This is a genomic window from Rhizobium sp. 01N447_2 (genome assembly GCF_056399245.1).
Map to the genome: position 1 here is coordinate 1 of NZ_JBFTQY010000021.1, position 88,322 is coordinate 88,322.

Annotated in this window: 79 protein-coding genes and 1 pseudogene; 44 read left to right on the forward strand and 36 right to left on the reverse strand. The window is 60.4% G+C overall.

All coding sequences use genetic code 11. The features are described from left to right. From AC1ECN_RS16965 to melA, 3 genes are all read right to left on the reverse strand, one after another. The coding region (locus tag AC1ECN_RS16965) for an N-acetylglucosamine kinase (protein ID WP_477953604.1) at window positions 1-900 on the reverse strand (900 nt) is incomplete at its 3' end. Then, on the reverse strand, window positions 897-1,691 hold the full coding sequence (locus AC1ECN_RS16970) for a DeoR/GlpR family DNA-binding transcription regulator (protein ID WP_024321466.1): 795 nt from the start codon (window positions 1,689-1,691) through the stop codon (window positions 897-899). The genes AC1ECN_RS16970 and AC1ECN_RS16965, both read right to left, overlap by 4 nt. A 191-nt stretch (window positions 1,692-1,882) precedes the next feature. Further along, complete coding sequence (gene melA, locus AC1ECN_RS16975) at window positions 1,883-3,199, reverse strand: alpha-glucosidase/alpha-galactosidase (RefSeq protein ID WP_130687357.1); 1,317 nt, start codon at window positions 3,197-3,199, stop codon at window positions 1,883-1,885. 99 nt (window positions 3,200-3,298) lie between these two features. Here melA and AC1ECN_RS16980 point away from each other — a divergent pair, with 99 nt between their 5' ends. Continuing rightward, window positions 3,299-4,165 carry a helix-turn-helix domain-containing protein gene (locus AC1ECN_RS16980; protein ID WP_130687358.1) on the forward strand — a complete coding sequence of 289 codons (867 nt, stop codon included), beginning with the start codon at window positions 3,299-3,301 and terminating at the stop codon, window positions 4,163-4,165. Window positions 4,166-4,208: 43 nt separating this feature from the next. Here AC1ECN_RS16980 and AC1ECN_RS16985 read toward each other — a convergent pair whose 3' ends face one another. The 3 genes from AC1ECN_RS16985 to AC1ECN_RS16995 all read right to left on the reverse strand — a co-directional run bounded on the left by AC1ECN_RS16985 (window position 4,209) and on the right by AC1ECN_RS16995 (window position 7,305). Beyond that, a complete protein-coding gene (locus tag AC1ECN_RS16985) occupies window positions 4,209-4,382 on the reverse strand; it encodes a hypothetical protein (protein WP_245483719.1) in 174 nt (57 codons plus the stop codon). Window positions 4,383-4,446: 64 nt separating this feature from the next. After that, window positions 4,447-5,406: an HD-GYP domain-containing protein gene (locus tag AC1ECN_RS16990; protein WP_477953608.1), complete on the reverse strand. Its 960-nt coding sequence runs from the start codon at window positions 5,404-5,406 to the stop codon at window positions 4,447-4,449. An 84-nt stretch (window positions 5,407-5,490) separates the two neighbouring features. After that, window positions 5,491-7,305 (reverse strand): putative bifunctional diguanylate cyclase/phosphodiesterase, encoded by a 1,815-nt coding sequence (locus AC1ECN_RS16995; RefSeq protein WP_130726016.1) that lies wholly within the window; start codon window positions 7,303-7,305, stop codon window positions 5,491-5,493. Between the two features lie 362 nt (window positions 7,306-7,667). Between AC1ECN_RS16995 and AC1ECN_RS17000 the strand changes: the two genes are divergently transcribed. The 8 genes from AC1ECN_RS17000 to AC1ECN_RS17035 all read left to right on the forward strand — a co-directional run bounded on the left by AC1ECN_RS17000 (window position 7,668) and on the right by AC1ECN_RS17035 (window position 16,314). Then, window positions 7,668-9,203, forward strand: a complete 1,536-nt coding sequence (locus AC1ECN_RS17000) for a sensor histidine kinase (protein WP_130698700.1) — start codon at window positions 7,668-7,670, stop codon at window positions 9,201-9,203. Between the two features lie 173 nt (window positions 9,204-9,376). Next, window positions 9,377-9,700: an antibiotic biosynthesis monooxygenase family protein gene (locus AC1ECN_RS17005; protein WP_024321472.1), complete on the forward strand. Its 324-nt coding sequence runs from the start codon at window positions 9,377-9,379 to the stop codon at window positions 9,698-9,700. Window positions 9,701-9,846: 146 nt separating this feature from the next. Then, the gene (locus tag AC1ECN_RS17010) at window positions 9,847-10,857 is read left to right on the forward strand and encodes a LacI family DNA-binding transcriptional regulator (RefSeq protein WP_018493574.1); all 1,011 of its coding nucleotides are present in this window, start codon (window positions 9,847-9,849) and stop codon (window positions 10,855-10,857) included. 42 nt (window positions 10,858-10,899) lie between these two features. Next, window positions 10,900-12,174 carry an ABC transporter substrate-binding protein gene (locus tag AC1ECN_RS17015; RefSeq protein WP_130726017.1) on the forward strand — a complete coding sequence of 425 codons (1,275 nt, stop codon included), beginning with the start codon at window positions 10,900-10,902 and terminating at the stop codon, window positions 12,172-12,174. Between the two features lie 72 nt (window positions 12,175-12,246). After that, window positions 12,247-13,098 carry a carbohydrate ABC transporter permease gene (locus tag AC1ECN_RS17020; RefSeq protein WP_130726018.1) on the forward strand — a complete coding sequence of 284 codons (852 nt, stop codon included), beginning with the start codon at window positions 12,247-12,249 and terminating at the stop codon, window positions 13,096-13,098. Continuing rightward, window positions 13,095-13,952, forward strand: a complete 858-nt coding sequence (locus AC1ECN_RS17025) for a carbohydrate ABC transporter permease (RefSeq protein WP_018071360.1) — start codon at window positions 13,095-13,097, stop codon at window positions 13,950-13,952. Before AC1ECN_RS17020 ends, AC1ECN_RS17025 begins: the two co-directional genes overlap by 4 nt. 13 nt (window positions 13,953-13,965) lie before the next feature. Further along, window positions 13,966-15,024 (forward strand): ABC transporter ATP-binding protein, encoded by a 1,059-nt coding sequence (locus AC1ECN_RS17030; RefSeq protein WP_130726019.1) that lies wholly within the window; start codon window positions 13,966-13,968, stop codon window positions 15,022-15,024. A gap of 21 nt (window positions 15,025-15,045) precedes the next feature. Then, window positions 15,046-16,314 carry an MGH1-like glycoside hydrolase domain-containing protein gene (locus AC1ECN_RS17035; protein WP_130687363.1) on the forward strand — a complete coding sequence of 423 codons (1,269 nt, stop codon included), beginning with the start codon at window positions 15,046-15,048 and terminating at the stop codon, window positions 16,312-16,314. Window positions 16,315-16,326: 12 nt separating this feature from the next. Here the strand turns inward: AC1ECN_RS17035 and AC1ECN_RS17040 are convergent, their stop codons facing one another. The 4 genes from AC1ECN_RS17040 to AC1ECN_RS17055 form a co-directional block, all read right to left on the reverse strand. After that, a complete protein-coding gene (locus tag AC1ECN_RS17040) occupies window positions 16,327-18,954 on the reverse strand; it encodes an AAA family ATPase (RefSeq protein WP_130726020.1) in 2,628 nt (875 codons plus the stop codon). Further along, on the reverse strand, window positions 18,951-20,075 hold the full coding sequence (locus AC1ECN_RS17045; RefSeq protein ID WP_477953614.1) for a metallophosphoesterase family protein: 1,125 nt from the start codon (window positions 20,073-20,075) through the stop codon (window positions 18,951-18,953). Before AC1ECN_RS17045 ends, AC1ECN_RS17040 begins: the two co-directional genes overlap by 4 nt. A 307-nt stretch (window positions 20,076-20,382) precedes the next feature. Further along, window positions 20,383-21,774, reverse strand: a complete 1,392-nt coding sequence (locus tag AC1ECN_RS17050) for an aldehyde dehydrogenase family protein (RefSeq protein WP_164582350.1) — start codon at window positions 21,772-21,774, stop codon at window positions 20,383-20,385. Window position 21,775: 1 nt separating this feature from the next. Further along, complete coding sequence (locus tag AC1ECN_RS17055) at window positions 21,776-23,422, reverse strand: acetolactate synthase large subunit (protein ID WP_164070671.1); 1,647 nt, start codon at window positions 23,420-23,422, stop codon at window positions 21,776-21,778. Between the two features lie 59 nt (window positions 23,423-23,481). Between AC1ECN_RS17055 and AC1ECN_RS17060 the strand changes: the two genes are divergently transcribed. Further along, window positions 23,482-23,622 (forward strand): hypothetical protein, encoded by a 141-nt coding sequence (locus AC1ECN_RS17060; protein ID WP_018480331.1) that lies wholly within the window; start codon window positions 23,482-23,484, stop codon window positions 23,620-23,622. 243 nt (window positions 23,623-23,865) lie between these two features. Here the strand turns inward: AC1ECN_RS17060 and AC1ECN_RS17065 are convergent, their stop codons facing one another. Then, window positions 23,866-24,402, reverse strand: coding sequence for an A24 family peptidase (locus tag AC1ECN_RS17065; RefSeq protein WP_130726023.1), 537 nt, complete (start codon window positions 24,400-24,402; stop codon window positions 23,866-23,868). Between the two features lie 256 nt (window positions 24,403-24,658). Here AC1ECN_RS17065 and AC1ECN_RS17070 point away from each other — a divergent pair, with 256 nt between their 5' ends. The 14 genes from AC1ECN_RS17070 to AC1ECN_RS17135 all read left to right on the forward strand — a co-directional run bounded on the left by AC1ECN_RS17070 (window position 24,659) and on the right by AC1ECN_RS17135 (window position 37,565). Then, window positions 24,659-24,856, forward strand: a complete 198-nt coding sequence (locus AC1ECN_RS17070) for a Flp family type IVb pilin (protein WP_130726024.1) — start codon at window positions 24,659-24,661, stop codon at window positions 24,854-24,856. Between the two features lie 98 nt (window positions 24,857-24,954). Further along, window positions 24,955-25,911, forward strand: coding sequence for a Flp pilus assembly protein CpaB (gene cpaB, locus AC1ECN_RS17075; RefSeq protein WP_164582352.1), 957 nt, complete (start codon window positions 24,955-24,957; stop codon window positions 25,909-25,911). Window positions 25,912-25,927: 16 nt separating this feature from the next. Beyond that, the gene (locus tag AC1ECN_RS17080) at window positions 25,928-27,415 is read left to right on the forward strand and encodes a type II and III secretion system protein family protein (RefSeq protein WP_164582354.1); all 1,488 of its coding nucleotides are present in this window, start codon (window positions 25,928-25,930) and stop codon (window positions 27,413-27,415) included. Then, window positions 27,399-27,704 (forward strand): hypothetical protein, encoded by a 306-nt coding sequence (locus AC1ECN_RS17085; protein WP_131614434.1) that lies wholly within the window; start codon window positions 27,399-27,401, stop codon window positions 27,702-27,704. Before AC1ECN_RS17080 ends, AC1ECN_RS17085 begins: the two co-directional genes overlap by 17 nt. Before the next feature lie 93 nt (window positions 27,705-27,797). Further along, the gene (locus AC1ECN_RS17090) at window positions 27,798-29,399 is read left to right on the forward strand and encodes a TadE/TadG family type IV pilus assembly protein (protein ID WP_164582357.1); all 1,602 of its coding nucleotides are present in this window, start codon (window positions 27,798-27,800) and stop codon (window positions 29,397-29,399) included. Further along, window positions 29,396-29,875, forward strand: coding sequence for a TadE/TadG family type IV pilus assembly protein (locus AC1ECN_RS17095; protein WP_164582359.1), 480 nt, complete (start codon window positions 29,396-29,398; stop codon window positions 29,873-29,875). The genes AC1ECN_RS17090 and AC1ECN_RS17095 overlap by 4 nt, the downstream gene beginning before the upstream one ends. After that, window positions 29,869-30,492 (forward strand): TadE/TadG family type IV pilus assembly protein, encoded by a 624-nt coding sequence (locus AC1ECN_RS17100; RefSeq protein WP_130663211.1) that lies wholly within the window; start codon window positions 29,869-29,871, stop codon window positions 30,490-30,492. The genes AC1ECN_RS17095 and AC1ECN_RS17100 overlap by 7 nt, the downstream gene beginning before the upstream one ends. 29 nt (window positions 30,493-30,521) lie before the next feature. Beyond that, window positions 30,522-31,670, forward strand: a complete 1,149-nt coding sequence (locus AC1ECN_RS17105) for a response regulator/pilus assembly protein (protein ID WP_131614436.1) — start codon at window positions 30,522-30,524, stop codon at window positions 31,668-31,670. Then, the gene (locus AC1ECN_RS17110) at window positions 31,667-32,239 is read left to right on the forward strand and encodes a L,D-transpeptidase (protein WP_130673719.1); all 573 of its coding nucleotides are present in this window, start codon (window positions 31,667-31,669) and stop codon (window positions 32,237-32,239) included. The genes AC1ECN_RS17105 and AC1ECN_RS17110 overlap by 4 nt, the downstream gene beginning before the upstream one ends. 18 nt (window positions 32,240-32,257) lie before the next feature. Further along, on the forward strand, window positions 32,258-33,703 hold the full coding sequence (locus AC1ECN_RS17115) for a TadA family conjugal transfer-associated ATPase (protein WP_130690005.1): 1,446 nt from the start codon (window positions 32,258-32,260) through the stop codon (window positions 33,701-33,703). Continuing rightward, window positions 33,700-34,653: a type II secretion system F family protein gene (locus AC1ECN_RS17120; RefSeq protein WP_130673717.1), complete on the forward strand. Its 954-nt coding sequence runs from the start codon at window positions 33,700-33,702 to the stop codon at window positions 34,651-34,653. Before AC1ECN_RS17115 ends, AC1ECN_RS17120 begins: the two co-directional genes overlap by 4 nt. Window positions 34,654-34,660: 7 nt before the next feature. After that, window positions 34,661-35,605, forward strand: a complete 945-nt coding sequence (locus AC1ECN_RS17125; protein ID WP_130665671.1) for a type II secretion system F family protein — start codon at window positions 34,661-34,663, stop codon at window positions 35,603-35,605. 15 nt (window positions 35,606-35,620) lie between these two features. Then, window positions 35,621-36,925 carry an ATP-binding protein gene (locus tag AC1ECN_RS17130; RefSeq protein WP_477953622.1) on the forward strand — a complete coding sequence of 435 codons (1,305 nt, stop codon included), beginning with the start codon at window positions 35,621-35,623 and terminating at the stop codon, window positions 36,923-36,925. A gap of 79 nt (window positions 36,926-37,004) precedes the next feature. Then, complete coding sequence (locus tag AC1ECN_RS17135; protein ID WP_164582363.1) at window positions 37,005-37,565, forward strand: hypothetical protein; 561 nt, start codon at window positions 37,005-37,007, stop codon at window positions 37,563-37,565. A 219-nt stretch (window positions 37,566-37,784) separates the two neighbouring features. Here AC1ECN_RS17135 and AC1ECN_RS17140 read toward each other — a convergent pair whose 3' ends face one another. Further along, window positions 37,785-38,309 (reverse strand): tetratricopeptide repeat protein, encoded by a 525-nt coding sequence (locus tag AC1ECN_RS17140; RefSeq protein ID WP_024321496.1) that lies wholly within the window; start codon window positions 38,307-38,309, stop codon window positions 37,785-37,787. 259 nt (window positions 38,310-38,568) lie between these two features. Here AC1ECN_RS17140 and AC1ECN_RS17145 point away from each other — a divergent pair, with 259 nt between their 5' ends. Beyond that, complete coding sequence (locus AC1ECN_RS17145; RefSeq protein WP_164582364.1) at window positions 38,569-39,072, forward strand: hypothetical protein; 504 nt, start codon at window positions 38,569-38,571, stop codon at window positions 39,070-39,072. Between the two features lie 57 nt (window positions 39,073-39,129). Here AC1ECN_RS17145 and AC1ECN_RS17150 read toward each other — a convergent pair whose 3' ends face one another. From AC1ECN_RS17150 to AC1ECN_RS17185, 8 genes are all read right to left on the reverse strand, one after another. After that, window positions 39,130-39,966, reverse strand: coding sequence for a DUF6030 family protein (locus AC1ECN_RS17150; protein ID WP_164582366.1), 837 nt, complete (start codon window positions 39,964-39,966; stop codon window positions 39,130-39,132). A 445-nt stretch (window positions 39,967-40,411) separates the two neighbouring features. Then, the gene (locus AC1ECN_RS17155) at window positions 40,412-42,526 is read right to left on the reverse strand and encodes a carboxy terminal-processing peptidase (RefSeq protein WP_477953625.1); all 2,115 of its coding nucleotides are present in this window, start codon (window positions 42,524-42,526) and stop codon (window positions 40,412-40,414) included. A 149-nt stretch (window positions 42,527-42,675) separates the two neighbouring features. Beyond that, window positions 42,676-43,155: an MEKHLA domain-containing protein gene (locus tag AC1ECN_RS17160; RefSeq protein WP_024321500.1), complete on the reverse strand. Its 480-nt coding sequence runs from the start codon at window positions 43,153-43,155 to the stop codon at window positions 42,676-42,678. A gap of 116 nt (window positions 43,156-43,271) precedes the next feature. After that, window positions 43,272-44,462: a M20 aminoacylase family protein gene (locus AC1ECN_RS17165; RefSeq protein WP_164582370.1), complete on the reverse strand. Its 1,191-nt coding sequence runs from the start codon at window positions 44,460-44,462 to the stop codon at window positions 43,272-43,274. Window positions 44,463-44,534: 72 nt separating this feature from the next. Beyond that, entirely contained in the window at window positions 44,535-45,314 is a 780-nt protein-coding gene (locus tag AC1ECN_RS17170) for an amino acid ABC transporter ATP-binding protein (protein ID WP_024321502.1), read from the reverse strand. Next, window positions 45,311-46,240: an amino acid ABC transporter permease gene (locus tag AC1ECN_RS17175; protein ID WP_027688055.1), complete on the reverse strand. Its 930-nt coding sequence runs from the start codon at window positions 46,238-46,240 to the stop codon at window positions 45,311-45,313. The genes AC1ECN_RS17170 and AC1ECN_RS17175 overlap by 4 nt, the downstream gene beginning before the upstream one ends. Then, entirely contained in the window at window positions 46,237-47,127 is an 891-nt protein-coding gene (locus AC1ECN_RS17180) for an ABC transporter substrate-binding protein (RefSeq protein WP_024321504.1), read from the reverse strand. Before AC1ECN_RS17180 ends, AC1ECN_RS17175 begins: the two co-directional genes overlap by 4 nt. Before the next feature lie 75 nt (window positions 47,128-47,202). Next, entirely contained in the window at window positions 47,203-48,165 is a 963-nt protein-coding gene (locus AC1ECN_RS17185) for a substrate-binding domain-containing protein (protein WP_164582372.1), read from the reverse strand. A gap of 100 nt (window positions 48,166-48,265) precedes the next feature. Between AC1ECN_RS17185 and AC1ECN_RS17190 the strand changes: the two genes are divergently transcribed. Then, window positions 48,266-49,591 carry an aminotransferase-like domain-containing protein gene (locus AC1ECN_RS17190; RefSeq protein ID WP_477953628.1) on the forward strand — a complete coding sequence of 442 codons (1,326 nt, stop codon included), beginning with the start codon at window positions 48,266-48,268 and terminating at the stop codon, window positions 49,589-49,591. Window positions 49,592-49,648: 57 nt separating this feature from the next. On the opposite strand, the gene AC1ECN_RS17195 is transcribed toward AC1ECN_RS17190, so the two are convergent. Together AC1ECN_RS17195 and AC1ECN_RS17200 are read right to left on the reverse strand one after the other, a co-directional pair. After that, entirely contained in the window at window positions 49,649-50,371 is a 723-nt protein-coding gene (locus tag AC1ECN_RS17195; protein ID WP_130656409.1) for a response regulator transcription factor, read from the reverse strand. A 13-nt stretch (window positions 50,372-50,384) separates the two neighbouring features. After that, window positions 50,385-51,623: a GAF domain-containing sensor histidine kinase gene (locus AC1ECN_RS17200; protein ID WP_024321507.1), complete on the reverse strand. Its 1,239-nt coding sequence runs from the start codon at window positions 51,621-51,623 to the stop codon at window positions 50,385-50,387. A 280-nt stretch (window positions 51,624-51,903) separates the two neighbouring features. Between AC1ECN_RS17200 and AC1ECN_RS17205 the strand changes: the two genes are divergently transcribed. The 6 genes from AC1ECN_RS17205 (at window position 51,904) to AC1ECN_RS17230 (ending at window position 59,745) form a co-directional block, all read left to right on the forward strand. Further along, complete coding sequence (locus tag AC1ECN_RS17205; protein WP_477953631.1) at window positions 51,904-52,920, forward strand: substrate-binding domain-containing protein; 1,017 nt, start codon at window positions 51,904-51,906, stop codon at window positions 52,918-52,920. Between the two features lie 72 nt (window positions 52,921-52,992). After that, window positions 52,993-54,444: a sugar ABC transporter ATP-binding protein gene (locus AC1ECN_RS17210; protein ID WP_477953633.1), complete on the forward strand. Its 1,452-nt coding sequence runs from the start codon at window positions 52,993-52,995 to the stop codon at window positions 54,442-54,444. Further along, window positions 54,441-55,388 carry an ABC transporter permease gene (locus AC1ECN_RS17215; RefSeq protein WP_130656405.1) on the forward strand — a complete coding sequence of 316 codons (948 nt, stop codon included), beginning with the start codon at window positions 54,441-54,443 and terminating at the stop codon, window positions 55,386-55,388. The genes AC1ECN_RS17210 and AC1ECN_RS17215 overlap by 4 nt, the downstream gene beginning before the upstream one ends. Continuing rightward, window positions 55,385-56,335, forward strand: coding sequence for an ABC transporter permease (locus AC1ECN_RS17220; protein WP_024321511.1), 951 nt, complete (start codon window positions 55,385-55,387; stop codon window positions 56,333-56,335). Before AC1ECN_RS17215 ends, AC1ECN_RS17220 begins: the two co-directional genes overlap by 4 nt. 14 nt (window positions 56,336-56,349) lie before the next feature. After that, window positions 56,350-57,264, forward strand: a complete 915-nt coding sequence (locus AC1ECN_RS17225) for an SMP-30/gluconolactonase/LRE family protein (RefSeq protein WP_018480358.1) — start codon at window positions 56,350-56,352, stop codon at window positions 57,262-57,264. Window positions 57,265-57,699: 435 nt separating this feature from the next. Then, complete coding sequence (locus AC1ECN_RS17230; RefSeq protein ID WP_165586430.1) at window positions 57,700-59,745, forward strand: SPFH domain-containing protein; 2,046 nt, start codon at window positions 57,700-57,702, stop codon at window positions 59,743-59,745. A gap of 114 nt (window positions 59,746-59,859) precedes the next feature. Here AC1ECN_RS17230 and AC1ECN_RS17235 read toward each other — a convergent pair whose 3' ends face one another. Beyond that, window positions 59,860-61,086: an MFS transporter gene (locus AC1ECN_RS17235; protein ID WP_477953637.1), complete on the reverse strand. Its 1,227-nt coding sequence runs from the start codon at window positions 61,084-61,086 to the stop codon at window positions 59,860-59,862. 118 nt (window positions 61,087-61,204) lie between these two features. On the opposite strand from AC1ECN_RS17235, the gene AC1ECN_RS17240 reads away from it, so the two are divergent. From AC1ECN_RS17240 to AC1ECN_RS17250, 3 genes are all read left to right on the forward strand, one after another. Continuing rightward, complete coding sequence (locus AC1ECN_RS17240) at window positions 61,205-61,795, forward strand: TetR/AcrR family transcriptional regulator (protein ID WP_024321515.1); 591 nt, start codon at window positions 61,205-61,207, stop codon at window positions 61,793-61,795. 192 nt (window positions 61,796-61,987) lie between these two features. Next, the gene (locus tag AC1ECN_RS17245) at window positions 61,988-63,325 is read left to right on the forward strand and encodes an epoxide hydrolase family protein (RefSeq protein WP_164582383.1); all 1,338 of its coding nucleotides are present in this window, start codon (window positions 61,988-61,990) and stop codon (window positions 63,323-63,325) included. A 260-nt stretch (window positions 63,326-63,585) separates the two neighbouring features. Further along, complete coding sequence (locus AC1ECN_RS17250; RefSeq protein ID WP_024321517.1) at window positions 63,586-64,155, forward strand: nucleoside 2-deoxyribosyltransferase; 570 nt, start codon at window positions 63,586-63,588, stop codon at window positions 64,153-64,155. A 110-nt stretch (window positions 64,156-64,265) separates the two neighbouring features. Here the strand turns inward: AC1ECN_RS17250 and AC1ECN_RS17255 are convergent, their stop codons facing one another. The 4 genes from AC1ECN_RS17255 to AC1ECN_RS17270 all read right to left on the reverse strand — a co-directional run bounded on the left by AC1ECN_RS17255 (window position 64,266) and on the right by AC1ECN_RS17270 (window position 69,588). Beyond that, the gene (locus AC1ECN_RS17255; protein WP_024321518.1) at window positions 64,266-64,751 is read right to left on the reverse strand and encodes a GFA family protein; all 486 of its coding nucleotides are present in this window, start codon (window positions 64,749-64,751) and stop codon (window positions 64,266-64,268) included. A gap of 457 nt (window positions 64,752-65,208) precedes the next feature. Then, entirely contained in the window at window positions 65,209-66,555 is a 1,347-nt protein-coding gene (locus AC1ECN_RS17260; protein ID WP_018071334.1) for an SLC13 family permease, read from the reverse strand. Window positions 66,556-66,652: 97 nt separating this feature from the next. Next, a complete protein-coding gene (locus AC1ECN_RS17265; RefSeq protein ID WP_477953639.1) occupies window positions 66,653-68,167 on the reverse strand; it encodes a malonate--CoA ligase in 1,515 nt (504 codons plus the stop codon). Further along, window positions 68,164-69,588, reverse strand: a complete 1,425-nt coding sequence (locus AC1ECN_RS17270) for a malonyl-CoA decarboxylase (RefSeq protein ID WP_477953640.1) — start codon at window positions 69,586-69,588, stop codon at window positions 68,164-68,166. The genes AC1ECN_RS17265 and AC1ECN_RS17270 overlap by 4 nt, the downstream gene beginning before the upstream one ends. A 162-nt stretch (window positions 69,589-69,750) precedes the next feature. Between AC1ECN_RS17270 and AC1ECN_RS17275 the strand changes: the two genes are divergently transcribed. Continuing rightward, on the forward strand, window positions 69,751-70,401 hold the full coding sequence (locus AC1ECN_RS17275) for a GntR family transcriptional regulator (RefSeq protein ID WP_027688070.1): 651 nt from the start codon (window positions 69,751-69,753) through the stop codon (window positions 70,399-70,401). A 59-nt stretch (window positions 70,402-70,460) separates the two neighbouring features. Here the strand turns inward: AC1ECN_RS17275 and AC1ECN_RS17280 are convergent, their stop codons facing one another. The 5 genes from AC1ECN_RS17280 to paoA are packed head-to-tail and all read right to left on the reverse strand — an operon-like array spanning window position 70,461 to window position 75,846. Beyond that, window positions 70,461-71,075 carry a nucleotidyltransferase family protein gene (locus AC1ECN_RS17280; protein WP_027688071.1) on the reverse strand — a complete coding sequence of 205 codons (615 nt, stop codon included), beginning with the start codon at window positions 71,073-71,075 and terminating at the stop codon, window positions 70,461-70,463. Continuing rightward, complete coding sequence (locus AC1ECN_RS17285) at window positions 71,068-71,994, reverse strand: XdhC family protein (protein WP_024321523.1); 927 nt, start codon at window positions 71,992-71,994, stop codon at window positions 71,068-71,070. Before AC1ECN_RS17285 ends, AC1ECN_RS17280 begins: the two co-directional genes overlap by 8 nt. Window positions 71,995-72,049: 55 nt before the next feature. Beyond that, window positions 72,050-74,248: an aldehyde oxidoreductase molybdenum-binding subunit PaoC gene (gene paoC / locus AC1ECN_RS17290; RefSeq protein ID WP_165586429.1), complete on the reverse strand. Its 2,199-nt coding sequence runs from the start codon at window positions 74,246-74,248 to the stop codon at window positions 72,050-72,052. 3 nt (window positions 74,249-74,251) lie between these two features. Continuing rightward, on the reverse strand, window positions 74,252-75,202 hold the full coding sequence (locus AC1ECN_RS17295) for an FAD binding domain-containing protein (protein WP_024321525.1): 951 nt from the start codon (window positions 75,200-75,202) through the stop codon (window positions 74,252-74,254). Beyond that, window positions 75,199-75,846, reverse strand: a complete 648-nt coding sequence (gene paoA / locus AC1ECN_RS17300) for an aldehyde dehydrogenase iron-sulfur subunit PaoA (protein WP_130689996.1) — start codon at window positions 75,844-75,846, stop codon at window positions 75,199-75,201. The genes AC1ECN_RS17295 and paoA overlap by 4 nt, the downstream gene beginning before the upstream one ends. 233 nt (window positions 75,847-76,079) lie before the next feature. On the opposite strand from paoA, the gene AC1ECN_RS17305 reads away from it, so the two are divergent. Continuing rightward, window positions 76,080-76,946 (forward strand): creatininase family protein, encoded by an 867-nt coding sequence (locus AC1ECN_RS17305; protein ID WP_018493525.1) that lies wholly within the window; start codon window positions 76,080-76,082, stop codon window positions 76,944-76,946. Here the strand turns inward: AC1ECN_RS17305 and AC1ECN_RS17310 are convergent. Further along, window positions 76,909-77,898, reverse strand: a complete 990-nt coding sequence (locus AC1ECN_RS17310) for a LysR family transcriptional regulator (protein ID WP_024321528.1) — start codon at window positions 77,896-77,898, stop codon at window positions 76,909-76,911. The two genes, AC1ECN_RS17305 and AC1ECN_RS17310, sit on opposite strands and share 38 nt — an antisense overlap. A gap of 183 nt (window positions 77,899-78,081) precedes the next feature. On the opposite strand from AC1ECN_RS17310, the gene AC1ECN_RS17315 reads away from it, so the two are divergent. The 6 genes from AC1ECN_RS17315 to AC1ECN_RS17340 all read left to right on the forward strand — a co-directional run bounded on the left by AC1ECN_RS17315 (window position 78,082) and on the right by AC1ECN_RS17340 (window position 84,140). Next, a complete protein-coding gene (locus AC1ECN_RS17315; RefSeq protein ID WP_164582389.1) occupies window positions 78,082-79,098 on the forward strand; it encodes an ABC transporter substrate-binding protein in 1,017 nt (338 codons plus the stop codon). A gap of 73 nt (window positions 79,099-79,171) precedes the next feature. After that, window positions 79,172-79,996: an ABC transporter ATP-binding protein gene (locus AC1ECN_RS17320; protein WP_477953643.1), complete on the forward strand. Its 825-nt coding sequence runs from the start codon at window positions 79,172-79,174 to the stop codon at window positions 79,994-79,996. Beyond that, on the forward strand, window positions 79,996-80,838 hold the full coding sequence (locus tag AC1ECN_RS17325; RefSeq protein ID WP_029768014.1) for an ABC transporter permease: 843 nt from the start codon (window positions 79,996-79,998) through the stop codon (window positions 80,836-80,838). Before AC1ECN_RS17320 ends, AC1ECN_RS17325 begins: the two co-directional genes overlap by 1 nt. Continuing rightward, window positions 80,838-82,151: a cytosine deaminase gene (locus tag AC1ECN_RS17330; RefSeq protein WP_477953645.1), complete on the forward strand. Its 1,314-nt coding sequence runs from the start codon at window positions 80,838-80,840 to the stop codon at window positions 82,149-82,151. The genes AC1ECN_RS17325 and AC1ECN_RS17330 overlap by 1 nt, the downstream gene beginning before the upstream one ends. A gap of 1 nt (window position 82,152) precedes the next feature. Then, window positions 82,153-83,562, forward strand: coding sequence for an FAD-binding oxidoreductase (locus AC1ECN_RS17335; RefSeq protein ID WP_164582395.1), 1,410 nt, complete (start codon window positions 82,153-82,155; stop codon window positions 83,560-83,562). Further along, entirely contained in the window at window positions 83,559-84,140 is a 582-nt protein-coding gene (locus AC1ECN_RS17340; protein ID WP_018480374.1) for an NAD(P)H-dependent oxidoreductase, read from the forward strand. Before AC1ECN_RS17335 ends, AC1ECN_RS17340 begins: the two co-directional genes overlap by 4 nt. Before the next feature lie 120 nt (window positions 84,141-84,260). Here the strand turns inward: AC1ECN_RS17340 and AC1ECN_RS17345 are convergent, their stop codons facing one another. Together AC1ECN_RS17345 and AC1ECN_RS17350 are read right to left on the reverse strand one after the other, a co-directional pair. Then, complete coding sequence (locus AC1ECN_RS17345) at window positions 84,261-84,650, reverse strand: RidA family protein (RefSeq protein ID WP_024321534.1); 390 nt, start codon at window positions 84,648-84,650, stop codon at window positions 84,261-84,263. Window positions 84,651-84,846: 196 nt separating this feature from the next. Continuing rightward, a complete protein-coding gene (locus AC1ECN_RS17350; RefSeq protein ID WP_130726053.1) occupies window positions 84,847-86,724 on the reverse strand; it encodes a HAMP domain-containing methyl-accepting chemotaxis protein in 1,878 nt (625 codons plus the stop codon). A 386-nt stretch (window positions 86,725-87,110) separates the two neighbouring features. Between AC1ECN_RS17350 and AC1ECN_RS17355 the strand changes: the two are divergent. Next, window positions 87,111-87,788 (forward strand): annotated as a pseudogene (locus tag AC1ECN_RS17355) (4'-phosphopantetheinyl transferase family protein); the annotation flags it as partial. A gap of 116 nt (window positions 87,789-87,904) precedes the next feature. Here AC1ECN_RS17355 and fhuF read toward each other — a convergent pair. Next, on the reverse strand, window positions 87,905-88,322 hold a 418-nt coding region (gene fhuF, locus AC1ECN_RS17360), incomplete at its 5' end, for a siderophore-iron reductase FhuF (protein ID WP_477953648.1).

Here is an 88,322-nt window from a genome sequence, read left to right on the forward strand (position 1 = left end):
GTCCAATGGCCAGTCGAGAAGCTGGGCGGCAGCCAGGAGCGCGCCGCCAATCGGGGGAAGTTTCGGCAAAGCCGGAGGCCTGCCAATTCGGCGTTCAAGCGCCTCCAAAAGCAGCCGGCTCGAAAAAGTGCCGCCAGCATAGGTCCAGTCGGCACCCGGATCGCAGTGGCCGGCAATTGCCTCATGATGCTTCGCCAGTTCATCGGCCGCTTGCTCGATCAACCCGATCGCCCCTTTGTCGCCGCCAAGTGCGATCTGATCGACGAGGGCCGAAATTGCTGCAATGTCCGCCCGTGGGTTCGCCAGGGAGCTGGCCCAATCGCCGAGCCCATTCATGGGATTGTTCGAGTCGATGCGAAGGTGGTCAAACAGGGCATTTGCGAGAGCCGTTGCCGGAGCACGCCCGTCCAAGCTTTGGCTGACGAGATTGAGCGCCTTCTGCCCGATCCAATGGCTGCTGCCCTCGTCACCGATGAGATCTCCCCAGCCGCCGGTGCGCGCCGACTGGCCTTTGGAATTACGCGCCCATGCCATTGAACCCGTGCCGGAAAGTATGAGGATACCCGGCTTGCTCGCAAAAGCGCCAAGGTGGGCGGCGTCGACATCGTTGAGGACGCGCCGGTGGACGTTTGGGAACGTGCGCTCGATCGCATCGCGCTGTAGAGCCGACAGGCGCTCAACCTCGCCGTAGGCGGGCAGTGCTGCTGCGACGGCCGCCAGATTTCCTTCATCGCGAAAGGGAAGGAGATGCTGCTCCAGCTCCTGGAGCCAATTCGGATTGTCCATGGGATTGACGCCATGGCCGCGGGAACGCCGCAATATTCGGCCACGCTTGTCCGCGAGGGCAACCAGCACCTTGCTTCCGCCACCGTCGATGCCGAGGATCAGCGCGTCGCTCACTCTTTCGCCCTCAGATCCGCGATCGTTGCGTCGACGCCGAAGTTGACAAGCTCGTCGCGCCAATGGCGCGAAAGCCCGGAATCGGTGATGACTTTCGCGTTGTCCAGCGGCGCGACCTTGTAGGTCGCCGTGGTTCCGAATTTCGAGGAATCGGCCAAGACGAAACGATTGGCCGACCGAGCCAGCATGCGCCGGTTGAGGCTCGCTTCCGCACTGTCCACGCTGTAGATCGCACCGTCGGCACTAATGGCGCTGGCGCCAAGAAAGAGCTGGTCGAACCATAATGTTTCCAGCATTGCCTCTGCCTGAGGTCCGACAAGCGATGCATTCTCGCTACGCAACTGACCACCGAGAAGCACCACCTCCAAATTCGGAATATTCAGGAATTCCTGCGCTACCGTCAGGCCGTTGGTGAATATCCTGAGCGGCATGGGGTTGATGCGAACGAGGCGCGCAAGCTGCAGGACGGTCGTTCCTGCGTCGAGAAAGATTGCCGTGCGCGGATGAAGCAGATCGTAGGCCGCGGTGGCAATCGCCCGCTTGGCCGATAGATGGCGTTTTTCCCGCTCCTGAAATGCAACCTCAACCGACGATCCTTCGGCAATGCGCGCTCCACCATGCACACGATCAATGGCCCCCTCCTGCTCAAGGATCTGCAAGTCTCTACGAACCGTGGCAAGCGATGCCCCGATCGCATCGGCAAGAGCCTGGATGGTCGAAAAGCCGTTCGCGTAGAGGTGGCTGCGAATGGCATCCAGCCGATCGACCTTCACTCCGACTGCTTGGCTCAACGAAAATCTCCCTCACGATCGATCCCAATTTCGATCACATTTTCATTTCAAATGATCAGTGTCAATCAATTTTATGACGTTTTTTGATTTATTGGATGATGGCTGGAATGAAAAAAGACGCGCCGTGAATTCACGGCGCGCCTGAAACGAATGAACTGCCATGCGCTTGTGGCTGGCTTATCCGCGGGATCTCACTGATATTTCGGCAGCAAATCGCCGTGCGCATCGATCAGGTCGTCGACAAGGTTCCAGATTTGGTCTGGAGACAATTCCGCAGACGTATGCGGATCGAGCAGAGCGGCTTGGTAGATGCGCTCGCGGTTTCTTGTAAGAGCCGCCTCGACCGTCAACTGCTGCACGGAAACGCTCAAGTTCATGACGGCGGAAAGCTGAGAGGGGATCCGACCGACCCGGACCGGCTGAATTCCGTTTCTATCGACATGGCAAGGCACTTCCACGATGCATTCATCGGGTAGATTCTCGATCAGGCCGTTGTTTGGGACATTGCCGTATATCAGCGCCGGGTTGCCAGTGACCGCGGCATGAATGATACCGGCGGCATATTCGTTGCTGCGGCACACCCCGATCGGCTTGTCGCCTTCCAGTTCCTTGCGCAGGGCATGCCACTCTTTGATCTGCACTTCGCAGCGCCGGATGTATTCGTCCAGCGGGATATTGAGCTGATCGATCAGATCCCCTCGTCCTTCCTTGATGTACCAGGAGGTATATTCGGAGAAATGCTCGCTGGATTCGGTGACGAAGTGGCCGAGCCGTTTGAGCACATCGAACCGCACCCGATCGTCCGGCGGAACGCGGCCATCGGCGGCGAGAGCGTTCAGTCTCGGATAAAGGTCTTCCCGTCGTCCGTCGCTGTGAACTTTCTCATATTTCAGGAAGAAGGCGATGTGATTGATCCCAGCCGAAACGTAATTCACGTCGGCAATGTCCTCGCCGAGGCATTGCGCGAGATGCGCGGCTGTGTGCTGCACACTATGACACAAGCCGACGGTGCGGATTTCCGGGGCCAGATCCTTGATTGCCCAGCAGTTGATGGCCATCGGGTTGACGTACTGCATCAGAAGAGCCCGCGGGCAAACCTCCTGCATGTCTCGGCAGATCGCCTCAAGGACTGGTATGGTCCGCAAACCGCGGAAAATGCCGCCGATGCCAAGAGTGTCGGCGATCGTCTGACGCAAGCCATATTTTTTTGGAATGTCGAAATCCGTGACGGTCGCCGGCTTGTAGCCGCCGACCTGCATCATGAGGATGACGAAATCAGACCCGCGCAGCGCTTCCCGCCGGTCGAGGGTGGCGTCGATCCTGACGCTTGAAAGCTTAAGCGACTCGCAGATCCGGCGAGCGACGATCTCTGACGTCTTCAGTCGCTCTGGATCGATATCGAAGAGGCTGATGACGTAGTCGCCGCCTCTCTGCGAGGACAGGACATCTCCCAGAATGTTCTGGGCAAAAACGGTGCTACCAGCGCCTACCAGGCAAATCTTCGGCATTGCAATCTCCCCATCGGTTGTGATTGCTTGTTGCTCCTTCTAGATCAGAATTTCTTCCTGGCATCGGGCCATTAATTCCGGGATTCGAGTCTTCTGCAAATGAAACATACCCAAAGGCGCGGCGAATGGATTGGATCCCGAGGGGAGTTCCTGATCGAGCGCCACATCGCTGATGCGATGGCCGCACCGCATTGGCACGACCACGTTGAATTAAACCTGCTCATGGAAGGCCGGATGACCTACCTTTTTAATGGAAGGCAGGAACAGGTGGAGGCCGGTCGCCTGGTTTTATTCTGGGCCGCAATTCCGCATCAGACGATCGCTGTTGCCGAAAACGCGCCACTCGTATGCCTCTATCTCCCCCTTATCGATTTCCTTGGTCTGCCGGTGGACAGAAAGGCCAGGCAGTCGATCATGCAGGGGAGGTTTCTGGCGCAAGCAAATCCGGAAACAATGGATGCGTTGACACTCCCACGTTGGGAAAAGGAATGGCAGAGCGGCAGTGCGGCAAGACGGAAACTGGTCGTGGAGGAAGTACGACTGCGAATACGACGTCTGATCCTGGACAATGCTGAAAGCGACAATTCGCCAACGTATGTCTCTCCGACATCGTTGGCCGGYCACGCGGTGCGACGCGTCGAGCTGCTGATCGATCTCATCAATTCCCGCTACGCAGATCCGACAAGCGTACCCGATCTCGCAAAGCTTGCGGGAATGCACCCAAGCACCGCCAACAGCGCTTTCCGAGAGGTTTTGGGAATATCGGTCAACGAATATCTGACCCGACATCGGATTGCCCGGGCGATGCAGCTTCTGACAGACACGGACGTTCCGGTCCTCCAGATCGGTTTTGACTGCGGGTTCGGTTCCAGCAGTCGCTTCTACGAAATTTTCAAGGAGCGAACGGGTACGACACCCCGTCATTTCCGAGAAGCGGTGAACTCCAAGAACACTCCGGCACCTTGATGGGACTCAAACCGATGAGGTCGTGATGGCTCTGGGTGCTCCCCTATTTCGGCTCACCACCTGAGCAGATGCGTGCGGCTTGCGCTTCGACCTCGCGCGGATCCAGCGTCGCCGTTTGGTCCCGGCGATAGATCTCGGCGGAAATAACCGCCAGGCATCGATCAAAATCGGAGGGACGGATGAGGATCGCGCCACCAACGATGATCGCGGAAAGCAAGATCGCCCCTGCCAGCAGAATATCACTTCTGACCATGGTCACCCAGTGCGACCGCCGTACGGCATTAGTGGAGCGTGCCGCTGATCACCATTTTTGACACGAATGCGGAAAGAAGCTGGCTATCGAAATGGCCCGGCGAATTCATCATCATGTTGATCGCCTCTGCTTGCGAGAAGGCGCGCTTATACGGCCTGATCGTGGTCAGCGCTTCGTAAACGTCGCAAATCGCCGCAAGCCGGGCGACGTAAGGGATCTTCTTTCCGGCGARCCGGCCAGGATAGCCCGAGCCATCGAACTTTTCGTGGTGATAGCGACAAATGTCGAGCACCTGCTTTGGGACATGCGCGACATGAGAAACCAGCTCATACCCCCGCTGAGGATGCCCGCGCACAAGATCCATTTCCTCGGCCGTCAGCTTACCGGGTTTCGCCAAAATTTCGTCCGGAAGCGCCATTTTTCCAAGATCGTGAACCAGTCCACCCAGTCCCAATACCCGCACATCCTCTTCTCCATGACCGAGGCTGCGCCCTAGGGTGATCATCAACGCGCTTACCGCCAGCGAGTGGAGGAACGTCAGCTCATCTTTTTCCTTCAGCTTTGCGACTGCGATCAGCGCACCGGCGTTGTCGAAGGCTGCCGACATGATCCGCTCCACAGCTGCGCTTGCCGCATCACTGGCGAAAGAGGCTTTGATCCTGGCGTGGGCAAGCATTTGACGGATCTGCGGTCTTGTATCCTCGACGCATTCCCTCGCCTGCTTGATATCCTTTGCCGAAAACACGGCACGAAGCTGGGCGTCAAACGCAGTCCGGTCGATGTCCTGCGGCCCGCCCGGATCGACATCCGCGCCTTTTCCGACGTCGATAACGACCGTCATCAGACGGCTTGCCATCAAACTATCGACCTGACCGGCGGCCGAGATCAGGAACGGCTTGAACCGACGTGTCCTGTCTTCTCCCTCAATTTCGACGTCCTCGACATACATTCCGACCCGCAATTGGCTGACATGTATCCGTTTTCGCATCTCTGATCCGTTCAAAATGATCTTGGTACTCAAGCGTAGTCTCAGGTATCCGGGGCTGGCCCGAGCGCGAAAACCTCGCTCAGGCTATAGGGCTCCGGCACGGGTCTTGTCTTGGTTGAGCCGTTGTCCATGCTGCTCTAAAATGGCCGCGGCAACCGTTCGATCGACTGCTTTCGAAAACAGATAGCCCTGTCCGAGCTTGCAGCCGAGCTGGCTCAATTGAACAGCTTGGGGTTCTGTTTCAATCCCTTCTGCGACGACCCGGATTCCCAGCTTGTGAGCTATTCCGATCAGGCCCTCGACGATGAAAGTCCCTGCGTCGCCCGGCACCATGCGGTCGATGAAGGACTTGTCGATCTTGATGATGTCGACCGGCACCGTCAGCAGGTGGGTCAAAGACGCGTAGCCCGTGCCGAAGTCGTCGAGGGCAACCCGCAAGCCCTTGGACCGAAGAGCCTTTATCTCGTCCGCTACGACATAGTCCCGTTGCCCGAGATAAACCGATTCCGTCACCTCGAGGATGATGTGCTCGAGAGGAACCTCTGCTTCCCCGAAAATACGGCACAGCCTGTCTTGCAGATTACCGCCGCGAAAATCTGCGGCGGACAGATTGATGCCGACATGTTGGAGAGGAAGGCCCCGGGCGAGCCAGCTCCGGATGTCCCCTGCAACCCTGACCAACATGCGTTGAGTGAGCTCAGCAGCAATATGGGCGTCTTTCGTCGCCTCATGGAAATGCGCTGCGGCTATGATTTCGCCGGAAGGCGTGGTCATTCGACACAAGGCTTCGAAACCGACGATTTCCCGCGTATCGAGGCGCAAGATCGGCTGGTAATGCGCGTCGATCCGATCGTCTTCCAGGGCGACACCCACATCGCGAACCGCCCTGAAGCGTCGGGTCAGGGCAGTGCCCAGGCCGGGATAGTGTTGCACGTACCGACCACGGTTGTGTTCTTTCGCATGATAGAGCGCCACATCGGCGTTCTGGCGGATCTGGTCAGGGTTTGTTTCCGTCTCTGCCAACGCACCGCCAATCGTCGCGGCGGGAAAGACGACATGACCGTCGCACGTCGAAGGAGAGGACAACGCTTTGAAGATGTCTGTTGCCCTCGCATTCAGATCAAGGTCTTTGTCGTCCGACACAATGACAGCGAACTCATCTCCACCGAGCCTAAACGTGTTTTGGGAGCCTGCTGTCGTGGCGACCCGGTCTGCAACCACTTGAATCAATGCGTCGCCGGCTGCGTGCCCGAACGTGTCGTTCACGAGTTTCAAGTTGTCGATGTCCACCAGCAAGATGCCCCAGGCGCGCCGGGATCGAGGCAGCTCTTCGGCGAGAAGCTGGTTGAAACGAGCGCGATTCGACAGCCCTGTTAAAGCGTCGCTGTATGTCAGCCGCTGACGTTCCATCACCCGTTCTTCGCGATCGATGGCGATTGTGCAGAGATGGACACAAGCGTCGACGAGGTCCCGTTCGAGGGCCTTTGGACCGCGGTGGTCTCGATAGTAGAAGGCGAAGCTACCAATCACCCGCTCGCCACGCTTGATCGGGCTGGACCAGCAAGCCTTCAACCCCAGCGGAAGGACCAGGGACTTGAAATCCTGCCAACGCGGATCAGTCTCGATATCGGTGACAACGACCGCTTCTCCGAAATAGGCAGCAGCGCCACAGGAGCCCGCAAGAGGACCGGCTTCAAGATTGTCGACCGCCGCTGAATAGTGAGACGGAAGGGAGGGGCCAGCGAGTGTGTGAAGACGGCTCCCGTCGAACGTCAGCACCGAAGCGATGATCCCAGGAACGGCGGCCTCAACCTTGAGGCAAAGTTGCTCTATCGTAGTTGCCAGCGGTTCCCCTTTGGCAATCATTTCCAGAATGGCATTCTGCAACTCAAGGATCATGACGTCACTTCCCGGAAGGAGACCCTCCGTACCAAACCGACTTTCAAATCAGGTTACGCCGTTGATTAGATTTTGATCGAATAGACGCCGAATGATCAGTTCAGGACCTGTCGTGTCGAGCTTCGCGTGCGAAAGGTGTTCGCCACCATTCTGACCTCCTTCTCGAACGGAGTAAGATTGACCGATGTCACGGTCATTCTCTAAAGACGATTATGAAATACAATCCTCAGTCGTGCCCTTGAGGGCGCCGAGTCAGTGAGCACTGCATAATTTTCGAGAGTCAGAAATCAGCTTATCGGATATGGTTCGGAATGCGTTGCAATGTTTTGGCTATCGCCGCACAATGGAAATTGGCCTAAAAGATGATCGGTGGCGATAAATACGTTGGCTCCGTGGGAAAAGCATCGCTCGCGATCATCGCGCTGATGTTTCTGTCACTGACCACCCTCTTGTCGCTCTGGCTCATATCCAGTTACGAGACAGCTGTTCGCCGGGGCGATGAGCGTGTCAGCGCCGCTTCCAAAATCGTTGCAGCAAACGCGAATTGGTTGAATTCCCTTGCTCGGGAGACCCTGCATCGAATTGATGATGCTCTGGGGCCGAGTACATCTTTGCCCGGCCCGGACCGCGTGCGCGATCTCGACGCGGCCGTCTATGACCTTCCTCCTCAGGCGACTGCCTATATCATCGGGGCCGATGGAGAAACGCTCTATTCAAATGACCGCAATATCCGGCCGATCAACGTTACAGACCGCGACTACTTCGTTCGGCTGAGAAACGGTGCGGACGAATATACGTCCCCGCTGATCATCAGCCGCCTTTCCCAGCGGCAGATATTCGTCTTCAGCCGCAGGCTCGAACGAAATGGCGTGTTCGCCGGCGTCGCCGTGATTGCCTTCGACGCGAGCATCCTAAGGCCAATATGGGACGCAGTCGCGATCGGCGAGAACTCGATTGTCAGCCTCATAAGACGCGACGGGCAACTTATCGCCCGATACCCGGAACCCGCCGGACCAGTCGATATGCGAAACCACAAGCTGTTTACCGACTACATGAGGAAGGCGACATCAGGCACATATCGCTCCGTGTCGCCAGTCGACAATGAAGACCGCCTGGTCGGATACCGAATCCTCGAACGCACCCCTTTTGTGGCCATTGCTTCGGCAGATATCCATGTGATCATGCAGCCCTTTTGGGAGGATGCCAAAATCGCGGCTTTGCTGGTCGCTTTCGCCCTTGTCGGCGCATTGGCAGCTGCATTGTGGATTCAGAACCTCATCAAGGTGGACACATTGCACACAAGGCAGCTTGCCGATGCGTTGCGATCGAATGAAACGCTCATGCGCGAGATACACCATCGCGTGAAGAACAACCTGCAGACGGTGATGGCCCTGCTGCGCTTGCAGGGTTTTGAACCGGAGGCCGTTCAAAAATTAAATGAGCGGATCTCTGCGATGTCCGCAGTTCACGAGCAGATGTACGGCTTCGACCAGTTTAGCGGAATATCTGCTCGAGAATTCATTCCATCATTCGTCAGGACGCTCGTCGACGTCCATGGTCGCGCCGTTTCCGTTGACTTTGAAATCGACGACATCGTGATCGCAGCAGACAGGGCAACGCCGTTTGCCCTCCTGCTCAACGAGTTGATTGCCAACAGCATGAAATACGCGTTCGACGGCCGGGCATCCGGAAACATTCGCGTCATGCTGCGCATGACGGATGGAGAGGAATCCCAACTTACCGTCGCTGACGACGGGATTGGATTCGATGGCCGATCGGACAGCGCCGGGATGGGGACGCGGCTGATTAAAGCCTTCGTCAATCAACTGCATGGCGAGGCGAGATACAATCGCCTGGAAGGGACCCAGTTTACGGCAACGCTCAAGCTGACCGATTGAGCGAGAGCTCATTCGAAGCCACCTTGCTGCCCAAAGCAAGCCTTCGGTTATCYCCGCTGCATCGGGAACACTTTTCATCGAGCTGGGGCGACACATTTTCCAGGTGCCCTGCCGCTCGCGCGGGATTTCCTCGCGTCGGCTTTGCTGAGTTCAGATGTCACCGGGAGCAGAACATGACGAAAGTTCCAACCATAGCTCGTATCTGGCGTGGCCGCACGAAGCCGGAACTCGCTGATGAGTATGAAGCCTACAACAGCGCAGAGGGAATTCCTCCACTGCTAAAGACAGCACTCGACGTTCAACTGTTGCGCGAAGACCGTGAGGATGAGACCTGGTTCACGACAATTTCGTACTGGGCGGATATGGAATCGATGACCGCGTTTACGAAAGGCGATCCACGGCAGGTTCATCATCTGAAGCGAGACGCAGAACTACTTTGCGAACTTCCCGAGCGTATCCAGATCCACAAGATAGTGGTCCCGCCCAGGCTGCGCTGAAAATAGCCCGCCTCTTCGCATGTCTCTGCGAGCTCTCTGCTGGTGTTGGAAGATCATAGGCACGACGTCGGCACGACATCCGAAACGTTTTGGCTTGACTCCCAAAACGTTTTGGAGAATCTTTTTCTCACTTCGGGAGGAAGATCTTGGCTAATCTCAAACAACTCGCGCAATCGCTCGGACTGTCGATCACCACGGTGTCGCGTGCGCTCGACGGTTATGCCGATGTGTCGGCCGCCACGCGCGAACGGGTTCGTGAGGCCGCCGACAAGGTCGGCTACCGGCCGAATGCTTCGGCCCGTCGCCTCCGCAGGCAGCGCGCCGAGCTCGTTGCCGTCACGCTGCCGAGCGATCCCGGCCATATCGGTCCTCCGCATTTCCTCGATATGCTGTCCGGCTGTGCCGAACATCTTGCCGCTGCCGGCCTCAATCTGGTGATTGCGCCGGTGCCGCGTGGCGAGAGCGAACTCGACATCTGCCGCCGCTTCGTCGATGGCCGTCGCGTCGACGCCATGCTTCTCGTCCGCACCAAACGGAAGGACGAGCGCGTCGAATTTCTGCAGTCGCGCGGCATTCCCTTCGTCACCAACGGCCGCACGGAAAGCCTGCTGCCCCATCCCTATATCGACGGCGACGGTTTTGCCGGCTTCCGGGCCGCGACGCTGCGCTTCCATGCTGCCGGCCACCGCCGTATCGGCCACATCGCCGGCCCGCAGGAATATTACTTCGCACATGACCGCTGCCGTGGCTGGCGGGCGGCGATGGAGGAATGCGGCCTTGCCACCGACCTCTGCGCCGAAGGCGCGCCGTTGGAACAGGGCGGTTATCTCGCCGCACTCGAACTTCTGCGCCAACCCTCGCGTCCGACCGCACTCGTCTGCGCCACCGACGAAATGGCGATCGGAGCGCTCCGGGCGCTGCGCGAGGTCGATGGCGGCAACCAGATCAGCATTGTCGGCCATGACGACCTGGCGATGGGCGCGTTCACAAGCCCGCCGCTGTCCACCATGCGCATGACCGGCGAAAACCTCGGCGCGAGCTTCGCCTCGCTGCTGCTGCGCGCCATTGCAGGCGAACCTGCCGAAGAACTCCAGGAGCTTCACGCGATCGAATTCGTCGATCGCGACAGCCATCGCCGTCCCGCCAAGGCGGCATAGACAGCCGTGCATCTCAAACAAAGAACAATGAAGGAGGAGAAGATGAAACATATCCTACCACTTGGAATTCTGGCTTCGACGGTGCTGGCCTTCGCCTCGCCGGTGCTGGCCCAGACGGTTTTCGTGTCCACCCAGCTTCGTCCGATCGAGGAGGCGACCGTCGTCCGTGAGGAGCTCCTGAAGGACGTCGGCTCGGTTGACTACGTGGTTGAGGAACCACCGCAGTTTGCGGTGCGCATGGAAGCCGAACGTCAGGCCGGCAAGCACACCGTCAGCCTCGTCGGCGCGCTGCATGGCGAGCTCTCGCCGCTTGCCGACAAGGACACACTGGAACCGCTTGACGATCTCGCCAAGAAGCTGGCAGCGAGCGGCATGCCGCAGTCATTGCTCGACCTCGGCAAGCTCGGCAAGTCGACCCAGCAGTACATCCCGTGGATGCAGGCGACCTATGTGATGGCCGCCAGGAAGGAAGCGCTGCAATACCTGCCRGCCGGCGCCGACGTGAACGCGCTGAACTACGATCAGTTGATCGAGTGGGGCAAGAATATGCAGGAGGCCACAGGCCAGCCGCAGATCGGCTTTCCCGCCGGCCCGAAAGGCCTGATGGCGCGTTATTTCCAGGGCTATTTCTATCCCTCCTTCACCGGCGGCGTCGTGCGTACTTTCCAGAGTGCCGATGCGGCCGCCGGCTGGGAGAAGCTGAAGGCGCTATGGGCCTATGTCACGCCGAACTCGACCAGCTATGACTTCATGCAGGAGCCGTTGGCTGCCGGCGAAGTCATGGTCGCCTGGGACCATATCGCCCGCCTGAAGAATGCCATTTCCGCAGCACCTGACGATTATGTCGTCTTCCCGGCGCCTGCGGGTCCGAAGGGCCGCGGCTATATGCCGGTCGTTGCCGGTCTCGCCATTCCGAAGGGTGGACCCGACAAGGCCGGCGCCGAAAAGGTCATCGAGCACCTTTCGATGCCGGAGACGCAGCTCCTGACTGCCTCCAAGGTCGGCTTCTTCCCGACGCTGAACGTCAAGCTGCCGCCGGATCTCGATGCCGGCGTCGCCCTGCTCGCCGGTGCCGTCACCGCCACCCAGGCTTCCAAGGACGCGGTCATCTCGCTGCTCCCGGTCGGCCTCGGCGACAAGGGCGGCGAGTTCAACAAGGTCTACATGGACAGTTTCCAGCGCATCGTGCTGCAGAACGAGCCCGTCGCAGACGTGCTGAAGGCCCAAGGCGCGACGATGGCCAAGCTGATGGCCGATACGAAAGCTGCCTGTTGGGCGCCGGATGCCAAGAGCGATGGCCCCTGCCCGGTCGAATAAATCGGCCCATGAAGCGTCCGGACGAAATGCCCGGGCGCTCTTTCAACCCTCTGCTCGTCGAGGCGGGAGCCGATGACCAATAGCCGACCCTGGATCCCCTATCTGCTGATCCTGCCATCCGTCGCCTTCCTGGCGCTGCTGTTCGTCGTGCCGCTGGTGCAGACGATCTGGCTGGCCGTGTCGGATAATGGCGCGCCATCGCTCGCCAATGCCGAGCGCATGGTCACCGACATCAATTTCAACCGCTCGGTGAAGAACACCTTCCTGCTGACGATCGCGGTCGTGCCGGTGCAGATCGCCTTGGCGCTGGCCATGGGCACGATGGTCGCCAAGGTCGGCCGCGGGCGCGAGACGATCCTGTGGATCTGGACGATCCCGCTCGGCATTTCCGATCTCGCCGCCGGTCTCGTCTGGCTGTCGATCCTGCAGAATACCGGCTATCTGAATTCGCTGCTCTTTGGCCTCGGCATCATCAGCCGGCAGGCAAGCTGGCTCTCCTACCAGACGCCGGTCGCGCTCTTCCTCGCGATTGCGGTTGCCGAAATCTGGCGCGGCACGGCAATCGTCATGGTCATCATCGTCGCCGGCCTCAACCAGGTTCCGAAGGAGTTCAAGGAAGCCGCCGAGATCTTCGGGGCTGGTCCGTGGACGCGCTTCTGGCGCATCACCCTGCCGCTGATCCGCCCCGCCCTGCAATCGGCGCTGATCCTGCGCACCGTGCTCGCCTTCGAAGTCTTCGCGGTGGTCTATGCGCTCGGCGGGCGCAATTTCCCGGTCCTCGTCGGCGAGGCCTACAACTGGCAAAACCAGAACCAGAATTACAGCGTCGCCGCCGCCTACGCGGTGTTGATCATGATCATCTCGCTTGCCGCCACGCTCATCTATCTCAAAGCCTTGAAGGTCGATCCGGAGCGCCTGCCATGACCACGGATACCATCAGCACTACCGCGGACACCCCCAACACCGCCGGCTTCGTCTCCTCACGGCGCTGGCTTTTGTGGAGCGGCATCGCCGCACTCTGCGCCTGGGTGCTGGTGCCGATCTATCTCGTCGCACTCGGCGCCCTCGGCGGACGCCAGGGCGTCTACATCTGGCCGAAGACCGGTCTTCCCACTGGCATATCGCTGGAGCCCTTCATTCTCTTCCTGAAGACCGAAGGCGTCGTCCAGTCCTTCCTCAATTCGCTGGGCGCAGCCGGCATCACGGTGGCGCTTTCGATCCTGCTCGGCGCGCCGGCCGGTTACGCGCTCGCCCGCTACGATTTCCGCGGCAAGGACAGCTACCGCCTTCTGGTGCTGCTGACCCGCGCTTTCCCGCTGGCAATCCTGGCATTGCCTCTGACGGTCTCCTTCATCCGGCTCGGCCTCTACGATACGATCCTCGGCGTCGGCCTGATCCATACGGTGCTGGCGCTGCCTTTCGCCGCACTCGTCACCCAGGGCATTTTCCTCGGCGTACCGAAGGAGTTGGAGGAAGCCGCCTGGGTATTCGGCTGCACCCGCATCCAGGCCTTCTTCAAGGTAGTGGCACCCTTGGCGCTTCCCGGCATCGTCGCAACCGCGGTCTTTGCCTTCGTCATCTCATGGAACGAGGTCTTTGCTGCCTCGGTGCTGACGGTGCGCAACCGCACGCTGACCGCCTACCTGCTGACCGTGCTGTCGGAAAGCCCGATGCATTACCGTTTTGCCGGGGGCCTCATGCTCATCCTTCCCTCGGTTGTCTTCATCTTCGCGGTCAGGCGCTACCTCTTCGCGATCTGGGGCATTTCCTCCAAGTAACGGGACCAGAGACATGGCCAACATTGTCATCGACCGCATCCGCAAGAGCTTCGGAGCCTTCCAGGCGCTGAAAGAGGTCTCGCTGACGATCAACGACGGCGAATTCGTCTCGCTGCTCGGTCCATCCGGCTGCGGCAAGACCACGCTGCTGCGCATCATCGCCGGCCTCGAGACGGCTACATCGGGAGATATCCGCATCGGCGACAAGTCGGTGATCGGCCTTGCACCCCGGGATCGCGGCCTTGCGATGGTCTTCCAGAACTACGCCGTCTTTCCGCATATGACGGTCTATGAGAACGTCGCCTTCGGGCTGCGAATGCAGAAGGTCGACGACGCCAGAGTGAAGGCGCAGGTCGAGAAGGCCGCCGGCCTCCTGCATATCGAGCCATATCTCGACCGCTACCCGAACAAGCTTTCCGGTGGTCAGCGCCAGCGCGTCGCGGTCGCTCGTGCCCTTGCCGTCGAACCAAAGGTTCTGCTGATGGACGAGCCGCTTTCGAACCTCGACGCGCTGCTCCGCTTGGAAATGCGCACCGAACTCAAGACGGTGCTGCAATCGGCAGGCACGACGACGATCTACGTCACCCATGACCAGACGGAAGCCATGGGCCTTTCCGACCGCATCGCCGTCATGCATGGCGGCGTGGTCGAGCAGGTCGGCCATCCGGTCGAAATCTACAATCACCCGGCGACACGTTTCGTCGGCGGCTTCATCGGCAACCCGCCGATGAACTTCATCAAGGTGCCGGTCGCAAACAGCCAGGTGGCGGCAGGCGCCGAACAGCTTGTCGCGCCGCAGGGATCCGGCAATGAGGTGATCCTCGGCCTGCGTGGCGAGGCGGTCGAACTCGCGCCACTGCCGCAAGGTCTCGAAATGCGGGTGCGCGTTGCCGAACCGATGGGCTCGCACCTGCTTCTGACCGGCTCGATCCATGACCAGCCGGTGCGCGTCATCCTGCCGGCTTCGGAGACCGTGAAAAGCGGCGATACGATCGGCCTGAGGCTCGACCAGAAGCGCATCACCTGGCTTTCCCCCGAAAGCGGCAAGTCCTTTCCGTCCGTCCTGGCCTAAAAATATACCGGAGCATCCGAAATGAACACGCATACCGACCAGGCGAAGCGCATCCTCGCCGCCAACGATCGCGGCGGCTATACCGTGCCGACCGACCGGCTCTATCCCTTCCAGTGGAACTGGGATTCCGCCTTCGTCGCCATGGGCTTCGCGCTCTACGATATCGATCGCGCCTATCGCGAGCTGGAACGGCTGGTCGAAGGCCAATGGGCTGATGGAATGATCCCGCATATCGTCTTCCATGCGCCGAGCGAAACCTATTTCCCGGGGCCGAACGTCTGGCGCACAAACCATACGATCCCGACATCCGGCATAACCCAGCCGCCGGTCTTCGCGATCGCACTGCGCAAGCTGCACGAAGCTGCCGGCAAAGGCGCCGAAGAGCGCACCCTGCAACTCTACGAGGCGGCGCTGAAATGGCATCGCTGGTGGTATTCCGCCCGTGATCCCGATGGCACCGGGCTCGTCGCGCTTCTGCATCCGTGGGAAAGCGGCAGCGACAATTCTCCGGCCTGGGACATCGCGCTCGCCCGCGTGCCCACCACCACCGACACCCCCGTCGTGCGCAAGGATACCGGCCATGTCGATGCCGACATGCGTCCGCGCGACGAGGATTACCGCCGCTTCATTCATCTGGTCGATACCTATGCCGCCTGCGGCTGGGATCCGGCGAGACAATGGGAAAAGGCGTCCTTCAAGGTCGCCGAGATCCAGACAACCGCCATCCTGCTCAAGGCCGGCGAAGACCTCGAACACCTCGCCCGCCTCCTCGGCCGGACGCAGGACGCGATCGAGATCGCCGCCCTCAACGACCGCAGCCGCAAGGCGATGATGGCCCAATGGCGGCCGGACCTTGCCCGCTTTGTCTCGCGAGACCTGATCTCCGGCGAAGATGTCGAGGCTGCAACGCAAGCCGGCTTCATCCCCCTCCTCTCGCTGGACCTCGACAGGCAGGTTGCCGAAGCGCTGGTTTCGGAAATGAAGGTCTGGTCCAAGGATCTAAAGGTCGCCTTTCCGACGACGAAGCCTGGCATTGCGAGCTGGGAGCCGAAGCGTTACTGGCGCGGCCCCGCCTGGGCGATCATCAATTGGCTGCTGATCGACGGCCTCAAGCGCAATGGCTACACGGATGTCGCCGAAGAGCTGCGGCAATCCACCATCGCAGCGATCGAGACGGAAGGTTTTGCCGAATATTTCGACCCGGTCACCGGCCAAGGCTGCGGAGGCCTCGGCTTTTCCTGGACGGCTGCCGCCTATCTGTGGCTTGAGCGAGGAGCAGTCCCCGCCTGAGTGTGGAACCTTCTAATCCGGCTGCCATGGCTGCATGGTGAGCACATTGCCGCCCAGCTTGGCGAAGGCGCGCTGGCGACAGGAGAAGACGAGGATCTGCTGGTCGCGCGATTGGCGGTGCAGCGCATCGAACATTCGCTCGATCCGGTCGTCGTCGGAATAAACAAGCGCATCGTCGAGGATGACAGGCGCCGGCCGGCCGTCGCGGGCAAGCAGCCGTGCGAATGCAAGGCGGGTCAGCACCGAGAGCTGCTCCCGCATGCCGCCGCTCAGCCGGTCGACATCCTCGTCCAGGCCGTTGCGGCGCACGATCTGCGGCAGCAACGTGTCGCCGTCGAAGGTGATCGAGATGTCGTCGAACAGCAGGCCGAGCAGCGGGGCGAGTTCGTTCATGACCGGCTTGAGATAAAGATCGCGCGCCGCCGCCCGCGTCGCCGTCAGCGCCTTGCGCAAGCGATCGAGCACGCCGACCTCCGTTTCGAAACGCTTCACCTGCTCGCGCGCGGCTGCCAGAAAATCCCGCGTTTCCGACCAGTTTTCTTCCAGCGCACTGTCCGAGCGGGTGCGGATCTGACCGCCGAGATCGGCAAGCTCCTCGCGAAGCCTGGCAATTTCGCGGCCTGCGGCGTCGGCGACCGAGCGCGCCCTGGCAAGGGCAGCCTCGGCACCTGCGAGGTCTCGTCCCGCCCTGCGCAAAGGCTCGGCCCGCAGTTCGACAGCATCGACCTGCTCTTTGGCGCTGGAAAGCTTGAGAACAAGGTCCTGCTGCCATTCAGTTCGGCCGGACTCGGGGCCGATGACCGCTTCGATGGCCTCGCGTTCCTGGCCAAGCCTGGCGTGCTCGGTCTGCGCGCGCAATGTGGCATCGCCTGCTTCCGTGCGCATCACTGACGCCTCCCGCGCCCGGTTGCGCGCCAGTTCGATGCGCCGTGTCGCATCCGCGAGACCGGCACGCACCTCTTCCGGGTTGGCGACGAGTTCGACCGGACCCTGGCTGAGTTCGGCAAAGCGTGCGGCGTCGAGGTGAAGCTCGTCAATGCCATTCGGCGCGAGATCGGCGAGCCGCTGGCGCGCCCGCACCAGTTCCTCCTGCTTGTCCCGCGCGGCAATTTCGCGCTGTCGTGCCTGCCGCAGACTGTCGACACCGAGCTTGGCAAGCAATGTTTGGCGCGTGGCTTCCGCGGCCTCCAGCGTCCCGTCCTGATCGGCCTGCCGGCTGGAATGGATGGTCAGCGTGCCGACGCCTGTTATTTCGAGCTTCGCCATCCCGGCAAAGCTTCTATCCTCGCCCCCAATCAAAGCCTGGCGGTCCATGCTCACTGATCCGGAGGCATCCTTCAGGTAATCGATCCTGAGCGTGGGAAGACCAACCGCGGCGGCTGCACGCAAGCCGACGATCTTGAGATCAAGCGCTTCAAGCTGTTCGATCGCATCGGCTGGAATGGCGAGCAATGCATGTGCGGCCTCCCCATCCTCGATCTGCTGCCGCGCGGCTTCCGCCTGTTCGAGACGCAGGCGAACCTCGGCCAGGCGCTCTGCGGCGTGGCGTGAACGTAGCGCTGCCTCCAGCCGCGCAAGCAGTTCACGGTTCAACCGCTCCTCCTCTTCGGCCGCCTGCACCTCCGCCGTTGCAGCCTCGCTTTCAACAAGCGATGCCGTGCGTCGCTCGGCTGCACTTGAAAGCTCCTTTTCTGCCAAGGCGAAACGCCGCGCGAGTTCGCCGCTGCGGTTCAATGCCGTGTGGAAGCGGTCGAATGCCTGCTGCGCCTCATCGCGGCGACTGGCGGCCAAGGCGGCCTCGGCATCGAGCGCTTTGAGTTCCCTGTCATGCAGTTTAGCGGCTTCGAGCACCGACTGGGCATTGGCAATCGCGGTCTTCCGGCCCGCCTCCTCATCAGGGTTTTCCAGTTCGCCGAGTCTCGCCTGCACTGAGCGGCGGCGGTCGAGTGCGCCGTGCAGCATCTCCACCTCCTTGGCCAGCCGCGCCTCCTCCTCCTGCAACCGGTCACGCTCCTCGAGCGCGGCGGCAAAGCGTCCTCCTGCCTTCGGTCGGAGCGTTGCTGTAACCAGGCGATTGAGTTCTTCCTCGCAGGCTTCGAGCACCGCCGACATGCGCCGTCCGCCCGTCAGCGCCTCCACCTCTCCCTGCACCGAAGACAGCAGGCTTTCGCGCACTCGCTTGTCGTTCTCTTCCTCGCTCTTGCTGCGATTTTCGATGCCGGTGACGCCCTGGCGCACCCAGAGCAGGCCTGCCGGGCCGGAGGTACCGCCGGAAATGAGATCGCCGATGAAAGCCTCGGCTTCGTCGGCCTGGGCGACGATCCGGCCGCTGCCGAGATCGGTGACGCTGGCGCGCCGTCCGCTATGGAACTGCTTGGTCAGGCGGTAGCGGCCGGCTTCGATCGTGACATCGGCCTCGACGATTGGATTGCCGCCGCTATAGGGGCGCAGCATCTGCACGCTCTTTGGGTTGCCGCTGTGCGGCTGGAAGAACAGGGCATGCAGCGCCTCGAAACAGGTTGATTTGCCATGTTCGTTGGCGGCGCTCAGCACATTGACGCCGTCGGTGATTCCCTCAACTGATATTCCGCGGCCGGCGAAGCGTTTGACATTGTGGAGGCGAAGGGCGGTGAGTTTCATCGATCGATCGCCTCGCAATAGGAAAACAGGCGGATCAACGCTTGGCGCGCCACGTTCCTGTCGTCGCCGGAACGGGCCTCGTCGAGGCTTTCGGCAAGCAGCAAGTCCGCAGCATCGCGCAGTGCACCGGCTCGGTCGATGGTCTCGAGATCATCGCTCTCGCAGTCGGTCCCCAGAAGGTCGGTATCGATCTCCAGATGCGCAAATTCCGGCGCGACCTGCTCCAGCAGGCTGATCATTGCCGTCCGCCTGTTCAACCGGGCACGGCCGGACAGTGCGACGCGCAACAGGGTTTGTCGCCGCGCGAACGGTTCCGGCAGCGCGGCCTTCAGCACTTCAACACCGTCTTCCGATGCCAGCAGAGGAAGGTGCAATGTCTGCCAGGAAAAGCTGGCGGTCGTCACCGCCGTCGTCGTCGGCATCGCCCCCTGCCCGGCAATGGAAACGACCATCGCCTGCCCCGGCCGGTCATGCTTGAAACGGTCCGGCTCGGGCGCGCCGCTATAATATGTTCTGGCGTCCACCGCCACCAATCCGTGCCAATCGCCGAGCGCCATGTAGTCGAGGCCGGCCAGCGCCGCGCGGTTCGGCGCAATCACGTTGGTGGCCGTGGCATCCTCGGAAAATTCCTGGATAGGGCCATGGGCGAGGCCGATGCGGATAGCGCCGTCCGGCGTGGCGGCGCCCGTCATCCATTCGGTCAGGTCGCGACCCGGCCTCCTGGTCGTGCAAGGCGCCGGCAGCAGGATGACATCAGGTCCAAGCGGAAGAGGCACCGCTTCCGTCGCCAGGATGACATTGTCGGGCACCACGCCGCGCGCAGCACTCCAGAGCTGGTCGGCCAGCAGCGAGTCGTGATTGCCCGGAAGCAGGACCCAGCGCAGCGGTGAATTCCGGGCCATCTCGCCAAGCGCCTGACGAAGCACGGCAGGCGTCGGCGTCTCGGTATCGAAGGTGTCGCCCGCGAGCAGGATGACACCAGCGCCATGCTCTCGTGCTGCACCGGCAAGCCTGGCGATGACGCCATGCCGCGCCTCGCGCAGGCGCCCTCTCAAATCCTCCGGAAGATTGCCAAATCGCTTGCCAATATGCAGGTCCGAACTGTGCAGGAAGGAAAACATTAATCAGCCATGTTTGCGACGCGCTGCGAGCTTTCGAACATGGCCAAAGACCTCTCGTCCGCAGTTCTGTGATTCGTTGTTCCGAGGCAGACCATGCCTCCCGGCTATGGGCGAGGCAAGTCCATCCTGGCCGAGCAAGCGGTTATCCAATGTTTGTCTAATTTTGAGCGGTGCACGACACCCATCCTGTCGCCGTACAGGAATTATACCGACGCGGTGACCGACCACGTCGGCGAAGGCATCGTCTATTATCCAAGGGTTTTACCTGCCGACGGAAATCGAACAGTTGATCCCATCATCGCTGCCCCTAAGTCACCTGGTTGAACACCACCATCTTGTCGTCGGCCATTTCTTCCATCGTCCAGGGAATGCCGCCGACCCCGTATCCTGACTGCCTGCGTCCGGCGAAAGGCATCCAATCGGTGCGGAACGCGGTGTGGTCGTTGACGAGAACGGCCGATGCATCCAGATGTTTTGCCGCTCTGAGAGCAACCGCTATGTCGGCGGAAAAGACGCTCGCCTGGAAGGCATAGGGCAGCGAGTTGGCAATGCGGATCGCTTCGTCGAGGTCGCGGTAGCCGTAGACACAGGTCAGCGGTCCAAAGACCTCGAGCATGGATACTTTCGCCTCAGTAGGCGGGTCCAGCAAAACCGAAGGCAGAAGTGTCGTCTCGGACATCCGCCCGCCGCCGATCTGTCTGGCTCCGGCGTCCGTCGCCTCCTTGATCCAGGTCGTGACGCGGTCTGCCTCGCGTGGCAGGATGAGCGGACCTACCTCGGTTTGCGCAAGCTTGGGATCACCGACATGCAGGACTGCCACCCTGGCAGCGAGCGCCTCGGTGAAGGAAGCCAGAATATCTTCGTGCACGAAGAGACGCTGGGCCGACACGCAGACCTGCCCGGCGTGATAATAGCCGCCTTTGACGATGGTGCCGACGATCGCATCGACATTGGCGCTGCGGTCGACGATGACGGGTGCTGCTCCACCATGCTCAAGCGCGCATCGGGTGCCCGGCGGCAGCTTGCTCTTGAGGTACCAGCCGACCTTGGCGGAACCGATGAAGCTCAAAAACGCGACGCGACGATCGGTTGCGAAGGCTTCGGCAAGCGCATTGTCCTCGGTGATGAGGGTCTGGCACCAGCGTTCGTCGAGACCGGCCTCCCAGAACAGCTTGACGATCTCGATGCAGGAAATCGGGGTCGTCGCTGCCGGCTTGATGATCACCGGGCAACCCACGGCGATCGCCGGCGCGATCTGATGGATGATGAGATTGAGCGGATGGTTGAAGGCCGATATCGCCGCCACGACGCCGATCGGCTCCTTGGTGGTGAACGCCCATCGGTTCGCGCTGGCTGCAGTCAGCCCCATGGGGATTTCCTTGCCGCCGAAATTGCGCAGCTCGTCTGCCGCATTGAGGAGGCCGTCGATCCCGCGCGTCACCTCGATGATCGCATCCGTCAGCGGCTTGCCGCCTTCACGGGCGATCATCATCGCAAAACGATCGCGGTTCTCCTGCAAAAGCGCCGACGCCTTTCTGAGGATCGCCATCCGCTGATGCGCTGGCAGCCAGCCGTCACGATCGGCGAAGGCGGTGGCGGCGATCTGAAGCTTGCGTTCGAGTGCGACCGCGTCATCGGCCGGCAGCTCTGCAATCGGTTCGCGGTCGAACGCCTGGTAGACCTTCATGGCAAGCGGCATCTCAGACCTCCAATATCTGGGGGAGCCGTTCACGAAGCTCCTTCACCAGCACGCGTTCGTTCTCCGAATAGTCGACAGGAACGTTCACCAGATGCACGCCGCCGCCGGCGAATGCCTCTTCGAGCACCTGTTTGAATTGGCCGATATCGTCGACCCTGGTTCCCCTGGCGCCATAGGATTCGGCATATTTCACGAAGTCGGGATTGCCGAAGGTCATCCCGAAATCCGGGAACTCGTCCACCGCCTGCTTCCAGCGGATCATGCCGTAGGCATTGTCCTCGATCACGAGGACAATGAGGTTGAGTTTGAGCCGGACGGCGGTCTCGAGTTCCTGGGAATTCATCATGAAGCCGCCGTCACCACAGATCGCCATGACTCGCCGCTCGGGGTATAGCATCGAGGCAACCATCGCCGACGGCAGTCCGGCTCCCATCGTTGCAAGGGCGTTGTCGAGCAGCAGCGTGTTCGCCATCCGCGTCCGGTAGTTGCGGGCAAACCAGATCTTGTACATGCCGTTGTCGAGCGCCAGGATGCCGTCATGCGGCATCACTTCTCTTATATCGTGGACCAGCCGCTGTGGGGTGAAACGATCCTCCGTAGCTCGTGCGGCGATGCGCTCGAGAATGCGCTCCCGCAGGTGGAGAAGCGCCTGCGCGTTTGGTAGCTTGCCCTCGAGGCGATCCGCCAGCGCCTTCAGCGAGGGGCCGATGTCGCCGATGACCTCGGATTGCGGGAAATAGACCTGCTCGACGGTCGCCGGCTGATATCCGATATGGACGACCTTCGGGCCGCCCTTGCCCATGATGAACGGTGGTTTCTCGATGGTGTCATGACCGATCGTGATGATGAGGTCGGCCTGTTCGATGGCCTCATGGACATAATCCCGCTCCGACAGCGCGGCGGTGCCCATGTAAAGTTCGGTTCCACCCGGCACCGTTCCCTTCCCCATCTGGGTCGTGAAGAACGGGATGCGTGTGCGGATCACGAATTGGGCGATGTCGGAGGTCGAGCGGGGACGGGAGGCGGCGGCCCCGAACATCAGAAGCGGACGTTTGGCTGCGGCAATGAGGGCGGCAGCGCGATCGAGGGCCGCATCGCTTGCCGTCGGCAGTTCGAGCTGATGCGGCGCAATCAGCGCCACCTCCTGGCACTCTTCGGCCGCGATATCTTCCGGAAGCTCGAGATGCACCGGCCCCGGTCTTTCCTCCTGGGCGATGCGGAACGCCTCCCTGACCGTCGTCGGGATCATCTGCGGCGACACGATCTGCCTTGCGAGCTTGGTCAGCGGCTTCATCGACGCAACGACGTCGACCACCTGGAACCGCGCCTGGCGGGACGAGAGTATCCCTTTCTGACCGGTAATCATCACCATCGGCATCGCGCCGAGCAGGGCGTATGCGGCACCCGTCGAGAGGTTCAGGGCGCCGGGCCCGAGCGTCGTCAGGCAGACACCGGGCTTTCCTGTCAGGCGGCCATAGGTCGCGGCCATGAAAGCGGCTGCCTGCTCGTGTCGGGTGAGCACGAGCTCAATCGACGACTTGCGGATGGATTCGACAACGTCGAGGTTCTCTTCGCCGGGAATGCCGAAGATGCGATCGACACCTTCGTTCTCAAGCGCTGCCACTAGAAGATCGGAGCCTTTGGTCATGGATTTGTGCCTGTGCTGTTTGGTTTGAGGCTTCAAGAAAGGAAGGACCCCTCGAAGATATGTTCTTTTTCGCGCTCGTCCATGCGTTCGACGGCATCGGCGGTTGCCCCTCAATCCTGGTGACCGAGAATTTGCAGATAGGATTTGCCGTGGGAATAAAAAAGCTCTCCGCAGCTCTGCTGGCAAACAGCTTTGACTGATGATGCCAGATGTTGCAGTTCAGGCCGGCATGCGAGCACGGCCTATAGCTGAAACGCGACCACTCTCGCGACCCGTCGCTTTCTCGATAGTACCGAAACGCTCCAAGTCCGTTCGCGCCGCATTGAATGTGGGCGCGATAGGCCTGTCTTCTGTACGAGTTGATTGGCCGTGAAAAACAGATTTTGCTGAAAACAATCGTGAATGCGAAGGGGCTCTTGCGAGGAAGTTCTGTCGACGCCGGGTCACCGTAGCTGCAGCTGCTGTCGGATAATGGGCAAAGCCAAGGTGAGGAGCGCGGCGAAAACCATGACGACGCCATAAGGTACCTTCCGGCTCGCCCGGATTTCCTCGACGCGCATGAAAAAGGCGAGATGTGCGACGCGCAGCGGCACCGGCAGCCGCAGGACCAGGAGCGTCACGATGCCGAGGACCAGGAGCAAAAACGAAAACGGCAGCATTCCGTGCCATCCGACAAAAAGGCCGATCGGCAGGAAAAGCTTGGCGTCTCCTGCGCCAAACAGCCGGAACGCCCAGAGCATCACCCCGAGTATGAACATCAGCAGACCGGCCCCGACGTCGCCGCCAATTCCACTCGAAGCAAACAGCGCAGCGCCGACATCCTCGGAGCCAAGCATCACGGCCACCGCGCGCAGTGCATAAAGTGTCACGAGCGCAAGCACAATCGTGTTGGGAATCTTCCATGTGCGGAAATCGGTCCAGGCGGCGTAGAGAAAAAGTAATACTGAAAGCGAACTAATAACATTGATCATTTTCAGCATAGCATTCAACCTTTTGGGTTATAATAGCCTGATTTTCAAGTTCAGTTTCAATAAATACCGATGAATGAGTCGGTTTTACGAATGGATCACGGACTTTGGTCTTAACCATAAAGTATAGATGCCGAATGTGTGCGTATAAATCAATTGACTAAATTAGAGTTAAGAGATTACTAATGTTCCCAGTCGAAGAGGCGGTCTCGACGACAGGGCGGCCGGGGGAAAATACGGCGCACCACTTACTGGGAGGAAATTCTCGATGAAAGCCTTTGTAAATAGCGTACGCGCTTTCGCGCGGGAAGAAGATGGCGTCGCACTCACTGAATACCTCATTCTGCTTGCCTTGCTGGTCGGCGGTGTGATCACAGCGGTGACATTGGCCGGCACCAATCTGGCTCTCGTTTGGAACGGCTGGGCAGGCTGGTTTACAGCCAACCTGACCGCCCCAGCAGCCTGATATTGGCGTTCGAAGAAGCGAGGGGTTTTGTTAACCCCTCTCTTCTAATTTAGCAGCAATGAATGGATGCGTTCCGTCCAGTGTAGCGAGTAACTGCAATGCGTTCTTCAACGATTTTAAGTCTCGTTATTGCGTTTGTGCTCGCAGCGGCAGCAGTTTTCGGCATGCGCGAGTATCTCTCCGATCAGAAGGCCCAGCTGTTGGCGATGAACGGCATAAAGGCCGAGGAAAGAACACTCGTTGTCGCCGCCAAGCCAATGCGCTTCGGCGACCGGATCCGATCCGAAAATCTCAGGGCCATTCCGTGGCCCTCCAATGAAACACCCGCAGGCTCGTTCGTCAGCATCGAGACGGTCGTCGGCAACGATGCCCAGCCGCGCTATGCCATGGCGGCGATCGACCCCGGCGAGCCGGTGCTATCCTCGAAAATCACTGGTACCGGCGAACGCGCCACGCTGTCGGCGGCGCTCGACCAGGGCATGAAGGCGGTTTCCATCCGCGTCAACGACGTGCTCGGCGTTGCCGGCTTCGTCAGGCCTTCCGATCGCGTCGACGTGCTTCTGACGCGGGTCGTGCGCGGACCGACAGGCAATGATCAGACCTTCGTTGACGTGCTGCTGCAAGGCGTCAAGGTGCTGGCGGTGGACCAGACGGCAGACGAGCGCAAGGACGAGCCATCCGTCGTGAAAACCGTGACCTTCGAAGTCACGACCGATGAGGCGCAGCGCCTTACCCTCGGCTCCAGTATCGGCACGCTCTCGCTGGCGCTTCGCAATATTGCCTCTTCCTCTGTCGAACAGACCCGGCAGATCACCGTCGCCGACCTTGGCGGCGGGGCGATGGCGACCGAGCTCGGCAAGGATCTGGAAAAGAATGAGTTGCCAGAACCTGAAAAACAAGTGCAGATTGTGGAGCCAAAGGTCGAGCCGGTGTTGCCGGTCGAGCCGAAGTGGGTGACGGTGGGGGTCTGGAACACGACGAAGCGCGAGGAGCACAGAGTCGGCCTGGGCCAGAGATATTTAGCCGGCGTGCCGCTGGTGCGGCTAGCCGAATGAGGGGGCTAAAGCAGGCATGGCGAATGGCAAGAGAAGAATCGCAAGGACGAAAAGCCTTGCGGCACTGGCGGCAGTGTTTTCAGCCTGTGTGATTTTGGGGCCTGGATTTGCCGGCTGCGCCAGTGCACAGGAAAAGTTCGTCACGCTCGGCAAATCGGTCCAGCGTGTGACGTTGCCTCCGAACGCGACGCTGACGCTCAATACCGGCCAGCCCTTCGGTGATCTCGTCATCGGCAGCGCCGATATGATCGACGTGGTGCCGCTTTCCGACCGATCGCTGTTCATTCGCGGCAAGAAGATCGGTGCCACCAATATCTCGGTCTATGGCGACGACAAGTCGCTTCTCGGTGTCATCGACATCCGTGTTGCCAGCGATTTCACCGAAGTCGCCGCCGCCATTCGCTCTGCCGCGCCCTCGGCCCGGGTTACCGTGGTCAACTCCAACGATCGCATTCGCCTGACAGGCTTGGTCCGTGACGGCGTTGAATTGCAGCGGGTGATGGAAGTCGCCCAGTCCTATTCCGACCAACCGGTGCTGAACCAGTTGCGCGTCAGCGACAGCCAGCAGGTGATGCTGGAGGTCCGTATCATTGAAGCCTCACGCACGACGGGTCGTGACCTCGGGATCGGTTGGTCCGGGCACGGCAACAACGGCATCGGCAAGGCAACGACCAGCCAGGGTATCGGCGTGAATGATGACGGCAGCCTGGCCCGCACCCTCCTTGATCCCAAGGGTGCTGCAACCGGTATGCTGCCCTTCGGCCAGCTGATCGCCAAGGTTCTGGAAATTTCGGGCGGCCGCATCGACGTGGTCATCAACGCGCTCGAGCAGAAGGGATTGGTGCGTCGTCTGGCTCAGCCGAACCTCATCGCAATGAGCGGCTCGACCGCCAGCTTCCATGCCGGCGGTGAAGTGCCGATCCTGAAGACGACGAACAACGGCACGACAGTGGCCACCGAGACGGACTATCGCCCCTTTGGTGTGCGGCTGACCTTCAAGCCGGTGGTGCTTGACGACGGCGTCATCAATTTGGAGATCGAGCCAGAGGTTTCCGAGCTTGATCCATCGATCAGCGTCAACGGCAATCCCGGTTTCATCTCACGCGCTGCCAGCACGACGGTAGCGCTTCGTGACGGACAGAGCTTTGCCATGGCGGGCCTGTTGCAGTCGATCAATGCCAAAGACATCCAGCAACTGCCGGGCCTCGGGAAGATACCGATCCTCGGCGCACTGTTCCGTTCGACGAGTTTCCAGAAGAAGGAATCCGACCTGGTTATCGTCGTCACCCCGCACATTGTGCGACCGGCCCGCCCGGGTGAGGACCTCTATAGTCCACTCGATCAGACGCGTTCGTCCAACGACGTCGAGCTTTTCGCGCTCGGTGTCCTGGAAGTCGACAAGGATATGCTCCGGCGCTTTCGCAACGGCGAAGGCGTGACTGGGCCCTATGGCCATCGTCTCGACCTGAACCAGGGAGCCCAAGTTGTTGTTACAAAACGCTAAGCGCGTCCTTTTCCTCCTCGCAGCCGCCGGCCTTGCTTCCGGCTGCGCCGACTACATGAACCATCGCGACTCGATCACCTTCGGGCTCGGGAATGCCGTGGAAGCAAACAAGGCCATCCATATCGAGGACCCGTTCCCGCCGGAAGCCCAGCGAACCTGGATCGCAAGCGACGGCAAGGTGGTCCGCAGGGTGGTCACTCAGTACCAGAACGGCGGGATGGGCGTTGTTCCGCCGTCGCCGGCCATGGGGGCTAATGGGGCGTCCAGTGTGGCTACCGTTAGCCAATAGCTGGCGAAAGGCATGAACGGCGGTAGCGCGCCGGAAGGGAAAATGCACGATAGAGGGTCGTCACGGCGATAGCGCGGTGATGGGGGTATGCCAATGCTGAGCAGGGTTGTCAGACGGTTCTGGAACGATCATCGTGGCTATGTCATCGCCTTGACGCTTATCGCCATGCCTATGCTTCTCGGCTTTTCGCTGCTGGTCATCGATGTCGGCCGCAGCAGCAACCTGCACACCGATCTGCAGAACGCGGTCGATGCAATGGCGCTCGCCGGAGCCCGCGAACTCGATGGCCGCGACGATGCCATTTCGAGGGCGCAGACGGCAATCGAGAAAATCGCCAATAGCGCGGCTTTTTCAGGGGGCGGGATCGGCATGTCGCTTGGCTCGCATATCACCTTGACCTATAACGCCGGAAATGACGCCGGCAGCACGGTCAGCGTGTTTTTTCTGAAGAACATCCCGGCCAGTGACGATACGCCCATCCCGGCTTCGATGAAGACGACTGTGGCCAGCGAGGCGTCCTATGCCTGGGTCATCGCCAAGCCGCAGGCGATGCAGACGATCTTTCCGGTCCCGGTCGGCTTCACCCGCAATACGATCAACATCGCTGCCGATGCTGTGGCCGTATACCATGCCAGCGCCTGTGATATCACGCCGATCTTCATCTGCAATCCCTATGAGCCGGCTGGCAATACGAGCCCGGCCGCCAACGAACAGGCGGCGGCGGATCTCCACACCAACTTCGCGGCCGGCAATCTCTACGGCCGGCAAATCGAAATGAACAGCACGTCTTCGTCCAGCCCCGGGCCTGGCAATTTCGGGTTCCTGAGAACCCCTCTGGGCAATGGCGCAAGCGTGATGGCCGACGCTTTGGCTACCGGGAATCCGGGGGCCTGTTATACGAAGGACAACCTGGATACCGAAACGGGTGCCATGGCCGGGCCAGTTGAAGACGGCGTCAACACGCGATTCGGTATTTATCAGGGGTCGTTCAAGGGCTTGCGCAATGATGGCCGCTACCGCCCGGCCCAGAACGTGCGCTCCGCACAAAAGCAAACGGGACAGAACGGCTGCAAGGCCTACGACCCGGTGCTGGTCGGCAGCACCGTTGGCGATGTCACCAAGGCGGTGCCATTGGGCTACGGTGCAGCCATGTCGCCCCTCGGCGGCGGCAAGATCAGCACCAGCAACAATTGGAACTATGCAAACTACTGGACCGTCGCGCAGGGCGGCACGGCCCCGTCGGTCAGCGCGATTCTCAGCAATTATTCCAGCTATCCGCCGCAGGCCGGCGGAACACCGAGCCGGCCCTCCGCCTATGACGTCTATCGTTACGAGCTGAACACCGCGGCGCTGCTCAACCATGCCTCGGCAAACGGCGAAATCGGCAATCCGACGACAGGCGGCGGACAGTGCTACTCGGGGCCGGCCCTGTCGAACTACACGGTGGGCGAATATGGCGACCGCCGCGAGATTTTCGCCGCCATCGTCAATTGCGGCTACGAGGCCTCGGTCGACCATTTGAACGGCCACAAGCAGACGCAGGCGGTTGCCTTCGCACGCATGTTCATGACCAAACCGGCGATCAAGGCTGGCAACGAGCGCTATCTGTCGCTTGAAGTGATTGACATCAGCGGCAAGGGTGGCCGTGGTACGCTTGACGAATTCCTGCGGGAAGAAGCGGAACTGGTCAGATGATGGCGCTCCGCAATTTTATCTTGCATCGGCTTGGCCTCGGCTTCTGGCGGCGGCAGGAAGGCGCAGTGCTTGCCGAAGCGCTGCTCGCCATCCCCTTTGTGACGCTGTTTGCGGCGGGGATACTCGAGTTTGGCAGCATCTTCTGGCAGCGCATGCAGATCGACGCAGGCTTGCGCGATGCCGGGCGTTACCTTTCGCGGTGCCGACCGGTGTCGGGAACCTATGTGCCGACCTGCAATCAGGCGACTGCGAAGACGATCGCCTTTTACGGAACGCAAACACCAGCGGCAAACGCTAAACCCCGTGTACCCGGCTGGAATAACCCTGCCGACATCACCATCACTGCGCCGGATGCGGACGGGGACATCACCATTTCCACCGCTCATCTCTACCAGACCTCGCCGGTGTTCGGCTTTCTGGGAATTGGTGCCATCACTATCAGTTCCTTCCATGAAGAGAGATACATCGGATGGTGACCTCTAGGGCAATCAAGGCATTCTGGCAGGATAGCAGTGGTGTCAGCCTTGTCGAAGCATTGCTGACCTTTCCGATCGTCATGCTGGTATTCGCCGCCTTCATCGAGTTCGGCTATGCCATGTCGCAGTGGAATCAGACGGTCAAGGCACTGCAATATGGCGCCCGTTTGGCGGCGGTATCCGATCCGCTGACCACGAATTTCAATGCCGTTTTCCCAACAGATGCCGCCAATCCACTCAACAACGGCAAAGCGGCGCCAAACGATGCAACAATATCCTCGACCTGCGGACCGGCTCTTGCAAACTGCACGGCGGCATTGAACCGGATTGTCCGGGGAAGCGACGGCGTTTGCAACGCGGGAACCGATCCTCGCCCCGGCATTTGCGACCTCAATTGGCGCATCACGCCGGATAAGCTGATGGTCACCTACCAGCGATCGGGGCTCGGCTATTGGGGCCGGCCTGACGGGCCCGTGCTGACGATGCGGCTGGAGGTGCGCAACATCACCTTCGATCTGCCGATCCTTGGCGGGCTGTTGGGATTGAACGACGTCACCATCCCGGCCCATCCGGTGACGATCACGACGGAAGATCTGAAGACCTGCTCAACCTGCTGACTCCTTAAATTACGCGTAGGAAAGCGAAAATGACAGCTCACATGAACATTGCCGCATCCACCAAGATATTGGTTCTCTCCGACGACGCGGCTGCAGCGAGCTTCATGCTCGACACGTTCGGGTCGCTTTCGCGTTACGATGTCCGCCACCTCTCACTAAAGGCGCTCGGAGAAAAAGGCCGGTTCGATCCGACTCAGTTCGACCTGATCGTTCTCGACGTCGACAACGGGACATTGCTGCAACAGCCGGAGCTTTTCACGTTTCGCACCAGCTATCGGGACATTCCGCTCGTCGTGGTTTCCGAGGACCTGCCGGACGACATGCTGCGGCTGCTCTTCCGCCTGAACGGCAATGACTGGCTGAAGAAGCCACTCGAGCGCCGGGCACTGATCGACATGATTTCGACCCATGCGCCGGGCACCGGGGCGAGCGACAGCCGCGTGCATGCCGTGGTCTCGGCCGTCGGCGGCGCCGGCGCCAGCGTGATCGCTTCGTCGCTTGCTCATGTACTGGCCCAGCCGACCAAGAATTCCACGCCGCGGATTGACCTGTTCGACACGGATTTTTGCTCCGGGGCGCTTGGCTATTATCTCAACCTTGTCAACGACTACGACCTAAAACCGGTCATCGCCAATCCTTCCCGGGTCGATCTGGAATTCATCGATCTGGTCCGAAAGCGGCATTCGGGAGGCTTTTCACTGCTGTCTTTCAAGCAGCCATCAGTCCTTCTGGCGCCGAAGGGCCGTGAACTCGTGCTGCGTATGCTCGACGTGGCCGCCTTCGAGAGCGACCATACCATCGTCGACGTTCCCTACTATGACACGCCATGGAAATACGAGGTGCTCAGCTCGGTCAACAGCATCTGCATCGTCACCGAAATGACGGTACCGGCGCTTTCCCAAGCCAAGGATTTGTTTGCCACTCTGGTGCGGCTGCGAGGCAGTTCGGAGCAGATATTCATCGTCATCAACAAATACCGCGCCAAGCTTTTCGGCCTCGGCCTCGGCCTGCGCCGACAACAAACGGAGAAGATATTCAAGGAGATCCCGACGCATGTCATTGCGGATGACTGGGATACTCTGAGCGAGGCGGTCAACCGCGGCGTGTTGCCATTTCAAGTGAATTCCCGGGCGCGCTTCTGCAGCGCGGTCGGTAAGCTTGGAGCACTGGTGCGATGACGGCGATCGACAGTGGGCGCATAAGGTCCTGCGCCGCCGATGTTGGCCTTGCAGTTTTGGCAATTCTGGCCGCTGTCGGCGACGCTGAGGCAGGCGGGCTTGTGCCACGTAGCCTTGGGCCGACGACAAGCGCCGTGGTGACGATCGAAAAAAGCTATGCGGCTGGGACAATCGTCATCGTCAGCGGCAACCGTACGCTGGATCTCGTCATCTCCGAAGGACGCGCGATCCGTTACAAAATCGGAGTCGGACGAGACGGATTTCGCTGGAGCGGTACCGTCAAGGTTGGACGCAAGGCAGAGTGGCCCGACTGGCGCCCGCCTGCCGAGATGAAGGCGCGCTCGGCTGGACTTCCGGACCTGGTACCCGCCGGACCGCTCAATCCTTTGGGTGCTCGCGGGATCTATCTCTACAAGGGTGGGACAGACACGCTCTACCGCATTCATGGAACGAACGAGCAGTCGACGGTCGGCGGTTTCGCGTCATCGGGCTGTTTTCGCATGAGCAATGCCGACGTCATCGATCTCTACAAAAGGGTGAAAGTCGGTTCCACGGTCATTGTAAATTAATCGTTCAGGGGTGGGCACATGGCGAGCGGTATCATGGGGCGTTTTTACAAGCAGGGGGAGCCGGAAAGCCGGGAACCGGAGGCGGCCAAACCGTCTTTGGTCGGCGCAGTTCAGAACATGCCTGCCCAACCGGCCTCTGATTACGCCACGGCGAGTGGAGAAGAGGCTTCGCTCGGGCCGGACATGGTTTCCGAGCGGGTCAATCTGCACCGCTACCTGCTCGATCGCATCAACCTCGGGATTCTCGACACGCTCGACAACGAGGAGATCGCCACCGAGATCCGGCCGTTGGTCAAGGACTATATCCGGGCGAACAACTTTCCGCTGAACGCCAAGGAAATCAATGATCTGATCCGCGACATCACCGACGAGATGCTCGGGCTGGGACCGATCGAGCCGCTGCTGGCCGACGACACAATCGCAGATATTCTCATCAACGGCTACAACAGCGTCTATGTCGAGCGGAGTGGCAAGCTCGAGAGCACCGCCGTGCGGTTCAAAGACGAGGACCATCTCCTTCGGGTGATCAACAAGATCGTCTCGGCGGTTGGCCGCCGCGTCGACGAGTCAACCCCGATGGTTGACGCCCGCCTTAAGGATGGCTCGCGTGTCAACGTCGCCATCCGACCGATTTCGGTCGATGGACCGCTCGTTTCCATCCGCAAATTCACGCGTAAGCCGCTGACAATGGAGCGCCTGGTGCAACACGGCGCCATGGCCGATGCGATGCGCATCCTTCTCAGCGCCGCGGTTAAGGGCAAGGTATCGATGGTCATTTCAGGCGGCACCGGTTCTGGCAAGACCACCTTGCTTAACGCCCTCTCGTCGCAGATTTCTCCAAGGGAGCGCCTGATTACGATCGAGGATGCGGCCGAGCTTCAACTGCAACAGCCGCATGTCGGGCGCTTGGAAACCCGACCGCCGACACTCGACGGACGCAACGAGATCCGTCAACGCGAACTTTTGAAAAACGCCCTGCGCATGCGTCCCGACCGTATCATCGTCGGCGAAGTCCGCGGCGACGAGGCGTTCGACATGCTGCAGGCGATGAATACCGGTCACGAGGGGTCGATGACGACCATTCACGCCAATACGCCGCGCGATGCCGTCGGCCGGCTTGAGCAGATGGTTGGTATGGCAGGGATGCCGATGTCGCAGTTGAGCATTCGCTCGCAGATCTCGTCGGCCATCACCATGATCGTGCAGGTCCAGCGCCTGAGCGACGGCACCCGCAAAGTTGTCTCAATTTCAGAGATCACCGGCATGGAGGGCGAAGTCGTGCAGATGCAGGAGATTATGAAATTCAAGAAACTCGGCACCGATGAAGGCGGGCGAATCCATGGAGAATTCCGCGCCACCGGCATTCGGCCGCGGTTCGTCGAGGAATTTGCCGAACTCGGGATCGAGATCCCTGTGACGATTTTTGATCCCGGTAAACCGCTGCAGACGGGACCTGTCCAATGATCCTGCTTCTCCTTTACGCGGCCGTTTTTACCGCCGCCCTTGTTGCTGTCGAAGCGATCATGCGCGGCTATTTCAAGACATCCGAACGCCACCGCGCTGTAAACCATCGGCTGAGCTTGCTCGAGGTCAGCGATGATCATCGCAAGACCTATAGTGATATGCTCAAGGAGCGCGGGGCCGGCGGCAGTTGGCGGCAGACCCCCCTGATGCAGCGGCTGCTGCAGTTCTACGCCCAGTCAGGAATCAAGTTCGATGCCAAGCGATTTGCTCTCTTCGCGATCGCGGGCGCTCTTTTGACGTGGCTGGTCGTTCAGGTCCTCCTGCCGAGCACTCTGTTCAGAGTGCCCGCCTTTCTGCTGATCTGCCTTCTCATCCCCGCACTCGTCGTCTGGCGCGCCCGGGTGCGCCGCATGAGGAAATTCGAACAGAAGCTTCCTGAAGCGCTCGATGTCGCCAATCGCAGCTTGGCCGCCGGCCACCCGCTGCCGGCGGCGATTTCTTTGGTGGCACGCGAGATGCCCGATCCGATCGGCACCGAGTTCGGCCTACTCTCGGATGAACTCACCTACGGCGTGACGCTGGACGACGCCCTTGTGAACTTGGCCGACCGGGTCGGCGTTGAGGATCTGAACCTGCTTGCAATATCGCTGAGCGTACAGGCGGGAACCGGCGGAAACCTCGTGGAGATCTTGCAGAACCTTTCGAAGACGCTGCGAGACCGGACGCTGCTGAGGGCAAAGGTCAGGGCGATTTCCTCGGAAGGACGCATCACGGCGATCTTCATGTCAATGTATCCGTTTCTGCTCTACGTGATGATCAAGATATTGTCGCCGACCTACTTCGATCCCGTCTGGGAGAGCGGCCACGGAGCCATTGTGGTGAGCGTGCTGCTCGCCGTCATGGCGATCGGGAATATCATTCTCTACAAGATGGTAAACTTCGAGTACTGAGGCGGTCATGTCGAGTGAGTATGGAATTTACCTCATCGTCTTCTTTGCAGTGCTGATATTTTCTGCAGCAGCGTCGGAATTGTTTTTTCGACAGCGCGAAGTTTCGGTTCGGGTGTCGAAGAGCTCGGCGGCAACAGGCGAGGAGTTCCACCTTGGCGATACGACGATCGCCGATCTAGGCGAGGCGGAAAACCGCCTGATCCGTCGTTATTTCGAGATTACGCGACGTGACACGAATGCGAACTCCACCCAGAACCGGCTGATCAGGGCGGGCTATTTCGCCGCTGGCGCCGTGACCACCTTCCAGGTGGTTCGCGCGGTGGTCTGTATCAGCGTGCTGGTCGCGGCGGTCTGGGCTCTGAATTGGGCCATACCGGACATGTCACGGTTCGCTACGCTGATCGTTGCGATGTTTGCTGCGGGCATGACCTTTATTCTGGTCAACATCTATATCGACCGGCGCGGCGCCGCCAAGGAGAGGGAATACCGCCGCCTCTTTCCCGATTTCATGGATATGCTGATCGTCTGCCTCGACGCAGGCATGAGCATTGAGGCGGCGGCGAACCGTGTTGCCCGGGAATTCGTCGACAAGCGGCAGGACTTCGGCCTGCACCTCTCGATCATGATGCTGGAAGTACGAGGTGGCCGGCGATTGCGCGAAGCGCTCGCCAACCTTGCCGTCCGCCTGAGGATTGATGAAGCCCGGGCGCTATCCGTTCTGTTCCGCCAATCGGAGGAGCTCGGGACCAGCGTAACGCAGACGTTGCGGGTCTACTGCAAGGAAATGCGCGACCTCCGCATTATTCGCGCGGAGGAAAAGGCAAACGCCCTGCCGGTCAAGATGCTGCTGCCGCTCGGCGCGTTCCTTTTTCCGGTAAGCCTCATCATCGTTCTCGTTCCCGTTGTTATCCGTGTCATCAGTCTTCTTCTCAGCATGAACCCCGGCGGTTGAGCCAAGCGAGGTCGTATGCAGTATTCGCTCGAACAGGATCGTAACGATGCCATCATCTCTGTCGATCCGCGCATGCCGATGGCACCGACAAGCCTGGAACAAGCCGGACTGGATCCGTCGTTCCTCCTTCGGCTGGCGTCAAAATGTGCAGCCGAGCAGGATACGACCACGGCATCTCATCTGGCCGACCGGATGAAATTGCCGAAAGTGGTCGTCAATATCCTGATCAAGGAACTCGTGAAACTCGCATACCTCGAGGCGCGCGGCCTGGCTGGCGAGGATGTGAGATCCGATATTCGATATGCGCTTTCCATGAAGGGGGTCGAATATGCCCACGCGGCGTCCCGTCAAAGCCAATATGTTGGGCCCGCACCGGTGTCGCTGGATGCCTTCTGCCGGCAAGTCGGTTTGCAGTCCATCCACTACGAGCGCGTGACCCCCGAGCGGCTGGCCGACAGCCTCGACGGGCTGGTGCTCTCAGACGCCTTAGTCGAAAAGCTCGGCCCGGCCATCAACTCCGGTCGCTCTATCCTGCTTTACGGACCACCCGGAAACGGAAAGACGAGCATTGCCGAGCGGACATCGCAACTGTTCMGCCAAACAATATGGGTACCCTATGCCATCGAGGTCGGCGGCCATGTCATCAGTTTCTATGACGAAGCAGTGCATCACCCCGTATCGGAGGCTGACACAGGATCCCATCCGAAAGCGGATCAACGATGGATCGAATGCCGCCGTCCGGTGATCAAGACGGGCGGGGAACTGACCCTCGATCAGCTCGATCTCACCTTCAACGCAGGACCGAATGTCTATGAAGCGCCCATACACTTGAAGGCGTCCGGCGGCGTTTTCATCATCGACGACTTCGGGCGACAACAAGTGGCGCCGCAGGCACTCATCAATCGCTGGATTGTGCCGCTCGAGCGCGGATATGACTTCCTGACGCTGCACACCGGCAAGAAGTTCAAGGTTCCCTTTGACGAGCTGGTCGTATTTTCGACGAATATCGCACCGAAGGATCTTTCTGATGAGGCGGGCTTGCGGCGCCTCAAATACAAGATCTTTGTGAACACTCCGTCGCGCGACGAATATATCAGAATCTTCAAATCGTATGCCAGCGGCACCGGATTGGTTGTCTGTGATCCAGACCTGAATCTGTTCTACGATCGCAAGTATAACGGTGATGTGCTAGCGTCTTGCTATCATCCCAAATATCTTCTGGATTTCGTCAGTTCTTACTGCGAGTTCAACGGCATAGCCGGAATCGCGTCGCTCGGCATGCTCGAACGGGCGTGGGAAGGTGTATTTACGTCGGAATGATGCGGGCTTGTCACTGACGCGGCGTGTTCGTGGACAATGTGTCCAACGCAGATTTGATGACTTACGGGGGAGTAAACGAATGACCAGCATTCCGGGTATTGAGGTCGAAGCAGACCGCGCAACACCAAGCAATTTGCGAGCGATTGAGCAGAGGGGCTCAAAAAGCCCGCTGTTCGTCGGTTTGCTGCTGATGCTCTTGCCTGTGAATGCTGGCGTTCTCATCTATACCGCCAAAAACTCAGCGGATGTTCGCGAGAGCCGCGAGACCATCGCCGCGCTTAAGAGGTCGATCGATGGCCTCAGGGGACAAATGGAAAAGCAGTCGCGCAACATCGCGGATAATGCCAAGGCTGACGAAGTCGCCCTTATCCGCCTGGGGATGGATGGGCTGCAAAAGACTATGATGAACGAACGGCGAAACGACACAAGCGGTCTTCGCATGGGTTCAGCTTTGGTCCTTAGCGCACCCGGCAAGGAGCCAGCACAATTTTTCGCACCCCGTGCCGTGCCAGCGGAAGCTCAAGCTTCGGATAGCAGCCTTGCGTCCCTCGAAGCCGGGGGCATTGCTGTCAGTGACCTGCCGCATTACGAGCGCACACTCTCGCCGGAAGGCCAGCTCATCCTTCGGAAAGCCCGGTAAACACCGCGTTCGCCGAAATCTCCAAAGCAATCGGTGGATGCTGCTAGAGCATGTCGCGCAAAAGTGTGCAGCGGTTTTGCGATAACGACATGCGGAAAAACAAGGACCTAAAGCGCGGGGAGCGACCCTGAAAGATCGCGACGCGCTTTAGGTGTGCCGATGCTCGCAATGCGACAAGGGCGCTCTCATCTCGACCCAGATTGCCGATCGCTGCAGGGCCTATCCCCGCTGAGCGTAATTCACGCTATTCTTCATCAATTCGAGGTTACGGGCAGTGACTTCATTTCCGGGATCAAGCTCATAGGCTTTCAGGAAATACCGTCTTGCAGTGCGCAAGTCACCGCGTAATAGGTGAGAATATCCGATATTATTGTAGTAGACTGGGGTATTGCCGATCATTCGCGAGAGTTGCTGGTAGGCGCGGTCGGAGGTGTCGAAGCGGGCAACCATGTCGGCGGAGGCTGCCAAGCCTAGCCAAGCGGCCGGATCTTGCGGAAAAACGTCAACCGCTCGCTTGTAAATGGCGTAGGATTTTCCGTAGTTCTTTTCCTGAAACTGCAGTTTGCCAGTGGTTATCAACTCGTCGTTCTTATAGAAGGCGACGGCTGAGTCATCCTCGAGGGTCTTTGCACTATCGCCATAAGCAGCCAGACCATCAACGCTGGATGACTGGCAACCAGCTAAGATCACGCCAGTCGCTATCAAAAACGCAATGCATTTAGTCCCAGCTCTGATTTGCAACATTGGCAACTTGATCCCCCATCAGACATTCTTACCCAACATTCGGATGCGTTCACCGGAAATCATCGTAAAAAAAAGCTAACAACTCAAGAATTTGAGCAAATAGTCGCAAAAAAGCGACAGATACCGTCCTCGCGCGGAACGCGCCAAGGTGATAAACGCCAACTATCCAAAGTTGGTATCGTGTCCCCAGTGATTCTCAGCGTAGAAAATTAATCAACGTCGCCTACCTTGCTCGTCAGGTCAAAGGATGGAACGCTGTATGCGGATCGCTATTTCCACGCTGATGCGACTTGCGCCATCACTGGCTTACGCGATAGCATCGATCTTCGTTCTCAGCATACCACTGTTGGAAAGCCACCCATCAAGTGCGTCCGCCTGGTGGCTGCATATGACGATACTTCCGGTCATGCGCGAGCCCATCTATCTGCTTTTGGCGGCACCCGGCGTTGGAATATGGAGCGCTACGGTCCTGTTGATGCTCGCATCGATTTTCGGGATTCGAGTGGCCCTGCAGCCGCAAAGACACCACCGGTCTGGATTCATCCATGCGCATATCGCGCTGATTGCGACCGGTCTAACTATGGGGCAGGCAGCAGTTGCGCAAGCCGGCCTTTCCAACTTGGCGATGCCTCAGTTTCAGCAAGGCGACTGGTCGTTCCTGCCGCTATCCCACTCACCGCTTGGGACCTTCCTTTTCATGCCCGTATTTTCGGCCTGCATTTGCTGCCATTTAACAATCATCAATCGTATAAAATCGGCGTAATAACAAAGAGGGCGAACCGCCCCCGCCTGATCCTGGATGTGACTGGCACTTGCGACGTCATTGAGCGCAATTGGCTGATTTCGACGTGCCCAAGCGGTCCGCGAGGATGAGGTTTGCGGGAACATTGCGGGAATTTCTTGCGGCTAGCCAGCGCTCAGTCGAAAAATACGTCTTGGTCTTCACCTGCGAACTTGAAGTCGCCTTAAGACCAAGAACAAAATTGAAGTTATTGTCGCCCCCGGCTTCGCGCGTGAAGCTGAGATAGGAGCCGAACCGTTCGTATTCGACATTTTGAAGGTTTTGGATCGACGCAAGAGTATCCTCGAAATCATGCCAGCACGCCTGCTTCACAATGATCTCGAAAATGCGCAGGATGGCCGGGGCGAGACGCCCCTGAGCGTCGGTCGACGGCCCAATGATCTTGGCGCGGATCTCTAGAATATCGCCCATTTCATCTCCACGAACCTTAACGAAGGTTGAGCTGAGGGGACGTACCTCGTCCCTTTGGTAGATGCGCTGAAAATAACATTCATAGCTGCGATTGCGCATCGATGCGGCTTTCCACTCGCTCATCTCGATGCCGGCCTCTCGAAGAGCGCCGCACATATTCCGTCCCGAGACGCGCCACACCCGCATAAACTGACTTGCCAGCTCCAGCTTCGGGACTTCGATCAGCAGCAGCGATATCGACGTCGACGGGAGAGGAGAAGGAACCGCCGGATCCGGGCGGACGGCTATGCGAGATGATTGTGCAGCCTTATTGAGAGCGCGATTTTCAACGCGCCCGAGATCTTCGCGGTCGTGGATTTCATGGTAAAAAAAAACGATGCCTGCAAGAAGCAAAATTGATATCAAAAGCCCTGGCCAAAAGAGGGACCAGCGGTTCCTCGGCATTGCGAAAATCCGCTGCCAACGCGAACTTTCGCGAGGAGGATCGACTGCTGATGGCACTTTATCCACGGCGCGACCTCACAAGCAAATAGGAGCGGCTGCGAGTTCGAACTCAATCAATCTCGATCCTATGTGCGATCAACCGGTGTCGGTCGGGGCGCGGACCAAGCAACCCTGCTGACGCCTCCCTCTGAGATGAGCAACGGATGCGAAAAACGGTACAGTCTGTCCGACTCACCTTCAACGCTGTAACTGTGAAGTAGCGTGTGTGGAGCGTCAAGCAACAACCAGTGGACAGCGTTCGCCCCTACAATTGAGGTGGAAAAGCGGACTGGCGGCTCTAAAGACAATCACATCCGCTGCACAAGCGTGCGTGAAGATATTGTCGTTGCACATTCGCGTCCCGTTATATTGTCGCAGGACCTGAATCTACACCTGTCGGGAATGACTATTTTCCGTTCGTGTTTCCTGATTCTTTTGTGGCTGCCTTTAGCACGCCTTCCTGCAAATCCGCCTCGTCGGCAAGAATGGCGACGGTCTCGTCGAGCAAGACGTCTTTTGCATTCTTGCGGGCATTCTCGATGGCAATATCAGCGCTCAGGCTGCGCTCGCCTGCCTCCAGGCCATCATCTCCAAGATCCTCGCCATCCCCTTCTTCCGCTCGATCCTTGAACCGTTTCTCGCGAGCAGCCGCTTCTTTGCGACGTTCGGATTCATTGAGAGAAACAACCCCTTTCTCACGCTGCGCCTTCAGGTCGGCAATGTCTTTTAGCAGGCGTTGGAAGTCCGGATTGCTCTCAACCCGCGCATCATGGCGGCTTTGCAACGTCGGCAGCAACGTCGTGATCGTGTCGGCGGGCGTGTAGTTCGCGGGCTTGATCTGCGCCCACGGCAGGGCATTGTCATAACTGGTCTCGCCGAAGTTTGTCGGATCGGAAAGTCCGGGCAAGCTGATATCAGGCGTCACGCCGTGCAACTGCGTCGTACCACCGTCGACCCGGAAAAACTGGGCAATTGTCACCTTTAGCTCCCCGAACTCCGGTTTGCTGTTGCGAACAATCTGGTCAAGATCGACGACGGTTTGAACGGTGCCTTTCCCGAAACTAGGTTCGCCGACGATCACGCCTCGACCATAGTCCTGGATTGCCGCGGCAAAGATCTCCGAAGCCGAGGCCGAGCCGCGATTAATCAGGACACCCATCGGGCCTGTCCAGACAGGCGCTGCAAGCTCAGCACTTTTGACCTCGATCTTGCCGTCGCTGCCACGTTGCTGAACGACCGGTCCATTGCCGATGAAGAGACCGGTCAAATCAATCGCCTCGTCCAATGAGCCGCCGCCATTGTTGCGCAGATCAATGAGAACGCTGTCGACCTTTTCTTCCTTCAGTTCGTCGAGAAGCTTGGCGACATCGCGGCTTGCGCTTTTGTAATCCTGGTCTCCTTTGCGCTTGGCTTCAAAATCCTCATAGAATACCGGCAGCGTGATGATCCCGATTTTACGCGTGGCGTCGCCCGCCTTCACGGACAGCACAGTCTTCCTGGCAGCCTGCTTGTCGAGACTGATTTTATCGCGCACCAGGCTAATGACGCGATGCGTGCCATCTGCTCCGGCATCTGCCGGCAGGATGTCCAGCCGCACGACGGAGTCTTTTTTTCCGCGTATCATCTGCACGACTTCATCAAGGCGCGTGCCCWCCACTTCTTTGATCGCCCCATCCTTGCCTTGACCAACGCCGGTAATGCGGTCTCCGACCGCGAGCTTGCCGGACAGCTGCGCCGGCCCGCCAGGCACGAGCTCACGGATCGTCGTGTAGTCGTCGCGTTCCTGCAGCACAGCACCGATACCAAACAGCGAAAGCTTCATCGAGACATTGAAGTCGGCTGAAGCGGCGGCGCCGAAATAGTCGGTGTGCGGATCGATCGACGTTGAATAGGCGTCCATGAACGACTGGAAAACGTCGTCGCTTTTAAATTTGTAAGCGCGCTCGAGGGTGTTTTCATAACGTTTGTCGAGTGTTTCGCGAATCGCCGCGTCGTTTTTGCCGCCCAGTTTCAACCGCAACCAGTCGCTCTTGACGCGCTTGCGCCAAAGCTCATTGCTCTCGGCTTTCGACTGCGGCCACGGCGCTTTATCGCGCAGCACCGAATAATTTTCCTGCGCACTGAAATCGAAGTCCTGCTTCAGCAGGCTGCGCGCATAGTTCATGCGGTCGACAACGCGCTGTTCATAGGCGTTGAAAATCGCAAACGGGATCTTCAAGTCCTTCCGTTCTATCGCATCGTCGATCTCGCTGCGACCGGACATGAACTTGTCGATATCAGTCTGGAGGAAGAGCATGCGGTCCGGATCAAGTGACTTGATGAACTGATCCATGATCCTGGCCGACAAGGCGTCGTCAAGTGGAACGGGCTTGTAGCTATACCGCGAAAGAAATTGCGCGCTCAACTCAGCGGCTTGCGCTTGTCGCTTTAGCGGCGCCAAAACAGGCGGTGATGCGACTTCAGCATATGCGGACTGTGCAATTGCAAGAAATGCACCAAAGAAAACGTAGGCTATGCGCATTCAGCGTTGATCCAATTCTTAATGCCGAGTGTCGATGTGCGATCTATGTGACGCAATCATGGTTTTTTGGCAACCAAATGGCAAACGACATAGTTTGCAAAGTCGCCAAAACATATCCGGCGCGTGGTCGGCGTCTCCGCAGTCGGCGCTCAATCCGCCTGCACGTCTTGCCAGGAATCGAATGTCGCAGCTTGACCGCGACGGCATCCGCTGCGGTCGACGAGATCCCAGACGATGGCGTTCTCGATATAGAAACGCCGCCCTGACTTGGCAATGCGAAGTCCGCGGTAGTCGGCGATAAAGCCGTTGGCCGCCACGGTATTCAACAGCCTGTCACGTTCCGCGCGATCGGGTGCCTCCGCCGAAAGGCGCGATGGCAAAGTGATGAACTCTTCCCATGAATATTCAAAACAGGCCTGGGCGGCGCGGTTTGCGTAGATAAAGCGCGGATCGGCGGCGGTGTTGTGAGCAAGGACAACGGCCGGCGACTGGTCGTAAAGCCATTCAGCACCCCGGCCTTCCGGCGTCAGGCGGCGTCCCACGCTTCGTTCGAAGCTGTCCTCCATCAATGCGTAAAATTCGAGATCGTAAGACAAGTCGAGTCCGGCGTCGTTGTAGTTGGCAATCATGCTGCGCATCCTGGATTGCGGCGAGATGTTGAAGTGATGTTCTCGCTACAAAATCCTTTTGCGCTACAGAAAGTGCAAGCTCCAAATGCGACGCGGTCAAGCTGGCGACCGGGACTTCAGGCGTCATCCTGGAGGTAGCGTTCCGCGAGCCTTGCCCACATGGCTGCGCCAACCGTCAGGCTGGCATCGGCGAAATCATATTTGGGGCTATGCAGGATGGCGGAATTCATGCCGTTGCCGAGACGCAGGAAGCTGCCCGGCTTGTGCTCGAGAAAGTGTGCGAAATCCTCGCTGCCGGGAATGAGCGGGCAGGTCGCGACCTTGTCTTCGCCGATCAGTTCCGCCGCGACGATCCGGGCAAAATCTGTCTCATCAGGCGAATTGACGACGACAGGATTGCCGCGATCGTAGTCGATCTCGATCGAAGCATTGTGCCCTTCTGCCACCGAGCGGGCGAGCTTGGTGATGCGTTCCTGCAGGAGGTCGCGAATGCCGGGCTCGAAGGAGCGCACGCTCAATGCGAGCTTGGCATATTCCGGAATGACGTTGACTGCATCGCCGGCATGGATCGTGCCGACGGTAATGACCGCGGTCTGGGTCGGGTCGAGGTTGCGCGAGATGATCGTCTGCAGCGAGACGACGAGGTTGCACGCCACGACCACGGGATCGACGGTCAGGTGTGGCCGCGAGGCATGGCCGCCTTTGCCCTTGATGGTAATCTCGACGGTATCCGACGCCGCCATCATCGGACCGGATCGCAGCAGAATGGTGCCTTCCGGAGCACCAGGGTGGTTGTGGAGGCCAAAGATTGTGTCGAACGGAAACCGCTCGAACAGGCCGTCGGCAATCATCGCCTGAGCGCCGCTATTCTTGCCCGCCTCTTCCGCGGGCTGGAAGATCAGCGTCACCGTGCCGTTGAAGCGGCGGGTACGGGCGAGATATTCGGCCGCGCCGAGCAGCACGGTCGTGTGGCCGTCATGGCCGCAAGCATGCATCTTGCCGGGGGTGCCGCTGGCATAGGCAAGTCCGGTTTCTTCAGCGATCGGCAGCGCATCCATATCGGCGCGGATGGCGATGCCCTTGCTGCCCTTGCCGGCGCTGAGGCGAGCGACAACGCCGTGACCGCCGACATTGCGGGTCACGTCATAACCCCAGCCTTCCAGCTTTTCCGCGACAAAACGCGCCGTTTCCGCTTCTTCGAAGGAAAGTTCCGGATGGGCATGTAGGTGCTGGCGGGTCGCCTTCAGCTCCGCCTCCATGGCTTCGAAATCGGAAAGGCGGGCATAGGCATTGTCGAGCGTGGGCATGAAAACATCCAGTTTTGATCGAAAAGAACCATTGCTTCGGCCCGAGGGGTCGAAGCCGCGAGCTGACACCGGTCAGAGAAAACGGGCGAGAAAAGCCTGGGTCCGGGGATGTTGCGGATTGCCGATGACATCCTCGGGCTTGCCCATTTCGACGACATTGCCGCCGTCCATGAACACGACCCGATCGGCCGCCTCACGGGCGAAACCGATCTCGTGGGTCACGACGATCATCGTCAGGCCCTGTTTGGCGAGATCGCGCATGGTGGCCAGCACTTCGCCGACGAGTTCTGGGTCGAGCGCAGATGTCGGCTCGTCGAACAGCATCAGCTTCGGTTTGATCGCCAGGGCGCGGGCGATGGCGACGCGCTGCTGCTGACCGCCGGAGAGCTGGCGGGGATAGCTCCCCGCCTTTTCCGACAGGCCCACCCGCTCCAAAAGCCGCATCGCGTTCTCCGTCGCGGCCTTGCGATTTTCTCCGTGCACGCCGATCGGGGCCTCGACGATATTTTGCAGCACCGTCATATGCGGGTAGAGATTGAACTGCTGGAACACCATGCCGATCTTGCGCCGCTGGCTGGCGATCTTGTTGCTGGACAGCTTTTCCAGCCGGTCCTTGCGGAGGCGATAGCCGATCTGCTCGCCATCGACTTCGATGAACCCCTTATTAATCGCTTCGAGATGGTTGATGCAGCGCAGGAAGGTCGACTTTCCCGACCCGGACGGGCCAAGCACCACGACGACTTCACCCGGCATGACGTCGAGGTCGATCCCTTTCAGCACTTCGAGCTGGTCGAAGGACTTGTGGACGTTGCGGGCTCTGACGAGAGGCTTTGCAATTTCGGCACCGGTCAATGGCTTGCCTCCTCGGCAAGGGTCTCGGATTTGGCGGCAGCGGCATTGTTGCGCCGCTCGCTACGGCCGTAATAGGCTTCGATATAGCTCTGGCCGAGATTGAGGATGGAAGTGATGAAGAGGTACCAGAGGACCGCGACCAGTAGCATCGGCACGATCTCGAAGGTGCGATTATAGATCGACTGGACGGAATAGAGCAGATCGGCCATGGCGATGACGCTGACGAGCGAGGTTGCCTTGATCATGCTGATCAACTGGTTGCCCGTTGGCGGCACGATCGAGCGCATCGCCTGCGGAATGATGATCCGCCACAGCGCCCTCGCCTTGGTCATGCCGAACGCTTCCGCCGTCTCGAACTGGCCGCGATCGACCGAGAGCAGGCCGCCGCGAATGATTTCGGCCATGTAGGCCGCTTCGTTCAAGGCCAGGCCGACGATTGCCGCCGTCATCGGCGTGATCACCGAATTGGTCTCCCAGCTGGCGAGCGTCGGGCCGAACGGAATGGTGATCGAAAGTTCGGGAAAGAGGGTCGAGAGATTGTACCAGAAGATCAACTGTACCAGGAGCGGCGTGCCGCGAAAGAACCAGATGAACAGCGATGCTAGCGACCGAGCGAGCCGGTCATTCGACAGCCGGGCGATCGCCAGTCCGAGGCCGAGCACGATGCCGATGGCCATCGCGACCACTGTCAGGCCCAGGCTGACGTAAAGGCCGTTGATAACAGTCGGATCGAAGAAATAAGCCGCGACGACAGGCCAGCCGAAATTCTCGTTATGGGCGACGATCCACAGGAAGTTCGCAGCAATCAGGAGCACGACCACCCACAAGAGGAGCCGGCCCGTTTGAAAGGGCTTGTGGGCATGAGCAACATCGCGGAAGTCCGCACCGCCAGACGACGATGCGGCAGTCGTGCGGTCATTGCTCATTTCGGCAGAGCTCCACCAAGATTGAGACCGGGCTGCTTGATCATGTTGTTCTCAAGACCCCACTTCTTCATGATGGCGGCATAGGCGCCGTTATCCATCAACGCCTTGATCGAGTCGAGCAGAACGGGGCCGAGCGGCGAGCCCTTCGGCACGACGGCGCCCTGATAGAGGTCGTCGAAGCCATTCTTTTGGCCGACGCCGCTCAGTTCCAACTGGCCGTTTGCCTGGGACACGAAATAGGTCAGCGGCGCCTGCGAGGAAAAGAAGGCATCGGCGCGTTTGGAGCGGACCGACAGGATCGAGCTCGGCTGGTCGGTATAGGACTGCACTTCAAGCGCGGGCTTGCCGTCAGCCTTGCACTTTTCGGCCTGGACTTGGATCACCTTTTCGGCGGAGCCGCCGGCCATGACGGCGATGCGGTTGCCGCAGGCGCTGTCGAGCGAAGCGATTGCCTTCGGATTGCCCTTCTGGACGGAGAAGACCACGAATTCCTGAACCCAGTCGACGAAATCGTTGGCCTCTTCACGGGTCTTGAAGTCACCGATCGGGCCGAAGGCGAACTGGTATCGGCCGGAATTGATGCCGGCGAGCAATGCGGTCAATCCACTGACGGTTTCGTGCTCGATCTCGACGCCGAGCATCTGGCCGATCGCATCAGTCAGGTCGGCGCTGGCGCCGGTCAGTTTCGTGCCGGTGACGATCTCATAGGGAGGAAAGGAACCGTTGTTGACGGAGATCATCTTGCCGTCCGTGCGGATCTTCTCCGGCAGGCGGGCGCGAAGCGCGTCGTTGACGGTCTGTTTTGGTACGGCCGTTTCCTCAGCGAAGACCGAAGTCGTCATCATCAGACCCAGCAGGGCGGCGGAAGCGATCAGTTTCGAGTGCATGTCATTCCCCTTTTTTTGGTTTGCGAAAATGGTGATTCAACGATGAGGCCTGCGAAGAGTTTCCCCAGGCCTTGTTCAGCGCGCCTTGGCGTGCCACGGAAACAACTCAGCGGGCGTCAGAAGGCGCGGCATGATTTTCTGTTCGTAAAGTTCTTCGGCAAAATCGGCGATCATTGCCTCGTTCTCGGGAAGCCCGCTGATGTTCCAGCTTGGCGGCAGGTCGGCCGCGCAGCGGCGCAGTTCGTCGATCATCCAGGGCGTGGTGTCGGCGTATTTCTCACGCTTTTCCAGCCACAGGCGCTGGGACTCGTCGATCAGCTCGCTGAGTTCATCCATGATCCAGGGATGCTCCTGGACGATATCAGCCTTGAAGGCGATCAGATGCATGCCCGGGATATAGCCGACGTCGTGGAAATAAGTGACTTCAGCGGCGCGGAAATCATCCAGCACTTGGCGGAGCGGCGATTCCTGATCGAAGAAACCCTTCGGCATGAAAGGCGTGAACACGGCATCGAGCCCGCCATCCAGCAGCAGATCGACCATAGGACGCTCACCGGGAGCGGCCTCGATGCGGCCGGGCCGTCCAAAACCATCGAGCCGGTCGGCGATCGGATGAGCTTCCGTCAGGCGCCCGGCATACCACATGGCATCCTCGACGCCGACACCTTCCCGGCGCAAAGCGGCACGGGTCCAGATATTTCCGGAATCGCGCCAGCCGGTCACGCCGATGTTCTTGCCGGCCAGATCAGACAGCGTGCGGATCGGACTGTCCTTGGTGGTGATGATGCAGCGATGGCGGAAGCCGCGCATGATGAAGTTCGGCATGCCGACGATCCGATCATCGCCATCATGACGCATCTGCGAATAGCGGCTGAAGGACAGTTCCGCGGCGTCATGCGCCGCATCATCGGCGAGGCTGGAGACCAGCGTGCTCACGCGATCCACTTTGATATCGAGACGGGTAGAACTGACGTCACCGAGCACAAGCGGTGTCATGTAATCCCAGTCTCGAAGGGCGATGCGAAGCGTCACAGGCATGCAAAAACTCACTGAAATGGCTCGACGAGGGACAAATTAAATGTTCAAAATAGAGAGCACAAATGTTATTACGTTATTGAACATTTAAAGTGAGAAAAAAATGGGCGACACAGTCGAAGCCTCCTGGTTTGCCGAAAAAATAGCCGACCGCAGCATCCGGGGGATCGCTCTCGAAACGAGCGCGCTGATCCGTGCCGGCGTCCTGCCGATTGGGACGCGCCTGCCGGCGATCCGCGATATCGCTTACGAATTGCATGTCAGTCCGGCGACGATCTCCGAAGCCTGGAGCGATTTGCGGCGGCAGAAGATCATCAGCGGCCGGGGACGCAACGGCACCTGGGTCAGTGGCGACCGCTTTGTCGCCAAGCCGGAACGCCTCGCCAGCTCGGGAAACTATAGGGCAGGTGTGCTCGACCTTACCTTGGCCGGGCCGGATGCAGCACTTCTTCCGCGCCTGGCCGAAGCAATGGCCTATGGTGCGTCCGTCGATGACCTCAACAGCTATKAGCGCAGCCGGATCGTGCCTGAGTTGAAGGACGCCGTTTCAGAGCGATGGCCCTATGAGGCGGAAGCCTTTCTGGCCACCAATGGCGGTTACAACGCCGTCTATACGATATTGCATGCGCTGGTTTCCCCGGGCTCCTCGGTCGCGATCGAACATCCCACCGCCATGCGACTGCTCGATATTCTGGAAGATCTCGGCGTGAAAATCATCCCTGTTGCCTGCGACGGCGACGGCCCCCTGCCGGCTTCGCTCAGCGAGGCATTGCGGCAACGTCCGGCGGCTTTTCTGTTCCAGCCGCGGCTGCATTCGGTGACCGGCGTTACGGTCAGTTCATCCCGCCTCGATCAGCTCGGCGATGTGCTGGAAGACAGCGATACGCTTATCATCGAGGACGATGGCGTCGGTGACGTGTCGACGGCGGCTCCGCAGTCGCTCGGCGGCCGATTTGCGCAGCGGACGATCCATATCCTGTCACTCTCGAAAAGCCTCGGCCCGGATCTGCGTCTCGCGGTCCTGTCGAGTTCCGCGCCAATCGTCGACCAGATCCAGTCTTACCGTTCCTTCAGCGCCGGCTGGACCAGCCGTATCCTGCAAGGTGCCGCCGCCTGGCTATTGCGCGATCCGGCAACCTGGCAGCTTATCGGCAAGGCGCGCGCGATCTATCAGCAGAGGCGGGACGCTCTTGCCGATGCCCTCAGCGAACGGGGAATACCCATACCGGCTGGCCAGGGCCTGTGCCTCTGGGTGCCCGTCGTCTCCGAACCATTCGCGATGGTGACGCTCGCCGCCCGCAATATCGCCGTCAATCCGGGCAGCAAATTCTCCGTCCTGCCAAGCAGTCATATCCGTGTCGCCACCAGCACGCTCAATGATCGCTGTGAGGAAGCCGCCGACGCGATCGCGCTGGCTCATGCGCCGTGATAGGCAGGCGCCGCAGGCCATGTCTCCGATCCCCAGCCATTCCGCGCAGGTCCGGAACTACTTTCCATCAAGCCACTCCTGCAGCTCTGCCTCGGCCCGCTCCAGAGCGCTGTAGTTCAGGAGTTTGCGCAGGAAAGCGACGGTGACGGCGCGGGCGCGCAGATTGAAGCGGCCGTCCTCGTGGTCGTCGCCGCCGCTCTGGTAGACGTCGAGCTTGTCGTAGAGCTGCTGCAGGCGGTTCTGCACGCTGCGCAGCGAAAGGCCCCGACGTTTGGCGATGGCCCGGTCGGTGAGGCCGAGGGCGATATCGACGAGGATCTCGTATTCGGAATCGGTAAAGCCGTTCGTCTGGCCGAGGCTCTTCTGCTGCAGGCCCCGCACCTCGCGGTCGATGACGCACTGGCTCTCGATGAAGATCGAACGCAGCGCAAGCTTCAACCGCTCGTCGGAGGCGGATTTCAGCACATAGCCATAGGCGGCGCCATCCGGCACGATGCGGGAGACCCCACGCACATAGGCCTCGTCCGAATAATTCGACCAGAACAGGATGCGGGTCTCCGGCCGCTCCTTCCAGATGGTGCGCGCCGCCTCGATGCCGTTGCGGTTTGCCATCTGCAGGTCCATGACGATATGCGCCGACTTGTGGTCGCGGGCGAGCTTCTCGCCGACGGTCCCATTCTCCGCCTCGATCACCGTATCGCATTCCGGCAGGGCCGCATTAACAGCCTCGTGCAGATAGGACCGGTGCAGCGGGTCGTCCTCGACGATCAGAACCTTCATGGCGCCCTTCTCCTCAGTTTGGCCCGATTGCCGGGTCGTGCGGTGCGAGCGGCAGCACGACGCGCACTGCAGTCCCGTGATTGTTGTGGCCAGGCCCGGTCGTGAACCGCGCCGAAATCAGCCGCGCACGGGTCTTCATATTGTCGATGCCGCCGCCGATCCGTCCCCGCGCCTTGGTGAGCCCGGTCCCGTCGTCGGAGATTTCGATCGACAGCCGCTCCTCGTCGGCCTCGAGCCGCACCGTGACGGCCAGGGGCGCGGCATGACGCACCGCATTGTTGATCGCTTCCTGGGCGATCCGAAACAGCGCGACGCTGACGGTCGGTTCCAGTCGCTCCAGTGCGCCGTGCGTCTCGTCGACAAGGCCCCATTCGATCCCCGATCCGCTGTCGCGGGTCGATCGGTCCAGATGATGTTCGATCGCTTGGGCGAGGCCGAAGAGTTGGAGCACGGAGGGTTTTGCCTGCTCGATGATCTGCCGCAGATCCTGCATGCAATGCTGCAGGGAACGGGAGATCGGCTCCAGCGTCTCGGGCGCCACCTCGCCGTGGCGCGACAGCCGATCGATCCGGCGGGCGAGCCGCGTCAGGTCGGCGAGCGTCTGGTCGTGCAGGTCCATGCCGATGCGCTGGCGTTCCTGCTCCAGGGCTTCGGTAAGCTTCAGTGCACCTTGCCGCAAGCCCTCCTCGCGGGCGCGGGCCTCTGCCTCGACAATGGCCGAGCGTTGCGCCTGCTCGGCCGCCTGCAGCGCAAAGAAATAGGGCGTCAGCAGGTCGGCGATGATGCGGGCGCGTTCGATATCCTCCATCGTATAGACGCCCGCCCGGTGCGACGAGCAGGAAAGCGCCGCGATGATCGTGCCCTGCACCTTCATCGGCACATGCAAGCGGCTCCTCAGCGACTGTTCGACGATCGGCCGCTTGAACGCGCCCTCGAAGTGGAAACGCGGGTCGGTCATGGCGTCGTCCGCCAGCAGAAAGTCCACCTCGCCCCAGAGCAGCGCGCGGATGGGGCTGTTGACAACAGGCGCACCGGCAAGCCCGCCCCAGGCGGTCTCGATGCCCGTCTCGTAGGCCGTGTGATAGTTGCCGCCCTCAAGCAGCACGCAGACATCGAGGTGGTCGTGCGGGATGATGTGGGCGACCTCGGCCGCGACGGAACGGATAGCCGAGCGGAAGTCGAGCTGGCCCGCGAGCAGCCGGGAAATGCCGAGATAATGGTCGAACATGGCTGCGGGTACGAGATGCAGCATCGTCAGTTCCTCCCCGAGGCGGCAGCAGGCTCCTCAACCCGCCGCGACCCTTCGCAGTAAGCGCTCGCGGAAGCGCCGCCGTCTTGCGTAAACCCGCAGCTTGTTGCGCAAATCCCGCAAACGGATTGCCGCCTTGCCCCTGTACAGGCCGGTCGATCTCCCGCATCCTGCCCTTACTGAGAGGAGGAAGCTCAGTGCAAGAACAATTTTCACTCGGACCCAATTGGGCCGGCAGGAGTGAAGCGATCCGCCGACCAGCGCGATCATCAGGGAGGAAGATATGACAATCCGTAAGATGCTTCTGGCATCGGCCGCTATTGCTTGCGCCGCGATGCCCGTTTCCGCCTTCGCCGAGACATCGGCGAAGAAAATCGCCCTTTCCAACAACTATGCCGGCAACTCATGGCGCCAGGCCATGCTGACGAGCTGGGGCAAGGTGACGGGGGAAGCCGTGAAGGCCGGCACCGTTGCCGCAGCCGACCCTTTCACCACCGCCGAGAACCAGGCGACGGAGCAAGCCGCGCAGATCCAGAACATGATCCTGCAGGGTTATGACGCCATTGTGCTGAACGCCGCCTCGCCGACGGCGCTGAACGGTGCGGTCAAGGAAGCCTGCGACGCCGGCATCACCGTCGTGTCCTTCGACGGTATCGTCACCGAACCCTGCGCCTGGCGTATCGCCGTCAACTTCAAGGAAATGGGCCGCAGTGAGGTCGAGTACCTGTCGAAGAAACTTCCGAACGGCGGCAACCTGCTCGAGATCCGCGGCCTTGCCGGTGTCTTCGTCGATGACGAAATCTCGGCCGGCATCCACGAGGGTGTCAAGCAGTTCCCGCAGTTCAAGATTGTCGGCTCCGTTCACGGAGACTGGGCGCAGGACGTGGCGCAGAAGGCTGTTGCCGGTATCCTGCCGAGCCTGCCCGACATCGCCGGCGTGGTAACGCAGGGCGGTGACGGCTATGGCGCCGCACAGGCGATTGCCGCAACCGACCGGAAGATGCCGATCATTATCATGGGCAACCGCGAGGACGAACTGAAGTGGTGGAAGGAGCAGAAGGAAGCGAAGAGTTACGAGACCATGTCCGTATCCATCGCGCCAGGCGTCTCCACACTCGCTTTCTGGGTGGCACAGCAGATCCTTGACGGCAAGCAAGTCAAGAAGGACCTCGTCGTGCCCTTCCTGCGCATCGACCAGGACAATCTCGAAACCAACCTCGCCAATACCCAGGCCGGCGGCGTCGCCAACGTGGAATACACGCAGGCAKACGCAATCAAGGTCATCGAGTCGGCAAAGTAATTCTCCCGGCGACTGCCGCGCGGCCGCAGAAGGTCGCGCGGCATTTTTTTTCAAGCAGGCATGGCGGGCAGCATGGATGACGTTTTGAAGGCGGTGATCGCCGTCGATGGCGCCAAGGTAAGTTTCGGCGCGGTCAGGGCACTCGATGGCGTGACCCTTCGCGTCATGCCGGGCGAATGCGTCGGGCTTGTCGGACACAATGGCGCCGGCAAGTCCACCATCGTCAGCGTCATCAACGGCGGTCTCACGCCGCATGAAGGAAGCGTGGCGAGCGACGGCGAGCGGCTGGAGCGTTATGGCATCAACGCGGCGCGTGCCCGCGGCGTGCGCTGCGTCTTCCAGGAGCTTTCGCTCTGCCCCAACCTTTCGATCGTCGAGAACACGCGCATCATGCATCGCCATCTCGGCGGCTTCGGCTGGCGCAGGCGTGCTGCAAACATCATCGAGACGAGCCTCGACGCGGTCTTTCCCGGCCACGGCATCGACAGCAGCCGGGCCGTCGGAGATCTTTCGATCGCCGAGCGGCAGATGGTCGAGATATCAATGGCCTTTTCCGACGCCGGCATTCCCCCGCGGCTGGTGATCCTCGATGAACCAACCTCGTCGCTCGATGCAAGCCTTGCCCGCCAGATGCTCGACCATGTCCGCCRCTTCATTGCCACGGGCGGGTCCGTCATCTTCATCTCGCATATCCTGCATGAGATCCTCGAAACCTCCGATCGCATCGTCGTCATGAAGGACGGCCGCGTCGTCGCCGAACGCCCGGCGCAGGGCTTCGACCATCACGGCCTCGTCGAAACCATGGGCACCGTCGCGAAGGAGGAGACCGGGCAGCGATCAGTGCGCGAACAATCCACCGCTCCGCTCATTCTGTCCCATCAGGCGAAGGGCCTTTCCTTTGCGGCCCGCAAGGGTGAGATCATCGGACTGGCGGGGCTGGCGGGCCATGGGCAGACCGAACTCCTGCTTGCCCTGCATGCCACCCAGTCCGGCAACTGGCTGCCCGAGCGCGATCCGCTCGTCACCTTCGTCGCCGGCGACCGCCGCCTCAACGGCGTCTTCGAACTCTGGAGCATCCTGCGCAACTTCTCCATCGCCTCGCTCGGCGACCTGTCGCGGCGAGGCCTCATCCTCGCGGACGAAGAGGAGACGAAAGGCGCCGACTGGAAGCGCAGGATCGAGATCCGCACCCCCGATATGGACAACCGCATCCTGTCGCTTTCGGGCGGCAACCAGCAGAAGGTCCTCTTTGCCCGCGCGCTTGCGACGCGCGCACCTGTTGTCCTGATGGACGATCCGATGCGCGGCGTCGATGTTGGCACCAAGCAGGAGGTCTATGCGATCATCCGCGAGGAAGCGGCGCGCGGCCGCACCTTTATCTGGTACTCGACCGAAATGGACGAGGTCCGCCTCTGCGACCGCGTCTACGTCTTCCGCGAAGGCCGCATCACCACCGAACTCGCCGGTGATGCCGTCAACGAGACGAGTATCATCGCCGCCTCCTTCGAGGGGGCCGCCGCATGACGTTCCGGCTGTCGTCCGACGCCCTGCGACTTGCCATTCCCGCCCTGTCGCTGACGCTGCTGCTCGCCGCCGTCTTCTGGCTGCAGCCGCGCGCCATGAGCTATGTCGGGCTCAACCTGCTGTTCAACCTGGCTGTGCCGATCGCGCTTGCGACGATCGCCCAGATGATCGTGATGGCGGTGAACGATCTCGATCTCTCGATGGGCGCCTTCGTCAGCTTCATCGCCTGCGTCACCGCGACCTTTCTGCGGGATGCCCCTGTGACCGGCGTGCTGATCCTTGCCGGCGCGATCGCAACCTATGCAGCGCTCGGCATCGTCATCTATCTGCGCGACCTGCCGTCCATCGTCGTGACCCTTGGCATGAGCTTCGTCTGGGGCGGCCTCGCCGTCCTGCTGCTGCCGGCACCGGGCGGGCAGGCGCCGGACTGGGTGCGCTGGCTGATGACCGTGAAGCCGCCGCTGGCGCCGATGGCGATCGTCGCCAGCATCGTCATCGCCGCCGTCGCTCATCTTCTCGTCATGCGGTCGTCGCTCGGCGTGCTGATGCGCGGCATCGGCGGTAACCAGCGTTCGGTCGAGCGCGCCGGCTGGTCGATTGTCGGGGCGCGCGCTGCCGCCTACGGTCTTGCCGGCCTCTTTGCGGTGCTCGCCGGCATCGCCCTCGTCGGCCTGACCACCTCGGCCGATGCCAATATCGCGCTGCGCTACACGCTGCTGTCGATCGCCGGCGTGATTCTCGGCGGCGGCGAGTTCATTGGCGGCCGCGTCTCCCCGATCGGCGCCGTCATCGGCGCGCTGACGCTGACGCTCGCCGGCTCGTTCCTGTCCTTCCTGCGCATCTCGCCAGACTGGCAGATCGGGGCTCAAGGCGCGATCCTGATCATCGTGCTGGCACTCCGCCTGATGCTGAACCGCCTGGAGAAGCGGGAGAAACGCCGATGACCCCGCTCCTTCGCCTATTTCGTAAACCCTGGATCTGGTCGTGGCTTGCCGCCTTTGTCGTCTGGTTCCTGACGATCATGGTGACGCTCGGCGCCAGCACGCTTGGCCTGTCGCAGGCAGCACTCACTTTCGCGGCCTTCTCGGTCATCGTCGGCATCGGCCAGATGTTCGTCATCACGCTCGGCCCCGGCAACATCGATCTCTCAGTTCCCGCCACCATGACGCTTGCCGGCACGGTGGCGCTGAAGCTGATGAATGTCGAAAACGGCATGATCCTGCCGGGCCTTCTCGTCGCCATCGTCATCGGTCTTGTCGTTGGTCTCGGCAACTATGCGCTCATCAAGGCGCTGCGCATTCCGCCGATCATCGCCACGCTGTCCATGAGCTTCATCGTGCAGTCCGCCGCGATCTGGACGAACCGGGGCTTGCGCATCAAGCCTCCGAGCGTGCTGGCGGAATTCACCACGTCGAAAACGCTCGGCGTGCCGAATGTGGCAATCGTCGCATTCCTCATCTCGCTGCTTGCCTGGTTCCTGCTCGAGAAGACGATCTACGGACGCTGGATCTCGGCGATCGGCCAGAGCATGCCGGCAGCGCGCATGGCCGGCATACCGGTCGACGGCACGCGTTTCGTCACTTATCTCTTCTGCGCCGTGCTCGCTTCGGTCGCAGGCTATCTGCTCGCCTGTTTCTCCGGCGGCGCAGCGCTCAACATGGGCTCGGAATATCTGCTGATGTCGATCGCTGTCGTCGTGATCGGCGGCACGGCAGTCGCCGGCGGCGATTCCAACGTGCCGGGGATCTGGGGCGCATCGCTCTTCATGTTCCTGGTCGTCTCCATGCTCAATACTTATGGGTTCGGCGCGGGCATTCGCCTGATCATGACCGGCCTCATCATCATCAGCGTCATCATGCTCGCCGGCGGTCGCCGGGCCGGCATGCGATAAACGGGAAGACCGCCATGGCCGAGGCCAGCATTTACGAAATCCACGACCCGCGCTTCCGGCAGATGATCGTGACCAGCGCCGGTCTCGACGAACTCTATTCGGGCTGCCGCTGGGCGGAGGGCCCCGTCTGGTTCAACGACGCCAACCAGCTGCTGTGGAGCGACATACCCAACCAGCGCATGCTGCGATGGACGCCGGAGAACGGCGTCTCCGTTTATCGGCAACCCTCCAACTTCACCAACGGCCATACGCGCGACCGGCAGGGACGGCTGATCTCCTGCGAGCATGGGACGCGCCGCGTCACCCGCACCGAGGTCGACGGCTCGATCACCGTGCTCGCCGATCGTTTCGAGGGCGCCAGGCTCAATTCGCCGAACGACGTGGTGGTGAAGTCAGACGGCTCGATCTGGTTCACCGACCCGACCTACGGCATCATGTCGGACTATGAAGGCTTTCGCGCCGAGCCGGAACAGGCGACGCGCAACGTTTACCGGCTCGATCCGACGACCGGCGCGCTTGCTGCTGTCGTCACGGATTTCACACAGCCGAACGGCCTCGCCTTCTCGCCCGACGAGACCATCCTCTATGTGGCGGATTCGGCGGCCAGCCATGACGAAAGCCTGCCACGTCACATCCGCGCTTTCGACGTGATCGACGGCATCAGGCTGACGAACGGCCGCGTCTTCTGCCTCATCGACAAAGGCATCCCGGACGGCATTCGCACAGACGTGAACGGGAACCTCTGGTCAAGTGCGGCCGATGGCGTGCATTGCTTCGACCCGACCGGCAAACTGATCGGCAAGATCCGCGTACCCCAGACCGTCGCCAACCTCACCTTTGGCGGCCCCCAACGCAACCGGCTGTTCATTGCGGCGACGCGGTCGGTTTATTCGGTCTATGTCGCGGTGAGCGGGGCGCAGGTGCCGTGAGGTGGTGGTGGTTGGGTTGATGAGCAACCAACAGTACTATCTTCAAACTTTGCAGATGCTTGGCAGAGAAAACGCCGGCCGAAACAATCAAGCTCAAATTGCATAATTCAGTAGAATTKAATGCTCGAAATATCGAAATCGTTGGAAGTACTTGCCTGATTTCCGCATCGAACATCTTTAAACCTATAGGCGCAACTCCTACGTCCTTCATCGCATGTCTATCAAGGCAACTCCGATGTGAGACACTCACGGCCACGCCGTTCCTCGGTGGGGACTCGGGACGCGCGGTCATTTTCCCAGACAATGAGCAGCCCAAACGTTCGACACGCACTTCGTGCGTCGTACGTATAGGCGCGCAATCTCCCCGTCTTAGCAACCAACACCAACCGGATGGCCGTCGGGTGGACGAACCCGTGCGCCCAGTGGAGAGAGAATATGGACACCGCTCAATATCTTGGTCCGATGGAATGGCTGGCGATCGAAATCGTCGCCCTCATCATCGTGCTTGCAATTCTGTTCTGGTGGAGCGGCGTGATCCGCTATATCCCCAACGACAGGCTTGGCATCCTCGAGAAGCTGTGGAGCTTCCGTGGCTCCGTAAACAATGGCTTCATCGCACTTGGCGGTGAGGCCGGTTTCCAGCCGGACGTCGTGCGCGGCGGCCTGCATTTCTTCATGCCGTTCCAATATTCGATGCATCGCGCCAATCTGGTGACCATTCCGCAGGGCCAGATCGGCTATGTCTTCGCCCGCGATGGCATGTCGCTACCGCCAACCCAGACATTGGCGTCGAATACCGAGGCTGACGACTTCCAGGACGTGCGCGCTTTTCTTGAAAAGGGCGGCCAAAAAGGTCCGCAGCGCAAGATCCTGCGCGAAGGCACCTATGCCATCAACCTCGCACAATTCATCGTGCTCACTGCGCAATCGAACTATGCCGTAAACTTGAACGCCTCCGAACAGAAGCTGTTTTCGGAGATGTCGGAGATGATCGCAGAGCGGGATGGTTTCGAGCCGGTCGTCATTCGTGATGCCGATGACATGATCGGCATCGTCACCATCCATGATGGCCCGGCGCTGCCGGATGGCGAGATCATTGCGCCGACTGTTGCCAATGATCCCAAGGACCCGAACTTTCATAACAATTTCCAGGATCCCGAGAAATTCCTCAACGGCGGCGGTTATCGCGGCCGGCAGTTGCAGGTGCTTGCTGACGGCAGCTACTTCCTCAACCGCATTTTCGCGACTGTCGAACTGGTCGAAAAGACGATCATCGGCGTCGGCACCGTGGGTGTCGTCGTCTCCTATACCGGCCGCCGTAGCGCGGATGTCTCCGGCCAGTCCTACAGGCACGGCGAACTGGTCGAACAGGGTTCGCGCGGTGTCTGGTCGACACCGCTTCTGCCGGGCAAATACGCGTTCAACACCTATGCGGGCAACATCGTCATCGTGCCGACGACCAACTTCGTGCTGAAGTGGACGAAGGAGCAGTTCGGCGAACATCGTCTCGATGAGAACCTTTCGGAAGTGTCGCTGATCACCAGGGACGCATTCGAGCCGGTCCTGCCGCTCTCGGTCGTCGTGCATATCGACTATATGAAGGCGCCGCTGGTGGTGCAGCGCTTCGGCGATATCAAACGGCTGGTCGAGCAGACGCTCGATCCGATGGTCTCGGCCTATTTCAAAAACATCGCCCAGACCAAGACCCTGATTGAACTCCTGCAGGAACGCAGCGAAATCCAGCGCAAGTCCGGCGACGAAATGCGCGCTAAGTTCGCCTCCTACAGTCTCGAATTGCAGGAAGTGCTGATCGGTACGCCGCGCGCCGGCAATGGCCAGAACAGTATCGAGCAGATTTTGATCCAGCTACGCGAACGCCAGATCGCGGTCGAAAAGGTCGAGACCTACAGGCTGCAGGAAGCTGCAGCGATCCAGGAGCGGACGCTGCGCGAGAAGGAGGCGCTGGCCGAGCAGCAGGCCAAGATCACGACGTCGGCGCTCGCCATCGAGATCAGCGAAAACGAGGGTAAGGCGCAGCTCGCCCGCACCCGCCAGCAGGCAGAGACCATTCAGGTCACCGCCAAGGCCGAAGCAGAAAAGGTCCGGCTCGCCGGCCTGGGCGAGGCCGACCGGATCAAGGCGATCGCGCTTGCCGATGCCGAGCGTATCAAGGCGACCGGTTTCGCCGATGCCCAGAAGGTGCGTGCCGTCGGTCTGGCGGAAGCGGAAGCCACGGAGAAGAAGGTCGCGGCCTTCGGTGGCCCGGACTACCAGCTCAACTCGCAGGTGCTGATGCGGTTTGCCGAAGCGATCGAGAATGGCAGGCTGCCGCTCGTGCCGCAGATCCAGGTCGGCGGTGGCGGCGGCGAGAAGGGCGGCGCAAACGGATTGGTGGAAATGATGTTGTCGATGCTGGTAGCCGACCGGCTTGGACGACAAGGCTCGCCGGCTGCGATACCGGCGCCGGTCGAGCAGCATTGATTGTGGATGGGCCGGTTATGCCGGCCCATTTTGCATCCTGCCTATAAACTCCGTTTCCGCTTGATTGCGGTGCTCAGAAGCCTCCTGCGTTGTTCCTTTCTACCGCCTGCCCTGCTATTGCGCCGGTTCTAGCATCACGCAATCTTCCCCGTCGGTGCACTCTCCCGAGAGTGTGCGCTGACCGAGCGCAATGATCAGGACGGTCGCTGCCCCGGCGGCCGCAGACACCCAGAACCCGCTCTGGGGACCGTAGGTGTCGACGACCCAGCCCGAGACGAAGGCGCCAAGCGCCATGCCGATGCCGATGCCGGTCATCACCCAGGTGACACCCTCGGTCAGCACCGATTCCGGCACACGACGCTCAATCAGTCCGAAGGCCGTTATAAAGGTCGGCGAGATCGCGATGCCGCTGACGAAGACGGCGACAGCAAGCAGGGTTACCGAGCTGCCAGCGACGAGAAGCGGCAGCGAGGTCAGTGCGAGAGTCGCAACAGCGATCAGCAACTGACGGTGCAAGGGGATGCGCAGATTAAGAGCGCCGAGGATCAAACCCAATAGGAAGGAACCGAGCGCATAGACACCGATGACCAGGCTTGCCGCATTCGGCTGACCAAGCTCCTTGGTGATGGCGACAACACTCACTTCAGCGGTTGCGAAGATCGCGCCGACGAAGATCAGCGCGAGCGTAATGATCTGCACCGGACGCTGCCGGATCGCGGAACCAACCGAAGCCGCGCCGGCGACATGACGCACCTTCGGCTCGGTGCCGCGCTGCACGATGAAGGCGGACGTCCCGAGCGCTAGAAAAGCTGTGCTCACCATCATGCCGGCTTCCGGGAATAGGGCGACGGCCAGCCCGACCGACAGCGAGGCACCGGCGATATAGACCAGTTCGTCCGCGGCACTTTCGAACGCGAAGGCGGTGTTGAGCTCGGGCTGGTTGCGAAAGATCTCCGTCCAGCGCGCCCGCATCAGCGCCGGGATGCTTGGCATGGCTGCAGCAAGGAAGGCTGAGGCGAAGAGCGTCCACACCGGCCAGTTCTGATTGGCCGCGGAGATCAGCGCGATGAACGCCAGCACTGATACGATGGTTGTCGGAACGACCACTGCCGTCTGGCCCAGCCGGTCGACTGCTCGCGAAATCTGCGGTGAAATCACCGCATTGGTGAGCGCATAGGTCGCCGACACGGCGYCCGCCAGCCAATATTCGCCATGTGCCTGGGAGAGCATGGCGACGATGCCAATCGGCGCCATGGCGATGGGAAGGCGTGCGAAAAAGCCGGCGACGGAGAAGCCCTTGGCCCCAGGTGCCGCGAATATTTGTCTATACGGATTTGACATGGGACGATCCTTCCAGCTATCGGATAGAASACTTATATACGGAGCGTATGTGTTTAGATAATGCATACGCCACGTATGTCAATGAAAAAGATACGCGGCGTATGCCAATGGGGAAGCCATGCGCAAACCGCGCCAGGAGATGATCGCAGAGACCCGCGGCAAACTTATCGCAGCCGGGCGGCGTGCCTTTGGCACGATCGGCTACGCGGAAGCCTCGATGGACGATTTCACCGGCGAGGCGGGACTGACGCGCGGCGCCCTCTATCACCATTTCGGTGACAAGAGGGGTCTGCTCCAGGCCGTGATCATCGAAATCGACGCGGAAATGACTGAACGGCTGAACGAGGTCTCGGCCGCCGCTCCCACGCGCTGGCAGGGCTTTGTCGACGAGTGCTCCGCTTATATCGAAATGGCGCTCGAGCCCGAAATCCAGCGTATCATGTTTCGCGATGGCCCGGCTGTCCTCGGCGATATCTCGCAATGGCAGAACACCCCCGGCTGTATCGCCGCCCTCTCCCGCAGCCTCGACCGTCTCAAGGCCGATGGCGAGATCATCGACATCGACACCGAAACCGCAGCTCGCCTCATCAATGGCGCCAGCAGCCATATGGCGCTGTGGATCGCCAATGCCGAGAATCCGGAGGCGGTTTCGAAGCGGGCGGTAGCGGGATTCAAAGCTATGCTGGGCAGCCTCCGCAGACAGGAATAGGTGTTTGATTTCCTATTCAGGCGCCGTAGGGCCAGGTCGTTCTCTGACGATCGCGTTCCCGCCGCTGTGTAGCCACCACTCCACACTCTGATACGTTTTTGGCATTTCTTGAAACATGCCAGATACGCACACCCGTCAAACATCACTCCGTCACGAAATGTCGCCCCGGGCGACAAGAACATGGAGTGCCTCATGAAGAAGTTTGACAATATTCTCGCCTGGCGCCGGCTTGTCCGCGGAGCAATGGTGATGGCGGTTGGACCAATGTTGCTGTTCCCAGCCGGTTATCTTGTGCCAGCGAGTGCCGCCGACGTCACATCGGACGGGCCGGCGACGCCGATCGAGGCGGACGAAACGATCCGCCCGTTCCAGATCCATGTTCCGCAGTCACAGCTTGACGACCTGCGCAAGCGCATTGCCGAAACGCGTTGGCCAGACAAGGAAACCGTGGGCGACGCCTCGCAAGGCATTCAGCTTTCGCGCGTCCAGGATCTGGTCCGTTACTGGGGCACTGATTACGACTGGCGCAAGGCCGAGGCTGAGCTCAATACACCTCCGGAATTCATCACAACGATCGACGGGGTCGATATCCAGTTCATCCATGTGCGGTCGCGTCATCCCAACGCCCTTCCGGTCATTCTGACCCATGGTTGGCCGGGTTCGACCTTCGAGTTCATCAAGGCGATCGGCCCTCTTACAGATCCGACTGCTTATGGCGGTAAAGCGGAGGACGCATTTGATGTCGTCATCCCTTCCATCCCCGGCTACGGCTTTTCGGGTAAGCCGACGGAGCTTGGCTGGGGGCCTGACCGCGTTGCGCGGGCATGGGACATCCTGATGAAGCGACTCGGCTACGCGCACTACGTTTCCCAGGGTGGCGACCATGGTTCCGTTATCTCCGACGCGCTGGCGCGCCAGGCACCGAAGGGCTTGCTTGGTATCCATCTCAACATGCCGGCGACCGTTCCGGGCAATCTCACCAAGGCGATCAACAGTGGAGACCCGGCTCCTGCGGGACTGTCGGCGCCCGAGCGGGATGCCTATGAATCGTTGAGCGCCTTCTTCGGCCGGAATGCCGCCTATGGAGCCGTGATGGTGACGCGTCCGCAGACGATCGGCTACTCGCTTTCCGACTCGCCGTCGGGTCTGGCTGCCTGGATCTACGAAAAATTTGCTCAATGGAGCGACAGCGAGGGCATTGCCGAGCGCGTTTTTTCCAAGGACGAAATGCTGAATGACATCACATTATACTGGCTGACCAACACTGGGGCATCCTCGTCGCGGTTCTATTGGGAAAACAATAATAACAACTTCAGCTCAGACGCGCAGAAGACCAAAGAGATCAAGATCCCGGTGGCAATCAGCGTATTCCCGAAGGAGATCTACCAGGCGCCGGAGAGTTGGAGCAAGCAGGCCTATCCCACGCTGCATTATTACCACCGTGTCGATATGGGCGGTCACTTCGCCGCCTGGGAACAGCCCAGGCTTTTCGCTGAGGAACTGCGAGAGGCATTCAGGTCGGTGCGTTGATCCATCGGCTGCGGAATGACGGCTTGGCATATCCACGGCTGAGAGTGGCGAATTCAAAGCCGCGGAGAATGCAGTTCGAACCATTTCATCAAATGGTTCTCACCTCGCGTCTTGTCCGCAGGTCAGTTCATTGCGCCATCGGCGGCCAATGCCCGCGCGTCGACATTCAGTGGGCGGTTTCGCCCACTGGATTGTGATCCGTCTTCGCTGTACAGCCAGGATGTATTTGTTGCCGAGCCCATCCCTTTAGGTGCGATTTTATGACAAAAAAAGTTTATCTCGCCGGTCCGGAGGTCTTCCTTCCCAACGCCCGCGAAATGCTCGACCGCAAGGCGGCACTTGCCCGTGAGGCGGGACTTATCCCGCTCTCGCCGGGCGATCTGGAAATCCCGCACACGAACTCGAAGCGCGAGCGGGCGGCAGCGATAAACGCGGTGGACGAGAAGATGATGATTGAGGCTGACGCGATCATCGCCAATCTGACGCCCTTTCGGGGCATTGCCGCCGATACAGGGACAGCCTTCGAACTCGGCTTTATGTGCGCAAGCGGTAAGCCTGTATTCGCCTACACGAATGTGGCCCGCGATCACAGCGGACGAGTGAGCGATCTTTATGGCGGGGCCGTCGCCTATGATGCTGAAGGTCGACTGCGGGACCCGAACGGAATTGCGGTCGAGGATTTCGGCCTGGCCGACAATCTCATGCTGCACGCCGGGATTGAGCGGCGCGGTGGCGTCCTGATCATCGGCGACGCGGCGCGGGATGCGCTCTATACGGATCTTGCCGCGTTCAAGGCCTGTCTTGCCGTCGCCGTTGAGAAACTGCGCTAAGGCGCTCAACAATCAGCGGTCCCTCGGGTCGACGGCTTGCAGCCCGCTTCAAGCCGCCCGAGGGGATCGCCGCTCCAGTCGCGCGTTGTGTGAGTGGACGAGTTTGAGGGTTAGCCGGACGGCGACCAATGATCGGTATCATGATCAGGATGCTGATGGTTGGTGCTGCTGATCCGGTGCAACATCTGGGGATTGTCGGCGTAGGTCGGTCGCTCGCCCGGCACTTGGACCAGGTTGGCGTACCAGGACACCCGGCTCTCGTTGCCGTATTGGTTTTCGGGCGGCGCGCGATCGGGCTGGTCGAGGGTGCCGACCAAAACTCCTATGTCGTCACCATCGGGATAGTCGAAGGTGAGTGGGGTGCCACAGTCACGGCAAAAACCACGTCGGCCGACGTCCGAGCTGCGAAAATAGCTGATCGCGCCACGCGTCAGGCGAAATGCGGGCTTCATCACCGGGCAGATGATCGCGAACGGACCGCCCACAGCCTTTTGGCACATCCGGCAGTGGCAGATATGGACGTTTTGCGGGGGCTCCTCCAGCGCGTACCGCACGGCGCCACATTGGCAGCCACCAGTTAGAACGACTGTCTGCATGCCGACAAACCATGGAAGGATCGCGCTAGAGCATTTCCGTTTTTCTCCGAATCACGGAAATGCTCTATCTCTTTGTTTTCACGCAATTCCGGACGCAAAACCGCTGCGCACTTTTGCTGGAATTGCTCTAGCTCAAAAGCGCGTGAGTCCAAGGCGGAGGCGCCTTGCCGGTACAAAAAAGTAGCGTCTTGGGTGAGCAAAGAGCACGTCCCCACTTCTACATTGCGGCACGGTGACGAATGCTCGCCAACTGGCTCTGCGAACTATGCATCTGCGAGGCCCGAGACGTCAATCTCCGGCAGCAGACTGTCATGAGGGGGCGACGAACGCCGTCGGAGAGGCTCGGTTCGAAGCGAGCCGTTGATCCTGCTTGAAAACGTTTTCTCAGTGATCGGGTCTCAACGGTCTCCAAGTGTACCGAACAGGGCTCGGTACACTTGGGAGCAGCCGCCAGCCGTCAGACCAGCCCGGGCACGACGAACACCAGCCAGGCAACGATCGGGCCGATGATAGCGATCAGCGCGCTGTAGATCAGCAGCTGTCGCAGCACCTGCTCTCTGTTGTCATCCGGTGCGTTGGCGACGACAAGCGCGCCATTGGTGGAGAATGGACTGGTGTCGACGATCGTCGTCGAGATGGCGATAGCGGCGACCACGCCGACGGCGCTGATGTGCCCTTGCAGGAGGAACGGAACGGCGAGCGGGATGATCGCGCCGAGCAGCGCGGTCGAGGATGCAAAGGCCGAGACGATGGCACCGGTAAAGCAGAGCAGCAGCGCCACCAGCAGCGGCATGCCGAGACTGGATATGCCGTTCGCCACGTAGTCGACCGTACCGGCTTTTTCCATCACGCCGACATAGGTGATGATCCCAGCAATCAGCAGCACGGTCGACCAGCTAACCTTGTCGATTGCTGCCTTCTGAGCCTTTGGTGACAGCAGCGCGAGGACGACGGCGACGGTCATTGCGACGAGGCCGACGTTAAACTTGAAAACCAGGGCCCCGATTCCGAGCGCCGTCAGGCCGATCAAGGTGGTAATTCTCTCATTGTTCAGGCGCAAGGTCGTCGCGGTATCTGCCGCCGTACCATAGGCATGCTCCCTGATCGGTTTTGCCGGCGTGCCGCCGTGACCTCTGATCGACGCCGATACGCCCTCGGGATGGAGTTCGGGCAGGGGGCCAAGTGATGCGGGATCTTGCTTCATCACCCTCGCGCCGCCGAAAACGAAGAAGACCAGCACCGCGATCGCCAGGTTGAAGAAGAAGCTGGAGAGAAACAGCGACGTCGGGGCGAAAGGCAGGCCGGCCTTCTCAACGATCTGGTTGGTGATTCCGCCATAAATGCTGATCGGCGAAAAGCCGCCCGCCTGCGCGCCATGGATCACCATCAGGCCCATCATGACCGGATGAATGCGGTACTGCACGGCAAAACTCAACGCGACGGGCGCGAGAATGGCGACCGCAGCAGGCCCAAGAGCACCGAAACCGGTAATGACAGCAGCGACCAGGAACATCACCCAGGGAATCAAGCCGATCCGCCCGCGAACCAGGCGGACGGCACATTCGACGAGCCAGTCGATCGTGCCGTTGATCTGCGCAATGGCAAAGAGGTAGGTGACGGCGACGAGCGTCAGGAATAGATCGCTCGGAAAGCCGGCAAAAATGTCGCTGGTTTTCATCCCGATGATCATCGAGCCGAGAAGAAATGCGCCGGCAAAGGCGAGCGCACCCATGTTGATTGGCTGGATCGTCGCAATGATGAACATGGCGACCAGCAGGCCTATGGCCAGTAATTCGATACCCATGATTCCCCTCCCTCCGACGCCTCCAGCGTCGTAGTTGTTGTTTCCAAAATTTGATGCAAGACGCCGACGCACCCTCCTCCCAGAGGGCGCGGTTGCCTTACGATCTTGCGTACAGATCGGCGTATTGCTGCCGCAGGATGTTTTTCTGAACCTTACCCATCGTGTTGCGCGGCAAGTCCTCGGCAAAGATGATGCGCTTGGGTTGTTTGTAGCGCGCGAGACGGTCCTGGAGCGCGCTGACGATGGCCTTTTCATCGAGGACGGCGCCGGGCTTGCGTACGACGATAGCGGTCACGCCTTCTCCGAAATCGGGATGCGGCACACCGATCACAGCGCTCTCAACCACACCGTCGATCTGGTCGATCTCGCCTTCGACCTCCTTCGGATAGATGTTGTATCCACCCGAAATCACCAGGTCCTTGCCGCGGCCGACGATGTGGACATAGCCGTCCCGGTCGATCTTGCCGAGATCGCCGCTGATGAAGAAACCGTCGGCGGTGAATTCGGCCGCGGTTTTTTCCGGCATGCGCCAATACCCCTTGAAGACGTTCGGCCCCTTGATCTCGATCATGCCGGTTTCTTCAGGCGGCAGCACGAGCCCAGTGGCGGGGTCGGTTACGCGCACCGTCACATCAGGCAGCGGGAAGCCGACCGTTCCGGCAATCCGTTTCCCCTCATAGGGGTTGGACGTGTTCATATTGGTTTCCGTCATGCCGTAGCGCTCGAGAATGGCGTGACCGGTGCGGGCCTGGAACTCGGTATGTGTTTCTGCAAGCAGTGGAGCCGAACCAGAGATGAAGAGGCGGATGCTGGCGACCGCTTGCTCGTCGAGGCGCGGGCTTTGCAGGAGGCGCACGTAGAAGGTCGGCACGCCCATCAGCATCGTTGCCTGCGGCATCAGCGACAGGATCTCCTCCGGGTCGAACYTCGACAGCAGGAACATCGAGGCGCCGGCGAGCAGCGTGACGTTGGTGGCGACGAACAGCCCATGGGTGTGGAAGATCGGCAAGGCATGGATCAGTCGATCATCGGCGGTGACGCACCAATAATCTCGCAAGGTCAGGGCGTTCGAGAGCAGGTTCCCATGCGTGAGCATCGCCCCCTTGGAGCGTCCCGTCGTTCCCGACGTGTAGAGGATCGCAGCCAGATCATCGGCGGAGCGCGAGGCATCGACAAAGTCGGCGGGCTCATCGCGTGCGAGATCCAGCAACGAACCGCTGCCATCGGCGTCGAGCGTTTCGATGATCGCGCCGTGGGGCTTGGCAATTGTCTCCACGCCCGCTCGAGCCGCTGACGCAACCACCACCAAACGCGGCTCCGCATCGCCGATAAAGTAATCGAGCTCAGCCAGCGTATAGGCGGTGTTGAGCGGCAGGTAGACCGCACCGCTTCGAAGACAGGCGAGATAAAGGATCAATGCCTCGGCACTTTTCTCGACCTGCACCGCCACCCGGTCGCCGGGGCGAATGCCGAGCGTGTCCATCGCGCTGGCAATGCGGCCGGAAAGAGCGAAAGCGTCGTCATAGGTCCATGTGCGCGTGCTATCGATCCGGATGAACGGTGCGTTGCCGGGCGCGGCGGCCCGCATGGCGTCGAAAAGATGGTTGCTCACTTTCGCCCTCCTCCAAGCGTCGAGTTCATTATCTGTGCGAATGGCCGGGAGCCTTGCTGGCCATTGCCGCCGCTGCGGCTTTCGTCGTTCTGGTTGAGCAAGCTTTTGACAGCAGGTGAGGCAATCACTTCGCCGCGCTGCGCTAGGGCCTCATGGTTGGCCACGATATCGTCGAGCTTGTAGAGATAATTGACCATCAGGCCGTGTGCCTGCTGCATCGCCTTGGTCGAGCGGTCGCCAAGAAAATTCAATCTCTCAAGTCGAGCGCCGTTGCCGAGATGGAAACGGGCAACAGGATCGACGGGGCGGCCCTCCGGCGTCCGTTCGACCAGGAAATAGCGCGCCGCAAGCGGCAGCAACACGCGCTCCACTTCGGCCGCCGTCTTCTCGTTGTCAGACCATTTGAGATCGTCCAGCAACATCAGCGTTTCGCGGGCCGCTTCGGATAAGAGCCGGTTGGTGGTTGAGGCGCGTGCCTTGGCAAGCCAACGGGCAAAGCCTGGAACGGGCGACAGCGTGACGAAATTCTTCAGGCCAGGCAGGTCTCTGCGCRGGTCTTCCACGACCTGTTTGATCAGGAAGTTGCCGAACGAGATCCCACGCAAGCCATCCTGGCAGTTGGAGATCGAATAGAAGACAGCCGTCGTCGCCTCGTCGGCGTTGATCTGCTCCCTCCCTTCGTCGAGCACATCTCCGATCGCCCTCGGCACCGATCGTGTCAGCGCCACCTCGACGAACACCAGCGGCTCGTCGGCCAGTCGGGGGTGGAAGAAGGCAAAGCAACGGCGGTCGGCCGGTGCCAAACGACGGCGCAACTCCTCCCAGCCGGCAATCTCGTGCACGGCCTCGTATTTGATGATCTTCTCGAGGATGTAAGCCGGCGTCGACCAGTCGATGGGCCGCAGCGTCAGAAAACCGCGATTGAACCAGGAGCCGAACAGATGCGTGAAGTCGGCGTCAAGCGCGTTATATTCTGYGGATTGATCTTTGGAAGCGAGCAACTGGTGGCGCATCTGGACGAGCTTGGCGGTGCCGTTCGGCGCGTGGTTCAATCGGCGAAGAAGTTCCTGTCGCCGTGGCTCGGCTGCCTGATGAAGGGTAATGATCGCGGCAGAGCTTTTGTCGGCGCGGTAATTTTCAATCGCCTGGTCGAGCTTGGTCGTGTCTGGCCCGAACTTTTCATGCAGCATAAGGAGGAATCTCTGCGCGCCTTCGCTGTCGAGCGCGCCCCAGCGATCGAGTATCTCGGCCGCAAGCGCCATGCCCGAGGCCTCGCCCCGGCTCGACAGCAGCATTTCACAGAGTGTCTGGAGATCGACCTTGGCTGCGACCTGCGTGGCGCGCGCGCCGGAAAACAAAAGCTGGCGTCCGCGATCCGTGATGCTCTGCAGCATGTCGGTGAAGAAGGAAGCCTCAGACATGCCATTTCTCCTCTCTTCTGCCGGCCGGCTGGGTGACCGTTTTTGACGGCTGCTTCCCATCGTCGGGTTTCACCGTTAGTATGTAGAATGCCACTCTTCGTACACGAGGTCAACAATCGTGTATACAAGAATAGCGTTTTTGTATGAGGGAAGTGAAACGAAATGTCCGAGAATGTCGGCCGATGGCTTCGGGATGAGATTGAAAATTCAATTCTTTCCAACGAGTTCTCCCCCGGTGAGCGGCTCGACGAAACGGTGCTTGCGACGCGTTTCGGGGTCTCCCGCACGCCGGTGCGTGAGGCGCTGATGCAGCTCGATGCCATCGGCCTCATCGAAATTCGACCGCGCAGAGGCGCAATCGTCATCGATCCGGGGCCGCACCGCGTCTATGAGATGTTCGAGGTTATGGCAGAGCTGGAGGGCTTGGCCGGCTCGCTTGCCGCACGGCGGCTGGACAAGGCGTCCCGAGAAGCAATCACCGCCACCCACGCCCGCTGTGAGCAATCCGCCGCTGCCGGTGACAGCGACGCCTATTATTACGACAATGAGGAGTTCCATAAGGCCATCTACGCAGCCGGCCGAAGCGATTTCCTTGAGGAGCAATGTCTGCAATTGCATCGGCGCCTGCGGCCTTATCGCCGCCTCCAGCTGCGCGTGCGCAACCGCCTGTCGACGTCCTTCTTGGAACATTGCGCCATCGTCGATGCGATCTTTGCCGGAGATGGAGATGAGGCCCGCCGGCTGCTGCGGGGGCATGTCGGCATTCAGGGCGAGAGGTTCAGCGATCTGGTCGCGAGCATGGCGGCCAGATGACGCTTTAGTCGTGATGGTTCCAGATCAAATGCAAAACCATCTCGCTGCCATCCCGCGACTTAGTTCTTCATTGCGCCGCCGGCGGCCACGATGTCGTCCGGCGTATCGACGTCGAGGCAAGCTGCATCGCCGACATCGACATCGAGCACGGGCAGACCTGACGTCGCAATGATATCGCGCGCGCCGACGTCGCCCTCAAGTCTCAGCACTGCGTGATTGAGACAACGTGGCAGAATAACGGGATTGCCGGGCTTGCCCTGTGAAACGGCGCGCACGATGGCCCCGCCGCCCGCGTTGCGAAAGGCGAAAATGAAGGCATTGAGGTGTGCGGTGGAAATGCCGGGCATATCGGCCAGCATGACGAGAATGCCGTCGGCGCCGTCAACGCGCTTTGATGAGAACCCTGCCATGAGCGAGCTCGCCATGCCGCTGGCGTAATCGGGATTATCGACGAGAGTCAGAGCGAGCCCATCGAGCGCGGCCTCGATCTCGCTCCTGCGATGGCCGATGACGACAATAACGGACGTTGCATCCGCACCGAGCGCCGTCAATGCTGACCGCCGCACGAGCGGCACGCCCCCGAACTCGGCCAGCAGCTTGTGTTTCCCGCCTGCACCCATCCGGCTTGCCTTGCCGGCAGCGAGAATGACGATCGCGACCGACGCCTTAAGCATAAGCAACCAGTCTTGCTGCAGCGACATCAGCCAGAACCGACAGGGCGAGCGACGTTGCATCCCGCGTCGGGCCGAACATCCCGATKGGCGCCTTGATACGAGCGATGTCGTCCCGTCTGAAAGCCATGGCTCTCAGCCGCTCCACCCGTCGACGATGCGTCCGGGTGCTGCCGAGCGCGCCGATGTAGAACCCGGGCGACCGAAGGGCGATCTCGAGAATGGCAGCTTCGGCGTCAAGCTCATGATGCAGGAGCACGACGGCCGTGAAGGGATCGATGATGTCGGCAACCGGCCGGACCCCGCCCGGCGCCATGGCAATCACGTCGTAGCCGGAAGCTTCGGCCAGCCGCGCGACGGCCTGCGCTTCGATCGTCTGCCCGGAAAGGACGACGCGGGTGCGGGGACGGTAGACGGTCACGAAATCTTGCTCGAGCCATTGGGCCCGTGGCAGTGGCTCTACCGGTTTGAGCGCCCGCTGCCCCGGCGAATATGCAAGACCGGCTGCCTGCCGCCGTTCGAGACAATCGAGAACATGCCGCAAAGCTCCGACATCCTTCAGGACATGGATTGCGACGGAGATTCCGCCGCCGCAGGGAAGGACGATGTCGAAGAAGGGCGAGCCGTCGCCGAACTTGACCGTGCGGTCGCGCCCTTGCGCCATTGCCAGGAGCGCTTCGGAAGCGACAGCGGCTTCGACACATCCGCCGGAGACATAGCCGCAGAACCGCCCGTCTGCAGCAACCGCCATATGAGCGCCGAGCGCGCGTGCAGCCCCGCCCCGGATGTCGACGAGGGTGGCCAGTGCCGCCGCGCCAAGACCATGGGCGTCTATCGCGAAGCGAAGCAGTTCCACAGGATCGTCGGTGGACGAGGCTCTGACGGGAATTGGCGCCGTGATGGGCGCAAGTGTGTGATGCATGGGAAATCCTACAGGAATTAACGGCGGTCCGGCTTTCGGACCGCCATTGACGTGATCAGGCCACGTCCGGCAAGCCGCCGATGAGCTTGTCTAGCGTCAGCGGATAGTGACGAACCCTGACGCCGGTCGCGTTGTATACGGCGTTGGCGATTGCTGCCGCGACGCCGCAAAGGCCAAGCTCGCCGACGCCCTTGGCTTTCATCGGCGAGGACATCGGATCGGTCTCGTCCATGAAGATTACCTCCTGGTGCGGAATGTCGGCATGCACCGCTACTTCGTAGCTGGCGAGGTCGTGGTTGACGAAGAAGCCGCGACGGGTATCGACCGCCAATTCCTCAGATAGCGCGCCGCCGGCCCCCATCGTCATTGCGCCGATGACCTGGCTGCGGGCGGTGATCGGATTGAGGATTCTTCCCGCCGCGCAGACTGCGAGCATCCTGCGAATGCGGCTTTCTCCGGTGGCAATGTCGACGCCAACCTCCACGAAGTGCGCGCCGAATGTCGATTGCTGATGCGTCTCGGTGAGCTCGCCCCACTTGATCGTGTCCTCGCCGACAAGACCATCCGGACCGGCGGCTTCGGCAAGAGGCACCGAACGATTGCCCGAGCGGACCTCGCCATTCTCGAAGACGATGTCTTCGGAGTTGAAGCCGAGCTTCTTGGCGATGGCCTCGCGCAGCTTGACACAGGCTGCGTAGACGCCAGACGTGGAAGAGTTCGCACCGAACTGTCCGCCGGAACCCGCAGAAACCGGAAAACGCGAGTCACCGAGTTGGACAGCGACCTTATCGATCGCGACCCCCATCATCTCGGCCGCCGTCTGCGCGATGATCGTGTAGCTGCCGGTCCCAATGTCCGTCATGTCGGTTTCCACCGTTACGACGCCTTCTCGGTCCAGTTTCACCCGTGCACCGGAGGGAAGGACGAGGTTGTTGCGGAAGGCAACGGCAACGCCCATGCCGACCAGCCAGTTGCCGTCCCGCCTGGAACCGGGCTTCCCCCGTTCACGCCAGCCAAACCGTTCTGCACCGAGCTTGAGGCAGCCGATGAGATTGCGCTGGGAAAAACGCCGCTGCGGCTTCTCCGGATCGATCTGCGTGTCGTTGACGATGCGAAACTGGACAGGATCGATACCAACTTTCTCGGCAGTCTCGTCGATGGCAATCTCGAGCGCCATCAGTCCGGGCGCTTCGCCCGGAGCGCGCATTGCATTGCCCTCGGGGAGGTGAAGCGTTGCCAGCCGCATCGCCGTCATCCGGTTCGCCCCGGCATAGAGAAGACGAGTCTGGTTGACTGCTGTCTCTAGGCCTCCGCCAGGAAGGTCTCCGGACCAGCTTTCGTGGGCAATGGCGGTTATCTTGCCGTCACCCTCGGTTCCAATGCGAATCCGCTGGATCGTCGCCGGCCGGTGGGTCGTGTTGTTTATCAGGAGGGGTCGCGGCAAGGCGACCTTGACGGGCCGTTTGACCGCACGCGCGCCGACAACGGCCAGCACGGCGTCGGCCCGCAGAAATAGCTTGCCACCGAAGCCGCCGCCGATGAAGGGCGACATAAGGTGGATCTTCTCCTTGTCGATATCGAGCGTCGTCGCAAGGTCGGAACGCCACCAGTCTATCATCTGACTGGAGGTCCAGACGGTCACCTCGTCCCCGTTCCAGGCTGCGATCGATGCGTGCGGCTCCATCATCGCGTGAGACTGGTCGGGCGTCGTGTAAGTCGCGTCCAGAGTAACGGGAGCCGACGTGAAGGCATCCTCGAAATTGCCGGTCGCAGTGTCGGGCTGCTGCGATTCATCCGGCTTGACGGCCGAATCCTTTGCCTGGCCGAGGTCGAACGCACCCTCTTCTTCGGCATAGTCGACCTTGACCAGAGCGGCTGCGGCGCGCGCCTGCTCGAACGTCTCGGCGACGACGACCGCGATTGCCTGATGATAGTGCTGAACCTCGTCGCCACCGAAAAGCTTGGCGGTGTTGAACTTGCCCTTCTTCCGCTCGCCGACGTCAAGCGTCGTCACGACGGCGAGGACACCGGGAGCCCTCTTGGCGGCGGAGACGTCCATGGACGTGATGCGGCCCTTGGCGATGGCCGCGCCGACGGGATAACCATAGGCGTAGCGCATGTTCGGATCGTGCCACTCATAGGCGTACATCGCCCGGCCGGTCGTCTTGAGCTGGCCGTCGATGCGGTGGATCGGTTGACCGACGACCTTCAGATTGTCGATCGGGTTGGTTGTCGCTGGCGTATCGAACTGCATGGCTCAACCCCTTGCTTCGGCAATGACCGCGCCGAGCGTGCGCTCGACCAGATCGACCTTGAAACGGTTCTGTTCGGTCGGATGGGCGTCGGCAAGAAGGACGCCCGCCGCCACCCGCGCGCCCTTCGGCAGCTCGGCTTCGGCTGCCTCGATGCGCCACGGCTTATGGGCGATGCCGCCGACGGCGACACGTCCTGTACCGTCCGGCTGGATCACGGCTCCGACCGAGACGAGTGCGAAGGCATAGGAGGCGCGGTCCCGGACTTTACGATAGATGTGCTTGCCGCCGATCGGGGGCGGCAACAAGACCGCCGTGATGAACTCGCCGCGCTCGAGAACAGTCTCGATATCAGGCGTGTCGCCGGGCAACCGGTGAAGGTCGGCGATCGCAATCGCGCGGCGACTGCCGTCGGCCTTGACCGTCTCTACGGCGGCGTCGAGTGCCCGCATCGCGATGGCCATGTCACTCGGATGAGTGGCGATGCAGCTGTCGCTTACCCCGACCACTGCATGCTGGCGACTGAAGCCGCCGATTGCGGAACAGCCGCTGCCTGGCTGCCGCTTGTTGCACGGCTGGTTCGGGTCATAGAAATAAGGACAGCGCGTGCGCTGCAGAAGGTTGCCGGCCGTCGTCGCTTTGTTGCGCAGTTGCCCGGAGGCGCCTGCGACAAGCGCCCTGGAAAGCAGGCCATAGTCGCGGCGAACAGTTTCGTGAGCTGCAAGATCGGTGTTGCGGACCAAAGCGCCGATGCGCAGCCCACCCTCCGGCGTGGATTCGATCTTGTCGAGGCCGACACCGTTGATGTCGATCAGATGCGTTGGTGTTTCGATCTCGAGCTTCATCAGGTCGAGGAGATTGGTGCCGCCGGCGATGAACTTGGTTTCGGGATTGGAGGCCGCCGCCTTGGCCGCGGCCTCGACGGACGAGGCACGTTCATAGGTGAAGGCTCTCATGCTTTAATCCCCGCAACTTCCGAAATGGCATCGACAATGTTGGAATAGGCGCCGCATCGACAGATATTGCCGCTCATGCGTTCGCGGATCTCGGCCGAAGTGACAGCCGCCTGAGCCGTAAGATCGCCGGTGACGTGGCTCGGTATATTCGCCTTGATCTCCTCGAGCACCGCCACGGAGGAACAGATCTGTCCCGGCGTGCAGTAGCCGCACTGGAAGCCGTCATGCTTGACGAAGGCCGTCTGCATCGGATGAAGGTTCCCAGGCTGGCCGAGGCCTTCGATCGTGGTGATTTGATCGCCTTCGTGCATGACCGCCAGCGTCAGGCAGGAGTTGATGCGGTGGCCGTCGACCATCACGGTGCATGCACCGCATTGGCCGTGGTCGCATCCCTTCTTCGTGCCTGTGAGATGAAGGTGCTCGCGCAGCGCGTCGAGCAGCGACGTTCTGTTGTCGACCTCGAGATCGCGGTTCTCGCCGTTAACCGCGAAAGAAACTTTCGATGTATAGGCCATTTCATTTCCTGGGGACTGTGCCGCCGCGGGAGCGACGGCTCCGGTTACCGCAATCGTTGCGGCCGACGAGATAAGCAGATCTCGACGGGAAAGTTCCAGTTGTGTCTGGCTTGGCATGAACTGCTCCACCTTGCTCGTTGGACATAGGCGCGCGTCAACGCCGTCTGCTGAGGTAGTGCAATTCCGCCCTCTGATTAGGCCCTTTCCGTTGCATACGGTTATCGATCTGGCTCATGAATTCCCGAGCCGCGGTCGTATGATGCTGCGAGCCACATATTCAGTAAAATTGGCTTGGATGCTGAAGCGCCAGCGGAGTAACGCCCGCCGATGCGCGCGAAAAAAAGCATCGCCATGCGCAAAAAATGATGCTTTTCCGGCTTATCTTTATTCCCTACTCCCTATCGAAGCAGGTGACGAAAAGGGATGACCGCATGCCCACGCCGTTTTACTGGAACGAGCTCAACACATATGACTTTGCCGGCCTCTCCCCCGAGACCACGATTGCCGTTCTGCCCATCGCCTCGACGGAACAGCACGGCCCGCATCTGCCGATCGCAACGGATGTCGCGATCGCGACCGGCATGCTGGCGGAGCTGAAGCGGCAGCGGCCGGAGGATCTGGACATCCTGGTCCTTCCGACACAGGAGATCGGCAAGGCCAACGAACACATCTACGGCCCCGGCACGCTGTCGCTCAGTGCCGAACTGCTCATCCCGGTCTGGACGGCGATCGGCGCAAAGGTTGCCGAAGCCGGGCTGCGGAAGATGGTGATCGTCAATTCCCACGGCGGCAATGTCGACATCATGAGCATCGTCGCGCGTGAACTGCGCGTGCGCCATCAAATGGCGGTGGTCTCCACGCAATGGGGCCGTTTCGGTCATCCGGAAGGCATGGTCAGCGATCACGAGAGCAAATACGGCATCCACGGCGGCGATGTCGAGACGTCGTTGATGCTGCACTTCCGCCCCGAGCTGGTGCGCATGGACAAGGCTCAAAACTTTGCCTCGAAGGCCGAATGGATGCGGGAGCAGTCCAAATTTCTTCAGCCTCTGCCGCCGCATTCGCTGGCCTGGATCGCGCATGACCTCAATCCCTTCGGCGTGGTCGGCAATGCCTCGATCGCCAAAGCCGAAAAGGGCGAGGCGATCTGCCGCCATCAGGTCAAGGGGTTCGTCGAGCTGCTCCAGGATCTCAAGGCCTATCCGCTTTCAAATCTCTATGTGAAATAGGCTCAGCCGCGGGTTTCACATCCGGCGGGATATGACCCTTGGCCTGCAATTCCTGCACCAGGCCGAGCAGTTCGGCGAGCAGATATTCGACGAAAAGGCTGGTGGCCGCGTCGAGGGGCGCGCGGGCGCGCGCAAACAGCTTCATCTGCTGGTAACGCGCATGCGGCTCAGCGATCGGCCGGAAGACGAGTTCACCGCGCCGGCATTCGGTGATGACGTCGAGCGGATTGAGCAGCGTCAGCCCCGTGCCGCATTTGACGAGCTGTTTCAGCATCTCCGATGCATTGGTTTCCAGCACCGGCTCCACCGAGATGGGCAGGCGCGCAAAAGCAAGGTTGATCACCTCGCGCAGGCTGGTGCCCGGCTGCGCCAGAACCAGCTTTTCCTGGGTGACATCGGCAAGGTTGATCGGCCCGGGGCCGATCAGCTGATGCCCTGGCGGCAGCACGACACCGATCGGGATATCGAAATTTCCGAGCGTGCGGATGCCGGGCATGGCGGGGATGTTGAAGCCCAGACCGATATCCACCTCGCCTGATACAACAGGGCTGGCCGTCGTGCCGCCGGTGTCGTTGCGCAGCTGGACGAAGACGCGCGGATGCTCTGAAAGAAAGCGCGCGATGATTTCGGGCAGCGGCCCGGCGGCAAGCCCAACGGTCGTCACCATGCGCACCTTTCCTGCCTGCTGCATCTTGAGGCTGCGGATGCGCCCCTCCAGGCGCTCGTAATTCTTCAGTACGTCCCGAATATGCTCGATGCAGAGTTCGCCGGCAGCCGTCAGCCGCAGGCCACGCGGCAGCCGCTCGAAAAGCGGCGCCCCGATTTCCTCCTCCAGCGCCAAAACCTGCCTGTTGACCGCCGATGACGCCACGTTGAGGCGCGCGGCCGCCTTGCGGATCGAACCGCAACGGGCGATCTCGTTGATGTAAAGAAGGCGTCTGGAGTGCAACATGATCTCTCCAATGCATAAATTTTGCGCAGGGCGCACAAATTATCTTCAGCTTTCCCAGAGATGCCGAAAAGGCATCAATGCGCACGAATTTTGATGCTTTTCAAAGCGCATGGCAATGGCTCAAATTCCCTCAAAAGGGGGCCGAGCAAGGCTTCCCTCGGCTCAAAAGGGGAACTGCCAACCATGTTGAAAGCACAGACGAAGATGCAATTCCTGGGCTGCCTCGGCCTCGCCTCGATGCTTGCCGCCGCCTCGCCGGCGCTCGCCCTCGACAAGGTGAGCTACGGGACGAACTGGCTTGCCCAGGCGGAACATGGCGGCTTCTACCAAGCCGTCGCCGACGGCACCTATGCTAAATATGGCCTCGACGTCACCATCGTCCAGGGCGGCCCGAATGCTGCAAACAGCGCGCTGCTGATCTCAGGCAAGCTCGATTTCTACATGGGCGGCCCGCAGGGCGAGATATCCGCCGTCGAGCAAGGCATTCCGCTGGTCGATGTCGCCGCGATCTTCCAAAAGGATCCGCAAGTGCTGATCGCCCATCCGGATAACGGCGTCGACAAGTTCGAGGATCTCGCCAAGCTGAAAACGTTGTTCCTCAGCAAGGACGGCTACCTCACCTATTTCGAATGGATGAAGGCCAACTTCAAAGGCTTCAAGGACGAGCAGTACAAGCCCTATAACTTCAGTCCCGCCCCCTTCCTTGCAGACAAGGACTCTGCTCAGCAGGGGTACCTGACCTCCGAACCCTACGAGATCCAGAAGCAGGCAGGCTTCGAGCCGAAGGTCTTCCTGCTCGCCGACAACGGCTATTCGCCCTACTCGACGATGATCACGACGACGCAGACAATGATCGACGGCAAAGCCGACGTCGTGCAGCGCTTCGTCGATGCCTCGATCGAAGGCTGGTACAACTACCTCTACGGCGACAACGCAAAGGCGAACGAACTGATCAAGAAGGATAATCCTGAAATGACGGATGGCCAGCTCGCCTACTCCATCGCCAAAATGAAGGAATATGGCATCATCGAATCCGGCGACAGCCTCGACAAGGGCATCGGCTGCATCACTGATGCGCACTACAAGACGTTCTTCAACGAGATGGTGGCGATCAAGGTCTTCAAGCCGGAGACGGATTACACCAAAGCGTTTACGACGAAGTTCGTCTGCAAGAGCACCGGCGTGGCACTGAAGAAGTAGTCCGACCGACGGCTTTCCTGGTCCGCCATTAAGGACGTGGCGGGCCGTATCCTCCCGCATGAACGAGACAGCAATGCTCCCAGCAGACGCCCAGGCGGTATCCCCGAAAGAGACGCGCAAGCGGCCGCTTGTTGTCATGCAGTCGGTCTCGAAGGTCTTTTCCAGCGGCACTGCCGCCCTTTCGAACATGTCGCTGACAGTCGAAAGCGGCGAGTTCGTCAGCCTGCTCGGCCCTTCCGGCTGCGGCAAGTCGACGGCGCTGCGCATCATAGCCGGTCTTGGCGATGTCACCTCGGGAACGATCGACTGKCCGAGTTCGCGCATCAATTCCAGGGGTCTGCCGGAGGGCGATATCGGCTTTGTCTTCCAGGAGCCAACGTTGATGCCCTGGAAGAACGTGTTCGACAATGTCCATCTGCCGCTGAGATTGAGGCGCGTTTCGAAGGCAGCCGCGCATGATCAGATCATGGAAGTGCTGACCACCGTCGGCCTTCAGGATTTTGCCAAGGCCTATCCGCGCGAGCTTTCCGGCGGCATGAAGATGCGCGTCTCGATCGCCCGTGCGCTGGTGACGAAGCCGAAGCTGCTGCTGATGGACGAGCCTTTCGCCGCGCTCGATGAGATCACCCGCCAGAAGCTCAACGACGACGTGCTGCGGCTGTGGAAGGCGACCGGCATTACGGTGATTTTCGTGACGCATTCGGTCTTCGAGTCCGCCTATCTCTCGAACCGCATCGTCGTGATGAAGGCAAGGCCCGGGCGCGTGCATGCGGACGTTCCGCTGATCACCAGCCTCGAACGCGACGCGCACTACCGCACCTCGGAAGAATACCGCATGGCCTGCGAAACGGTATCGCATTCGCTGATCGGGGCGATCAATTCGGCAGGGGATCATTGATGAGTGACGAAACAGACACATCGCCGCTACTCGTTAAGGGTACCGCAAGCGCAAGGCGCCGCGATCTTGCGCTGCGCATCGCCATCCCCTTCCTTGTCATCGCCCTGATGATCCTCGTCTGGTACGCCTATGTGAAACTGTCCGGCGTGCCGCCCTATATCCTGCCAGGACCGGCCGCTGTGGCAAACGCCTTCGTGACGGATTGGGGTACGCTTGCCCCTGCCCTCTGGGTCACCACCAAGATCACCTTCATCTCGCTGATGCTGGCGCTTGTCGGCGGCGTCGGTTTTGCGATCTTTCTCGTGCAGTCGCGCTGGGTCGAGCTTGCCTTCTATCCCCTTGCCGTCATCCTGCAGGTAACGCCGATCGTCGCGATCTCGCCGCTGATCCTGATCTACGCTCCCTCCACGCAGGTAGCGCTGCTGATCTGCGCCTTCCTCGTCGCCTTTTTCCCGATCCTGTCGAATATGGTCCAGGGCCTGAAGAGCGTCGACCACAATCTGATCAACCTCTTTGAGCTCTACGGCGCCTCGCGCTGGCAGACGCTGCTCTTTCTCAAACTGCCTGCCGCCCAACCCTATTTCATGACCGGTCTTCGCATCGGCGGCGGCCTTGCGCTGATCGCCGCCGTCGTCGCCGAATTTGCCGCGGGCTCTGCCGGTGCCGGCTCCGGTCTCGCCTTCCGACTGCTGGAAGCGCAGTACCGGATGAACATACCGCGGCTCTTTGCGGCGCTGTTGATGCTCTCCATGCTTGGGGTGGCGATCTTCGGCCTCACCACCTTCATCGCCTGGCTGAGCCTTCATCGCTGGCATGAAAGCAGCATCAAACGGGAAAACTGATGACCTATTCCTTCATATCCCCGCCGAATGCGGCCCGCTTCGTGCTGAGCAATGCGACAGTGCCCGCTGTCACCGTCGAGCATGTCGACGTGCCGGTCACGGAAGGGCTGGCCACGGTCGATATCGTCATCAGCGACGGCATGATTGCCGCCATCCGGCCGGCCGGCGCCGCACCCGCCGATTATGCCAGGACCGATCTTAAGGACGGCATGGTCTGGCCGTGCTTTGCCGATATCCATACCCATCTCGACAAAGGCCATATCTGGCCGCGCCAGGCCAATCCCGACGGCAGCTTCATGGGCGCGCTCGATGCCGTCAGGGCCGACCGGGAAGCCAACTGGTCAGCCGCAGACGTCAAACGGCGCATGGAATTCTCGCTCCGCTCCGCCTATGCCCATGGCACCAGCCTGATCCGCACGCACCTGGATTCGCTTGCGCCCCAGCATCGCATCTCCTTCGAGGTTTTTGCCGAAATCCGGGATGCCTGGAAGGACAGGATCGCACTGCAGGCGGTCGCCCTCTTCCCGCTGGATGCCATGGCAGACAGCGCCTTCTTTACCGATCTCGTCACAACAATCCGGCAGAACGGCGGCCTGCTTGGCGGCGTCACCAGGATGGGGCCGGAGCTTGTCTGGCAGCTCGACACACTCTTCAGGACTGCCGCAGAGCATGGCCTGGATGTCGATCTGCATGTCGACGAGACGGATGATCGCGGCGCGGAAACACTGAAGGCAATCGCCGAGGCCGTGCTGCGCAACGGGTTCGAGGGTAAGGTGACCGCCGGCCATTGCTGCTCGCTCGCCCGCCAGGACGAAGACACCGCCGCGCGCACCGTCGAGTTGGTCGCCAAGGCGGGTATCGCGGTCATTTCACTGCCGATGTGCAACATGTATCTGCAGGATCGCTACCCCGGCCGCACCCCGCGCTGGCGCGGCGTCACCCTGTTCAAGGAACTGGCCGCCGCCGGTGTCGCGACCGCGGTCGCATCCGACAATACCCGCGACCCCTTCTATGCCTATGGCGATCTCGATCCGGTGGAAGTCTTCCGCGAGGCCGTACGGATACTGCATCTCGACCATCCGCTCGATACCGCCGCCCGTGTCGTCACCACCTCGGCCGCCGCCATCGTCGGACGGCCGGACAAGGGCCGCATCGCCGCCGGCGATCCTGCCGATCTCGTGCTCTTCAGCGCGCGGCGCTGGAGTGAATTCCTGTCCCGTCCGCAGTCTGACCGCGTCGTGCTTCGCCGCGRCAAGGTGATCGACCGCAGCCTGCCGGATTACCGTGAACTCGATAACGTCGTTGGAGCCTGACATGGCCGATTATCAGAAGATCAAAAAGGAACTCGAAGGCATCGCCGTTGAGGATAATCCGGCGTTGGTTCGCCAGAAGAGCCGGGATTTCTACTGGTATTCGCCTGTACTCAAAGCTCAGCTCGACAATGTGACGGCCGATCTCGTCGTCACACCAAAGACCGAGGAAGAGGTCATCCGGACGCTGAAGGTCGCCTATGCCCATGGCGTACCGGTCACGCCGCGCGGCGCCGGCACTGGCAATTACGGCCAGGCCATGCCGCTTTCCGGCGGCATCGTTCTCAATCTTGCCGCCATGGACAAGATCAAGGAGATCCATCCTGGCCGCGTCATCTGCGAACCGGGCATCGTGCTTGCCCAGCTCGACAAGCAGACCAAGGCCCATTCCGGCCAGGAGCTGCGTTTCCACCCCTCCACCGCCCAGACGGCGACGGTCGGCGGCTTCGTCGCCGGCGGTTCCGGCGGCGTCGGCTCGATCACCTGGGGCGGCTTGCGCGACCTCGGCAACATCCTGCGCCTGCGCGTCGTCACCATGGAGGCCGAGCCGCGCGTCCTCGATCTCACCGGCTGGGATCTCCAGAAGGTGAGCCACGCCTATGGCACCAACGGCATCATCACCGAGATCGAGATGCCGCTTGCACCTGCCTATGACTGGGTCGATGTGCTCGTCGGCTATGACGACTTCATGGAAGCGGTGCGCTTCTCCGACGCACTGGCGAAATGCAATGGCATCCTCGTCAAGGAGATCGCGCCGATCGCCGCTCCCATTCCTTTCGACTATTTCACCCGCCACAAGCCTTACATCCGTCAGGGCCAGTCGATCGTCGTGCTGATGATCGCGCCGCACTCCATGGATGCTTTTCTTGCCTTCACGGCGGCGCAGAAGGGCGAGATCATGTTCCGCTCCGACAAGGTGGAAAGCATGCGCGGCATCCCGCATGCCTACGAGCTTGCCTGGAACCACACGACATTGCGTGCGCTCAAGGTCGATCCGAGCTTCACCTATCTGCAGGTGCAATATCCGGGACCGGATCATGTCGCCAAGGTTCGGAAGATGGTCGAAATCTTTGGTGACGAAGTGCCGGGTCATCTCGAATTCATCAAATTCGACGGCCAGATCCAGTGCTCCGGCCTGCCGCTGGTGCGCTATACCACCGAGGAGCGGCTGGAGGAGATCATCAAGATCCATCAGGACAATGGATGCCCGATCTTCAACCCGCACCGCTATACGCTCGAAGAAGGCGGCATGAAGCGCACCGACGCGGTGCAGCTCGCCTTCAAGCAGGAAACCGATCCGAAGGGCCTGCTCAATCCCGGCAAGATGATCGCGTGGGACAATCCCGATTTCGATTTCAACGCCGGCAAGAACTATCTCTTCCCTGGTCTGGCGGCCCTGATGGAGGCCTCATGAGGGTTCTCGTCCTCCACTCTCACCCGGTCGAGGAAAGTTACGGCAAGGCGCTTTACCGGCAAACCGTCGAGAGCCTGCAGAAGGCMGGGCATACAGTGGATGGCTGCGACCTCTATGAAGAGCAGTTCGATCCGGTGCTCTCGCGCCGCGACCGGCTCGTCTATCACGACTATCCGGAAAATCTGAAGTTGGTGGAATCRCATGTCGAAAGGTTGAAGGCGGCCGAGGGGCTGGTGATCTGCACCCCGATCTGGAACTTCGGCTTTCCGGCGATCCTGAAGGGATATTTCGACCGAGTCTGGCTGCCGGGCGTTTCCTTCGAGCTAGTCAACGGCAAGGTGGAATCGCGGCTGCGTCACATCCGCAAGCTCGCAGCCGTCCTGACTTATGGCGCAACGCCCTTCCGGGCCTTCGCCGCCGGCAACCCGCCGAAGAAAATCGTAAAGCGCGTGCTGAGGGCGCAGATCAATCCGGTGAGGCCGGTGACGTTCCTCGCCCATTACGACATGAACAATTGCACGCCGGAGACGCGGGCAAAATTCCTCGCCCGCGTCGGAGGGGCAATGGAGCGATTCTAGAGCAGTTCCAGCAAAACTGTGCTGCGCCTTTGCAGGCAAAGCGCGAAGCGCTTTTGCCGGGAATTGCGTGAAAACAAAGAGGTAGAGCATCTCCGTGCTTCGAAGAAAAAAGGAAATGCTCTACAAGATTTTCGCGGCCGTCACCTCGACCTCGACGAGGAACTCGGGGCGCGTAAAACCGCCGATGACGAGCAAGGTGGAAACCGGCTTCGGATCGAGCGTATAGCGATCCCGTACAGCCATATAGGCCGGGAAGTCCTCGCGGCGGGTGACGAAGCCCGAAATGCGGATCACATCGGCAAAACTCATCTCCGCCTCTTCGAGGATCGCCTTGATCGCCTCGAAGCAGAGTTCCGCCTGAGCAGTGACATCGCTCGGAACGGCATCGTCGAGACCGATACCAAGCTGGCCCGACGTGACGAGCAGCGCTGCGCCAGGCGGCACCAGCAGGCCGTGATTGTAATTTCCAAAAGGCCGGCGCACCGAGGCCGGATTGAAGATCTTCTTCATCGATCGCTCTGAAATTTTCCCATAGGTCGGCAGATACCGCGACCCTACAGGATGCGGCAGGATATGAGAATATCGCTGCCGCTCATGATGCCTTGCGAGGAGTGATGCGGGACAACCGCCTTGGAGGGATCGAGCCGATGATCGTCCAGGCGCCAGGTCACTATCTTTCGGTATTTGATCTGACGTTAGCCGCGCGTCATCTTTGCGTCACGCGCCGCGAAGCGACCAAGTGGATTGGCCGGTTGCCTTCGAAGGCCCGTCCGCTGCGCTGCCCGTCCGCCGCGCTTTTGTCGCCGTCCAATTGAAACTGGTTGACCAGATCCCGTAGGCGGCCTGCCTCGGAGGACAATGAGGCAACGGCAGCCGTCGACTGCTCGACCATCGCCGCATTTTGCTGGGTCGCCTGGTCCATCTGATTGACCGCCGTGTTGATCTCAGCAAGTCCCGTCGACTGCTCGCGCGCCGATGTGGCAATCGCATCCATGAGTTGGTTGATCTGTACGACGTACTCACCGATCGACTTCAGCGACGTTCCGGTTTCGAGAACCAGTTTCACGCCATTTTGCACGTCAGTTGACGACTTTTGAATAAAGCCCTTGATCTCCTTGGCCGCTTGAGCGGCGCGCTGGGCAAGCTCGCGGACTTCCTGGGCGACAACGGCAAAACCCTTGCCCGCCTCACCCGCACGGGCAGCCTCAACGCCGGCGTTCAACGCCAAGAGGTTCGTCTGAAAGGCGATTTCATCAATTGCACCAATGATATTTGAAATCTGCTGTGAACTGTCCTCGATGCGTCGCATCGCCCCTTCGGCCTCCGAGACGACAGTTGCCGACCGCTGAGCGCTGATATCGGCTTCTTTGGCGACATTGCGCGCTTCGTCGGTGCGTTTGGTCGCCATCGTTACATTGGACGTGATCTCGTCCAGGGCTGCTGCCGTCTCCTCGAGAGAAGCTGCTTGTTGTTCGGTACGCTTGGAAAGATCCTGCGCGGCAGATGCAATCTCCCCGATACCATTATCGATGCTATGCACCGTCTCGAGCACTGCGCCGATCGTAGCGCCCAATTGCCGGAGCGAGGCGTTGAAGTCTTCGCGCAAGGCTTCATATTCAGCCGCAAATTGTTCTGAAAGCTGGAAGGATATGTCGCCTGCTGCAAGCCGCCGGAGACCTTCGCCCAATGTCGTGGTCGCGAAGCGCAATTGTTCCGCCTCGCGTTCGGTGCGCTGCTGGGCTGCGGCGCGCGCTGCCTCGCTCTCGCTGCGGGATTCAGCCGCTTCCTTCTCGAGCCTGACGACGTTGAGGGCATTCTGACGAAAGATTTCAACCGCACCGGCCATTTCGCCGACTTCATCGGCGCGACCGGCATAGGGAATATCACTGTCAAGATCGCCATCCGACAGGCGCCTCATGGCGGAGGCGATGCTTCGGATTGGGTTGGCGATGCCCGATATCGCAAAGAAGATGCCGGCTATGGCAAGAAGCACGGCCAGCGCTGCGATCGCGGCCGTCAGCAGGAAAGCGGATTGTGCGGTATCACCGCTCGCGGTCACAAAGCCTTCGGCCTGGTTGAGAATGAAAGCGACCAGATCCGCCACCGCCTTGTTCACCAGCTCGGCTTGCGGCTCCATATTTTCCTTGAAGAGGCGGATTGCTTCAGGCGTCTTCCCGTCATTTTCAAACGCGGTCATTTGCTCTGCCAGCGCGCGATATTTGGCGAGTTCCGGCTTGATCTGGTTGATCAGTTCGCGCCCCCGCTCCGTGCGGACGCCTTTTTCGTATTCGCCGACAACCGTGTCCAGCGCAACGCCAGCAGCGTCGATCTCTTGCTGTCCGGCCTTCTTTTGCTCCGCTGTGTCCACGAGAAGGTATTGCCCATAGACGAGTTTCAGACCGAGGAAGTCGTCCTTGATCTCGCGAGCCGTCACAAGCCGCTGCATCCAGAAGGTCCCGATCTGCTCGGTATTGGCACGAAGTGTCGAAATCGTGCTCAGCGAAACATAGGACAGGCCAACCATGAACAGACTGATGATCGACAGCTTTAAGATCAGGGCTTGCTTGATACTCGGGCGTTTCATGCGGGTCTCCTCGAAGCTACTGGGACGACCGGTGTGCCGGCTGATGCAAGATCTCGCACCAGATTCAATAATTTAGTATTAACTAAACAATGGTCCCGCTCTATTTTCCGAGATCTTCTGAGTGGGTCCATACTTCCGCGATCAATTAAACGCCATGCGACTTAGAGTTCCTGGAAATCAAAGGAAATAGCATCCATGGCGAGCGCAAATATCAGCGCCATCGGGTCTCGATAACAAGAAATGGATCGGTCGACATTGACCCGGCTTTGGACATTGAGATCGGCACGATCTGGTCATCTTCGCCATGGAGAACCAGTCCTGCCGTCTGCGAGATCGGCAAGCATCTGCAGGCTTGCCAATCGGTCCACGGAACACATACTGGGTCCATGCAGCAATCTGAAAACCAACCTGCCGGCATTGAAATCGCGCTCTGGCAGTATTCCAAGGACGAAGGCGACGGGAACCGCTGGATGCAGTCGCTTTCACCGGATGAACGGGGGCGCGCCGCGACCTATCGGTTTGAACGAGACCGGGCCTCTTTCATTGCCGGCCGGTATATCGGCAACTGTTGAGCGTGCAAACCGGGATATCGCCGAGCAAGCTCCCATTGTCTCCAGACAAGCACGGCAAGCTAAGACTTGAGGGAGATGACAGGCTGCAGTTCAGCCTCGCCAATGCCGACGGGCTTGTGGCGGTCGCTGTCGCTTCAGCATGTGATCACCTGGGAATAGACTGCGAACGCGCCGACGTCGAGATCGAGGAGGCGGCGTTGGATAACTATTGCAGTGCAGACGAACGGCGCTGGCTGATGGAATTGCCTGCGCGCGAACGCGCGCGTGCGGCTAAGGCACTCGGCGTCGGGCTGCGCGAGGATCCCCCGCAACGTCACCTTTTCCTGGAAGGATGGCATCCCTGTCATGGTCGGCGGCGACCGCGATCGGCGATGGCATCACCATCTGGTCGAAAGCGGCAGCCAGCACGTCGTCGCGCTGGCTGCTTGCTCTCAATCCGAGTTTCCCGGCATTTCTATCAGCCTATTTCAGGACGACAGCAGGCCGTCCGATACCGCGCACCCGCCACCGCTAGGGATGGCAGGTTGTCTTGCTCGACTACGACTGGTCTCGACAGAGTGTTTCATGACAGGGGCGACCGTCTCGGCAAGCAGCAGCCGGTATCTGATTTAATGGCGCCCGTCCGGTAGCGGACAGGCTTCGCCGCAGCCGCCCACGCCCGGCAGATTGTAGCGCAGGCAGCAAACCTTCCGACGGGCGAACTCAAGTCCGCACTGCTGGCGCGCAATGCGGATCATGCCGAACATCGGATTGCGCCGGCCGCACGGCCATGCGGGCTCTTCAAGCAGCGCCAGGCCGCCTTCGACGAGGCTGGGCTCGTGACGATGGGCGACTTCCTTGAGGATCCAGGAGAGATATGCCGCAACATTGTTCCAGAGAAGCTTCGGAGCAACCCCTGCATTGGCGGCGATCGCCGCGATGATAGGCTCGGCGTGGCCGCGCATCAGCCGATGAAGCTTAGCAGTTGGATCGGTGGCAACGTCGGGCCTTCCGGWCATCACGAATGCTTCCGGCTCACCCGTATGC

What these genes read in the sequence shown, in the direction of transcription:
- melA (WP_130687357.1), bottom strand. Translation starts at nt 3,199, where the DNA reads ATGCCGAAGATTTGCCTGGTAGGCGCTGGTAGCACCGTTTTTGCCCAG.
- AC1ECN_RS16995 (WP_130726016.1), bottom strand. Translation starts at nt 7,305, where the DNA reads ATGATCCTTGAGTTGCAGAATGCCATTCTGGAAATGATTGCCAAAGGG.
- AC1ECN_RS17000 (WP_130698700.1), top strand. Translation starts at nt 7,668, where the DNA reads ATGATCGGTGGCGATAAATACGTTGGCTCCGTGGGAAAAGCATCGCTC.
- AC1ECN_RS17005 (WP_024321472.1), top strand. Translation starts at nt 9,377, where the DNA reads ATGACGAAAGTTCCAACCATAGCTCGTATCTGGCGTGGCCGCACGAAG.
- AC1ECN_RS17020 (WP_130726018.1), top strand. Translation starts at nt 12,247, where the DNA reads ATGACCAATAGCCGACCCTGGATCCCCTATCTGCTGATCCTGCCATCC.
- AC1ECN_RS17025 (WP_018071360.1), top strand. Translation starts at nt 13,095, where the DNA reads ATGACCACGGATACCATCAGCACTACCGCGGACACCCCCAACACCGCC.
- AC1ECN_RS17030 (WP_130726019.1), top strand. Translation starts at nt 13,966, where the DNA reads ATGGCCAACATTGTCATCGACCGCATCCGCAAGAGCTTCGGAGCCTTC.
- AC1ECN_RS17035 (WP_130687363.1), top strand. Translation starts at nt 15,046, where the DNA reads ATGAACACGCATACCGACCAGGCGAAGCGCATCCTCGCCGCCAACGAT.
- AC1ECN_RS17040 (WP_130726020.1), bottom strand. Translation starts at nt 18,954, where the DNA reads ATGAAACTCACCGCCCTTCGCCTCCACAATGTCAAACGCTTCGCCGGC.
- AC1ECN_RS17045 (WP_477953614.1), bottom strand. Translation starts at nt 20,075, where the DNA reads ATGTTTTCCTTCCTGCACAGTTCGGACCTGCATATTGGCAAGCGATTT.
- AC1ECN_RS17050 (WP_164582350.1), bottom strand. Translation starts at nt 21,774, where the DNA reads ATGCCGCTTGCCATGAAGGTCTACCAGGCGTTCGACCGCGAACCGATT.
- AC1ECN_RS17055 (WP_164070671.1), bottom strand. Translation starts at nt 23,422, where the DNA reads ATGACCAAAGGCTCCGATCTTCTAGTGGCAGCGCTTGAGAACGAAGGT.
- AC1ECN_RS17060 (WP_018480331.1), top strand. Translation starts at nt 23,482, where the DNA reads ATGTTCTTTTTCGCGCTCGTCCATGCGTTCGACGGCATCGGCGGTTGC.
- AC1ECN_RS17065 (WP_130726023.1), bottom strand. Translation starts at nt 24,402, where the DNA reads ATGCTGAAAATGATCAATGTTATTAGTTCGCTTTCAGTATTACTTTTT.
- AC1ECN_RS17070 (WP_130726024.1), top strand. Translation starts at nt 24,659, where the DNA reads ATGAAAGCCTTTGTAAATAGCGTACGCGCTTTCGCGCGGGAAGAAGAT.
- cpaB (WP_164582352.1), top strand. Translation starts at nt 24,955, where the DNA reads ATGCGTTCTTCAACGATTTTAAGTCTCGTTATTGCGTTTGTGCTCGCA.
- AC1ECN_RS17080 (WP_164582354.1), top strand. Translation starts at nt 25,928, where the DNA reads ATGGCGAATGGCAAGAGAAGAATCGCAAGGACGAAAAGCCTTGCGGCA.
- AC1ECN_RS17090 (WP_164582357.1), top strand. Translation starts at nt 27,798, where the DNA reads ATGCTGAGCAGGGTTGTCAGACGGTTCTGGAACGATCATCGTGGCTAT.
- AC1ECN_RS17095 (WP_164582359.1), top strand. Translation starts at nt 29,396, where the DNA reads ATGATGGCGCTCCGCAATTTTATCTTGCATCGGCTTGGCCTCGGCTTC.
- AC1ECN_RS17100 (WP_130663211.1), top strand. Translation starts at nt 29,869, where the DNA reads ATGGTGACCTCTAGGGCAATCAAGGCATTCTGGCAGGATAGCAGTGGT.
- AC1ECN_RS17105 (WP_131614436.1), top strand. Translation starts at nt 30,522, where the DNA reads ATGACAGCTCACATGAACATTGCCGCATCCACCAAGATATTGGTTCTC.
- AC1ECN_RS17110 (WP_130673719.1), top strand. Translation starts at nt 31,667, where the DNA reads ATGACGGCGATCGACAGTGGGCGCATAAGGTCCTGCGCCGCCGATGTT.
- AC1ECN_RS17115 (WP_130690005.1), top strand. Translation starts at nt 32,258, where the DNA reads ATGGCGAGCGGTATCATGGGGCGTTTTTACAAGCAGGGGGAGCCGGAA.
- AC1ECN_RS17120 (WP_130673717.1), top strand. Translation starts at nt 33,700, where the DNA reads ATGATCCTGCTTCTCCTTTACGCGGCCGTTTTTACCGCCGCCCTTGTT.
- AC1ECN_RS17125 (WP_130665671.1), top strand. Translation starts at nt 34,661, where the DNA reads ATGTCGAGTGAGTATGGAATTTACCTCATCGTCTTCTTTGCAGTGCTG.
- AC1ECN_RS17135 (WP_164582363.1), top strand. Translation starts at nt 37,005, where the DNA reads ATGACCAGCATTCCGGGTATTGAGGTCGAAGCAGACCGCGCAACACCA.
- AC1ECN_RS17140 (WP_024321496.1), bottom strand. Translation starts at nt 38,309, where the DNA reads ATGTTGCAAATCAGAGCTGGGACTAAATGCATTGCGTTTTTGATAGCG.
- AC1ECN_RS17145 (WP_164582364.1), top strand. Translation starts at nt 38,569, where the DNA reads ATGCGGATCGCTATTTCCACGCTGATGCGACTTGCGCCATCACTGGCT.
- AC1ECN_RS17150 (WP_164582366.1), bottom strand. Translation starts at nt 39,966, where the DNA reads ATGCCGAGGAACCGCTGGTCCCTCTTTTGGCCAGGGCTTTTGATATCA.
- AC1ECN_RS17160 (WP_024321500.1), bottom strand. Translation starts at nt 43,155, where the DNA reads ATGATTGCCAACTACAACGACGCCGGACTCGACTTGTCTTACGATCTC.
- AC1ECN_RS17165 (WP_164582370.1), bottom strand. Translation starts at nt 44,462, where the DNA reads ATGCCCACGCTCGACAATGCCTATGCCCGCCTTTCCGATTTCGAAGCC.
- AC1ECN_RS17175 (WP_027688055.1), bottom strand. Translation starts at nt 46,240, where the DNA reads ATGAGCAATGACCGCACGACTGCCGCATCGTCGTCTGGCGGTGCGGAC.
- AC1ECN_RS17180 (WP_024321504.1), bottom strand. Translation starts at nt 47,127, where the DNA reads ATGCACTCGAAACTGATCGCTTCCGCCGCCCTGCTGGGTCTGATGATG.
- AC1ECN_RS17185 (WP_164582372.1), bottom strand. Translation starts at nt 48,165, where the DNA reads ATGCCTGTGACGCTTCGCATCGCCCTTCGAGACTGGGATTACATGACA.
- AC1ECN_RS17195 (WP_130656409.1), bottom strand. Translation starts at nt 50,371, where the DNA reads ATGAAGGTTCTGATCGTCGAGGACGACCCGCTGCACCGGTCCTATCTG.
- AC1ECN_RS17200 (WP_024321507.1), bottom strand. Translation starts at nt 51,623, where the DNA reads ATGCTGCATCTCGTACCCGCAGCCATGTTCGACCATTATCTCGGCATT.
- AC1ECN_RS17215 (WP_130656405.1), top strand. Translation starts at nt 54,441, where the DNA reads ATGACGTTCCGGCTGTCGTCCGACGCCCTGCGACTTGCCATTCCCGCC.
- AC1ECN_RS17220 (WP_024321511.1), top strand. Translation starts at nt 55,385, where the DNA reads ATGACCCCGCTCCTTCGCCTATTTCGTAAACCCTGGATCTGGTCGTGG.
- AC1ECN_RS17225 (WP_018480358.1), top strand. Translation starts at nt 56,350, where the DNA reads ATGGCCGAGGCCAGCATTTACGAAATCCACGACCCGCGCTTCCGGCAG.
- AC1ECN_RS17230 (WP_165586430.1), top strand. Translation starts at nt 57,700, where the DNA reads ATGGACACCGCTCAATATCTTGGTCCGATGGAATGGCTGGCGATCGAA.
- AC1ECN_RS17240 (WP_024321515.1), top strand. Translation starts at nt 61,205, where the DNA reads ATGCGCAAACCGCGCCAGGAGATGATCGCAGAGACCCGCGGCAAACTT.
- AC1ECN_RS17245 (WP_164582383.1), top strand. Translation starts at nt 61,988, where the DNA reads ATGAAGAAGTTTGACAATATTCTCGCCTGGCGCCGGCTTGTCCGCGGA.
- AC1ECN_RS17250 (WP_024321517.1), top strand. Translation starts at nt 63,586, where the DNA reads ATGACAAAAAAAGTTTATCTCGCCGGTCCGGAGGTCTTCCTTCCCAAC.
- AC1ECN_RS17255 (WP_024321518.1), bottom strand. Translation starts at nt 64,751, where the DNA reads ATGCAGACAGTCGTTCTAACTGGTGGCTGCCAATGTGGCGCCGTGCGG.
- AC1ECN_RS17260 (WP_018071334.1), bottom strand. Translation starts at nt 66,555, where the DNA reads ATGGGTATCGAATTACTGGCCATAGGCCTGCTGGTCGCCATGTTCATC.
- AC1ECN_RS17275 (WP_027688070.1), top strand. Translation starts at nt 69,751, where the DNA reads ATGTCCGAGAATGTCGGCCGATGGCTTCGGGATGAGATTGAAAATTCA.
- AC1ECN_RS17280 (WP_027688071.1), bottom strand. Translation starts at nt 71,075, where the DNA reads ATGCTTAAGGCGTCGGTCGCGATCGTCATTCTCGCTGCCGGCAAGGCA.
- paoC (WP_165586429.1), bottom strand. Translation starts at nt 74,248, where the DNA reads ATGCAGTTCGATACGCCAGCGACAACCAACCCGATCGACAATCTGAAG.
- AC1ECN_RS17295 (WP_024321525.1), bottom strand. Translation starts at nt 75,202, where the DNA reads ATGAGAGCCTTCACCTATGAACGTGCCTCGTCCGTCGAGGCCGCGGCC.
- AC1ECN_RS17305 (WP_018493525.1), top strand. Translation starts at nt 76,080, where the DNA reads ATGATGCTTTTCCGGCTTATCTTTATTCCCTACTCCCTATCGAAGCAG.
- AC1ECN_RS17310 (WP_024321528.1), bottom strand. Translation starts at nt 77,898, where the DNA reads ATGTTGCACTCCAGACGCCTTCTTTACATCAACGAGATCGCCCGTTGC.
- AC1ECN_RS17315 (WP_164582389.1), top strand. Translation starts at nt 78,082, where the DNA reads ATGTTGAAAGCACAGACGAAGATGCAATTCCTGGGCTGCCTCGGCCTC.
- AC1ECN_RS17325 (WP_029768014.1), top strand. Translation starts at nt 79,996, where the DNA reads ATGAGTGACGAAACAGACACATCGCCGCTACTCGTTAAGGGTACCGCA.
- AC1ECN_RS17335 (WP_164582395.1), top strand. Translation starts at nt 82,153, where the DNA reads ATGGCCGATTATCAGAAGATCAAAAAGGAACTCGAAGGCATCGCCGTT.
- AC1ECN_RS17345 (WP_024321534.1), bottom strand. Translation starts at nt 84,650, where the DNA reads ATGAAGAAGATCTTCAATCCGGCCTCGGTGCGCCGGCCTTTTGGAAAT.
- AC1ECN_RS17350 (WP_130726053.1), bottom strand. Translation starts at nt 86,724, where the DNA reads ATGAAACGCCCGAGTATCAAGCAAGCCCTGATCTTAAAGCTGTCGATC.